Source organism: Bacteroides sp. DH3716P, assembly GCF_025914115.1.
Lineage (GTDB): Bacteria > Bacteroidota > Bacteroidia > Bacteroidales > Bacteroidaceae > Bacteroides > Bacteroides ovatus.
Genome location: NZ_CP083673.1, coordinates 2,882,510 through 2,997,852 on the forward strand (window position 1 = coordinate 2,882,510; position 115,343 = coordinate 2,997,852).

The 115,343-nt window shown below is 42.3% G+C and carries 74 protein-coding genes, 1 tRNA gene and 2 pseudogenes (1 of these 77 cut by a window edge); 55 read left to right on the forward strand and 22 right to left on the reverse strand.

Going from position 1 to position 115,343, the window contains the following annotated elements; genetic code table 11:
- Positions 1–148: 148 nt before the first annotated feature.
- The 6 genes from KQP79_RS10690 to KQP79_RS10715 form a co-directional block, all read right to left on the reverse strand.
- Positions 149–1,420: a phage integrase SAM-like domain-containing protein gene (locus KQP79_RS10690; protein WP_008646574.1), complete on the reverse strand. Its 1,272-nt coding sequence runs from the start codon at positions 1,418–1,420 to the stop codon at positions 149–151.
- A 141-nt stretch (positions 1,421–1,561) separates the two neighbouring features.
- A tRNA-Ile gene (locus tag KQP79_RS10695) sits at positions 1,562–1,635 on the reverse strand.
- A gap of 90 nt (positions 1,636–1,725) precedes the next feature.
- Complete coding sequence (locus KQP79_RS10700) at positions 1,726–2,037, reverse strand: DUF4491 family protein (RefSeq protein WP_004302581.1); 312 nt, start codon at positions 2,035–2,037, stop codon at positions 1,726–1,728.
- A 5-nt stretch (positions 2,038–2,042) separates the two neighbouring features.
- Positions 2,043–2,507 (reverse strand): Lrp/AsnC family transcriptional regulator, encoded by a 465-nt coding sequence (locus KQP79_RS10705; RefSeq protein ID WP_004302580.1) that lies wholly within the window; start codon positions 2,505–2,507, stop codon positions 2,043–2,045.
- A 160-nt stretch (positions 2,508–2,667) separates the two neighbouring features.
- Entirely contained in the window at positions 2,668–3,546 is an 879-nt protein-coding gene (locus KQP79_RS10710) for an FKBP-type peptidyl-prolyl cis-trans isomerase (RefSeq protein ID WP_004323002.1), read from the reverse strand.
- Between the two features lie 20 nt (positions 3,547–3,566).
- A complete protein-coding gene (locus KQP79_RS10715) occupies positions 3,567–4,151 on the reverse strand; it encodes an FKBP-type peptidyl-prolyl cis-trans isomerase (RefSeq protein ID WP_004323004.1) in 585 nt (194 codons plus the stop codon).
- Between the two features lie 473 nt (positions 4,152–4,624).
- On the opposite strand from KQP79_RS10715, the gene KQP79_RS10720 reads away from it, so the two are divergent.
- Positions 4,625–5,323 carry an SIR2 family NAD-dependent protein deacylase gene (locus KQP79_RS10720; RefSeq protein WP_004302577.1) on the forward strand — a complete coding sequence of 233 codons (699 nt, stop codon included), beginning with the start codon at positions 4,625–4,627 and terminating at the stop codon, positions 5,321–5,323.
- A gap of 20 nt (positions 5,324–5,343) precedes the next feature.
- Here KQP79_RS10720 and KQP79_RS10725 read toward each other — a convergent pair whose 3' ends face one another.
- From KQP79_RS10725 to KQP79_RS10735, 3 genes are all read right to left on the reverse strand, one after another.
- Positions 5,344–5,568 (reverse strand): hypothetical protein, encoded by a 225-nt coding sequence (locus tag KQP79_RS10725; protein WP_004311131.1) that lies wholly within the window; start codon positions 5,566–5,568, stop codon positions 5,344–5,346.
- Positions 5,569–5,581: 13 nt separating this feature from the next.
- Complete coding sequence (locus KQP79_RS10730; protein WP_004302575.1) at positions 5,582–5,932, reverse strand: helix-turn-helix domain-containing protein; 351 nt, start codon at positions 5,930–5,932, stop codon at positions 5,582–5,584.
- Between the two features lie 70 nt (positions 5,933–6,002).
- The gene (locus tag KQP79_RS10735; RefSeq protein ID WP_004323006.1) at positions 6,003–6,779 is read right to left on the reverse strand and encodes a class I SAM-dependent methyltransferase; all 777 of its coding nucleotides are present in this window, start codon (positions 6,777–6,779) and stop codon (positions 6,003–6,005) included.
- Positions 6,780–7,221: 442 nt separating this feature from the next.
- Here KQP79_RS10735 and KQP79_RS10740 point away from each other — a divergent pair, with 442 nt between their 5' ends.
- Positions 7,222–8,079, forward strand: a complete 858-nt coding sequence (locus tag KQP79_RS10740; protein WP_004323008.1) for an SGNH/GDSL hydrolase family protein — start codon at positions 7,222–7,224, stop codon at positions 8,077–8,079.
- 92 nt (positions 8,080–8,171) lie between these two features.
- The gene (locus tag KQP79_RS10745) at positions 8,172–10,562 is read left to right on the forward strand and encodes a glycosyl hydrolase 115 family protein (protein ID WP_061448427.1); all 2,391 of its coding nucleotides are present in this window, start codon (positions 8,172–8,174) and stop codon (positions 10,560–10,562) included.
- On the opposite strand, the gene KQP79_RS10750 is transcribed toward KQP79_RS10745, so the two are convergent.
- The 8 genes from KQP79_RS10750 to metG form a co-directional block, all read right to left on the reverse strand.
- Positions 10,549–11,298, reverse strand: coding sequence for a glycosyltransferase family 2 protein (locus KQP79_RS10750; protein ID WP_004311135.1), 750 nt, complete (start codon positions 11,296–11,298; stop codon positions 10,549–10,551). The two genes, KQP79_RS10745 and KQP79_RS10750, sit on opposite strands and share 14 nt — an antisense overlap.
- On the reverse strand, positions 11,291–12,556 hold the full coding sequence (locus KQP79_RS10755) for a glycosyltransferase family 4 protein (protein WP_061448428.1): 1,266 nt from the start codon (positions 12,554–12,556) through the stop codon (positions 11,291–11,293). Before KQP79_RS10755 ends, KQP79_RS10750 begins: the two co-directional genes overlap by 8 nt.
- 10 nt (positions 12,557–12,566) lie before the next feature.
- Complete coding sequence (locus tag KQP79_RS10760; protein ID WP_004296594.1) at positions 12,567–13,685, reverse strand: glycosyltransferase family 4 protein; 1,119 nt, start codon at positions 13,683–13,685, stop codon at positions 12,567–12,569.
- Entirely contained in the window at positions 13,658–14,680 is a 1,023-nt protein-coding gene (locus tag KQP79_RS10765) for a hypothetical protein (protein WP_004311137.1), read from the reverse strand. The genes KQP79_RS10760 and KQP79_RS10765 overlap by 28 nt, the downstream gene beginning before the upstream one ends.
- Entirely contained in the window at positions 14,677–15,540 is an 864-nt protein-coding gene (locus KQP79_RS10770; RefSeq protein WP_061448429.1) for a LicD family protein, read from the reverse strand. Before KQP79_RS10770 ends, KQP79_RS10765 begins: the two co-directional genes overlap by 4 nt.
- A 79-nt stretch (positions 15,541–15,619) precedes the next feature.
- Positions 15,620–16,681, reverse strand: a complete 1,062-nt coding sequence (locus KQP79_RS10775; protein ID WP_061448430.1) for a hypothetical protein — start codon at positions 16,679–16,681, stop codon at positions 15,620–15,622.
- Positions 16,668–18,125, reverse strand: a complete 1,458-nt coding sequence (locus KQP79_RS10780) for a lipopolysaccharide biosynthesis protein (RefSeq protein WP_004311140.1) — start codon at positions 18,123–18,125, stop codon at positions 16,668–16,670. The genes KQP79_RS10775 and KQP79_RS10780 overlap by 14 nt, the downstream gene beginning before the upstream one ends.
- 72 nt (positions 18,126–18,197) lie before the next feature.
- On the reverse strand, positions 18,198–20,237 hold the full coding sequence (gene metG, locus KQP79_RS10785) for a methionine--tRNA ligase (protein WP_004311141.1): 2,040 nt from the start codon (positions 20,235–20,237) through the stop codon (positions 18,198–18,200).
- Between the two features lie 897 nt (positions 20,238–21,134).
- Here metG and KQP79_RS10790 point away from each other — a divergent pair.
- The 22 genes and pseudogenes from KQP79_RS10790 to KQP79_RS10895 all read left to right on the forward strand — a co-directional run bounded on the left by KQP79_RS10790 (position 21,135) and on the right by KQP79_RS10895 (position 59,611).
- Complete coding sequence (locus KQP79_RS10790) at positions 21,135–23,195, forward strand: acetate--CoA ligase family protein (RefSeq protein WP_004311142.1); 2,061 nt, start codon at positions 21,135–21,137, stop codon at positions 23,193–23,195.
- Positions 23,196–23,325: 130 nt separating this feature from the next.
- On the forward strand, positions 23,326–24,333 hold the full coding sequence (locus tag KQP79_RS10795; protein WP_004311143.1) for a family 43 glycosylhydrolase: 1,008 nt from the start codon (positions 23,326–23,328) through the stop codon (positions 24,331–24,333).
- Positions 24,334–24,372: 39 nt separating this feature from the next.
- Entirely contained in the window at positions 24,373–25,668 is a 1,296-nt protein-coding gene (locus KQP79_RS10800) for a Gfo/Idh/MocA family oxidoreductase (protein ID WP_004311144.1), read from the forward strand.
- Complete coding sequence (locus tag KQP79_RS10805) at positions 25,665–25,907, forward strand: hypothetical protein (protein ID WP_008646559.1); 243 nt, start codon at positions 25,665–25,667, stop codon at positions 25,905–25,907. Before KQP79_RS10800 ends, KQP79_RS10805 begins: the two co-directional genes overlap by 4 nt.
- A gap of 26 nt (positions 25,908–25,933) precedes the next feature.
- Entirely contained in the window at positions 25,934–27,352 is a 1,419-nt protein-coding gene (locus tag KQP79_RS10810; protein WP_004311145.1) for a Gfo/Idh/MocA family oxidoreductase, read from the forward strand.
- Between the two features lie 62 nt (positions 27,353–27,414).
- Complete coding sequence (locus KQP79_RS10815; RefSeq protein WP_032852408.1) at positions 27,415–28,764, forward strand: DUF1080 domain-containing protein; 1,350 nt, start codon at positions 27,415–27,417, stop codon at positions 28,762–28,764.
- A 143-nt stretch (positions 28,765–28,907) separates the two neighbouring features.
- A complete protein-coding gene (locus KQP79_RS10820) occupies positions 28,908–29,726 on the forward strand; it encodes an FAD:protein FMN transferase (protein ID WP_061448432.1) in 819 nt (272 codons plus the stop codon).
- A 226-nt stretch (positions 29,727–29,952) separates the two neighbouring features.
- Positions 29,953–30,330, forward strand: a pseudogene (locus tag KQP79_RS10825) (acetate--CoA ligase family protein); the annotation flags it as partial.
- Positions 30,331–30,427: 97 nt separating this feature from the next.
- Entirely contained in the window at positions 30,428–34,456 is a 4,029-nt protein-coding gene (locus KQP79_RS10830; protein WP_004311149.1) for a two-component regulator propeller domain-containing protein, read from the forward strand.
- 92 nt (positions 34,457–34,548) lie between these two features.
- Positions 34,549–36,558, forward strand: a complete 2,010-nt coding sequence (locus KQP79_RS10835) for a hypothetical protein (RefSeq protein ID WP_004311150.1) — start codon at positions 34,549–34,551, stop codon at positions 36,556–36,558.
- A gap of 186 nt (positions 36,559–36,744) precedes the next feature.
- Entirely contained in the window at positions 36,745–38,754 is a 2,010-nt protein-coding gene (locus KQP79_RS10840) for a glycosyl hydrolase family 95 catalytic domain-containing protein (RefSeq protein WP_004311151.1), read from the forward strand.
- Positions 38,755–38,994: 240 nt separating this feature from the next.
- A complete protein-coding gene (locus KQP79_RS10845) occupies positions 38,995–41,025 on the forward strand; it encodes a hypothetical protein (RefSeq protein WP_004311152.1) in 2,031 nt (676 codons plus the stop codon).
- Positions 41,026–41,190: 165 nt separating this feature from the next.
- Positions 41,191–44,295, forward strand: coding sequence for a SusC/RagA family TonB-linked outer membrane protein (locus KQP79_RS10850; protein WP_004311153.1), 3,105 nt, complete (start codon positions 41,191–41,193; stop codon positions 44,293–44,295).
- 18 nt (positions 44,296–44,313) lie between these two features.
- Positions 44,314–46,206, forward strand: coding sequence for a RagB/SusD family nutrient uptake outer membrane protein (locus KQP79_RS10855; RefSeq protein WP_004311154.1), 1,893 nt, complete (start codon positions 44,314–44,316; stop codon positions 46,204–46,206).
- Positions 46,207–46,225: 19 nt separating this feature from the next.
- Positions 46,226–47,371, forward strand: a complete 1,146-nt coding sequence (locus KQP79_RS10860) for a SusE domain-containing protein (RefSeq protein ID WP_004311155.1) — start codon at positions 46,226–46,228, stop codon at positions 47,369–47,371.
- A gap of 24 nt (positions 47,372–47,395) precedes the next feature.
- A complete protein-coding gene (locus tag KQP79_RS10865) occupies positions 47,396–47,908 on the forward strand; it encodes a hypothetical protein (protein ID WP_004311156.1) in 513 nt (170 codons plus the stop codon).
- 30 nt (positions 47,909–47,938) lie between these two features.
- Positions 47,939–49,003 carry a family 43 glycosylhydrolase gene (locus KQP79_RS10870; RefSeq protein ID WP_008646550.1) on the forward strand — a complete coding sequence of 355 codons (1,065 nt, stop codon included), beginning with the start codon at positions 47,939–47,941 and terminating at the stop codon, positions 49,001–49,003.
- 85 nt (positions 49,004–49,088) lie between these two features.
- Positions 49,089–51,635, forward strand: a complete 2,547-nt coding sequence (locus KQP79_RS10875; protein WP_004311159.1) for a glycoside hydrolase family 31 protein — start codon at positions 49,089–49,091, stop codon at positions 51,633–51,635.
- Between the two features lie 432 nt (positions 51,636–52,067).
- Positions 52,068–53,498 (forward strand): IPT/TIG domain-containing protein, encoded by a 1,431-nt coding sequence (locus KQP79_RS10880; RefSeq protein ID WP_022199415.1) that lies wholly within the window; start codon positions 52,068–52,070, stop codon positions 53,496–53,498.
- 29 nt (positions 53,499–53,527) lie between these two features.
- The gene (locus KQP79_RS10885) at positions 53,528–56,584 is read left to right on the forward strand and encodes a SusC/RagA family TonB-linked outer membrane protein (RefSeq protein ID WP_004311162.1); all 3,057 of its coding nucleotides are present in this window, start codon (positions 53,528–53,530) and stop codon (positions 56,582–56,584) included.
- An 8-nt stretch (positions 56,585–56,592) separates the two neighbouring features.
- Positions 56,593–58,605 (forward strand): RagB/SusD family nutrient uptake outer membrane protein, encoded by a 2,013-nt coding sequence (locus KQP79_RS10890; protein ID WP_004311163.1) that lies wholly within the window; start codon positions 56,593–56,595, stop codon positions 58,603–58,605.
- Between the two features lie 19 nt (positions 58,606–58,624).
- Positions 58,625–59,611, forward strand: a complete 987-nt coding sequence (locus KQP79_RS10895; RefSeq protein WP_004311164.1) for a DUF4973 domain-containing protein — start codon at positions 58,625–58,627, stop codon at positions 59,609–59,611.
- Positions 59,612–60,126: 515 nt separating this feature from the next.
- Here the strand turns inward: KQP79_RS10895 and KQP79_RS10900 are convergent.
- The 5 genes from KQP79_RS10900 to xerD all read right to left on the reverse strand — a co-directional run bounded on the left by KQP79_RS10900 (position 60,127) and on the right by xerD (position 67,302).
- Positions 60,127–61,680 carry a sensor histidine kinase gene (locus KQP79_RS10900; protein ID WP_032852407.1) on the reverse strand — a complete coding sequence of 518 codons (1,554 nt, stop codon included), beginning with the start codon at positions 61,678–61,680 and terminating at the stop codon, positions 60,127–60,129.
- 97 nt (positions 61,681–61,777) lie between these two features.
- On the reverse strand, positions 61,778–63,316 hold the full coding sequence (locus KQP79_RS10905; RefSeq protein ID WP_004311166.1) for a YifB family Mg chelatase-like AAA ATPase: 1,539 nt from the start codon (positions 63,314–63,316) through the stop codon (positions 61,778–61,780).
- A 13-nt stretch (positions 63,317–63,329) separates the two neighbouring features.
- On the reverse strand, positions 63,330–64,400 hold the full coding sequence (locus KQP79_RS10910) for a TlpA disulfide reductase family protein (RefSeq protein ID WP_004311167.1): 1,071 nt from the start codon (positions 64,398–64,400) through the stop codon (positions 63,330–63,332).
- 112 nt (positions 64,401–64,512) lie between these two features.
- A complete protein-coding gene (locus KQP79_RS10915) occupies positions 64,513–66,207 on the reverse strand; it encodes a tetratricopeptide repeat protein (protein ID WP_008642433.1) in 1,695 nt (564 codons plus the stop codon).
- 135 nt (positions 66,208–66,342) lie between these two features.
- Positions 66,343–67,302 carry a site-specific tyrosine recombinase XerD gene (gene xerD, locus KQP79_RS10920; RefSeq protein WP_022199412.1) on the reverse strand — a complete coding sequence of 320 codons (960 nt, stop codon included), beginning with the start codon at positions 67,300–67,302 and terminating at the stop codon, positions 66,343–66,345.
- Between the two features lie 62 nt (positions 67,303–67,364).
- Between xerD and aroQ the strand changes: the two genes are divergently transcribed.
- The 30 genes and pseudogenes from aroQ to KQP79_RS11070 all read left to right on the forward strand — a co-directional run.
- On the forward strand, positions 67,365–67,784 hold the full coding sequence (aroQ, locus tag KQP79_RS10925; protein ID WP_004311171.1) for a type II 3-dehydroquinate dehydratase: 420 nt from the start codon (positions 67,365–67,367) through the stop codon (positions 67,782–67,784).
- Positions 67,785–67,820: 36 nt separating this feature from the next.
- Positions 67,821–69,278 (forward strand): pyruvate kinase, encoded by a 1,458-nt coding sequence (pyk, locus tag KQP79_RS10930; protein WP_004311172.1) that lies wholly within the window; start codon positions 67,821–67,823, stop codon positions 69,276–69,278.
- 20 nt (positions 69,279–69,298) lie between these two features.
- Positions 69,299–69,955 carry an O-methyltransferase gene (locus KQP79_RS10935; protein ID WP_004311173.1) on the forward strand — a complete coding sequence of 219 codons (657 nt, stop codon included), beginning with the start codon at positions 69,299–69,301 and terminating at the stop codon, positions 69,953–69,955.
- 15 nt (positions 69,956–69,970) lie between these two features.
- Entirely contained in the window at positions 69,971–70,303 is a 333-nt protein-coding gene (gene rbfA / locus KQP79_RS10940) for a 30S ribosome-binding factor RbfA (protein ID WP_004296522.1), read from the forward strand.
- A gap of 17 nt (positions 70,304–70,320) precedes the next feature.
- Entirely contained in the window at positions 70,321–71,547 is a 1,227-nt protein-coding gene (locus KQP79_RS10945) for an FtsX-like permease family protein (protein ID WP_004311174.1), read from the forward strand.
- Positions 71,548–72,415: 868 nt separating this feature from the next.
- On the forward strand, positions 72,416–72,967 hold the full coding sequence (locus KQP79_RS10950) for an RNA polymerase sigma factor (RefSeq protein ID WP_004311175.1): 552 nt from the start codon (positions 72,416–72,418) through the stop codon (positions 72,965–72,967).
- A 161-nt stretch (positions 72,968–73,128) separates the two neighbouring features.
- On the forward strand, positions 73,129–74,247 hold the full coding sequence (locus tag KQP79_RS10955; protein ID WP_004311176.1) for a FecR family protein: 1,119 nt from the start codon (positions 73,129–73,131) through the stop codon (positions 74,245–74,247).
- Between the two features lie 162 nt (positions 74,248–74,409).
- On the forward strand, positions 74,410–77,796 hold the full coding sequence (locus KQP79_RS10960) for a TonB-dependent receptor (RefSeq protein ID WP_032849369.1): 3,387 nt from the start codon (positions 74,410–74,412) through the stop codon (positions 77,794–77,796).
- A 12-nt stretch (positions 77,797–77,808) separates the two neighbouring features.
- The gene (locus KQP79_RS10965; protein ID WP_004311178.1) at positions 77,809–79,755 is read left to right on the forward strand and encodes a RagB/SusD family nutrient uptake outer membrane protein; all 1,947 of its coding nucleotides are present in this window, start codon (positions 77,809–77,811) and stop codon (positions 79,753–79,755) included.
- A 26-nt stretch (positions 79,756–79,781) separates the two neighbouring features.
- On the forward strand, positions 79,782–81,083 hold the full coding sequence (locus tag KQP79_RS10970) for a SusE domain-containing protein (protein WP_050428039.1): 1,302 nt from the start codon (positions 79,782–79,784) through the stop codon (positions 81,081–81,083).
- Between the two features lie 72 nt (positions 81,084–81,155).
- Entirely contained in the window at positions 81,156–82,727 is a 1,572-nt protein-coding gene (locus tag KQP79_RS10975) for a hypothetical protein (RefSeq protein ID WP_004311180.1), read from the forward strand.
- Between the two features lie 37 nt (positions 82,728–82,764).
- Positions 82,765–84,303: a DUF4832 domain-containing protein gene (locus KQP79_RS10980; protein ID WP_369745624.1), complete on the forward strand. Its 1,539-nt coding sequence runs from the start codon at positions 82,765–82,767 to the stop codon at positions 84,301–84,303.
- An 81-nt stretch (positions 84,304–84,384) separates the two neighbouring features.
- Positions 84,385–86,442, forward strand: a complete 2,058-nt coding sequence (locus tag KQP79_RS10985; RefSeq protein WP_004311182.1) for an alpha-galactosidase — start codon at positions 84,385–84,387, stop codon at positions 86,440–86,442.
- Positions 86,443–86,596: 154 nt separating this feature from the next.
- Positions 86,597–88,390: pseudogene (locus KQP79_RS10990) on the forward strand (glycoside hydrolase family 2 protein).
- Between the two features lie 93 nt (positions 88,391–88,483).
- The gene (locus tag KQP79_RS10995; RefSeq protein WP_004311184.1) at positions 88,484–89,761 is read left to right on the forward strand and encodes a hypothetical protein; all 1,278 of its coding nucleotides are present in this window, start codon (positions 88,484–88,486) and stop codon (positions 89,759–89,761) included.
- A gap of 20 nt (positions 89,762–89,781) precedes the next feature.
- Positions 89,782–92,511, forward strand: coding sequence for a sugar-binding domain-containing protein (locus KQP79_RS11000; protein WP_234120613.1), 2,730 nt, complete (start codon positions 89,782–89,784; stop codon positions 92,509–92,511).
- A 7-nt stretch (positions 92,512–92,518) separates the two neighbouring features.
- Positions 92,519–93,283 (forward strand): hypothetical protein, encoded by a 765-nt coding sequence (locus KQP79_RS11005; protein ID WP_004311186.1) that lies wholly within the window; start codon positions 92,519–92,521, stop codon positions 93,281–93,283.
- Positions 93,284–93,298: 15 nt separating this feature from the next.
- Positions 93,299–95,503: a glycoside hydrolase family 3 N-terminal domain-containing protein gene (locus KQP79_RS11010; RefSeq protein WP_032849403.1), complete on the forward strand. Its 2,205-nt coding sequence runs from the start codon at positions 93,299–93,301 to the stop codon at positions 95,501–95,503.
- 18 nt (positions 95,504–95,521) lie between these two features.
- Positions 95,522–96,634 carry a glycoside hydrolase family 105 protein gene (locus KQP79_RS11015; protein ID WP_004311188.1) on the forward strand — a complete coding sequence of 371 codons (1,113 nt, stop codon included), beginning with the start codon at positions 95,522–95,524 and terminating at the stop codon, positions 96,632–96,634.
- Positions 96,635–96,875: 241 nt separating this feature from the next.
- Positions 96,876–97,418, forward strand: a complete 543-nt coding sequence (locus KQP79_RS11020; RefSeq protein ID WP_004311189.1) for an RNA polymerase sigma factor — start codon at positions 96,876–96,878, stop codon at positions 97,416–97,418.
- A 147-nt stretch (positions 97,419–97,565) separates the two neighbouring features.
- Complete coding sequence (locus tag KQP79_RS11025; RefSeq protein ID WP_004311190.1) at positions 97,566–98,492, forward strand: FecR family protein; 927 nt, start codon at positions 97,566–97,568, stop codon at positions 98,490–98,492.
- A gap of 147 nt (positions 98,493–98,639) precedes the next feature.
- Entirely contained in the window at positions 98,640–100,196 is a 1,557-nt protein-coding gene (locus KQP79_RS11030) for a DUF4832 domain-containing protein (protein ID WP_061448434.1), read from the forward strand.
- 56 nt (positions 100,197–100,252) lie between these two features.
- Entirely contained in the window at positions 100,253–103,642 is a 3,390-nt protein-coding gene (locus KQP79_RS11035; RefSeq protein ID WP_004302517.1) for a SusC/RagA family TonB-linked outer membrane protein, read from the forward strand.
- A gap of 17 nt (positions 103,643–103,659) precedes the next feature.
- Positions 103,660–105,381, forward strand: a complete 1,722-nt coding sequence (locus tag KQP79_RS11040; protein WP_004302516.1) for a RagB/SusD family nutrient uptake outer membrane protein — start codon at positions 103,660–103,662, stop codon at positions 105,379–105,381.
- Between the two features lie 20 nt (positions 105,382–105,401).
- The gene (locus KQP79_RS11045) at positions 105,402–107,045 is read left to right on the forward strand and encodes a SusE domain-containing protein (protein ID WP_008646518.1); all 1,644 of its coding nucleotides are present in this window, start codon (positions 105,402–105,404) and stop codon (positions 107,043–107,045) included.
- 88 nt (positions 107,046–107,133) lie between these two features.
- Positions 107,134–108,735 (forward strand): hypothetical protein, encoded by a 1,602-nt coding sequence (locus tag KQP79_RS11050; protein WP_004311194.1) that lies wholly within the window; start codon positions 107,134–107,136, stop codon positions 108,733–108,735.
- Between the two features lie 20 nt (positions 108,736–108,755).
- Positions 108,756–110,636, forward strand: coding sequence for an FAD-dependent oxidoreductase (locus KQP79_RS11055; protein ID WP_008646516.1), 1,881 nt, complete (start codon positions 108,756–108,758; stop codon positions 110,634–110,636).
- On the forward strand, positions 110,629–112,695 hold the full coding sequence (locus KQP79_RS11060) for an alpha-galactosidase (protein ID WP_004302512.1): 2,067 nt from the start codon (positions 110,629–110,631) through the stop codon (positions 112,693–112,695). The genes KQP79_RS11055 and KQP79_RS11060 overlap by 8 nt, the downstream gene beginning before the upstream one ends.
- A 25-nt stretch (positions 112,696–112,720) precedes the next feature.
- Complete coding sequence (locus tag KQP79_RS11065) at positions 112,721–114,022, forward strand: acetylxylan esterase (protein ID WP_061448436.1); 1,302 nt, start codon at positions 112,721–112,723, stop codon at positions 114,020–114,022.
- A 28-nt stretch (positions 114,023–114,050) separates the two neighbouring features.
- Positions 114,051–115,343, forward strand: partial view of a glycoside hydrolase family 2 protein gene (locus KQP79_RS11070; RefSeq protein ID WP_004311197.1) — the 5' portion only. The gene runs 501 nt beyond the window's last position; the window shows 1,293 of its 1,794 coding nt (coding positions 1–1,293); its start codon is at positions 114,051–114,053; its stop codon lies beyond the right edge, outside the window.

A 115,343-nucleotide genomic window follows, 5' to 3' on the forward strand; every position in this document is an offset into this window, starting at 1 on the left:
AGTATTCCGTGAGTATGGGTTCTATCTTCTTTAATTCTGGAATTGGTAGTATGTAATCTCTCATATCGCTTCTTATTAGTGCTGTAAAGATAAATAATGCTGCTCCATTACACAATAGAACAGCATTACAAATTACTACAGAATGTAATTACATTCTACCAAATACGTACTTCACGACCTTCGCATTAGCTCTGTTCTCGTTGGCGAAATCCCGCTCAATGTAGATGTCCGTTACCCTCATTGTTTCATCAACATGGTTTAACGCTGCATGGACTGTATATTTGTCAATTCCCACTTTATTGAGTGCTATGGTAGCCCATGAGTGCCTTGCTGCATAATATTCCAAGTCGTCAATCTCTAATAATGTTCCAATCTCCTTTAAACCATAGTTTATGGCTTTATTAAAACCTTTCTCGTCAACGTAATATTGATAGAAATTGAAGAGGCGTTTACCTGTCTCATCCTTATACTTCTCAATGAGTGGTTGGGCTAATTTAGGTATATCAACCTTCATTTGAGCTTTATCCAGTCTGCGGTCTTTAGTCTTGGTACGATTATATATAATTGTATTGTCTTTCATTTCAGTGGCATTGTATAAGTCTGCTGAATTCATCCCCATAAGGCAGAATGATAGAATGAAGCAATCTTTAGCCAAATTATAACGGCACGTAGCTTTGTAACCTTTCTTCATGTCCTTATATGGTAACTTCCATACCTTCTTTATAATATCTGCAGATATAGCTCTTTTACGGGTAGCTTCTTGTTTGGGTATTTCAAGTTCTATGAAGGGTGAGTTGGGAATTAAGATTAAATTCTTATCCTTCTTATTATACCTCTTCTTGGCTTCATTGAACAACTTCTTGATACTTATCAAATAAAGGGAGAGTGAACGATTAGAAGGTACACGTTTGCCTTGCTGCATTAATCTTTTAGTCCGTATCTCACGTTCTTTATTCAAGAATGATTTGAAGTCTTCTAAGAAGTCAAGAGTAATTAGATTAATATCCAACTCCTCCTTACCTATGAAACGCACTAAAGCATTAATGGCAGTTGTATAATTGGGTGCACCTTTGATTGTAGTTGAGGCTATCCATTCACGACTGAATTTAATGAAATCTATTACTTGGTTCTTCTCATGTTCATGGTTTAATAACTCCAATATGTCCTCTAATGTGTAATTATTCTGGTCTATTTGAAGTTTGTTACACCGTTCTTTGTAGTATACTACCAGATTATCAATCTCCTTCTTAATAGGAGTACCTTCCTTGAATTTGAAGTCTTTAGTAAGTTCTTTAGGTGTTATGAATAGGTTTGTAGATAATCTTCTTACCTTTCTATTCATTGTAAACCTTACCTTGACATTGTATGTCTTATCACTCCTCTGTTTGTCCTGTTGGACTTCTGCTTTAATTGTTAGCATTTTAACCTATTAATTTGGGGTCAACAATAGGTCAACAACTACCTAAATTAAGGCTAATATTACCGAAGCAACAGACTTATATCTGGTGGGTTTACAAACTAAAAGAGGCTCTATTCCCTTAGGAATGAGCCTCTTAGTTTGTGGACCAGCCTGGGCTTGAACCAGGGACCTCCAGATTATGAGTCTGTTGCTCTAACCAACTGAGCTACAAGTCCGATGTATCCTTTGTTGGATGCGGTGACAAAAGTAGTATTTTCCCTCGAATTATGCAAATCCTTTTGATAAAAAACTACGATACTTTATTTTTAGAACTTATATTTGCGCTTCGGGTTCTTGGGGAACCATCCTTTTTGTACCCGTTCTTCCTGTTCGAAGACCTCTTTAATCGTCCAGAAGGAAGAAAATGCAAACACGCCAAGCAAAGAAGATAAAATCACATTATCGATGCTTAATGAGGCGACCACACCGGCTATGCCGAGTACCAGAAATATCCACCAGCATTTTGTACCCCAATAGTATTCGGCCTTTACCACGACGGGGTGAAAAAGGCCGATAATCAAAAAGGTACATATTCCGATGAATAACCCCGCAAGGTGATATTCATTTAGAAATTCCATCACAATTATTTTTCAACGCGGATGGGGATTTCTTTCTTGATACTCTGTTCCAGAGAAATCAATGTCTCGGTAGCTACCACACCCGGTATTTCTTGCATTTTGTTATTCAGCAAATCCATCAGATGTTCGTTGTCGCATGCATAAAGCTTTGTCAGCATTGTGTACGGACCTGTAGTGAAATGACATTCCACAATTTCGGGAATCTTTTGTAGTTCCGCTACGACAGATTTGTACATGGAGCCTTTTTCCAGTTTGATACCCACGTAGGTACAAGTTCTGTATCCCAATGATTTCGGGTTCACATGGTAACCAGAGCCTACAATGACACCTAGGTCAATCAGTCTTTGCACACGCTGATGGATAGCTGCGCGTGACACTCCACATTCGGCTGCTACGTCTTTAAAAGGGATGCGGGCATTCTGGGAGATAATCTCTAGGATCTGCCTGTCGAGGTTGTCTATTCTTTCCATAATAATAAATTGTAATTTCCTGTTGTTATCAAATAGTAAGCAAATATAGAGATTTATTTTAATTATTCTTCTTTTCGGAGAAAAAAAATAGGAAAAAGCAAAAAAAAGAGGTACAAACGTTTTGCACCTCTTTCCTTTTTCTATTTAGAAAAGAACTTTCTTATTTCTTATCTTTTTCGATGCCCAACAGTTCAACTTCGAAAATCAAAGTAGAGAACGGTTTGATTTGATTGCCAGATTCTCTAGCACCGTAAGCAAGTTCTTGCGGGATGTAAAGTTCCCATTTAGAACCTACAGGCATCATAGTCAATGCTTCTGTCCAACCTTTGATTACTTGGTTGGCACGGAAAGTAGACGGTTCGTTACGTTTGTAAGAGCTGTCGAATTCTGTTCCGTCAATCAAAGTACCTTTGTAGTTCACTTTCACTTTGCAAGTGTCAGCAGGAATTTCACCTTTGCCTTCAGTGATTACTTTGTATTGCAGACCGCTTGCAGTTGTTTTTACGCCGTCTTTAGTCTTGTTTTCAGCAAGGAATTTTTCGTTTTCAGCTTTATAGTCAGCATATTTTTCTTCCAAAGCTTTTGCTTTGATAGTTTCCATAGCTGTACGAGTATATTCTTGAGCTGCTTCCATAGTCATTACACCGCCTTTTTCCAAAGTACCTGCGATGAAACCTGCCATGAAGTTTTCTTTGCTGATAGTTTTAGTAGAGTCAGTGCCAAACAATTCCTGGTTGATACCTTTCATCATCTGGTTGCTGATTTGCTGACCGATTTGCAGACCTGCCATGTAAGCGATGTCTTTTTTGCTAGTCTTGTTTGCACCTTCATTCAAACCTTTGATGAAGTCTGCCATATAAGCAGTATCAACGTCCAGACGACCTGTCAGATAGCCTTTCAGACCTTGAGTCTGCGCCATACCGATAGAATAAGACAGTGAGTCGATGTCTGATTTCAGATTTGCTTTAGGAGCTTGAGCTGTACAAGAAGCAAGGCTTGCAGCAGCGGCGATTGCCATAAAAATACTAACTTTTTTCATTTTGCTTTGAAATTTTTTATTTATAATACTTCGAGTAATTCTACTTCAAAAATGAGTGTGCTGTGAGGAGGAATCATTTCTCCGGCACCTCTTGCGCCATAAGCGAGTTCTGACGGAATATACAGTTTCCATTTAGAACCTTCCGGCATTAGCTGTAAAGCTTCCACCCATCCCGGGATTACTTGGTTGACACCGAATACAGCCGGTTCTCCGCGTTGGATAGAGCTGTCGAACAGTGTACCGTCGATCAATGTTCCTTCATAGTGGCATCTTACCTGGTCGGTAGCTTTCGGCTTTTTGCCTGTACCTTCTTTGATGATTTCATATTGTAGTCCGCTGGGAAGAACAACTACGCCCGGTCCTTTTTTGTTTTCTTCGAGGAAAGCTTGTCCTTGCTCGATAGCAACGGCACCCATTTTAGCTTCCAGTTCTTCGAAATACTTGTTTACTATTTCGCGGGCTTCATTGTGGCTGATAGCCGTCTGATTGCCTTCCAATACGTCTTTGATTGCTTGTGCGAAATCATCTACCGCAAGGTTTCCGATTCCCATGCTTGATAAGTTTTGACCAATTCCGAGGCCAATAGAGTAACTGAATTTATCCATATAATGTTTTTTGTTGGCGATTGAAATGTATCACCTTCATGGTTTTAGCTTTCAATCAATTGCAAATTTATGAATCGCAAAAGTACGTGTTTTATTTGAATGATTTAGCATTTGCTATTTAAAAATTCTTATATCTGTGAAAGATAATCGCTTTTCTTTAAAGAATTAGTTTTTTTGTTCGTAGGATTTAATCGGCTTATTCTTATAATTTAGATTTGTTTATGCAGGTAATTAATCGTCTGACAGCTGTTGAACTTGCGTCTGACAATTGTTGTTTTTTCGTCTGACAACTGTCAGACGAAAGAATAACAGTAGTCAGACGAATAGTTGTTGCCATAAATGATGCTAACTATCTGCATCTTTCATCTTAAAGTTCTGCATAAATTGGATTATATTAAGCGTGAGAAAGTGTTCTTTTATTCGATGATTCTGATTACATTTGTGTGGCTATTAAAAAAGAAGGAGGAATAGTAATGAAGAATCTGGTAGTTTTGACGGGTGCGGGTATGAGTGCCGAGAGTGGGATTAGTACATTTCGCGATGCAGGCGGTTTGTGGGATAGGTATCCTGTGGAGCAGGTGGCCACTCCTGAAGGTTATCAGCGTGACCCGGCTTTAGTGATTAATTTCTATAATGAGCGTCGGAAACAGTTGTTGGAGGTGAAACCGAACCGTGGGCATGAACTGTTGGCGGAACTGGAGAAAAGCTTCCATGTGACGGTGGTGACACAGAATATTGATAACTTGCACGAACGTGCCGGGAGTAGCCACATCATTCATCTGCATGGCGAACTGACGAAAGTGTGTTCCAGCAGAGATCCTCATAATCCCCACTACATAAAAGAACTGAAACCGGAAGAATATGAAGTGAAGATGGGAGACAAGGCCGGCGACGGCACTCAATTGCGACCTTTTATCGTATGGTTTGGAGAAGCTGTGCCGGAAATTGAAACCGCCATCCAATATGTGGAGAAAGCGGATATTTTCGTCATTATCGGTACGTCGCTTAACGTATATCCTGCGGCGGGGCTGCTTCATTATGTACCGAGAGGAGCAGAGGTGTATCTGATTGATCCGAAACCGGTAGATACGCATACTTCCCGTTCGATACATGTAATTCAGAAGGGAGCTTCTGAAGGAGTGGCTGAATTGAAACAGTTGTTGGGAGTTTGAGAGGTTTTCTTTTCCCGGTTTTATTCCAGTTCGGTGGCAAAAATATGATTGTTCCGGAGTACTTCCGATATTTCGAGTGCAGAGATATCCCTGCACTCGATTCTTAATATTTTCTCCCAGTCCTCAAAGTCCACATTCCATTTGTCTATTTGGGGGAACTCTGCCAAAAGCTCTCCTATGCGCTTGATGTCACGCCTTTGGGTGATAGAAGTTCGAAAAATCAGAATCTTATTTTCTTTTTCCATATTCTTTAGGGTTTTATTTTAATGAACGGAACTCCCGGATCGTCATACTGAAATGTAACCTGAAATTGCGACTTAAAAGTGAAAGGCTGCTAAAGCCGCAAAGACGGGCGATTTCGGTGGCGGAAAGTTCCTTGTTTCGTTTTAATAATAGGGCTGCTTTTTCAATCCGAGTGCGTTTGATATAATCCGTAGGCGTTTCGCCCGTCAGGATTGTAAATACGCGATGGAAGTGGAAAGGAGAAAAGCAGGCGATACCTGCCATTTTCTGTAATGATAACGGCTGGTCTATGTGATTGTGAATATAGTCGGTCACTTTATTGATCCGTAACTGATATTCCTGTTTATTGATATCTTTCGTCTCCATGTTTTCTGCAAAGTAAAGGATAATAAATGCCGGAGAGTTGTCCTATCTTGCTAACTTCTCCGGCAGATAATCAATCTTTTTTTTGTCCTATATAGAATACGTAGCCGTAGTATTCTTTATACTTATTATATAGGCTCTCTTCATACCGTTGCCCGGTGATGAGGTCTGCGGCTGCGTCATTTCCTGCATATTCCTTCAAAAAAGCTTCCTGAACAGGGAACTGGGGAGCGTAAAAATGCTCAAGCCAGCAATTTTCCGGTAAAATGAAATGGGCTGTCGGGATATATCCTGCTTTTTCCATTTGCATTATCTTTCTTGGAATCGTATCGATTTCCGGGTAATTGGCCATCCAGAAGTCTTCTATTTCGGAGGGACGTTCCGGGGTGAACCAGGAGGCTTCCGTTACAGCGATAAATCCGTTCTTTTTCAGGAATTTGTTCCATTCGTTCATGCCGCGTTCGAATCCTATGTTATAGATAGCGCCTTCGGACCAGATCAGATCGAGTTCTTCCTCTTGAAATGGCAGAGCGTCCATGGAACCGACGATACCCTTTACTCTGTCTTCACAATGGGCTTCTATTGCATTTTTGTTGAATAGCTCGATAAAGTCGGGGAAAAGGTCGATACCTGTAATTTGTCCTTTCGTATAGTTGGCTAATGCCATTGTCTGACCGCCTGTGCCACAGCCAATGTCGGCTATTCGTGCCTTGTCGGACAGTTCGTTGATGAAGCTTACGGCTTTTTGTGTGATTTCAGGACTTCCGGGACCTTGACGTTTTAATGCCTTGAAGTAATTACATATCAGTGTAAAATCGAATTCGTGGATTGATTTAAAATCGTTACTCATTGTTTTAATGTTTTAGTTGTACGGCGAATGGAGGCATATAATGATGCTTGCAACCATTTGACCATACAAATAGTTTGAAAATTTAGATATAGAAAATAACTCTGAGAAGAGTATGTCAGAAAACATAAGGGATAATCTGTAATGAGAGGAAGGCTTACAGATTATTTACAGAACGGAATCCTTATGGAATGAAAATGAGTTAAACATCCAATTATTTCTTTTAGTTTGTGACAAAGATAGGGTTTTAGCTGCAAAACTCAATGATAACTTGATTGAAAAAAGACTGTAAACCTGTATTTTAGCAAGAATAGTCAAATAGGAATATGTTTATATATCCGGTTGCATGGATGAGATTGATCGTCCAAATTGATTGAAACTACATTTTTTTGAGTTATTTTTGTCGAATATTAAATACAAATCTCTCATTTAATGTATGATACCGATGAAAAGCAAATTATTACTCACATGTACCATCCTGTTTTTCTGTTCCTCTTTTCTGTGCGGACAGAATCAATCTTCTAAAGTGGCAAACTCTGTTGAAACGAATAATGGATGCATCCGGCACCCGTGGCAAGGAAAAAGAGTGGGATATTTGGGAGACTCTATTACAGATCCCAACTGTTATGGTGACAAGATAAAGAAATACTGGGATTTTCTGCAGGAATGGCTGGGAATCACTCCTTATGTATATGGTATCAGTGGCAGGCAATGGAATGATGTGCCCCGGCAAGCCGAGCAACTGAAGAAAGAACACGGTGGAGAAGTAGATGCTATCGTGATTTTGATGGGTACGAATGATTTTAATGACGGTGTACCTATTGGAGAATGGTTTACGGAAACAGAAGAACAAGTGATGGCAGCCCGTGGGCAAACCCAAAAGCTGGAAACCCGTAAGAAACGCACTCCTATAATGGATGGAAGCACGTATAAGGGACGTATCAACATAGGAATCAATAGACTGAAACAACTCTTCCCGGACAAGCAGATTGTGTTGCTGACCCCGTTGCACCGTTCACTGGCCAATTTTGGAGAAACGAATGTGCAACCGGATGAAAACTACCAGAATAGTTGTGGCGAATATGTGGATGCCTACGTGCAGGCTGTTAAAGAAGCCGGCAATGTGTGGGGAGTCCCCGTGATTGATTTTAATGCGGTAACCGGATTGAATCCGATGGTGGAAGAACAACTGATTTATTTCTATGATGCGGGATATGACCGTTTGCATCCCAGCACGAAAGGACAGATACGCATGGCACGAACGCTGATGTATCAGTTGTTTGCGTTGCCTGCTACATTTTAAATAGGTCGGACAGAATTCTATGAAATTGTACACTATTCTATAGTACATTTTCTGCAAACCTGTAATTTTGTCTTCTATAAATAATAGAACCTATGAGACATAAACTTCTGTTTTCTTTTTTCATCTTTTTGATAGTTGCTTTACCGATTCGTAGTAAGGATTTTGTTTTGACTTCCGGTCAAACAGTTGTCATCGCTTGCAGCCCTTCTGAAGAACTGGTTGTACGAACCGCATTGGAAATGCTGGGGCGTGATATTCAGACAGTATTGTCGTCGACTACCCAAGCGAATGAGAAAACAGGTGAAATTGTGATAGGAACGGTGGGGCAGAGTGAGCTTATCAGCCGGACCGGCATAGATGTTTCTGCGCTAAAAGGCAAGAAGCAGGCTTTTCTATTATCTGTTTCTCCGGAGGGTAAATTGATCGTAGCCGGCAGTGACAAACATGGTACGGCTTATGGAATACTCGAAATATCCCGTTTGTTAGGTGTCTCTCCCTGGGAATGGTGGGCGGACGTAACTCCGGAAAAGAAGAAACTTTTTAAGCTATCTTCCAAATTCCAAAGTCTTCAGGCTCCTTCGGTGGAATATCGGGGTATATTTATTAATGATGAAGACTGGGGCTTGATGCCATGGAGCAGTCGGACCTATGAACCTTCAAAAGTGAAAGGTGAGATAGGCCCGCGTACCAACGAGCGTATTTTTGAACTCTTACTTCGTCTGCGTGCCAACACCTATTGGCCTGCAATGCACGAATGTACACTTCCTTTCTTCCTGACCAAAAGCAATCGGGAAGCTGCCAAGAAATATGGAATCTTCATCGGTGCTTCCCATTGCGAACCGATGGCTTGCAGCGCTGCCGGCGAGTGGAAACGAAGAGGGGAAGGGGCTTATGATTATGTGAATAATGCTCCGGCTGTTTACAAATTCTGGGAAGACCGTGTAAAAGAGGTGGCAGATCAGGAAATACTCTATACGTTGGGTATGCGTGGTGTACACGATGGCAAGATGCAGGGAGCGAAGACGGTGGAAGAACAGAAGGCCGTAATAGATCGTGTGTTTGCAGATCAACGCGGGTTGATTGAAAAATATGTTGATAAGGATGTAACTAAAGTCCCGCAGGTTTTTATCCCTTATAAAGAGGTACTCGACATTTATCATGCCGGATTACAGGTGCCCGATGATGTAACATTGATGTGGTGTGACGATAACTATGGCTATATCCGCCATTTTCCTACGGCCGAAGAATGCGCACGTAAAGGAGGGAATGGAGTCTATTATCATGTTTCTTATTGGGGACGTCCGCACGACCATCTCTGGTTGAGTACGATGAGCCCGTATCTGATTTTCCAACAAATGAAGCTGGCTTACGATCGAGGCATACAGAAGATGTGGATACTGAATGTCGGAGATATCAAGCCTGCCGAGTATCAGATAGAGTTGTTTATGGATATGGCCTGGAATATAGAAGCTGTGGCCTCGGAAGGAGTGACCTCTCATCTGAAACACTGGCTGGAACGGGAATTGGGAGCTTCGTGCGCAAAGGCAGTATTACCTGTGATGCAGGAACACTATCGTCTGGCCCATATTCGTAAACCTGAATTTATGGGAAATACGAGGGAAGAGGAGAAAGATCCTGTTTATCGTGTTGTCAAAGATCTCCCATGGAGTGAAAAAGAAATCAACGGACGTTTGCAGGCTTATGATAAATTGTCGGAGACAGTGGAACGGGCAGCTTTGAAAATCCCATCCGGCAGACAAAGTGCCTATTTTGAATTGGTGAAATACCCGGTGCAAGCTGCTACACAGATGAACCGGAAATTGCTATATGCCCAATTAGCCCGCCACGGAAAAGCGGACTGGGAGAAAAGTGATCTTGCCTATGACAGCATTGTAGTATTGACAAAACAGTATAACTCACTGGAAGATGGAAAGTGGAACCGCATGATGGATTTCCAACCCCGAAAACTCCCCGTATTCAATCGCGTGGAAAGAAAAACGGCTACTTCTCCGATGATGAAAGAGCGTGTAGCTATCTATAAATGGAACGGCTTGGATGGGAAGAATATCCCGAATAGTAAGACCTTGAATGCGCGGAAAGGAACTTCTGCTATTTGTGAGGGCCTGGGATATGAAAGCAAAGCGACAGGCATTGACAAGGGAGATGCACTGATGTTCTCTTTTGACAACTGGAAAACAGACTCGGTAGAGGTTGACATCCGCTTGTTGCCTAATCATCCTGTGAGAGGAGATCAATTACGTTTCTCAATATCGTTGGACGATGCAGCGCCTGAAGTGATCTCTTATGAAACGAAAGGACGGAGTGAAGAATGGAAAGAGAACGTGCTGCGCAATCAAGCCATCCGAACGGTTCGACTTCCGGTATCCGGAAAGAAGTCCCACAAATTGGTAATCAAGGCATTGGACGAAGGAGTGATATTAGACCAGGTGATGCTTTATATGCCTTCGCCTACTGGTGAGTAACTGCACGGATCACGAACCATGCATGATGCGCCACGGTTCCAATCAGCCCGTAATGCTTTGCCATGATCCGAAATCTTTCTTTGAGGGATGCTTTCTGATTCCGGGTAGTCATTCCCTCCTCCAGATAGTCGATGATTGTCAGGTGGGTATTGTGCAAAGTACGTGCTTTCTTCATGATGCGGATGCACCAGTCGAAATCTGCAGAAAAGCGATATTGCAGATTATATGGCTCTACGAGCGTGTGGCGGGGGAAGAATGCCTGGTGGCAGACTAACATTCCCTGTTTGAAACTTTTCCAGGTGAGCGTTTCAGGGGCGGACAATCTGCGCATCCGCAGGAAATGCCTGTCCTTGTCTACGATAGCGGTTTCTCCGTAAAGTATATCGGGCAGTTCATTGCCGTTGATGGTGTGCACCATTTGTTGCAGCGTATCATCCTCATGAAAACAGTCGCCTGCATTCAGGAAACAGAGATAATCACCGCTGGCAAGGGCGATGCCCTTATTCATAGCGTCATACAGTCCTTTGTCGGGTTCGCTGACGACGGTGTGTATGCGTGACCGGTAGCGGTTGATAATAGAGAGGGTTCCATCCTTGGAAGCTCCATCCACGATAATATATTCTATATGATGATAGGTTTGTGAAATAACACTTTGAATCGTGTCTTCCAATACCTTTTCAGCATTGTATGTCACCGTAATGATAGAGAACTTGGGAGTAGGATGGACACTATGCATATTTCCCCGTTATTTTATTGTAGACATCTGTATATTTCTTTGCAACGATACTCTCCGAATAATTACCCAGAACCTTGCGGCAGGCCTGTGCAGAGAGTTCGTTGTATTCCGGTTCCGTCAATATCCAATGTATGCCGTTGGCAAAATCTTCCGAGGATTTGTATTGTGCCACGTAGCCGTTGTGCAGATGATCGATCATTTCGGGGATACCTCCCACATTAAAACCGACACAAGGCACTCCACAGGCCATTGCTTCCATAATCATATTGGGAAGATTCTCTTCCAGAGACGGGATGGCGAAGAGGTCTACGGCATTGTAGATATTCACTACTTCATGCTCATTTTTGATATAAGGGAGCGGGTATACATGGAAAGGAAGTTGTTCCTGTAACTGCTGCGACTGGTTGCCGAATACGACTACACCCAGTGAGTCTTTCCATTCCGGATGCTTTTCTGCTAACAGTTTGCATGCCCCAATCAGATAGTCGACCCCTTTTCGTTTATCGGTGATCTTTAATGAGCCGAACAAAACTAGTTTCTTACCTTCCGGCAACATGAATTTGGCACGCGCTTCCTTCTTGTTCATGGGTTTGAACAAGTTGGTATTAATAGCGTTCGGAATATTGATCACGCTTTTCCCTTCAAATAATGCACTGGTCTGGGCTTGTTCCTTCAGCCAATGGCTGCACGTGACGAAATGAATGGGAGCGTAGCTGTATAACTTCTGTTTTTTGCGGAACGTGCGATAGGATAAATCCTTTCGTCCCCCGCCTTTGTAGATGTACGGACAGTCGTGACATTCCCGCTGATAGTTGTTGCACTCCCGTGCGTAATGGCAGATGCCGGTGCATGGCCACATATCGTGCATGGTCCAGACTACGGGTTTGCCGGAGGTCAGTATCTTTCGTATATCGTTCAGTGAGAGCATTCCCTGGTTGATCCAATGCAGATGGATCACGTCGGCTTGGCGGAATTCCGGGAGTGAGGTGATGTCTGTACCTGTGTTGGCGATGTCTACGTCAAACAAATGGTAACGCCGGAAACGGTTGGCACTCCAGATCACAATCCGTTCCCACATGAACTTCCACACTTGCAACCAGTTACTTTTTAAGCGGACAACACTGATTTGGTCGGTCTGTTTGTCACGTACCAGCATTTTGGCTTTGATGCCGTTGTTTTTCAGTGACTCCATCAACCGGCTTGCTGCGATGGCTGCTCCTCCTATTCGTTCAGATGTATTTATAATCAGGACTCTCATGGGCAAAAGTTTATGCAAATGTACGGTTTTTAGAGGAAATGTTTGATATTTCCAGCAAGCTTTCTGCTATTTCGCGTGAAAAGATTTCGAGGTTGAAACGTTCTTCCGCCAGTTTGCGGGCATTCTCTCCCATGCGCCGTGCCTCTTCGGGGTGGTCGGCGATGTAGCGGATAGCGTCTATCCAGCCTTGTACGTCGTTATATTCTACGGTGATGCCTATTCCTTCCTTGTCGATGTCTATTTCGAAGTTGGGGTTGCGCGAACAGATGACGGGGATGCCGAGGGCGAATGCTTCCACGAGCGTGGTCAGTCCTACGGTATAGGGGAAGTCCAGGCAGCAGATCACGATGCAACTTTTGCGTGCCACCAGTTTCCCCAGTTCGTAGGGAATCACTCCGTCGGTATAATGGATGCGAATGGAGTCGGGCAATGCATACGGGTCGATGATCTTTTTATAGTTGATGTTACCGCATGAGACGGCAATGTACAAATCCAGTTTCTCGTTCGTTGCGGCAAATGCCTGGAGCAAGGTGTCTACGTCCCGGTTTTCTTTACCGGTGGAGATAAATCCTTCGGGCTTCCGGTCGGGCATTTCTGCAAGCAGGTGGTCGTAGAAAGGAAGATCCGGTCCCCAATGGATGAGTTTCAGTTTGTGGGACGGTGCTTTCCGGGTTTTCTGCGAGTCCTGAATCAGTTTCCGACTGAACAGGAACATTTGGTCTATACCTTTGTAGAAAAGGCGGGAGATTTGTTCGCGCCACGGTTTGGGATTGGTCACGACTGCCGTATGATGCCAGATCACGATGGGTTTGCGATACAGTCCCAGGGCACGGAGGAAGATGACGGGCTCTATACCCCGGAAAGAGGTGGCGTAGAGGACGTCGTATTTCTCCTTGCAGAAGAGAATCTCTTTGGTGGCGTAAAGCATGAGTTTCAGACGGCCGGAGAAATATTTGCATTTGTGCATCACGGAGTGTATTCCGTAATTCTCCAGTAAAGGAAGTCCGTATAAAATGTGTCCGGGGAATTTATATTCTTTCCATTCCTCGTAGCTTTCCCGTGTGAGGCGGGTATGGTAAAAATAAATAGTAAGCAACTTATTTAGTGGTGCTTGTTTCTTTTCAGCCATTTGTTGATTCGGTTTTTGACAGCTTTCGTAATGATGGAGAAATTGCCGTATTTCAGGTTGAGGAACAGTTCTTCGAACGAACGTCCGATCTTGATCCACGGATGATCCCAGCCCATGATGCGGTAAACGCTCTCTTTGTAGGCAACGTTTTCGATGACGTAGCGGGGATGTTTCAGTGGAAAATCCACCTCATAGCGCTTCATCGTGAAGATGCGGCGGTAACCTTTGGGCAGGGTATGAATCGAGCCGGCGAAATGGGTGGAATCTGCCGTTGCTCCCAAGTTATTAATCATGTTGCGGGTAGGCACGATGCTTAGCCCGGAGTTGAACAGTATGGAGGCGTGGAAGATCGTTTCATAAAAGGCTTTCTGCTGTTCCCGGTGACGCTGGCACATGTAGATAAAGTCGCTCCGGAATTTGCGTTCCTTGATAAGCTGTTCCAGTTGTTGCATATTGAAGGAGTCGTCCAGGAAGTTGTAGAACTCATCCCATTGGTCGACTACCCGTTTCCAGCTTGCCCATCCCCAGATAGAGAAGGTGGTGGTAAAGAAATAGTCATAGGGCATATCTTGGGTGATTTCTTCGGGGTTAAATCCGGCAATCATGCTGATGCGGGTGTCATATTCGTATTTATCCAGCATCTCCTTGCAGAATTGGAAAAAGGAGACGGCGGGCACATCGTCGTCTTCCAATACGATGCACTTGTCGACTTTCGAAAAGGCCCATTTCTGCGAAATGTACTCCGAAGGGTCGCAGCCGAAATTCTTTTCCTGATAAAGCCGTTCTACTTCACATTCCCAGTCTATCTGTGATACGATTTCACGGCAGGCTTTTATTCCGGGCAGGTCACGTTCGTTTCGTGCTCCGTCCTGATAGAGGAAGAGGCGGGACGGACGCGCTTTCTTCACTTGCTCGAACACTTGCGACAACTGTTGCGGGCGGTTGAAGAACAGGATAAGTACCGGGACGTCTACTAAAGCGGATTTCATATTCATAGTTCTTGTTTTGGGGTTGTACTGAATGACAGGGCGGCAGGATAGTGGTTGTTCACTTTTTCCTGCTCTTCTTCTGTAAATCGATGCAGGGTTGGATAGTTGTAACGCAAAAATCCTTCCAGGTCGTCGGGGGCGGTCACTGTGAGAGGACCGAATTTCACGGGTTGCAGGTGGCGGATGCTTTCTACGGTTACGTGGTCGGCAGTGGCCATTACGTTGTTATAGTAACGGGTGTTTCGTGAGTTGAAACAGCTTTGAACTGACACCAGCATGCGGTAGATTGCTTTTTTAGAGAAAAGCAGGTCGACTACCCTGTTCAGGAAGCAGGAGAAGGCTCCCCGGTTCGTGGGATTCTCTATTTCACATGTACCGAAGTGTTTCCACATCCATATCTCTTTTCCCATCAGGCAGCATTTGAGGAAGCCGAGTGCTTCGGATTGTATTCTTCGCAGCAGCTTGTTGTCGGGAATTTTGTCGAATGGGAATATATCGACAAAAATGCCCGGATGCATCGGGACATTCTTGAACATTTCTTCTACAAAAAGGGTGTCGTTTTTCTTGACTTTGGCAAAATAATACGGGGTATGAGGGTCTGTCTCTATCCATGAAAGGAAGTAGGAAGGACCCAGTTCCTCGGGAGCTACTTTCAGAAATTTGTTGTAGTTCTCCCGCGTCATGCCTATGTCAATATCATCATCCCAGGGGAGAACCGCTTGGTCGTAGAGTGCACCGATTGCCGTGCCGCCAATCACAAAATAGGGAATGTTGTGCTTCTGACACACCCGGATGGTTTCTCCCAATATGTCGTAGAGTTCGGCATGTAATAAATCAAGCTCTTCGGCTGTATATTTCTTGTTCATCGGAAATGGTTAATGCACGTTGTGCTACAAAAGTAGTAATTATATTGCTAAGTTACTATAACTTTAAGTTACTATCATTTTAAGTTCCCTTGCATGTTGAGTTTCCTTGCATAAATTCGATGGCCACTTGTCCTCGTCCCGGTATGGGAAGGACGGATGCTTGCGGAAAGTCCTTGAGCAGACAGTCTGCCGGATTGATGTCCGGATAGAATTTCTTCAATAGGAACAGGCTGGGGCCGGTAGTGATGCTTCCTATAAAGACGGAGGCGTCCATCAATATCTGTATCGAGGAAAGGAAACGTGCCATTTGTTTCTGTTTCAGCTCTTTGGTGGTCTGCGTGAAAGCGCTGTTGACATATCCTTTTTCGTCGGGGCTGCAAAGGGTGTACCAGTGTATGTCCGGGGCAAGGGTTTGTACTTGTTCGAAAAGGCGGTAATCGTCCGTTAATACAAAGACGTCGCGTAGGGCGGTCTTTTCTTTAATAAGCCGTATGTAGTGTTCCGGTGGAAGCAGGTTGGTTTCGGTGATCTTGTCTCCTCCGCGTATTTGGCATCCTGCGTATTGAGGCGGAAGTTGCAGGCTGGCGGCAAATTGGAGACATTCCTGTGCGGTGGTGTCGTTGAGTTTCCAGGTGATTTCCGTCAGCTTTTGGAAGGTGTGGAGGTAGTCACCGTCTATTCCCAGTTCGGGGATATGGAAATGCTGGTTGGGGTTGAACGTCACTTGGAAGTTGAGTCGGACCGGTTTGCCATACGTGAAGAAAGCAAGGGCTTTTCCGATGATGTTCTTACAGGTTACTTTCAGTTTCCATTTCAGTAACTTCGTCTTAGGCAGCTTTTTGTCTTTCATCAATGCCTGCCAGGAGGGGAGGCGATGGGTGTTATAAGTGTGATGAAACGGTTCGTGCACTTGCTCGCAGAAGGGGGCGAAACAATCTTCCCAACCTTTTTCCCATCCGAAGTTGGCGTCGTCGGAGTAGAGCTTGAACTGTATTTTGTGTTGCAGGCAATAAAGCATTGCGTGAAGCATATAGGTATATTCGGTGAAGAAACCGGCATCTATACCTATGTGATAAATCATCGTCTTTTTGAAAGAACTATTCAGAAGATGGTATCGGGTGGCAAGGTCATTTGGGTTCATGTGTCTTCTTTTTGATGAAATATTGAATGCTTTCTTTAAAAGTAACCGATCGGCTGCCCCACATGGTTGCTACGTAGAGTGCTGCAGCAAGCACTATCTTGCTTGCCAGGCGGAGATAAATATTCTCGATGGAGCGGGTGGTGTAATAGGTGATTACCATAACCGTAGCCGCAATGGCAGCATAAGGAAGTATGTCCATCAGGGCATGGCGAAGCTTCAATCCTATTTCCTGCCATACAAAGTAGTGCCATGTCAGTAGCCACAGTATATTGGTGGATACATAGACGGCGAGCATGGCATAGATACCGTGTGAGTGGACTAACAGAACGCCTGACAGTAGAATTATGCCGAGCGCTATGGTGTTCCACATATAGATGCGGGATTTCCCTTTGCTGATGATGAGCTGCTGATAGAGGTATGCGATGGGAGCAAAGGCTCCGCTGATACACAGTATTTGCATGATTAATATGCTGGAATACCACTTGTCAGTGATGGTGATGATAATCAGCTCTTCCGATACGATTCCCAATCCCAACATGGCGGGAAACGAGACAAAAGCGGTGAAACGCAGCATTTTGCGAAATACCCGTTTTTGCCGTTCAAGGTCGTCGGACACTTTGGTGAGTACCGGTTGCGCTACTCCGTTTATCATGCCGGAGATGAAGAGTTGGCCCATGCCGCACCATTTATTGGCTTGGTTGTAATATCCTACTTCTTTTTCGCTGTAGAATTTACCCAGTATCACGGAAAACAGATTGTTATTGATGTGATTGAATACATTGGTAACCAGTAGTTTCCCACTGAATCCGAACATTTCCTTAATCGGGGTGAAGTTGAACTGCAAGCTCGGTCGCCAACGGGTGAAATACCAGTAACAGGCTGTGTTGATGGTTACGTAAACGATGCTTTGCGTAGCAATTCCCCAATAAGAGAAACCAAAGTAGGCAAGAGTGACTCCGGTGATTCCGGACACGGTGAGTCCGATAACCGAAGACAATGCCCGCTGTTTGACCATCAGATTACGCAGGAGATAGGCACTGTGGGATATTCCCAGACTGGCAATGAAGAAGCCGATAAAAGAATAACGTGCCAGTGGTGTCAGTTCGGGAGTATCGTAAAAGTCAGCGATAAGCGGTGCACAGAGGAATAACAGCAGGTACAGCGACAGACTGATGGCCGCGTTGAACCAGAATACGGCATTGTAATCATTGTGCGTCACTTCTTTCTTATTAACAAGGGCAGCTGTGAAACCACTTTCCTGTATCGAACTGGCAATGAGGGAGAAGATGGCCAACATTCCCACCATTCCATAATCTGACGGAGTGAGCAACCGCGCGAGGAATATTCCGAAAAGCAGATTTAACAACTGCTGTATGCCGTTGCTGAATCCTCCCCAAAATAGTCCTTTGGCCGTCTTTTCTTTTAGTGACTGATTCTCGCTCATGTTATTTGCAAAGAATACATGAAAAGGCTATGCGTGATGATAGCTTTTCATGTATTCCCTATTCTAGTTTTATTATTTTACTTCGCTGCCCGGCTTCACCTCACGTCCCGGCATAATAACTGCCAGACTGCCGTCGTTGTTTTCGGCACTTAGAATCATGCCTTCGCTGACGATACCTTTCAGTTTGCGCGGAGCAAGGTTGGCGATGAAGCAAACCTGTTTGCCTACCAGCTCTTCCGGTTGATAATGCTTGGCAATACCTGATACGATGGTACGTGTCTCCAGTCCGTCATCGATTTTGAATTGCAGCAATTTATCCGCTTTCGGTACTTTCTGACATTCAAGAATGGTACCTACACGGATATCCAGTTTCGTGAAGTCGTCGAATTCGATGTTCGGGCGGATAGGATTAGCTTTGTAGTTGGCTTCTTCATTTGCCTTCTTTGTATCGAGCAGCTTTTGTACCTGTGCTTCGATAGTAGCGTCTTCGATCTTCTCGAACAATAACTCCGGTTTGTTTAACTGATGGCCTACAGGAAGCAGGTTATCTTTTCCCAGTTCAGACCATTCGAAAGTATCCATGTTCAGCATTTTGCGGAGTTTTTCCGAGCTGAACGGCAAGAATGGGTCGAAGGCGATGGCAAGGTTGGCAACCAGTTGCAGGGAAATGTTGAGGATGGTTCCTACACGTTCCATATCTGTCTTAGCCAGTTTCCACGGTTCGGTGTCGGCCAGGTATTTGTTTCCGATACGTGCCAGATTCATGGCCTCTTTCTGTGCATCGCGGAATTTGAATACGTCGAGCAGTTTTTCTACTTCTGCTTTCACGTCTGCGAATTCTTTCAGCGTTTCCTTGTCGTAGTCGGTTAAGCTGCCCTGTGCGGGTACGCGACCGTCGAAGTATTTTTGAGTCAGCACCATTGCACGGTTTACGAAGTTGCCGTATACGGCTACCAGTTCGTTGTTATTGCGTGCTTGGAAGTCTTTCCAAGTGAAGTCGTTGTCTTTCGTTTCCGGTGCGTTGGCGGTCAGTACGTAGCGGAGTACGTCTTGCTTTCCGGGGAAATCAGCCAGATATTCGTGCAACCATACGGCCCAATTGCGGGAAGTAGAGATCTTGTCTCCTTCGAGGTTGAGGAATTCGTTGCTCGGCACATTGTCCGGCAGGATATAGCTGCCTTCTGCTTTCAGCATGGCAGGGAATACGATGCAATGGAATACGATATTATCTTTTCCGATGAAGTGAATCAGACGCGTTTCTGGATCTTTCCACCATGTTTCCCAGCTGTCGGGAAGAAGTTCTTTGGTGTTGGAGATGTATCCGATCGGAGCGTCAAACCATACATAGAGCACTTTTCCTTCTGCTCCTTCTATGGGAACAGGGATACCCCAATCAAGGTCACGGCTCACGGCACGTGGTTGCAGACCCATGTCGAGCCAGCTTTTGCATTGACCGTATACGTTCGGACGCCATTCTTTGTGATCTTCCAGAATCCATTTGCGCAGCCATGCTTCGTGTTTGTCGAGAGGAAGATACCAGTGTTTGGTTTCTTTCATTACCGGTTTGCTACCGCTGATGGCGCTTTTCGGGTTGATAAGATCTGTAGGAGAAAGTGAGGTTCCGCACTTTTCGCATTGGTCGCCGTAAGCGCCTTCCGAATGGCAGTGAGGACATTCTCCGGTGATATAACGGTCGGCAAGGAATGTTTTTGCTTCCTCGTCGTAATATTGTTCGGATGTTTTTTCGATGAATTCTCCTTTATTGTATAATGTTTTGAAGAAATCCGAAGCCAGTTGGTGATGCGTCGGTGAAGTGGTGCGACTATACACGTCGAATGAGATACCGAACTCTTTGAATGATTCCTTAATCAGCGAATGATAACGGTCTACTACATCCTGTGGAGTAATTCCTTCTTTCTTGGCACGGATGGTGATAGGCACTCCGTGTTCGTCCGAACCTCCGATGAATAATACATCTTCTTTTTTCAGACGCAGATAGCGTACATAGATATCTGCCGGCACGTATACACCCGCCAGGTGACCGATATGGACAGGACCGTTCGCATACGGCAGTGCCGATGTGACGGTGGTTCTTTTGAATTTCTTTTCCATTATATAGTGTGATTTTTGTTGTTTTCAACTTTGCAATGTGCAAAGATAATGACTTTTCACCACAGATTACACGGATTAACACAGATTTTTCATTCTCATAGTCGGGGGTGTCTCATAAGAATGATGTAAATTTGATAGCTATTCTAACATAAAGCTATTTACTGATATGTTGGATTTATTCTCGCATGTTCTGTTTTTAAGATTAAAACAAAATATTAGTATCTAAACTTCGTCCTAATAAAATAAATAATGTATAAGGTATTGTAAGAATATGCAGAAATAACTATATAAATTTGAATATAAATAAGTAAATATGTATAATTATTGGCAGAATTGAACACCGTTCCTTTTAAAGGAAGCTTCTGTTGCTTTTAAAGGAACGATTCATTGGTTAGAGAGAAACATGTCTTTGCTTTTAAACAAAGAGATAAAAGTTTTTTTTAGGTACAAATTTTCTTCTGGTTGCTCCTGAAATAGTGAGATACTAATAGTGTTAATTTGAAATGTGGAATTGAGATAATTGATCCTTTTTTATATATAGTCTTTTTGAGCTATTAATTTAATTCGTTTTAATCTCTATTTCGTGTGAATTTGAAATTTACAAATGGTCTTTCTTTCCCTTTCTTGATACATCTTGGTCTTTGTGGCGTATATTTCAGATTCTTTATTAGTTTTATATCCGTTTTTTCTGCATAAAAATAATTTCATCCCTGATGATCAGAATTTCATGAAGAGATGACGGCTTCATTTTTCAAAAAGTTAGTATAACCTATTTGTAATCTTAATCTTTTTCTTTTTTACAGTTTGTTTCTATATACAATTCTTCCCTTTTTCTTTCTTTTTTCTCATAAGAAAGGATATATTTGTACCTAAGTTAAACGAAAACCAAAGCATGATATGATAACAACCCAGTTGCTTCGTCCTGAAAGCATTGTTGTAGTAGGGGCATCGAATAATGTACATAAGCCGGGTGGCGCAATATTAAAGAATTTGATAAATGGAGGTTATCGGGGAGAACTTCGGGCGGTGAATCCGAAGGAGAAGGAAGTACAGGGAGTTCCTGCTTTTGCGGATGTGAGCGACCTGCCGGATACGGATCTGGCAGTGTTGGCTATACCTGCTGTAATGTGTCCCGATATTGTGGAAACATTGGCCAGCAAGAAGCAAACCAGGGCATTTATCATACTTTCTGCAGGTTTTGGTGAAGAAACCCACGAAGGAGCACTGTTGGAAGAGCGTATTCTGGAAACAGTCAATAAATACGGAGCCTCATTGATTGGTCCTAATTGCATCGGATTGATGAACACATGGCATCATAGCGTGTTCAGCCAGCCAATTCCCAATTTAAATCTGAAAGGGGTGGACTTGATTTCCAGCTCCGGTGCTACGGCGGTATTTATTCTCGAAAGTGCCGTTACAAAAGGTTTGCAGTTCAATTCAGTCTGGTCGGTGGGAAATGCCAAGCAGATTGGCGTAGAAGATGTATTGCAATTTATGGATGAGAACTTCGATCCCGAAAAGGACTCTCATCTGAAACTGCTTTATATTGAAAGTATTCAGAATCCGGACAGGTTGTTATTCCATGCTTCGTCTTTGATTAGAAAAGGATGTAAGATTGCGGCAATCAAAGCCGGAAGTTCGGAGAGCGGAAGCCGGGCGGCGTCTTCCCATACAGGCGCAATCGCCAGTTCCGATTCGGCAGTGGAAGCATTGTTCCGTAAAGCGGGGATTGTACGTTGTTTCTCTCGTGAAGAATTGACTACTGTAGGTTGTGTGTTTACTCTGCCCGAATTGAAAGGGAAGAATTTTGCTATTATCACCCATGCCGGAGGTCCGGGAGTGATGCTGACAGACGCCTTGAGTAAAGGCGGACTGAATGTTCCTAAACTGGAAGGAGAAATAGCCGAAGAACTAAAAGCCCGACTGTTCCCCGGTGCTGCCGTTGGGAATCCTATTGATATTCTGGCTACCGGAACACCGGAGCATCTGCGTCTTTGCATCGACTACTGCGAGGAGAAACTCGACAGTATAGACGCCATGATGGCCATCTTCGGAACTCCGGGATTGGTTACCATGTTTGAAATGTATGACGTGCTTCACGAGAAGATGCAAACTTGCAAGAAACCGATTTTCCCTATACTTCCTTCGATTAATACAGCCGGAGCGGAGGTTGCCGCCTTCCTGGCAAAAGGACACGTGAATTTTGCAGATGAAGTGACCCTGGGTACTGCCCTTTCCCGCATTGTCAATGTTCCTAAACCTGCAGTTCCTGAAATAGAACTGTTCGGAGTAGACGTTCCGAGGATTCGTCGCATTATCGATTCTATTCCGGAGAATGGTTATATTGCTCCCAATTACGTACAAGCATTACTGCATGCTGCCGGTATTCCGCTGGTAGATGAGTTTGTTTCTGATAATAAAGAGGAGATAGTAGCCTTTGCACGTCGGTGCGGATTCCCGGTAGTTGCCAAAGTCGTTGGTCCTGTGCATAAATCGGATGTCGGTGGTGTAGTTCTGAACATCAAAAGCGAGCAACATCTGGCACTGGAATTCGATCGTATGATGCAGATTCCTGATGCAAGGGCAATTATGGTACAGCCGATGCTGAAAGGTACGGAACTGTTTATCGGTGCAAAGTATGAAGAGAAGTTCGGTCATGTGGTACTTTGCGGTTTGGGAGGTATTTTTGTGGAGGTGCTGAAAGATGTGTCTTCCGGTCTGGCTCCGCTTTCCTACGAAGAAGCTTACTCAATGATTCATTCGCTGCGTGCCTATAAAATCATTCAGGGAACGCGGGGACAAAAAGGAGTCAACGAAGATAAGTTTGCTGAAATTATTGTTCGTTTGTCCACCTTACTACGCTTCGCCATAGAAATCAAAGAAATGGATATAAATCCGCTTTTAGCTACGCAAAAAGCCGTTATAGCAGTCGATGCACGTATCAGGATAGAAAAATAGGACTATTCTCCGTCTTATTTTGCTAAGTGTTTCCAAAAACAATTTGGAGTGCTTCCAAAAGATTTTGTAAGTTAATATTAATTTAGAGCTATAAAGATAAGGTAAAAAGGAACCTTAAAAGAATGATTTAATGAAAAAGTATGTAAATTTGTTCGTTTTCGTTTTCATGGTAGGTGCTTGTTTTTCACAGGGGAAAGCACAGACAAAATCTGCAGTGAGCTATAAGAATCCGGTTGTAGATATTGCTATGCCCGACCCTACGGTGATTAAGGCTGCGGATGGTTATTTTTATATGTATGCTACCGAATCTACCAGAAACGTTCCGATCATGAAGTCGAAAGACTTGGTGCAATGGACTTATTGCAACACGGCATTCACAAATAAAACTCGTCCCAGATTTGAACCCAAAGCCGGAATTTGGGCACCTGACATTAATTATATCAATAATAAATATGTGCTTTATTATGCGATGTCGGTGTGGGGAGGAGAACAGACGTGCGGAATTGGAGTAGCTACGGCCGACTCTCCACAAGGACCTTTTACAGATCATGGTAAGATGTTCCGTAGTAATGAGATCGGTGTACAGAACTCGATTGATCCCAGCTTCCTGCAATATGAAGGGAGAAACTATCTGGTTTGGGGCAGCTTCCGGGGAATATATGTTATTGAGCTGACTGAAGATGGTCTGTCATTGAAGCCGGGAGCGGAAAAAAAGAGAATAGCAGGAACTGCTTTTGAAGCTGCCTATATTCATAAGCACGGCGATTATTATTATATGTTTGCCTCTATCGGAAGTTGTTGCGAGGGGATTAGGAGTACTTATAAAGTTGTAGTGGGCCGCTCTAAAAAAGTCTGGGGACCCTACAAAGATAAGTCGGGCAAACCGATGTTGAAGAATGGTTATTCTTTGGTGATAGGTGCGAATGATCATTTTGTAGGCAATGGGCACGGTTCGCAGATTATCCGGGATGATGCCGGACAAGACTGGCTTCTGTATCATGGTTTTTCAAGATCGATCCCGGAGAACGGACGTATTCTGTTGCTGGACCAAATCAAATGGGATAAAGAAGGATGGCCTTATGTAGAAGGAGAATCTCCTTCTTACGAAACACAAAAAGCACCTGTATTTAATAACTGATTTTCAAATAAACTAATTATAATCTTAAATACCACAAGCATGAAACATACCCCTATTAGCAGGCGGGATTTTCTAAAGAATTTAGGCATAGCCGGGGCTGGCACTCTTCTTGCAGCAAGCCCTTGGCTTTCTGCTTTTTCGGAGGTGACGAACACCTCAAACGAAAAGTGCCGTCTGGCAATAATCGGTCCTGGTTCCCGGGGACGTTTTTTAATGGGATTTCTGGCTAAGAACCCCAAAGTCGAGATCGTAGCATTGTGCGACATTTATAAACCGTCTATCGAGAGCGCATTGGAACTTGTGCCTAATGCCAAAGTGTATGGTGACTACCGGGAAGTGCTGGAAGATAAGTCGATAGATGCCATACTCGTAGCTACCCCTCTTAGTTCGCATTGTAAAATCGTCTTGGATGCTTTCGACGCAGGAAAGCATGTATTTTGTGAGAAGTCGATAGGTTTTACGATGGAAGAGTGTTACCGTATGTATCAGAAACATCGTAGCACGGGAAAGATTTTCTTCACTGGTCAACAACGTTTGTTCGACCCTCGTTACATCAAAGCGATGGAGATGATTCATGCGGGTACCTTTGGTGAAATAAATGCAATCCGTACCTTTTGGAACCGGAATGGCGATTGGAGACGCTCGGTACCTTCACCCAATCTGGAACGCCTGATAAACTGGCGTCTTTACAAGGAATTCTCGAAGGGACTGATGACGGAACTCGCTTGCCACCAGCTTCAGATCGGAAGTTGGGCTTTGCGTAAGATTCCCGAGAAGGTGATGGGGCATGGTGCCATTACTTATTGGAAGGATGGCAGGGATGTGTATGATAATGTGAGTTGTGTATATGTCTTTGATGATGGGGTGAAGATGACGTTCGACTCCGTTATATCCAATAAATTCTATGGACTGGAAGAACAGATCATGGGTAACCTTGGTACGGTAGAACCGGAAAAGGGAAAATATTACTTTGAGAATGTGGCTCCTGCACCGGCTTTCCTGCAGATGGTGAATGATTGGGAAAACAAAGTTTTCGATTCTCTTCCTTTTGCCGGAACGAGTTGGGCTCCGGAAACTGCAAATGAGAACACTGGAGAGTTCATTATTGGAGAACGTCCTAAGAGTGACGGTACGTCCTTGTTGCTGGAAGCGTTCGTTGAAGCCGTCATAACACAAAAACAACCGGAAAGAATAGCGGAAGAAGGATACTATGCAAGTATGCTTTGTTTGCTGGGACATCAGGCACTGGAGGAAGAGCGGATGCTCTACTTCCCCGATGAATATAAAATAGATTATCTGAACCATCAATCTGTAAAAACACCCGAAGCAGTATGAAAGACACGATTGTAACCGCACGACGAAAGAAAATAGAGTTAATTACTTTACTCGTTTGTTTCGTAGTATCCAATTTGATACACCTCTATGCAATTATAGCTTATCATGCGCCATTTACGGAGATGATAACTTCTATTTTTTATATCATCATATTTACTTTTGTGCTTTATGCTTTTTGGGGGATTTTGCGTCTCTTGTTTAATGGGCTACGGGCATTGTTTACTCGTTCACGAACTTAATCAATATCAATGAAAATAAATAACTTATGGTAACACGAAGAGATTTTCTGAAAACGATGTCAATGGCTTCTGCCGGATTGGCGTTGGGGGCAGGTGACTTACTGCATGCTCAAACGATTTCACCCAAGAAAGGAAGAGGTGACAAGGTAAAGATAGCCTATATCGGCATTGGTAACCGCGGTGAACAGATTATTGAAGATTTTGCGCGGACAGGTATGGTAGAAGTGGTAGCGTTATGTGATGTGGACATGGGTGCCAAACATACGCAAAAGATTATGGCTAAATATCCGAAGGCAAAACAGTTTAGAGATTTCCGCCAGATGTTTGATAAAGCCGGTAATGAGTTTGATGCTGTGGCGATTGCTACTCCCGACCATTCACATTTCCCGATCAGTATGCTGGCATTGGCATCCGGAAAACATGTATATGTAGAAAAACCGCTGGCCCGTACTTTCTATGAAGCGGAATTGTTGATGCAAGCTGCGCTTAAACGTCCTAACTTGGTTACCCAGGTAGGAAATCAGGGACATTCTGAAGCAAACTATTTCCAGTTTAAAGCTTGGATGGATGCGGGAATTATCAAAGACGTAACTGCTATCACTGCCCACATGAATAACCCGCGCCGTTGGCATAAATGGGACACTAATATCTATAAACTTCCTTCGGGACAGCAACTGCCGAAAGATATGGACTGGGATACCTGGCTCGGAGTTACCCCTTATCACGAATATAATAAAGATTATCATTTAGGACAATGGCGTTGCTGGTATGATTTTGGTATGGGTGCATTGGGCGACTGGGGGGCGCATATCCTCGATACGGCTCACGAGTTTCTGGAACTGGGATTGCCTTATGAAGTTACCATGCAATACGCAAATGGTCATAATGATTATTTCTTCCCTTATTCTTCCACGATTCTCTTCCGCTTCCCGCAACGTAAAGGGATGCCACCGGTAGACATTACTTGGTATGACGGTCTGGATAATCTTCCTCCTATTCCTGCCGGTTATGGAGTATCGGGACTGGACCCGAACATTCCTGCGACAAATCAGGGAGATACTCCTGCGGCTAAATTGAATCCGGGAAAGATTATCTATACGAAAGATTTAATCTTTAAAGGGGGGAGTCATGGAAGCACTTTGTCTATTATTCCGGAAGAGAAAGCGAAAGAGATGGCTGGCAAATTACCGAAGGTTCCTAAAAGTCCTTCCAATCACTTCGAAAACTTCTTATTGGCATGTAACGGTATTGAAAAGACGCGCTCACCGTTCGAAATCAACGGTGTTTTGAGTCAGGTGTTCTCACTGGGTGTAATGGCTCAACGGCTTAATACACAGCTATTCTTTGACAGCCGCACGAAACAGATTACAAATAATGAATTTGCTAATGCAATGTTGGCGGGACTTCCGCCGCGTAAAGGTTGGGATGAATTTTATAAATTATAAATAGAAACAGCTTTTTCCATTCCTTTCTTTAGGAGAAGGGGATGGAGAAGGACCAATAAATAATCATGAAAAATATTGTATTAACTTTACTTTTATTTTGTGCCGCTTCGTTGGGCGCACAAAACTGGGAACCTCTTTTCAACGGGAAAAACCTGAAAGGATGGAAGAAATTGAATGGCAAAGCCGAGTATAAAATTGTAGATGGCGCTATTGTCGGTGTATCTAAGATGGGAACTCCCAATACATTCCTGGCAACGACAAAGAATTATGGTGACTTTATCCTTGAATTTGATTTCAAGATAGATGATGGTTTAAATTCCGGCGTACAGCTTCGCAGTGAAAGCAAGAAGGATTATAAGAAAGGCCGCGTACACGGTTATCAGTTTGAGATTGATCCTTCGAAGCGCGCTTGGTCGGGTGGCATTTATGATGAGGCACGTAGAAACTGGCTTTATCCTTTGACACTGAATCCGTCGGCAAAAACCGCTTTTAAGAATAACGCATGGAATAAAGCCCGTATTGAAGCTGTTGGTAATTCGATCCGTACCTGGATAAACGGAGTTCCTTGTGCTAATATCTGGGATGATATGACTCCTGTAGGTTTCATTGCTTTGCAAGTGCACGCTATTGGAAATGCGGCTGATGAAGGAAAAACAGTTCGTTGGAAGGATATCCGTATTTGTACGACGGATGTAGAACGCTATCAGACACCGGAAGCGCAAGCTGCACCGGAAGTGAATCTGATTGCCAACACGATTTCTCCGAGCGAAGCAAAAGAAGGCTGGGCTCTATTATGGGATGGTAAGACTACTGACGGATGGAGAGGCGCTAAACTTTCTACTTTCCCTGCAAAAGGCTGGAAGATAGAAAATGGTATTTTGAAAGTAATGAAGAGTGGTGGAGCTGAATCTGCAAATGGTGGTGATATTGTGACTACCCGTAAATACAAGAACTTTATTCTGAAAGTAGACTTCAAGATTACTGAAGGTGCAAATAGCGGAGTTAAATATTTTGTGAATCCGGGGCTGAATAAAGGGGAAGGCTCTGCTATCGGTTGCGAATTCCAGATTCTTGACGATGACAAGCATCCTGATGCAAAACTGGGTGTGAAAGGCAACAGAAAGCTGGGCTCGTTGTATGACCTGATTCCGGCTCCTAAAGATAAACCATTCAACAAGAAAGAATTCAATACTGCTACTATCATTGTAAAAGGCAATCATGTAGAACATTGGCTGAACGGAGTTAAGCTGATTGAGTATGATCGTAACAATGATATGTGGAATGCATTGGTAGCATACAGTAAATATAAAAACTGGCCTAATTTCGGAAATCCGGAGGAAGGTAATATACTTCTTCAGGACCACGGAGATGAAGTATGGTTCAAGAACGTGAAGATTAAAGAACTGAAATAGTTCCGTTTTCTAGTTATTAGGAGATACGTCAAAACTCCTTTATGATTTTTATTCAGGCACGGATTACACGGGTTTCACGGTTACTCTAATGAAATAAAAACCGCGTAATCTGTGTAATCCGTGCCTAATTTGTGTTTTATACGATGCAGACCACTATTCAACATCTATACAAACCGTCAAATGATGGTAACTCCTTGTTTTATGCCTGGTTCCTTTCCATGCATACACGGGTGGATATTATCTTATGCAGCCGGAAACCGGAAGGGGAGTTGCTGCTTGTGGTCAATCGTATTTATGATGCATTGTGTCGGCTGGAAAAGATGGCGAACTTTTATGATCCGGCCAGCGAATTGTCTATTCTCAACCGGACAGCCTCTGTTTCTCCCGTTGTTCTTAGCGAAGAACTTTATTCAATGATCGATTTATGTCTGGAATATAATGGTAGGACTTTGGGATGCTTCGATATCACAGTTCATTCGGAAAATTACAATCAGAACACTGTACATTCAGTACATTTATCTGCCGGAGATCGTAGTGTCGCTTTTTCACAGCCGGGAGTAACTATCAATTTGTCCGGCTTTCTCAAGGGATATGCTTTGGAAACAATCAGAGGTATATTGAATGAGGCTCTGATAGAAAATGCATTGATAAATATGGGAAACAGTTCTATTCTTGCTTTGGGTAATCATCCGGTAGGTTCGGGATGGAAAATTAATGATATACTTCTTCACAACGAATGCCTTACAACCTCCGGCAATGACTCTCCCAGCCGTCGGCACATTGTTTCTCCCCAAAATGGAAAATTGGTGGAGGGCGTCAAACAAATTGCTGTAGTAACAACTAACGGATCAATAGGGGAAATCTTGTCTACCAGTTTATTTGCTGCTGACAGCGAACAGCGTAAGGCTTTGCTGGCTGAATCTTCTTCTGTATTAAACCGTTTTTTCTTTATTGGTTACTAGGTATTTTTTTAGGGCGTGTGGTATTGCTTGATAGAGTTTACTGGGATGATAAAGCTTGGCCTAATCTTTTGGGTAACGGTTCAGCTGTAAAGACTGAAACAGATAGGTAAAAAGAATGTGAGGTATGTTAAAAAAAACTTTCATTATGGAATTTTTGATATACCTTTTTCATTATTCGGAATTTATTTTGTCTTTGTAGGAACATTATCGTCTATGCCGAAGGTGCGGGGTAGACATTTTGAGGATTCGTCGCATTATTGATTCTATTCCGGAGAATGGTTATATTGCTTCCAATTACGTACAAGCATTACTGCATGCTGCCGGTACTCCGCTGGTAGATGAGTTTGTTTCCGATAATAAAGAGGAGCTAGTAGCTTTCGTTCGTCGGTGCAGATTTCTGATTCATTCACTGCGTGCTTATATAATTATTCAGGGAACACGTGGACAAAAGAGAGTCAAAGAAGATAAATTTGCTGAAACTATTGTTCGTTTGTCCGCCTTGCTACATTTCGCTACAGAAATCAAAGAAATGGATATAAATCCGTTTTTAGCTGCGCAAAGAGCCGTTATAACAGTTGATGCGTGTATCCGAATAGAAAAATAGGACTATTCTTTCATTCATTGAGACATATTTACTATCTTTCCGCTATGATTTTGCCTACATTTGGTAACTCAAAACGAAAGGATAGAAAACACATAGTATGAAGAAAACCCTGACTCTTTTAATCTGTCTTATTTGTTATCAGATACTCTGTCACGCTCAAGTGGCAGACGAACACTATTATTTCAAAAATCTAAGTGTACAGAATGGATTATCGCAGAATACAGTAAATACAATTTTACAGGATAAGCAGGGCTTTATGTGGTTCGGCACCAAGGATGGACTGAACAGATATGACGGTCTGTCATTCCGTAAATTTAAGCATGATGACCGTAGTCAGCGGAGCATAGGCAATAATTTCATCACGGCACTTTACGAGGATGAAAAAGGAAGTATCTGGGTGGGTACGGACGTAGGGCTTTATATCTATTATCCGGAAAAAGATTCTTTCGAGCATTTTACCAAACAAAGTGTAGAGAATACAAGGATAGAACATACTGTGACGGCTATCTCCGGAGATAATCAGGGGTGTGTCTGGATGGCAGTGGAATCACAGGGATTGTTCTGTTATAATCTGGAAAAAGGAGAGCTTCAGAACTATACCTTACAGAACTTCTCCTTTCTTACCACCAATGTTGAGACTTTTGCTTTTGACAATAGCGGAACCCTTTGGATCGGCTGTTATGGCGATGGACTTTTCTATTCGAAAGACCGTCTGAAAACTCTCCATCCTTATTTATCGCCTGTGAATAACAAGGAAATTTATGCGAACGACGTAGTGACCTGTATTGTAAAAGGTGCATACAACTGCTTGTATATAAGTTCTTTAAAAGGAGGAGTGAAAGAATTGAATCTGACTTCAAACAAATTGCATGATTTACTTTTCGAAGATGAATCCGGGGAGTCTGTTTTCTGTCGTGAACTGTTGGTTGCTTCTGACAATGAACTATGGATTGGTGCAGAGTCGGGACTTTATATCTATAATCTCCGGCTAGGTAAGTACGTTCATTTGCGCAGTTCGATTAATGATCCTTATTCTTTATCCGATAATGCCATTTATTCATTGTGTAAAGATCGTGAGGGTGGCATTTGGATTGGCTCTTACTTCGGCGGTATAAACTACTATCCTCGTTTTTATACGAACTTCGAGAAATATTATCCGAAAGGAATAGAGAATGGCCTGCACGGGAAACGAGTGCGTGAGTTCTGTCAAGATAACCAGGGAATTCTATGGATTGGTACGGAAGATGGTGGCTTGAATCGTTTTAATCCTAAAACCAAGACTTTTTCTTTCTTTACGCCAAGTAATGCTTTTACAAATGTTCACGGACTGTGCCTGGTTGATGATAATCTTTGGGTGGGAACTTTCTCGAAAGGAGTAAAAGTGGTGGATACTCGTACAGGAGCTATTGTGAAAACCTATCAGAAGACAGACTCGCCCCGTTCATTGATAGATAATAGCGTTTTCTCCATTTGCCGAACGACGACGGGGGATATTTATCTGGGTACTTTATTCGGTTTGTTGCGCTACAACAGACAATCTGATGATTTTGACCGGATACCGGAACTGAATGCCCGGTTTGTATATGATATAAAAGAAGATTCGGGAGGAAACCTCTGGCTGGCCACTTACGCAAACGGTGCTTACTGTTATAATGTAAGTGAGAAGAAATGGAAGAATTATTTGCATAATGAAAATAATCCGAAAAGCCTTCCTTATGATAAAGTGGTAAGTATCTTCGAAGATTCTCACCGACAAGTTTGGTTGACAACTCAAGGTGGAGGGTTCTGTTTGTTTCATCCGGAAACGGAAACCTTTACCAGCTATAATCTGGCAGACGGATTGCCAAATGATGTCGTTTATCAGATTGTGGAAGATAAAGATGGACTTTTCTGGCTGACAACGAATAATGGTCTCGTATGTTTCCAACCTACTACCGGAGCAATGAAAGTATATACTACCTCCAATGGTTTGCTGGGCGATCAGTTTAATTACCACTCCAGCCTGGAGACGGAAGATGGTACGATTTATCTGGGAAGTATCGACGGCTTTATCGCTTTCAATCCGAAGACCTTTTCAGAGAATAGGTCGCTCCCATCTATTGTGATTACGGATTTCCTATTGTTTGGCAAAGAAGTGTATGTCGGTGAACCGGGATCTCCATTGGAAAAGAGTATCACTTTCTCTGATGAACTTATTCTTCAGTCTAGTCAGAACTCTTTCTCTTTCCGGGTAACAGCATTGGACTTTCAAGCTCCAAGAATGAGTAAAATCATGTATAAATTGGATGGTTTTGATGCGGATTGGCTGACAATTGGCGAAAGCCCTATTGTTACTTATTCCAATCTGCGATATGGCAATTATACATTCAAAGTGAAGGTTTCTAATAGTGATGGAGTATGGAATGAAAATGGAATATCATTAAAAGTACATATTCTTCCTCCTTTCTATCTTTCTGTTTGGGCTTATTTTGTATATGCTTTGTTGATTATAGGTTGTTCTTTGTATGTAATTATATATTTCAAGAGGCGTAGTAACAACAAGCATCGCAGGCAGATGGAGAAGTTTGAGCAGGAGAAAGAACGTGAAGTTTATCATGCAAAGATTGACTTTTTTACGAATGTAGCTCATGAAATACGTACACCGTTGACATTGATTAAAGGTCCGTTGGAAAATATCATACTGAAAAAACAAGTGGATGCTGAAACCCGTGAAGACTTGAACGTCATGAAACAGAACACGGAACGATTACTCAATCTGACCAATCAGCTACTTGACTTCCGCAAGACGGAAAGCCAGGGATTCCGGTTGAACTTTGCAAAATGCAATATAACAGAGGTCTTGAAGGAAACTCATGTACGTTTCACTTCTCTTGCAAAACAGAAAGGGTTGGAATTTACCTTACAGGTACCAGAAAAAGATTTCTATGCCCATGTTAATCAGGAAGCATTTACGAAGATCATCAGCAACTTGTTGAACAATGGAATGAAATATGCCGAGAGTTATGTACATGTAATGCTGGAAATACCCGAAACTGATGATGATAATCTATTCCGTATTCGCACAGTAAACGATGGAGTAATCATTCCTGATGAAATGAAAGAGGAGATTTTTAAACCTTTTGTTCGTTTCAATGAGCAAGAGGATGGAAAGGTGACTACTGGCACTGGAATCGGTTTGGCACTCTCTCGCTCGTTGGCTGAATTACATCAGGGAACTTTGGCTATGGAGACAGGAGAAGAAAGTAACATTTTCTGTCTGACTTTACCGGTCGTTCAGGATATGACAATCACTTTAACCCCAGAGGCGGAGGTGGAAATTGATAGGGTAAACGAAATCCCTGCCGAACAGGCGGGAAGGAAAGATAACCGTCCCACTGTGCTGGTAGTAGAAGATAATCCTGATATGCTTACTTTTGTTGTTCGTCAATTGTCGAGAGATTATACAGTGTTGACAGCTACTAATGGTGCAGAAGCATTGAAGGTGCTTGATGGTAACTATGTGAATCTGGTGATAAGTGATGTTGTGATGCCCGTGATGGATGGTTTCGAATTGTGTAAGACGATTAAGTCGGATTTGAATTACAGCCATATTCCGGTTATCCTGCTGACTGCCAAGACCAATATACAATCAAAGATAGAGGGGATGGAACTGGGAGCAGATGCTTATATTGAAAAACCTTTCTCTGTAGAATATCTACAAGCGTGTGCTTCTAACCTTATTCAGAATAGAGAGAAACTGCGTCAAGCTTTTGCGGAGTCTCCTTTTATAGCTGCTAATACAATGGCTTTAACAAAAGCTGATGAGGAATTTATCAAAAGGTTGAACGAAGTAATTCAGATTAATTATGCCAATCCTGAATTTAGCATGGATGACATGGCAGATAACCTGAATATGAGCAGGTCTAACTTTTATCGGAAAATAAAGGGAGTGTTGGATTTGAGTCCGAATGAGTTCTTACGCCTGGAGCGTTTGAAAAAGGCAGCTCAATTGTTGAAAGAGGGAGAAAACCGGGTGAATGAAATCTGCTACATGGTGGGATTTAATTCTCCGTCTTACTTTGCTAAATGTTTCCAAAAGCAATTTGGGGTATTGCCTAAGGATTTTGTTAATTCGAAAGAAGAGTAGATTATATATAGAGTTGTATTTCACTCTATATCATCTGTTATATTGAGGATTTATAATTTATAAGTGTGAAAATTTTAATAATACGATAAGATATGATGACCAGACAAAAGACTTTGTGGTTTACACTATTACTAATTGGATTGTATACCAGTTTTCTGAATGCCAGTGAGATAACGAGATGGGTGATTACTTCACCTGACAGTATTTGCTGGAGAGTGAATGGTGTGCATAATGACCATATTGAAATGAGTGGACTGAAAGTTTCAACAGTATTGCGCTATGGTGTTAATGAAGCTGGTGAATGGGTGATTGACCGGAATATGGTTTTACCTACTTTTCGTACTATCCCTAATGATACCCATGGTAGTTTGCAGCATCATTTTAATGGAGACTGGGCACATTTATGCCTTGTAAATGGCCAGCCGTTAGTAGGTGAAAAGGTAGAGACTGTATCGCTGAATGGAATTATGACTGTAAAGAGTGTATATGCTACTAGAGGGATTTCGTTGACACGTACACTTTTTCCTTCCACGTCACAACCGGCCTTCTGTGAGAAATATGAGTTGGAGAATACGACAGATCACCCACAGACAGTTCAGCTCCCATCGACCACTCTTTCTTATTATACTGATGAGGCAAAAGGAGTGGAAGGCAGTTATACATTAACGGCTACCCTTTCTTCTCCGGTAAAAGATGGTACTTATCTACTGAAAGCCGGAGAAAAGGCCTGGTTTCAGGTAATCTATGCAGGATATAAGAAACATGATCAGGAGTTGGCGTTGGATGTTAATAATGAACTTCTGGCACGTCGGAGATTTTTGAGTCAGATACAGGGTAACCTTGTGTTAGAGACTCCGAGTGACGTAATCAATACTATGTTTTCTTTTGCCAAGATACGTGGTTCGGAAAGCATATTTGATACTAAAGGCGGATATATGCAGAGCCCAGGTGGAGAAGCTTATTACGCTGCTGTTTGGGCGAATGATCAGGCCGAATATATCAATCCATTTTTTCCATATTTAGGTTATCAAGCCGGAAACCGTTCGGCTATGGATTCATTCGGGTTGTTTATGCGCTATATGAATGATGAGTATAAACCTTTACCTTCATCTATAATTGCAGAAGGGATTGATTGTTTTGGTGTTGCGGGTGATCGTGGTGATGTAGCAATGGTTGGCTATGGCGCAGCACGTTATGCTTTGGCATCCGGTAATTGTAATGAGGCTGAAAAATTGTGGCCGCTGATTGAATGGTGTCTGGAATATTGTCATCGCCAGCTGAATGCGGATGGGGTGGTAAAATCTGATTCTGATGAACTTGAAAATCGTTTTCCTGCCGGAAAAGCCAATCTATGTACATCTTCATTATATTATGATGCCTTGGTTTCAGCTGCTTATTTGGGAAAGGCACTGAAAAAAGAACATAAACAGATAAAGTCTTATCAGGATAGGGCTGCTGAACTTTATAAGAATATTGATGCATATTTTGCCCGTAATGTAGAGGGGTATGACACCTATCGTTATTATGATGGTAATACAGTGCTGCGTTCATGGATTTGCATTCCTCTGACTATGGGTATTTATGATCAGGCGAAAGGTACTGTGGAGGCTCTATTCTCTGATAAACTGTGGATGGAGAATGGGTTGTTAACTCAATCGGGTACTTCTACTTATTGGGATCGTTCTACACTCTATGCTTTCCGGGGGGCTTACTCTTGTGGTGCCAGAGATATAGCTACTGAATATTTGGATAAATACTCTGCTACTCGTTTGTTGGGTGATCATGTTCCTTACGCAGTGGAAGCGTGGCCGGAGGGAAACCAAAGGCATTTATCCACAGAAAGTGCTTTGTATTGTCGCATTATGACCGAGGGGTTGTTCGGTATCCGTCCCATTGCATTGGATGCTTTTATGATGACACCGCAGCTACCGGAAAGTTGGAATACGATGTCATTGAAACGTATCTGTGCATTTGGTTCCATATTCGATATTGAGGTGAAGCGCGATAAAGATGACAAACTGTTGGTTCTGATAAAAAAGGATCATAAGATTGTAAAAAGAAGTAAGATTACGAATGGAAAACCGATTGAAGTACGTATTTAAATAAGATAAAATAATCTGTCTTTTGATTTAAGCCAATTTTGGTAACAAAATTGGCTTAAATATTATTTTTAGTACGCTTTTGGTTTATTTGTCACATCATTTGGTCAGGTTATTTCCTAATGATTGGCAGATACGCCCTATTTTTGTGTCGGATGTCATTAACAAATTAAATATCTTATTTTTTATATGAGAAATCTATTTATCGTATTTTATTGTCTGGTATCAGCTCTTACTATTAAGGCAAATGGACAGGATAGTTTGTGGAAGATACAGACAACTGATTATCACGGAACTTATTACGGGGCAACAGTTGCCAATGGGGGGATTGGTATCCTGCCGTGGAAAGAACCGTTTTCTATTCGCCATGTCATGCTAAACCATGTTTTTGATTCTGCTACTCCTCAAGATGTGAGTCGTGTTTTACGAGGAATCAATCCATTCAATTTGCAGATGCAAATTAATGGACAGACTGTAAATGGTGATAATATTTCGAGATGGGAACAGTGTATAGATATGAAAGAGGCTACCCATAATACGCACTTCACTTGTGATGGAAAAGCGGATGTATCTTATAGCATCTGTGCTCTAAGAAATTTACCTTATGCAGGACTGGTTCGTGTGGAGGTTGTGGCACTGGGGGATATGTATTTGACAGTGTCAAATCCTATTGAGATACCTGATGAGTATAAAAACATAGGTTCGAAACTGGTCAATGTGAATGTTAATGGGAATGATATAAAAATAGTGCGTACTTGGGCTTTATCAAAATACCGCGAACAAAAAGTTTCAGCTTCTTCCGCATTTATTTATGATAAGAATTCCAGTGTGCAGCAACAATATAATGGGAGTGGTCAGATTTCTATTTCATTAAAGAAAGGAGAGAAATTCTTTTTTACTTTATTAGGTGCTGTTTGTACCGGACGTGATTTTATAGATCCATACAATGAGTCAGACCGTGAAGTGATTTATGGTGCGAAAGAGGGATTGACGCGTCTGATGGATGGGCATCGGAAACTCTGGAACGAGATGTGGAAAGGTGATATTGTGATTGAGGGGGATGATGAAGCACAGCGTACTGTGCGTTTTGCACTTTATAATCTGTATTCCAATGCACGCAAAGGAAGTCGGTTGAGTATACCTCCTTTTGGACTTTCTTCACAGGGATATAATGGGCATATTTTCTGGGATACCGAATTTTGGATGTATCCGCCTATGCTCTTTATGAATCAGGGCATTGCACGAACAATGATGGATTATCGTACAGATAGGCTGGAAGCTGCTTGCCAGAAAGCATTAAGTTATGGATATGATGGGGCTATGTTTCCTTGGGAAAGTGATGATGCAGGAGAAGAAGCGTGTCCGACTTGGGCGTTGACTGGTCCTTTTGAACATCATATCACAGCTGATATCGCCATTGCGGCCTGGAATTATTACTGTATGAGTGGCGATCAGCGATGGTTGCGTGAAGAAGGATTCCCTTTAATGGAGAAAGTGGCAGAATTTTGGGTAAGTCGTGTAGAAAAGAATGACGATGGTTCTTATTCGATTCGTAATGTGGTTTGTGCCGATGAATACGCAGAGGGTGATGATAATGCCTTCACGAACGGTACTGTTATACGCGCATTACAGGATGCTGCTAAAGCTGCTTCCATATGTGGGCTTAAAGCTCCAGTAATTTGGAAGGAAATAGCAGCAAAGTTGCGCATCCCCAAATTTGAAAATGGAGTGACTATGGAGTATGATGGTTATAATGGACAGGTTATCAAGCAGGCGGATGCTAATTTACTGGTATATCCATTGAACCTGATTACCCGTCCGGAAGAAATTCGTAAGGATTTGGAGTATTATGAGGGAAAGATTGACAAAGGAGGCCCCGCAATGTCATTCTCTGTATTGGCTTTGCAATATGCACGCCTTGGTGAAGGGGATAAGGCTTATGAATTATTTGTGCAAAGCTTCCGTCCCAACCAGCTACCTCCGTTCGGTGTACTTTCTGAAGGTGCAGGAGGTACTAATCCTTATTTCTCAACTGGTGCGGGAGGACTTTTGCAGGCTGTAATCAATGGCTTTTGTGGTTTGGAAATTACAGATAGCGGTATTAAACAATTGCCTTCGAAATTGCCAGGACATTGGAAGAAGTTGGTAGTTAAAGGAGTCGGACCGGATGGTAAAACATATGTCCGGCTTCAGAAATGAGTTCAATTTTTTCGGTTGCGTAAATAAGAGTCAGAAGATGTATACTTTGGGAGGGAAATTGAGACTGGAATTTCATTTATTGACCTGTTTTTAATATCCTAAGCTGGTAGAATTCCATACTTTTGTTGCGTATCACACAGGCTACAAAATATTAGCTGTTGCTCAAGTTTGAAAATGAATTATTAGTGTATTAACAGAACCAGTATTTATTTTATTACTGATTCATTTAATTGAATTTACATGAATTTAAAATGCTTATTTTGTGGAATACTTATTGGGTTATATGTTGAGGCTGTTGAAGCCGTCAATTATACTCCAGAAAAGATTTCAGCATCTATTTCCTTAAAAGTACCGGGAAATGAATCGGAAAAATACTCGCTGGATATGCGGCAGTTGAAGAATGACTGTTCATCTTATCTGTTGGAACCTTCCAAAGGTATTCCGATGGTAATAACTCAGAGAATGGAGGATATGAATGGTAAGTTACGTATCAATGTCAGTCTAACTGCATTAGAGGATGTTTATTTTAATTTTAGCGAGCAGTTGTCAACCGGTTTTAATCATGATGATTGCCAGTTCTATATGCCGGGGTTCTGGTATCGTCGCAATCTGCGATCTCCTAAGGAAGCACCTTCATTTCATACATCAGACAGCTGGTTGGTGCGTGAGGATAGATTGAGTGCTCCTCTTACAGGTATTTATTCAGAAAAGGAAAAAAGCTTTGTGACGGTGAGTCGTATAGACAATTTTGCTAATGAGGTTTTGTCTACTCATCGAGAGGGAGAAATCATTCTTTCAGGTAAAACTTCAATAGGTTTTACTGGATTCGAAAATCAGAATGGAGTGGCAACACTTTCTTTCGGTTTTCCTTACCGTGAAGCACCTAAAAGCTATATTCGAAAATTAACATTGGCTCCGGCGGTAGAGGCTTTTCAGTCTCTGAGAAAAGGAGAAACAATGTTACTGACATGGGAGATCTTGGAGAATAAAGCTGATGATTATTCTGATTTTATTCGGAATGCGTGGGAGTATAGCTATGACACTTATGCTCCGGTTCCGGTTGATACTCCTTATTCTATTGAGGATATGAAAGAAGTTATGAGCCGTTTTTTTGTGAATAGTCTGGTGACTGGTAATTCGTTGACTTTTAATTCGGGTATTCATTTGCGGACTGCTGATTGTCAGAGTAACGGTCAGGCAGAAGTTGGTTTTATTGGCCGTGTACTCCTTAATGCATTCAATGCTTGGGAATATAGTTGGCAATGTGGCAGAGAAGATCTGAAAGAAAACAGTATGAAAGTATTCGATAGTTATTTGAAGAATGGCTTTACCCAGGCTGGTTTCTTTAAAGAATCGGTAAACTTTGATAGAGGGTATGAAGATCCTGTACATAGTATTCGTCGTCAATCAGAAGGAGTTTATGCTATGCTTCATTTTCTTGCTTATGAAAGGGAGAATGGCCGTCGTCATCCTGAATGGGAACAAAAGATGAAAAATATGCTCGATATACTTCTGCAGTTGCAACATGAAGATGGCAGTTTCCCCCGTAAATTCCACGATGATTTTACAATAGTCGATAATAGTGGAGGAAGTACACCCTCGGCCACTTTACCTTTAATAATGGGATATAAATATTTTAAGGATAAACGTTATTTAGCTAGTGCTAAAAGGACAGCAGATTATTTGGAGAAAGTCTTGATATCTAAAGCTGACTATTTTTCATCTACTCTCGATGCCAATTGTGAAGATAAAGAGGCTTCTCTTTATGCTGCTACGGCAACTTATTATCTTTCGTTGATAACGAAAGGAGATGAGCATCGTCATTATGCCGACCTGACAAGAAAGGCTGCTTATTTTGCATTGTCATGGTATTATGTATGGGACGTTCCTTTTGCTCAAGGTCAGATGTTGGGTGATATCGGTCTAAAAACTCGTGGTTGGGGTAATGTTTCTGTAGAAAATAACCATATTGATGTGTTTGTTTTTGAATTTGCTTCGGTACTGCAATGGTTGTCAAAGGAATATAAGGAGCCACGTTTTGCCCATTTCGCGGAGGTGATTTCTACTTCCATGCGCCAATTGTTACCTCATGAAGGGCATCTATGTGGAATTGCCAAATCCGGTTTTTATCCGGAAGTCGTTCAACATACCAACTGGGATTATGGCAAAAATGGGAAAGGGTATTATAACGATATCTTCGCACCGGGATGGACAGTCGCTTCTTTGTGGGAGTTATTGACTCCGGGGCGTGCGGAACATTTCTTAAAATGACAGAAATAGGTCAGAAGATATCTCAATTATATTTTAATTTCATTTTGAACGATTTTTTTTAATTATTGGTCTATCTATTTTATTACATTTTGTATTAGTTGTCTACTTTTGCTCTCACTCAATATGAGATAAAGTATTTATTATGAGTTTTTTAAATTTAATATTATGGACTTGAAGAAAGCATTGTTTGTTTGCTTGTTGTTCTATTATGGAACAAGCGCTAACTCCGCTTTACCGGAACATTCTTCTATGTCTGGTAAGACTAATATGTCGGAGCAAGCGAAAGGTATTCGTATCAGTGGTACGATAACCGATAAGGACAAGAATCCTCTTCCTGGTGTGAATGTACGTGTACTGGAACAGACAGGGACTGGAGTGATTACGGATATGGACGGACATTTTTATTTGAATGTACCCGGAAAGAATTCTGTAATAGAGATTTCGTATATTGGCTTCAAAACTCAACAAATAAAAGTTGGAAGTAAGATTAATTTTGATGTAATTTTAGAAGAAGATATTGAAGCCTTGGATGAAGTTGTAGTTACTGGATATGGTAGTCAGAAGAAAATGTCGGTTATCGGTTCTATCGAGACATTACAGCCTAAGAAGTTACAGGTTGGTGCCACACGCTCTTTGTCTAATAATCTGGCAGGACAGATTGCCGGTGTGATAGCGGTTCAACGTTCGGGAGAACCGGGTTACGATTCCTCGAATTTTTGGATTCGCGGTATTGCTTCTTTCTCCGGTGGACAATCTCCGTTAGTGTTGGTAGATGGTATCGAGCGCGACTTGAATAACATAGACCCCGCTGAAATTGAATCTTTCTCAGTATTGAAAGATGCATCGGCGAGTGCTATGTATGGTGTACGTGGTGCAAATGGTGTCATTGTTATCAATACGAAGCGTGGTAAAGTAGGAGCTCCTTCTGTCAATTTGCGTGTGGAACATTCTATTGCAGAGCCGACAAAACTTCCGGATTTTATTGGGGCAGCCGATCATATGGCATTGATAAATGAAATAACAGAGAATAAGTCGCGTTTGCCTTTCAGTCAGGAGCAGATTGACAGAACGAGATATGGTTATGACAGAGATTTGTATCCGGATGTAAATTGGCTGGATGAAATAACAAAGGATTATGCTTATTCTACTCGTGCGAATCTGACTGTATCAGGTGGTTCCGATTTCCTGCGCTATTCGTTGGTTGGTTCTTATTTCGGTGAGAAGGGAATCATGGAGACGGATAAGTCTTTGCCTTATGATACAGGAACGAAACTAACTCGTTATAATATGCGTGCGAATGTTGACTTGGATGTGACTAAGACAACAGTGCTGCGTTTAAATGTCGGTGGGTTCCTCCAAACACACCGCAAACAGGCATTTAGTACGGACGATGCTTTTGATAGAGCGTTTATAACTTCTCCTTTCGTGTATCCTGCCCGCTATTCAGATGGGACTATTCCAATTATGGCTATTAATGATGTGAACCCTTGGGCAGCGGTGACACAGCAAGGTTACGACGTAGTTACAGCTTCACAGATTCAGTCACTCTTTGCTATTGAACAGAATCTGAAGATGATCACGCCGGGATTAAAAGCGAAAGTAACCTTTTCTTTCGACCGTTGGAATCAGAGTTCGATTACAAGGGGAAAGGATGCTACTTATCATAGTATTGCTACCGGACGTGACATTGAAGGTAATCTGATTCATTCTGTACTTAAATATGGAGATGACTCTTTGGGACATGGAAATAAAGGGGAATATGGAAATTCGAGGGTTTATTTTGAAGGAACATTAACGTATGCTCACACTTTCGGAAAGCATGACGTAGATGCATTGTTTCTGTATAATCAGCAAAGTTATGATAATGGTAGTGTACAACCTTATAGAAAACAAGGTATTGCGGGTAGATTGTCTTATACTTTCGATAGCCGTTATGTGACGGAGTTCAACTTTGGATATAATGGTTCAGAGAATTTTGCTAAAGGTAAACGTTTCGGCTTTTTCCCTTCTGTGGCAGTCGGATGGTTATTGTCTGAAGAACCTTTCATGGATCGTTTCAGAAATACATTGAGTAAATTGAAATTAAGAGGTTCTATAGGAAAAGTTGGTAATGATGATATCGGAGGACGCCGTTTTGCCTATATAACAACATTGAATACCAATGCAGATAAGTATAACTGGGGTGATACAGGACAGATTGGTCGTACCGGTATTTCAGAAGGAGAAGTTGGAGTTGAAAATCTTACCTGGGAAACAGCTCTGAAAATGAACCTTGGTTTTGAACTGGGATTATGGAATGAATTGGAATTACAGGTAGATGTTTTCAAAGAAAAACGTACCAATATCTTTATGCAGCGTAAGATTATTCCTTCACAGACAGGATTCTTGACTAACCCTTGGGCCAATTTTGGTGAAGTGACTAACCGCGGTGTGGAATTCTCCTTAAACTATAATAAACAAATTAATAAAGATTGGTTTGTAGGTTTCCGTTCTAATTTCACATATGCTATTAATAGGGTGGACGAATACGATGAGCCAGAAACTGTGAAAGGTACATACAGAGGATTGACAGGCCGTTCATTAAATACTTTGTATGGATTGCAGGCAGAAAGATTGTTTACAGAAGATGATTTCGATGCAAATGGTAATTTGAAATTCGGTATACCGACACAGGACGTTGGAGCTTCAAAAGTACGTCCCGGTGATATCAAATATATAGATATGAATGGCGATGGCATTATCACTGATGCGGATGAAGGATACATTGGTGGAACGGTAGACCCGCGTATTGTTTATGGTTTCGGAGGTAATGTGAGCTACAAAAACTGGGATTTGAATTTCTTCTTCCAGGGAACAGGTGATACTTATCGTGTGATTGGTGGAACTACGTATTTCATTCCGGGTAGTGGACAAACATTACAAGGCAATGTCTACTCTAATTATAACGACAGATGGACAGAAGAGAATCCTTCCCAAGATGTATTCTGGCCGAGATTGACGGAGGAACCTAACAGACAGAACTACCGGAATTCTACATGGTGGAAAAAGAATATGCGTTTTATGCGTTTGAAAACGCTGGAACTTGGATATACTTTACCGCAATCTGTAACTGATAAGATACATTCTAAAGCTATTCGTTTTTACGTGAGTGGTAATAATTTATTCTGTTTCTCTCCTTTCAAACTGTGGGATCCGGAATTAAATACGAACACCGGTCTGCGTTACCCGGCTATGCGTTCTGTAATGTTTGGAGTTGACCTGAATTTCTAATTAAAAAAAATGACGATAATGAAACTTAAGAAATATATAGTTGCTGGTTTAATAGGCATCGTATCGTTGGGTTCCTGTACGTATCTTGATAAAGAACCGGATACGGAAATTGATATAGACATGGTCTTTGAGAATAAGACAAAAGTAGAATCATGGCTGGCCAATGTATACAGCCGTATCCCTAATCCGGGTAATGACTGGTTAAATACGTATGGTTGGGAAGTGTTTGCAGATGACTTGACTGCTTCTGCACGTTGGCAGCAATGGGACTGGCCCAATATCACCAAGATTTTTGGTGGATGGACACCGAATACACAATGGGCAGGAAATTTCTGGGATGGTCTTCCGAGAAAAATACGTCAGGCTTATATTTTTATAGAACGTGTACATGCATTACCTGATTCCGACCTTCCTCAGAGAGAAGTGGATTATATGAAAGCGGAAGCACGTTTCCTTGCGGCCTATTATTGGTGGCAATTATTGGAGACATACGGTCCTATCCCATTTAGACCGAATTACATTGCTCCGACTGACTTTACTCTTTCAGATTTAATGGTCGGACAAAGACCTTTTGATGAGATTGTCAGCCATTTGGATAATGAGATGTTGGAAGCATCTAAACAATTGCCTGCTGTATGGCAGAGTGTGGAGAAATATGGTCGTATAACTTCAGTTATGTGTCTAACTGTTCGTGCGAAGATGTTATTATTTGCTGCAAGTCCGTTGGTAAATGGAAATGAGTGGTACATTGGACATAAGAATAAAGAAGGTGAGGAATTGTTCAATTCTACTTATAGCCAGGAAAAATGGGTGAAAGCGGCAGAAGCCTGCAAACGATTGCTTGATGTAGCAGAGCAAGCCGGTTATCGTTTGTACGTAGAATATAATGATGAGGGAGAAATAGACCCGTTTACTTCGCTTGAAAATCTTTGGTTTACGAAATTTCAAGATGGAAATAAGGAGATATTGTTCCCATATACAAAAGAAGATGCTTATCAAAGTTACCAGTTCTATACGAATAAAGCTGTAACTAAAGAATATGGTGGTGGAAATGGTTTAGGTGTATATCAAGGTTTGGTGGACGCGTTCTTCATGAAGAATGGGCTTCCGAAAGACGATGATAATTCGAAATATGTAGAAGAAGGTTTTTCAACGGAGACAGAAACCCGATCTACTAATTGGACTGGTGGTACAGGGCAAAAGGGAGAAATAACTGCCGAAGGTACATATAATATGTATTGTAATCGCGAACCTCGTTTTTATACTACAGTAAGTTATAATGGTTCTTGGTATGCTTTGGCAGAGCGTAAATTCGAATTCTTTAAGAATCAGAAAGATAATGATTATACACATGATGCACCCCAAAATGGTTATTTGGTTCGTAAGAAAGTATATTCACAGGATAATCCGAAGAATGGTAGTTACAAATGGCGTCAAATGTTCCTATATCGTTTAGCTGCTTCCTATTTGGATTATGCTGAGGCTGTTAATGAGGCTTATGATAATAGAGCATCTCGTGAGGATGCATTAAAATATGTGAATAAAGTCCGTGAACGTGCAGGCGTGCGCCAATATACGTTGGATGCCGTAGCGGCAGATGATGCAAAATACATTCATGTAGATGACAATCAACTGGCAGTACGTGAGGCAGTTCGTATGGAACGCCGTGTTGAACTTTGCTGTGAAGGATCACGCTGGTCGGATATCCGTCGATGGAGAATTGTGGAACAGCTCCCGGAGATGTGTGGAGATGATTATGGTATGAATTTCGCAGGAACAAATAGTCAGGAATTTTATAAGAGAACCGTATTCCAGACACGTGTGTGGAAAAGGGCGATGTACTGGTTCCCGGTATATATAGATGAAATGAATAAGAACACGAACTTGGTTCAGGCGCCTTTCTGGAATTAATTAAATGAAAAGCATAATTATGAATAAGATAATGAAACTAATATGCTTGCTCTTTCTTATGTTGATAGTAGCGAGCTGTAATAAAGATCCGGAGTATTACACGCTTGAAACTCCTGTAGATCAGATGCTTTTGAAGGCTTCTTCTTCTGAAATTACTTTGGAGAAAGAAAAAGAGAATGAAGCAGCTGTTATATTTACATGGGATGCTGCAGCTCAACGTGGAGGAGCTGATGCTACTATCACCTATTTTTTCAGAATGTATATGGCAGACTTACACTCTAATGTGACAGATTTGTATGAGATTGAATCGGAAGAGCGTTCCATTAGTTTCACGCATAAGGAGTTAAATGATATACTGGCTTCTTGGAGTATACTTCCTGGGGATAAGGTGACTATTGAAGCAGAGGTTATAGGACAGGTCAATTCATCTGTAGAATACTTGAAACCGGAGTTGTCGAAGACGCAATTGAATGTGATCGGATATGATAAGAATGCTACTGCGATATATATGGTGATGGTGGATGATGCTGGAGAGAAAACTGTTCGCCGAATGACCGAGAAGGTTGTGGGTTCAGGAGTATATCAGTCGACAGCAGAATTGAAGCCATGTGAGTACTTCTTTGCACTTAGTCCGGATTCTGATTATCCATGCTACATGAAAGCTGAGAATGGAGATAATTCTTTGCAATATGTGGCAGAAGCAGGGAATGGTGAGATGTTTGAAAACACAAAAAGCGGTACCTATACAATAGTTGTGGACTTAAATCGTTTGGATGTGAATATCGTTAGTATTTACCCTTTACCGCAAGGTGGGATTTGGATTGTTGGCGATGCCAGTACCATCGGATGGGATTGGGGTAAAATGAAAAAGGAAGGTGCATTTGTGAATAATGATCCACGCCATCCAGAACGTTGGACGTATACAGGTAACTTTTATGGCGGTAAAGAGTTTAAGTTGGCGTTGGAGCCGAATGGAGCAGATTTTGCAGGAAAATTCTTTTTTGCTCCTTCACAAGGAGCAAATCCGGGCGTAGAACATGAACTCGGAGAAGCAAGGTATCAGGATAATGGCGGTGACTTGAAATGGATTGTTGCTGCTGATGGTAAATACATTTTGACAGTAGACCTTAATGAGATGAAGATATATTTGGAGCCGACTGAATAATCTCCATAAGAAGTAAATTAAAATATGAAAATCATGAAAAAACTGTTTATAATACTATATCTGCTTACTAATATATTTGTATTGGGAGCATGTGGAGATGTGGAAAGTGAGGGTGACCCACAACCACGTGTACCGAGAGTAGAAGTGGAATCTGATGATTATTATGTACAGATTACACAGGAAAATATGGATGGGGTTGCTTTTGTCTACCGTTGGCTGGATATAGAAACAGCATCGAAGTATGTTATGACTTTAGGACTGCAGGTAGATGGAGAAATAACTGAAACAATGGGTGTGGAAGATAAAAGCATACTTACTTATAACGGAGTACGCGAACAGCTTTTTACCAATCAACAGATAATGGAATATATGAAAGCTTTTGGAGTGGACGAAAAAGAAGCTCAGTTTAGCATTACATTGGAAGCGTTTCAGTCGGATGGTATGCCAATTACTTCAGAAACGGACAAAGAATCAAAGACTTCCATAATCCATATTGTATTGGGACCTGGTGTTGAATTGAATTCGAGTATGGAATAGATTAGTAAAATTAATAAAAACTGAGAACTTATGTTATACTTACAACATACAATTACGCTTGGAATATTTTCCCTGCTTACATGGGGGTGTGGTAACAGCGATAAACAGAAAGGTGAAGCAGAACAAGCTCCATTGGCAGACAAAGTGTGGTATTCAAATCCTGTCATCGATTCCGATAATCCGGATCCGACAGTGATAAAAGCGGAAGACGGATATTTCTATTTGTATGCTACCGGAGGAAATACATGGATACACAAATCCAAAGACTTGGTTCACTGGACTTATGTGGGCGGTGCTTACGAGGATGATAAAAAACCGTCATGGGAACCGGAAGCAGGTATTTGGGCGCCGGATATCAATTATATCAATGGAAAATATGTGATGTATTACTCCTTGTCCAAGTGGGGAGGTGGAGCAACTTGTGGTATTGGTGTTTCTGTTTCGGACAAGCCGGAAGGACCGTTTACCGATCAAGGCAAATTATTCCGTAGCAATGAGATCGATGTTCATAATAGTATCGACCCTTTCTATATTGAAGATAATGGTAAAAAATATCTTTTCTGGGGAAGCTGGTATGGTATTTGGGGTATTGAATTGACTGAAGACGGTCTTGGACTGAAAGGAGGTATTGAAAATGCAAAAGCGACAAAAATACAGGTTGCTGCCAATACTGGAGGTACCAATGCTTATGAAGGATCATATATCTTGAAAAGAGGTAAATACTATTATTTGTTCTGCTCTACAGGTACTTGCTGTGACGGTGCAAATAGTACATACCAGACAGTTGTATGTCGTTCCACCGAGCTTTTTGGTCCTTATTTGAATAAATCAGGTGACAACATGAATGATAATAAACATGAGGTACTGATACACAGAAATGATGCGTTTCTGGGGACAGGGCACAATGCTGAAATAGTGCAGGATGATGAAGGTAAAGATTGGATTATCTATCATGCTTACCGGACTGCCGATCCATCTTTAGGTCGTGTAGTATTGCTTGATAGAGTTTATTGGGATGACGATGATTGGCCGTATCTCGTAGGGGACGGACCGGTTGTGAAGGCGGAAGCTCCGACTTTCAAGAAGAGTAAGTAGTTGACATAGGGTGGTTGTAGCTATGATAACTGCAACGACCCTATTTTATTCTCGAATTATAAATTTATTGCTTTTAAATGTTATCATGAAAAGAGGATTATTGCTTTTACTCTGTGTCATGCAGAGTTTTATATTTGTATTGCATGCGCAAAACACACAGCGAAATATTGCTTATACAGATGGCAATGTAAGATTTACAGTCATTTCTGATGGAGCAATCCGTCTGGAATATGCACCGGATGGGAAATTCGTGGACGATAGATCTCACATCGTTGTGAATCGTAACTATCCCCAGGTAGATTACAAGCTAAAAACAAGAGGAGGATGGGTTGAAATAACGACTTCCAAAATGAAGATGCGTTATAAGAAAAAGAGTGGACAGTTTACAGATAAGAACTTGGTTATCACTGCCTCTAAAGAAATATTACCTTTTACTTGGAAACCCGGTATGCAACAGAAGGGCAACTTGAAAGGAACCTATCGTACATTGGATGGTATGGATGGTGATACACAGACACAAACATGGGTGGCTGATACAAAGAAAGGTGATAAACTGAAACTGGAAGATGGCCTGTTGGCTACGGACGGTTGGACTCTGATTGATGATTCTCAGGGACTTTTGTTTGATGATAATAAAGATTGGGATTGGGTGAAAGAGCGTCCGGCTAATGGCGGACAGGATTGGTATTTCATGGCATATGGACATGACTATAAAGCTGCCTTGAAAGATTATACCCTCTTTGCGGGAAAAGTACCATTACCTCCCCGGTATGCATTTGGTTATTGGTGGTCACGCTATTGGTTATATTCTGACAGGGAGTTCCGTAATCTGATTGATAATTTCCATACTTATCAGATTCCTTTGGATGTATTGGTGGTAGATATGGACTGGCATTATACAGAACAAGGAAAAGGTGGTTGGACCGGTTGGACATGGAATCGTGATTTATTCCCGAACCCAAAGGAGTTTTTGGGATACTTGAAACAGAATGATGTGAAAATCACCCTTAACTTACATCCGGCGGATGGAGTAGCTTCTTATGAAGAAAAATATTCTGGATTAGCAAAAGATATGGGAGTTGATCCTCAGTCCAAACAGACTATTCCATGGATAAATTCAGATAAGAAGTTTATTAAAAATATGTTTAAGAATGTATTGACGCCAATGGAGAAAGATGGTGTTGATTTTTGGTGGCTGGACTGGCAACAAAGGATATATGATCCGAAGGTGAAGAATTTGAGCAACACTTGGTGGATTAATTATGCTTTCTTTAGTAATATGGAAAAGAACAGGGACACACGTCCGATGCTATATCACCGTTGGGGAGGTTTGGGTAATCATCGCTATCAGGTGGGGTTCTCCGGTGATGCAGTTGTTTCATGGAAATCATTAGATTTTCAGCCTTACTTCAACTCGACAGCTTCCAATGTATTATATGGTTATTGGAGTCATGACCTAGGAGGACATATCGGTGAAAGTATAGATCCGGAAATGTACACTCGTTGGTTGCAATTCGGAGCCTTAAGCCCGATTATGCGTACACATTCTCAAAAAAGTGCCGGTTTGAATAAGGAACCATGGGTATTCAACAAAGAATATTGTGATGTTCTTCGTAAGACAATCCAGCAACGTTATGAGATGGCGCCTTATATTTATACAATGGCTCGTAAAGGTTATGATGAAGGATTATCACTTTGCCGTCCGATGTATTATGATCATCCGGATAATAAGGAAGCATATGAGTTCCGTAATGAATATATGTTTGGAGATGATATTCTGGTTGCTCCTGCCACAGCTCCTGCAAAAGATGGTTATGTACAAGTGCGTGTGTGGCTGCCCGAAGGTGAATGGTATGAGTTGCATACAGGTACCTTACTGAAAGGAGGACAAATAGTGGAACGTCCTTTTGCTATTGACGAATATCCGATTTATGTAAAAGCGGGAGCGGTATTGCCGATGTATACAAGAAAGGTGATGAACCTGAACGGTAATGATGAGGAGGTTGTTGTTACCGTATTCCCTGGTGGAAATGGAATTTCGTCCTTTAATTTTTATGAAGATAATGGAAATGATAAGAACTATGCTTCGGAATATGCTGTGACTAAATTAACATCTTTCAGCCAAGGGCAGGAACGAACGATTGTTATCGGTAAACGTGATGGCCGATATAAAGATATGCCTGAATCTCGTTCATTCAAAGTGAAAGTGCTCTCATCACTTGTTCCTCAGTCTGTCACTGTAAATGGTCAACCTGCCAAATATGAATATTTGGGTGAAGAGTTTGCTCTTTCGGTTGATTTGCCTGTTTTGTCATGTGATCAGGAAAAGGTTATTAAAATAGTTTATCCTACGGAAACAGCTGATATGAACGGCTTGTTGGGAGTATCTAGACGAATAGCTAAATCTATGGAGCAGTTAAAATACCGTGATTCATATATTTGCTTTAAGGAAGAATTTGGTAAAATGGGAAGTCTGAGTGAAGCGGTAATCTATGCACCGGAGAAGATCTCTTCTTTAGTTTCCGATTTTTGGAAAAGTTATACTGACCTCCCGGAGGTTTTGAAGCGTCAGGGTTTGAATGACGAAAATAAAGCTTGGTTTTTGCAATCTATTTGCTGGAGCAAGCAATAGTATGAGAAATGTAATAGTGGGGTGATAAAAGCTCCCACTATTTTTTTATATAAGTAATGAAGGGCAAGCCAGATACTACTGTAGTTGATATTTTCTGATGTTGCTCCATTTTAGAAAGAGTTTGTATTTTTATGACCATTTATACAACTATGCTATATGTAATATCACTTTCGGGGGGGGGAGATATAGGTTGGATGATAATAGAGAAAAGCACACAACATAAGCTAAAATAGTAAAAGTGCTCCAAAACATACTAGGATAGCTGTTTTATAGGTTTTTGACCTGTTTTTGTCATTTATTGAACCGTTATTTTTATTCTATTAATAGGATAGCGTTTTATTTTGCATTTCGTTAATAGTGCACATTGGAATAATGCATAGTTATTTTTTCTTTTGATTTTTATATTTATTGTTTAACGAATAATTTAATACAATGAAAAGTCTTTTTAAAACAAAAAAAGGAGGGAAACAGGTTAGGTTTGTATTGTTTTCCTTGATTTGCTTGGGTGGATTGGGTAGTTGCATGGACAAAAATGTGGAAGTAAATCTTCCGTCTTATGTAGCTTCTGATCCTAATGTTGAAGTTGTTTTTACTGACTATTCTCCTTTGGAAGGTGCTGTACGCACGAACATGTTTATCAATGGTAGTAATTTTGGGACTGATCCCTCACTGATACGAGTGGTTGTCGGTGGTAAGGAAGCGAAGGTTGTTAGCTCTTCCGGTACACAGATTTATTGTATTGTTCCTTCCCGTGCGGATGGAGGGTCTGTGCAGGTGGATATATTGAATAAAGATAAAAGTTTGAATGCTACCTATACATTTGACCAAAAGTTCTCTTATCAGTATAATGTAGTTGTCGGCACGTTGTGCGGTGTAGTAGATAGTGAAGGCAATACTTCTATTACGGATGGTAATTTTGATAAAGCAGGAACTCAAACTCCTCTTGCCATGTACTATGACGAATCATCAGGCGAACGTTGCATTTATTTTTTCGAGAATGAACATAGTTTACGTAAAATTTATCTAGATAAGGATTCCATAGCTACTGTGATTACTAATGGTGCTGCTGGTTGGAGTAGTGCTCCGAGTGGACTTGGCTGGAGTGTGGACAGGGATACTATGTTTGTGAACTGTCCGCAGGGGAATGTAGAACGTGCAGGAGCTTATTACCTACTTCGTAAAGAAAATTTTAAAAACTCTTATCCGGCTTTAAATGGAGATGATTTCAATACATTATTCACGCATCCTATAGATGGTACTATCTTTTTGTGTCGTGGTCGTGATGCTACGCTTCATAAAGCGGTTTGGAATGAGAAGACACAAATGTGGGATCCGAAGCAGATTGCCAAGATGGGACCAAGCGGCTGGTTCCAATGTGTTACTTTTCATCCAAGTGGAAATTTTGCCTATTTAATAGCACGTGACAAGCAATGTGTGATGAAAGCAGAATATAATTGGGCTGGTAAATATCTGGAAACTCCTATTACTTTTGCTGGAGAGTTCGGATCATATGGTTACAAGGACGCATCCCAGAATTCTGCCCGTTTTGATAATCCAATGCAAGGGTGTTTTGTGTTGAACGAAGAATATGTGGCAGAGCAACGTGCGGATATATATGATTTTTATCTTACTGATGCTGCCAATCATTGTATTCGTAAGATCACTCCTGATGGTATTGTTACAACGTTTGCCGGTCGTGGAAGTTATTCGACAGATCAGATCGTGTCAGGATATATTGACGGTGATCCTCGTGAAACAGCACGTTTCAACTATCCTTTAGGACTTTGTTATGAAGAGTCTACAGGTACTTTCTATGTTGGTGACAACGGTAATCACCGTGTTCGTACCATTGCATTACAGTAAATTGATGATTAACACACAATTCTTATTTTATGAGGAAATTTTTATTTATGATATTATTATTGACAACAGGTTACGTCATTGATATGTATGCCCAGAGTCAGACGATAGAGGTAACCGGTATGGTCAGAGATGCCGAAAAGATACCTTTGGCTGGAGTCAATATTTCGGTAAAGAATGTTGCAGGTTTGGGAGTTATCACCAACATTGATGGTGAGTATAAGATTAAAATAGCTCCTTACAGTACGCTGATCTTTTCTTATATAGGATTTGAAACACAAGAAGTCCTGATAAAGGATAATATGAGTAAGATTGATGTCACATTGCGAGAATCTTCTGCTAGTGTGATTGATGAAGTGGTTATCACCGGTACAGGTGCTCAAAAGAAAATAACAATGACAGGTGCAGTTTCTACGGTAGATGTGAATGTGTTGAAGTCATCTCCTACTTCAAGTCTGGCAAATGCATTGGCTGGAAATGTTCCTGGTGTGTTAGCAAGGCAGACTTCCGGTAGACCGGGAGCCAATATGTCAGAATTCTGGATTCGTGGTATCTCTACTTTTGGGGCAGGTTCCGGAGCATTGGTTTTAGTAGATGGATTCGAACGTAGCCTGAATGAAGTCAATGTGGAAGATATTGAGTCATTCTCTGTATTGAAGGATGCTTCAGCTACAGCAATTTATGGTAGTCGTGGTGCAAATGGCGTAGTGTTGATTACTACTAAGAGAGGTAAGGCTGGTAAAATTAATATCAATGCGAAAGTGGAAACTTCTTATAATACACGTACCATGACTCCTGACTTTGTAGATGGTTATACTTACGCTACCATGCTGAACGAATCACGTACAACTCGTTCTCAACAGCCGATGTATTCCCAAGATGAGTTGAGACTGATTCAGACAGGACTGGATCCGGATTTGTATCCGAATGTAGACTGGATGGATGTATTGTTAAGAGACGGTGCAATGACTTATCGTGCTAATCTTGATATAAGTGGCGGTGGTTCTGTGGCACGCTACTTTGTGTCAGCAAGCTATGTTAGCGAGGGAGGTATGTATAAGACAGACGGTAAGTTGAAAGATTATAATACAAATGCCAATTACCAGCGTTGGAACTATCGTATGAATGTAGATTTTGATGTTACAAAGACCACCATGGTGACGGTAGGTGTTTCAGGCTGGCTTTCTACTCAGAATGATCCGGGACTTGGCTCTGATGCATTGTGGAAGTCCGTAATGGGACAAACACCTATTAATATGCCGGTGATTTTTTCGAACGGAAGAATTCCGGCTGCAGGAACAAGTGAACGTACTAATCCATGGGTAATTGCTACACAAACCGGTTATTATGAGGAGTGGCAGAACGTAATTCAAACGAATGCGACTTTGGATCAGAAATTGGATTTTATAACGAAAGGTTTGAAGTTTACCGGACGTTTTGGATTTGATACTTATAACAATAACTATCGTAATCATAAGCAGTGGCCTGAACAATGGCAAGCCGAACGTCAGCGAGATTCTAACGGGGAAATCGTTTTCAAAAAAGTGGCAGAGAAACAGCTGATGTTTCATGAGTCTTCTGCTTCAGGTAACCGTAGGCAGTTTTTGGAGGCTATTTTGCAATATGATCGTCGATTCGGTGATCATTCGGTGGGCGGTACGTTGAAATATACTCAGGATGAATATGTCAACACACAAAGTACAGCCGGCTATGATTGGCTACCTAATAGACACATGGGACTTGCTGGTCGTATTACCTATGGATGGAAATATCGCTATATGGTTGATTTCAACTTTGGTTACAATGGTTCAGAAAATTTTGCCCCAGGCAACCAGTTTGGCTTCTTTCCTGCATACTCAGTAGCATGGAATATTGCGGAAGAACCTATTATTAAGAAGAATCTGAAATGGATGAATATGTTTAAGCTTCGTTATTCTTATGGTAAGGTAGGTAGTGACAATATTGGAACTCGTTTCCCTTATCTGGAGCTTTTTGAAAGTAGAAATCCTTATAATTGGGGAGATTACAATACTCCTAATGTGGATAATGGACAGATTTATAAGCAGATATCTTCTTCTGGTGTGACATGGGAGATTGCTACTAAGCATGATATAGGTGTTGACTTCTCGTTATGGGATGACAGGTTTACTGGTACTGTAGATTATTTTCATGAAACACGTGATGGAATCTTTATGCAGCGTCAAAGTTTGCCAGGAACTTTAGGTTTGAGTTATCTTACACCTAGTGCGAATGTAGGTAAGGTACGTTCTACCGGTTTTGATGGAAATGTGGCTTTCAAACAGGATATAGGCAATGTCAGTCTGACTGTACGCGGTAATTTCACTTATAGTAATAATAAGATTCTGGCTGCTGACGAGGCAAATAGCGCATATCCTTATATACGTGATACAGGGTATCGTGTCAATCAAGCGAAAGGTCTGATAGCTCTTGGCTTATTTAAGGATTATGATGATATACGTAACAGTCCTCAACAAACAGAATGGGGAACAGTAATGCCTGGTGATATTAAATATAAAGATGTGAACAGTGATGGCGTGATTAATGATAGTGATAGGGTACCTATTGGTTCTACAACCCGTCCGAATTTGATTTACGGCTTTGGTATGTCTGCTACATGGAAAGGGTTCGATGTGAATCTACATTTCCAAGGTGCTGGTAAATCCTCTTTCTTTATTGATGGTTTTGGAGTCAGACCATTTAGTGGTGGTGACTGGGGTAACATTCTTACGGATGTAGTAGGAAACTACTGGAGTCTTGGCACGAATGAGAATCCTGATGCCAAATATCCTCGTTTGACCTGGCAGAATAACAGTAACAATAACCGTGAATCGACATATTGGTTGCGTGATGGTTCATATCTGCGCCTGAAAACGGTAGAGGTGGGTTATACACTTCCAAAGAACATCAGTCGTGCAATCTTGATGAATAATGTACGCATCTTCTTTATCGGGACAAATCTGTTAACATTCTCTAAGTTCAAATTATGGGATCCTGAAATGGGGAGCTCTAACGGGCAGCAGTATCCATTGTCTAAAATGCTCACTTTAGGTTTAACTGTTAATATATAATACGAAATATGAAAAAGAAACATATATTGTTTTCCACCATTATCAGTATGGGAATGATGGTTTCCTCTTGTTCAGATTATTTGAGCGTGGAGGGGAAATTGGGAGAAAATACCCAGAGTTTGGAAAATATATTCGAAAATAAAGAATGGTCGGAACAATGGTTGGCGACTGCATACGCTTGGCTGACATGGAGTAACATCGATATTGGTTCGAAAGATAACTGTATTACTAACTTTTCTGACGATATGTGTTATAGCGACCGTAATCTTGAATATCGTGTATTCAAATATTGTGAATATGATGAGAATTGGAAACAAGACTCCTGGGCACAAGCTTATGATGGTATCCGTCATGCCTCGATTTTTATTCATAATATTGACAGAAATAAAGAAATGACTCCGGATGAAATTGTTGATTATAAGGCACAGGCTCGTTTTGTACGCGCTTATTTCTACTGGAAGTTGTTGCAAAAGTACGGGCCTATACCAATTATACCTAATGATGGTGTGATGGACTATAATGCTGCTTATGAGGATCTTTATATCCCACGTAGCACGTATGACGATTGTGTCAACTACATTGCAGAGGAAATGAAGCTTGCAGCGAAAGACTTACCATTGAAACGTGATACACGTAATATGGCACGTCCTACTCGCGGAGCAGCTTTGGCAACTCGCGCAAAAGCATTGCTTTATGCTGCCAGCCCTCTCAATAATCCGCGTCCAACCGATACTGAACGTTTCACGGATTTGGTGGATGATGAAGGACGCTATCTGATGGCTCAAGAATACAATGAAGAAAAGTGGGCAAAGGCGGCAGCAGCTGCTCGTGATGTGGTAGAACTTGGTCGTAAGGGTGTGTATGAGCTACATACGGTCTCAGCTCACTCTACTGGTACAATTGATAATCCGGCAACGATTGCTCCTCCTACGCATGCGGTATATTCTCATGCGGATTTTCCTGCAGGATGGCGGAATATTGACCCGTTACAGTCTTACGAGACACTTTTTAATGGAGTGATTTTTCCTTCGGAAAACAAAGAGATGATTTTTACAACCGGACAGAACAACGGAGATATCAATACGATGATTCAACATCAGATGCCAATAGCATTCGGAGGTTATAATTGTCATGCTATGACAGGTAAGCAATGCGATGCCTATCAGATGAATACCGGAAAACCTTTTGATAAGACGAAAGACTGGACGGGTGATGAAAATTATGTGAGTGCCGAGGAAGCAGCTAGTGGTGATTGGGCACCATTGGTGGAAGGTGTGAATAAACAATATGGACATCGTGAACCACGTTTTTATGCTACGGTAGCATACAATGGTTGCTTATGGAATGGTACTAATGCTGTACAGTCGTATGACCGGAATCTAATCATATGGTATTATCGTGGTGAAGAGAGTGGCTGGAGTAATTCAGGTGATCGTTGGTTGGCTACTGGTATTGGGATCAGGAAATTTGTTAGTTCTCGTGACAACTTTAAGACAGAGGGAGGGGTTATCTCAAAGCCTGTGATTGGTATTCGTTATGCTGACGTGTTGTTATGGTATGCAGAGGCATTAAATGAATTAGGTGCGAGTACTTATCAGATTCCTTCATGGGATGGAACTCAGTCTTATGATATTTCACGTGATAAGAATGAAATGAGTTATGCTATTTCCAGAGTTCGTATTCGTGGAGGAGTTCCCGATTTTGGATCAGATGTTTATGAGAATGCTGATGAGTTCCGCAAGCATTTGAAGCATGAGCGCCAGATAGAGTTATTTGCAGAAAACAGTCGTTACTTTGATCTGCGCCGTTGGAAGGATGCCGAATATGAGGAGTCGCAGCAGATGTATGGTTGCAATGCATATATGAGTAAAACAGAAAGAGACTTATTTCATACTCAAGTGATCAATTCGAACTTGCCGACTACTTTTAGCCGTAAAATGTATTTCTGGCCGATTTCCCATGATCAGTTGAGAAGAAACTTGCGTCTGACTCAGAACCCGGGATGGACATATTATGATTAACCTTATTAAATGGAAAAATATGAAAAATTATATCGTATATTTTATATTGTTATTAACGCTTGTTCTGACTGGTGCATGTAACAATGAATGGGTGGAAGAAGTGTATGTGCAAAATGTCGGATTGAAAGCCCCTGTCAATAGTAAGGGAGTGACTGATGTATATTTGCGTTATCAAGCGAACGGTGAAGTGACTTATCGGCTACCGGTGATTGTAGGTGGCTCTACTATGAATGAAAGAGATCTGGATGTTGCTATTGATGTGGATCCGGATACATTGATTGGTTTGAATGAAGCTCGCTGGAAACAACGTGAAGACTTGTATTTTCAATTGCTGGATAAGAAACACTATGAGTTTGCCTCTCCTACTTGTCATATTCCGGCTGGGGAATGTCAAGGTTTGTTTGATATTAAATTCAAATTTAGCGGACTGGATCTTGTTGATAAATGGGTACTTCCATTGACGATTTTGGATAGTGACTCGTATGATCCGAATCCACGCAAGAATTATCGTAAAGCACTTCTCCGTGTGATGCCGTTTAATGATTATTCAGGAGCTTATGGGGCCACCAATATGTTTGTATATATGATGGATAATACGAGTGCTATGGTTTCAAGTACACGTACCTTGCATGTAGTGAGTGAGAATCAATGCTTCTTCTATGCCGGAGTCATTAGTGAAGAATTGAAGGATAGAGATAAATATAAGATTGTGTTGACTTTTAACGAAAATGGGACACTGACAGCTGAACCTGCCGATCCGACTAATGCCATGAACTTCCGACTTATAGGAGATGCGCCTACTTATACGACTAGCATGTCTTTAGATGAAGTAACTCCTTATTTGGAACATCATTTCACGACGATTTATATGTCATATACGTATGATGATGTGACAACGTATGAAGATAAAGATATCGTTGTACCTTGTCGTGCTGAAGGTAGTATGTTGATGGAACGAAAAGTTAATAGCTTGATTCCTGATACAGACCAAGCTATTCAGTGGTAAAAATGGGAAATATGCCGCAAGAGTAAGATCTTATTGTCTGATATTTATTGATACAAAATATCGTGAGATGATATTCTGTAGAATAAAGCGGAAAGTCAGTTTATAAATAGAGAGAAGGCTATCTTATTATATATAAGTTAGTTTTCTCTTTATTTTTTCAGCAAAAAAACAATAGGTTCTTGACAAATGCTTTTTATTTCCTGATTAGTATCAGAAATGGTGTATCGGCTATAGGCAAAAAGGCTACAAATTTCATGAAATTTGCAGCCTTTTTGTTGTAATAGATAGAGTTGAGAACTCGGAAATCCGATTGCAAAGTTTTTAATAAACTCAAATACTGTTCTTAATAAACTACTCAAAGGTTTATTTAAAACGTGATATCCGTTTATATGGGAAATTGTTCATATTTTTGTATGTTTTCAAGTTTGCGTTTGGAATACTCTTTGCTAAAGGTAACTATAATAAACAAATTAGAAAGTAATCTAATGATACAAGTTATTCGTTTTATGCAAAATTTAGACGTGAAGTTCCAGTATGAAACGGGTTCCTTTGGTATAACTGGTATCTAGCGTCAGGCTACCATTCATTTTTGCGGCGATAAGTGAGCAGATTGGTAATCCTAGCCCATCTCCTGTAGTGAGGTCTTTCACTTCCGTGAAAGGCTTGAAAATATTTTCCTGTTGCTCTGCCGGAATACCGATTCCCGTATCCGTCACGATAAATTGATGAGTATGTGCACCACGTTTCTTGAACTCAAGGCTGATACGTCCTTGTTCGGTGTAGTAGGCTGCATTTTTCAGTAAATAGAGAAGGATACGTTCCAGTTGCTCCTTGTTTGTCTTTACCTGAAGTTTGGGAGCGTTGACTGAAGGAGTAACATCTATTTTTATATGCTCCTTAACCTTATCCATTACATTTTCGCAGAAAGTACCTACGTTGATTTCACCCAATTCATAGAGTTCGGTTAATGAATTCTCTAATGAAGACAGTTCCTGGATATCATCGCTGAATTTCTTCAGAGCAGCGACTTGGCTCTGCATTTGGCTCGCTTCTTGAGGGGCTTTCTGTAAAAGTTCATTCGCAGAGGTAGCCAACGTATTCAAAGTCGGTTCCATCTGTGAGGATATGTTCTGAATGAATTTGGTTTTTAATTCATTATGTTCATTGGCAATCTTCACACTTTTCTTTAATTTGCGGTTGCCGGCTATAAATTTCAGTAATATGGCGGCCAGTATTGCCAGTCCGGCAACGAGGATGACTACAAGAACACACAGACCTATAATGATGTATTGTTTGGCTGATAGTGTGTCGTCTTTTTCTTGTATAGTCAGTTGGCTTTCGTCATATTTCCTTTTCAGTACATTCAGTTCGTCTTGAGCTGTCAGAGCTTTCACGGAGTCTGTCCAAACGATGTAACTTTCATAGGTGCGTTCCATTAAAGGGGCATTATTGGCTTTACGGGCAATTCCGATAAGGTTCTTGTAGCAATCATTCACTTTGGCATAGTCTTTCTTTTCCTTATATTGATTAATCAGTTTGCGGAAACAGGCATCACCTTGCGTGTTTTGGTTAAATGTATAGTAATAGTTGGCTTTTGTATACAGTAAAACCTCTGTCAGTGAGTCATTCTTGGCAAGGTTAGCGGTTTCTTCCAATTTATTCAGCTGTGTTTTTGCTTGGGCTGGATTTTTAAGTGCCGTGTACATCTGCAACCGCTCCTTGTTTACGAGGAAGCGGAGGTCATAAAAGACTTTCTTCTGATTTTGCTCTCCGGTCCATATAAGTTGGTCCATGTCACGACAAAGTTCGAATCCTTCTTTGTAAAAGTTCTCTCTGACGTATAAAGCATTGGCCTGAACACCACATTCTATCGCCTGTGGATAGTTTCCGCGGGTTGCAAATGCTTCGTATGCTTTTTTGAATAAGTAACGCGCTTTGATGTAATCTTTTTGATTGAGACTGCTTTGCGCTTGTTTTTTTAGTTCTGTGGCTCTGTCCTGGGGAGTTTGCGCATAAGCCAATATGCTCAAACAAAATATCATTAAAAGACTTGTTATTGATGTTTTCATATGATTGCATATTTGTTTGTCACAAATGTAAAACAAATATATGAAAAAAGATAGTGTTATCGATGAAATAATTCTCTTATGTTTATATTCATTGTTATTATCCAGCCCAGTTCTCTCTGTCGAGATTCCGATAACTGATAGCCTCTGCCAAATGATTGGGGAGTATTTGTTCTGCTCCTTCCAAATCGGCGATTGTACGGGCAACTTTTAAAATCCGGTCGTAGGCTCGGGCAGATAAATTGAGTCGTTCCATTGCATTTTTTAGCAATGCAAGTCCTTTGGCATCCGGTTGAGCGTACATTGCAAGCAGTTTGCTGTTCATTTGTGCATTGCAATAAATTCCGGTATATTCGGTGTAGCGTCTTTCCTGCATTTGACGGGCTTTTATCACTCGCTGTCTGATGATATTGCTCGATTCTCCCTGTCTTTGATCGGAAATCTTATCAAAGGGTACAGGTACAATCTCTATCTGAATGTCGATGCGATCTAATAATGGACCGGATATCTTATTCAAGTACTTTTGAACCTGTCCGGGGCTGCATACGCATGCTTTTGTCGGATGGTTGTAATATCCACAGGGGCATGGGTTCATGGATGCAATCAGCATCAGATTGGCCGGATAGCTGATAGTACTTTTGATGCGGGAAATAGTGATCTGGCGGTCTTCCAATGGTTGACGCAACACTTCCAGCACTCCTCGGTTGAATTCCGGCAATTCATCTAAGAAAAGTACCCCATTATGTGCCAGACTGATTTCTCCGGGTTGTGGAAAACTACCTCCGCCAACCATCGCCACCTGGGAAATTGTGTGGTGAGGGTCGCGGAATGGGCGTTGGGAAATCAATGATGAACCGCGTTTCAGTTGTCCGGCAACTGAATGTATCTTGGTGGTTTCCAGACTTTCACCCAGAGAAAGAGGAGGAAGAATGGAAGGAAGGCGTTTGGCCATCATCGATTTACCGCTACCCGGAGCACCTACCATTATTAAATTATGCCCTCCGGCTGCTGCAACTTCTAGTGCCCTTTTTACATTCTCTTGCCCTTTAACGTCTGCAAAATCCAAGTCACAGTTTGTCTGTTGTTGATAGAATTCTTCCCGTGTATTAACAACAGTCGGCTCTAATTCGCGTTCATTATTGAAGAATTCGATGACCTCCTTGATATTACTGACTCCGTATACTTTTAATTGATTGACAACGGCAGCTTCCCGTGCGTTTTGTTGGGGGATGATTAGTCCTTCGAAACCATCTTCGCGCGCTTTGATAGCAATGGGAAGCGCACCTTTGATAGGTTGTATACTTCCGTCCAGACTTAGTTCGCCCATTAACAAATAGCGGGAAAACTTCTCGGAAGAGATTGTTTCGTTAGCCCCTAACAATCCGATGGCAAGAGGCAAGTCATAAGCTGAACCCTCTTTTCGGATGTCGGCTGGTGCCATATTGACTACTATATTGCTAGTGGGCATTTTATAGCCATTTACCAGCAATGCGGAGATAATACGTTGATGGCTTTCTTTGACCGCAGAATCCGGAAGGCCGACGAGATAGAACATACAGCCGCGCGAGCTGTTGACTTCGATTGTTATGAGTGTTGCATCAATCCCTTGAACAGCCGCTCCGAATACTTTAATTAACACGTTTGATTATTGATTATTTTTTCTTCTTATTGTCTTGTTTTTCCTTTTCTTCAGCAGCAGTGACTACTTCCTCAATTTTCTTCTTCAATTGTTCTCCTTTGAGGTTTTTCGCGAGAATCTTACCGTCTGCCGACAGAAGAATGTTGCTGGGAACTTGCTTGATGGCGTATTGTTTGGCTACTTCGGAATTTAGTCCGCCAAAATCACAGACTTGCTCCCAATTGAGCGTATCACGTTTTATAGCATCCTGCCATTCTTGTTTATCCATATCAAGGGAGATACCGAGCATGGCTATATGTTTGTTCTTCTTATATTTCTGATAGATCTCTTTTAACTCGGTATTGCTTTGGTGATTGGAAATGCTATCTCCCCATGAAGCCCAAAAGTTGATTAACAAGTTCTTTTTCTTGAAATCTTCTGATGACCGGGTAATTTTCTCTCCTTTTATGTTAGGAAGGCTGAAAAACGGAGCATATTTGCCTATCTCTGTCTTTTCGGACAAGGAAATGGCTTCATTCAGTTGCTCGATGTATAGCTTGTCTTGCAGTATTCCTGTCATGACTTCAATTAATTTCTTTATCTTGTTGAAATCAGGAGAGTCTTTCTGCACAAAGTATTTATCCAACAGGTAAAGACTGACAAAAGAAGAATGATGTGCCGTGATGAATTCTTCTGCTTTTTGCTCTAAATCTTTCTCGGATGGGGTAGGCAGGCTATTTAGTTCTTTCTGAAAGTTTGTAAACTCTTCATTATATATATTACCATTGATATCCAGATATTCCGGGTGATTGATATCTCCTTTTATTTTGATCTGATTTCCTTTGTCAAGGAAGATTGGATATTCTGTCTGATTGTCAATAAGTAAAAAGGCAGAAGTAATGGTGTCTATTGAAGCTGTATAAGAGAATTTATCGTTCTTCGCGAAAATGGTATCTATCCGGTCGAATGATTCGTCCATTCCATACAGATAAAGCGTATCTGTGCCCAGGCCTTTGATTTCCCCGGTTATGCTAACCTTCTTTGAAGATTTACCACAACTGCATAGACAAATGATTATGAGGATTAAAATGCTACTCTTTTTCATTGCTTTGATTTCTTTTCTGCGAAAGTACGGTTTTTACAGATAAAAAAAAAGAATTGCCCGTCATTTATAATGACAGGCAATTCTTAATATTTAAAATAGAGTGGTAATTCTCTTATTTAATGATGTTCATGAAATCTGCATTTGTGAAGTATTTTGCAAATTCCAAGTCAGTAGCTGCTTTCTTAGCTAATGACGAATCTTTAGCAACTGCGCTCTTTAAGCTGCTTGTTACCATAGAAGAATTGTTAGTTCTAGCACCTAAAACTGCCATCAGGTAGTCAGTGTAAGCATCCGGTCTTGTTACGTTAGCCAATGTGTTTTTAGCTTTGTTGTAGTCCTTAGCAAGGATTTGAGCCAAAGCAGCACTGTTAGTCTTAGAGTCACCGAATGAGTTAACTGCTCTTTCATATTGACCTTGAGCGATGTACAGGTTACCCATAGATTCGCCAAGTTCTTTTGTTCCGGCAGCTTTACCGAAGTATGCTTCTGCAGCAGTTTTGTCACCCTTCATCAAAGAAACCAAACCTAAGTTCATGTTAACTTCAGGAGTAGCATTAACACTGGCAGCTTTCTTGAAGTAAGATTCAGCTTTGTCAATGTTACCAGCCTGGTAAGCTAATTTACCCAAGTTGTTGTAACCACGGTAATCGTTCGGGAATTGTTTGGTAGCTTGAGTATAGATAGCTTCTTGTTTAGCAGGATCGCTAGTCAGTGTAGCAGCATACAGCAATTCTTCTACATTCAGTTCAGAAGGATTAGAAGAAGCCAGTTTAGTGATTTCTTCGTCAGACTTACCGATGATTTCATAGTTCAAAGTCAAACGAGAACGACGCAACTGAGGAAGAATAGTGTTAGCCAATTCTTTGTATACAGCAGAGATGTTTTTGATTTCGCTTTCTCTTTGAGCAGGGTCTTGATACATTGCAATAACGCGGAGGATCAACTCTTTGTCTTGGATGTTAGATTTAGAAACCAGTTCTTGGAAACCTTCCCAGTCCTGTGCAGTATATTTAGCATCGATCGGAGCGTCGATTTTTGCTTTCTTCAGGTCTTTGCTCAACAGCTTGGTTGTGTTGTTTTCGCGGTTTTCAGCAAGAGTAGTATTCAAGCTTACACCACCATCAGGAGAAGCGTATGCAGAAACTTCGATGTTGCTGATCTTCTTGTTAGCAGCTTCGTTTACGTTAGCTACTTCTTTGTTGAATTCTTTAGCAGTCTTCAACTCGCTGGAACGAATGTTAGCTTGTTGGATCAAGAACATGATGTTAGCATCGTGTTTTTCTTTGATAATACGTTGGAAAGCGTCTTCGCCCAATGCAGGGTTGGCGTTACCTAATGTATTGTTTACTAATTCAGAAGTAGAGATTACACCATCAGCAATTTTCACAGCAGGAATAGTAACTACTTTCTTACCGATAGTAGCTTTGAATTCCAGGTACAATTCAGACTTAGCCATTTCCGGAACATAGTCAAAAGAAGTTTTCATAGTGTAGCTACCGCCCATCTTGTAAGAGATAGTCTGGTCGTTACCTTCCACTTTTTCACCTTGGAAAGTAGCTGGTTGGCCTTTAGCTTCGCCGCCATTCCATTTCAAAACCGGAGTAACTTCTACAACCGCTTTCTTGTTGAAATACTTTTCAGGAAATTTACCATTGATGGTCGCAGGAACTTTACCACCTACTGCCTCCAGCACTTGCGGAGTAACAGTGAAGTAATCAGCTGATAATTCACCCATTTTTTTGCTGCAAGAAGAGAATAATGCAACAACCATTGCCATGAGTAAAGGCAAGTACAACTTCTTAGTCATTTTAGGTATAAATTAAATGTTTGTAATTGAAATATCGTCTATTTGCCAACCTCCTTCTGCTCACACAGAAAAAGTAACGCAAAGATATTAATTCTTAATATAATTATATAGATAAGGGGGCGATTTTATCATAATTTAATGAAATAACTCCTCTTTTTCTTTCCGGTACTTGATATTTCGCGGGTGATGCTCAATAATCTCACTACGAAGCATGTTGCGGTCAATGTGTGTATAGATTTCCGTTGTCGCAATAGATTCATGTCCGAGCATGCATTGAATGGCTCGCAAATTGGCTCCACCTTCCAGTAAATGAGTGGCGAAGGAATGCCGGAAAGTGTGCGGACTGATGTTTTTGGTAATGCCTGCTTTTTCCGCTAATTCTTTTATCATGTGAAAGATCATAATCCGGGAAAGGCCTTTGCCTCTCCGTTGGCTGACGAAAACGAAATCCTCATGCCCTTTTTTTACTTCAATTTGGTTACGGTCTGGTATGTAAAGTTTTATTTCATTAATAGCCCGGGGGGAGATTGGTACGAGTCGTTGTTTGCTTCCTTTTCCTTCTACTTTGATAAAGCCTTCATCAAAATAGAGGTCGGATAGTTTAAGGGTGATAAGTTCTGATACCCGAAGTCCGCAGCTGTATAGTGTTTCTAAAATAGCTCTGTTTCGCTGTCCTTCAGCTTTGCTGCGGTCGACGGCGGAGATAATCCGGTCAATGTCCTCCACAGTCAGTACTTCAGGAAGTTTGAAACCTATTTTAGGGCCTTCTAATAGTTCACTGGGGTCTGCTTCCAGATAGTTTTCGAGGATGAGAAAACGGAAAAATGATTTGATTCCTGATAAGATGCGGGCTTGTGAACGGGGATGAATACCGATGTCATGTAATCCGGCCGCAAAACGTTGAAGATCGGACAGGCATACGTCCAATACGTTAATCCCTTCCAATGTCAGAAAGCTCATCAGTTTGTCCAGATCCGTCAGATAGGCATCCAGCGTATTAAGAGATAAGGACTTTTCCAGTTTGAGATACTGCTGATACTTCCTGATTATCAGCTCTTGTTGTTCCTTCTTATGCTTTTTTTCGTTGATTTCCATTTCTTTTTTCTACCTTTGCACATTCTTTCAGATACAAAGGTATAAAAAAACAGGATTGCGCGATGAAGATACAAATTATTAATGGCCCGAATATTAATCTGTTGGGTAAGCGTGAACCTTCCATTTACGGAAGCGTTACATTTGAAGATTACTTGGCTGATCTTCGCAAAAGATACGTTGACGTGGAGATCGACTATTTTCAATCGAACATCGAGGGAGAAATGATAGACTGCATACAGCAGGTGGGATTTGATGTGGATGGTATAATCTTGAATGCAGGTGCGTATACACATACTTCCATAGCTTTGCAGGATGCTATTCGTTCTGTGACATCTCCGGTGATTGAGGTGCATATTTCCAATGTGCATAGTCGCGAGTCTTTCCGGCACGTATCGATGATTGCTTGTGCTTGTAAAGGAGTGATTTGTGGCTTTGGGCTAAATTCGTACCGTTTGGCTTTGGAGGCTTTATTGGATAGATAATAAATAAGGTAATAATATATAATAGGTAGAAAGACTATGTTATTGAAACAGACTAAGATTGTGGCTTCCATCTCGGATAGACGTTGTGATGTGGATTTTATAAAACAGTTGTTTGAAGCTGGGATGAATGTAGTGCGTATGAATACAGCGCATGCTAGCCGTGAAGGTTTTGAAGCTTTGATTGCAAATGTACGTGCTGTGTCCAACCGTATTGCGATTTTGATGGATACAAAAGGTCCGGAAGTTCGTACGACGGCTAATGCAGAGCCGATTCCATATAAAATAGGAGAGAAAGTAAAGATTGTAGGTAATCCGGATTTGGAAACAACTCGTGAATGTATTGCTGTTTCATATCCGAACTTTGTGTCTGACCTGAATATCGGTGGTACGATTCTGATTGATGATGGCGATCTGGAACTGGAAGTTATTGATAAGACGGATGGTTATTTGCTGTGTGAAGTTAAGAACGATGCTACTTTGGGAAGCCGTAAAAGCGTAAATGTCCCGGGTGTTCGCATCAATCTTCCTTCATTAACGGAAAAAGACCGTAACAATATTCTTTATGCTATCGAAAAGGATATTGATTTTATCGCTCACTCTTTCGTGCGCAACCGTCAGGATGTACTTGACATACGTGAAATTCTGGATGCACATAATAGTGATATTAAGATTATTGCTAAGATTGAGAATCAGGAAGGGGTGGATAATATCGATGAAATTCTGGAAGTGGCAGATGGCGTAATGGTTGCCCGTGGTGACTTGGGTATCGAAGTGCCTCAAGAACGTATTCCGGGAATCCAGCGTGTATTGATTCGCAAGTGTATTCTGGCAAAGAAGCCGGTAATCGTTGCTACTCAAATGCTCCATACAATGATAAATAATCCTCGTCCGACTCGTGCGGAAGTGACTGATATTGCCAATGCAATCTACTATCGTACAGATGCTTTGATGTTGAGCGGAGAAACCGCTTATGGTAAGTATCCGGTAGAAGCGGTGAAAACAATGACTAAAGTTGCGGCTCAGGCAGAAAAAGATAAACTGGAAGAAAATGATATCCGTATTCCGTTAGATGAGAATAGTAATGATGTTACGGCGTTCCTTGCTAAACAAGCAGTAAAAGCTACTTCTAAGCTAAAAATACGTGCTATTATCACTGATAGTTATAGCGGACGCACTGCTCGTAACCTGGCTGCTTTCCGTGGAAAGTATCCAGTGCTGGCTATCTGCTATAAAGAAAAGACAATGCGTCATTTGGCTTTGTCTTATGGTGTGGAAGCTATCTATATGCCGGAATTGGCTAACGGACAGCAATATTACTTTGCGGCATTGCGCCGTCTGTTGAAAGAAGGCCGTTTGCAGCCTTCCGATATGGTAGGATATTTGAGTAGTGGTAAGGCAGGAACAAAGACCTCATTCCTCGAAATTAATGTAGTGGAAGATGCTTTGAAGCATGCAGAGGAGACTGTATTACCTAACAACAACCGTTATCTTTAATTTTTAAAGAGGTAAGTTTTATGCAGGAAACCGAATCGATAGACGAATATATTTTGCAGCATATTGATCCCGAGAGCGATTACTTGAAATCGCTCTATCGGGATACGCATGTAAAGCTCCTTCGTCCTCGTATGGCTTCCGGGCATTTGCAGGGACGGATGCTGAAGATGTTTGTAGAAATGATTCAGCCTCGTCAGATATTGGAAATCGGAACGTATAGCGGCTATTCTGCCCTTTGTTTGGCGGAAGGTCTGCCGGAAGGTGGACTGTTGCATACGTTTGAGATCAATGATGAACAAGAGGACTTTACCCGTCCATGGTTGGAGAAATCACCGTTTGCCGATAAAATTCGTTTTTATATAGGTGATGCTTTAGAACTTGTTCCGCGTTTAGGTGTTACTTTTGATATGGCTTTTATTGATGGCGATAAACGTAAGTATATTGAATACTACGAGATGACATTGGCGTATCTTTCCGAAGGCGGATATATCATTGCTGATAATACTTTGTGGGACGGACATGTGCTTGAACAGCCTCGTAATACGGACGCTCAAACAATTGGTATTAAAGCCTTTAATGATTTGGTAGCACAAGATGTGCGAGTGGAAAAAGTAATACTTCCTTTGCGTGACGGATTAACGATCATAAGGAAGAAAATAGTAAGTAGTAAATCGTAAAACAGTAAATAACTTATGGAAACAACCAGACAGAATAAGATATCTCGCCTGTTGCAGAAAGAGCTAAGTGAGATATTCCTGCTTCAAACAAAGTCCATGCCGGGTACATTGGTCTCTGTTAGCGCAGTTCGCATTAGTCCTGATATGAGTATTGCCCGTGTCTACCTCAGTGTTTTCCCTTCAGAGAAAGCAGAAGAGATGGTGAAGAATATCAATAACAATATGAAATCCATTCGTTATGAGCTTGGGACTCGTGTACGTCACCAGCTACGTATCATTCCTGAACTGAAATTCTTCGTGGATGATTCATTGGATTATATTGAGAAAATAGATTCATTGCTGAAGTGAAATAACTCATTGCAGAGGTGAACTTCCCTTTTTATATAGCCAGGCGTTATCTTTTTTCAAAGAAAAAGCATAATGCTATTAATATCATATCCGGCATTTCCGTATGTGGGGTGGCTCTTGCTACGCTTGCTTTGGTTTGCACTCTTTCTGTTTTTAATGGTTTTCAGGATATGGTGGCCAGCTTTTTTACGGCTTTTGATCCGCAGTTGAAAATTACGGTCCGTGAAGGAAAGGTTTTTGATGCACAAGATGAACGGATTCGTGCCGTTTGTGCGCTTCCTGAAGTGGAGGTGTTTACAGAGACGCTCGAAGAGAATGCAATGGTGCAATACAAGGACCGTCAGGCTATGGTTGTACTAAAAGGGGTGGAAGATAATTTTGAAGAGTTGACGGCCATAGACAGCATACTTTATGGCGCGGGAGAATTCGTTCTTCATGATTCGATCGTGAATTATGGCGTCATGGGAGTGGAATTGGTTGCGACCTTGGGAACTGGTTTGGAGTTTGTCGATCCTCTTCAGGTATATCTTCCCAAGCGAAATGTCAAAGTGAACATGGCAAATCCCGGCGCTTCTTTTAACCGTGATTATCTGTATTCTCCAGGTGTCGTATTTGTGGTGAATCAGCAAGAATATGATGGAAAATATATTCTGACTTCTCTCGATTTTCTTCGTCAGCTTCTGGATTATACAACAGAAGTCTCTGCGATGGAATTGAAATTGAAACCTAATGTAAATACTTCATCGGTACAATCTAAAATAGAAAACATACTAGGTGATGATTTTGTTGTTCAGAATCGTTATCAGCAACAGGCAGATGTTTTCCGTATTATGGAGATAGAGAAACTAATCTCTTATTTGTTCCTCACTTTTATTTTAATGATAGCCTGTTTTAATGTGATAGGCTCTCTTTCTATGTTGATCTTGGATAAGAAGGATGATGTAGTAACTTTGCGGAGTCTTGGAGCTAGTGATAAACTCATCTCCCGAATATTCCTCTTTGAAGGACGTCTCATTTCTCTTTTTGGCGCTATCTCCGGTATTGCCCTGGGCTTAATCCTATGTTTTATCCAACAGAAATTTGGTATAATTTCATTGGGAGGCGGTGGTGGTACTTTTGTTGTAGACGCCTATCCTGTCAGCGTTCATGCTTGGGATGTGGTACTTATTTTTATCACCGTTTTGGCAGTCGGATTCCTTTCTGTGTGGTATCCTGTACGTTATTTAAGTAAGAGGCTTTTATAAATCAATATTTGGGTCTTTCAAAAGTCCCGATGCTTTCTGATTGCTAAAAGCATCACTTTAAGTGACCATACAGGAAATGTTGAGAACATACCCTTCACTCTTCACCTTTTCTTCGAAATCCTTTATTCATCAGCGATAGCGGGTGAAGGGGCACTCCTTCACCTCGTATTTAATTAGAAAAATGAATTGTACCGGATGCAAATGCATGAATGATGATTGAGTCATTCTTTTATGTAATTTAGTAATAGCTTACATGTAGTCTATTACTGGATAAGTTGCTTTTGCTCCTATGCAAACTTCTTTTGGTCTAGGAGTAAAGTTGTTTTTCAATGGATGCAAACTATAAATGCAAGTTTTGTTTTTATAAATGAAACTTGCGTTTATAAAAACAAAGCTTGCATTTATATGATCAGAATTTGCGTTTATAGTTTCCGTACTATCGGAAATAACTTTACTATTAGACGAAAGTAACTTTACTCCTAATGAAACAGAACTTATCTATTAATAGATTGGAGATGAAGTAGTGGGTTACAATGACTAGTCAACTAAATTGAAAAAGAACCACTAGAGTAAGGACGATACAGCATTCAGAGAGAAAAATTCGGTGAAAAGAAGAGCCTTCACCCGCTACCATCGATGAATAAAGGGTTTCGACGAAAAGGTGAAAGGTGAACCCCATGTTTGAAAACTTATTGCGTGAGGCGTAAAAGAATCTGTCTCTGATGGCACGTCCTACCAAGTTACTTTTTAATCTTTCGTAATTGATAACTTTTAATTCGTTTTTGTGGTTTTTTATTTTTATAATTGCTAATATACTACTATATTTGGCACAATTTTGTTAATTAGAAATAATCTGTAAAACACTTCCGTGAAACCTGAAAGTAATGACATAGACAGAATTATAAACAGTGATGAAGCGGCTTTTTGCCGTTTTATGGAACGTTATTCTTCACGTCTATATCATTATGTTTTTGCTTTGATTGGTCAAAAGGAACCGGCTGAAGAGGTTGTAAGTGATGTTTTCTATGAGGTTTGGAAAAACAGAAAAACCTTGGGTGGTATAGAAAATATGAATGCCTGGATACAGACGATTACTTATCGGAAAGCTATTTCTTATTTGAGGAAGGAAACGGGAAAAACTGAATTATCGCTTGACGGTATAGGGGATTTTATATTTGCTCCTATCCAGTCACCTGACGAGGCGATGATTAGTAAAGAGGAGATGGAGAAAATAAACAATGCTATCCAACAGCTACCACCTAAATGTAAACATGTCTTTTTCTTGGCGAAGATAGAAGGGTTACCTTATAAAGAGATTGCAGACATATTAAATATATCTGTGAAGACTATCAATAATCATATTGCTTTTGCTTTAGAAGAAATTGCTAAAAATCTGAATCTGGTTTTGCGTAAGAAATGATAGAAGGTATACTGTTAATTGTCTGTATTTTAATGGCTTAATTGTTTAAAAGAGCTTCTTGCTATTTTTACTTTTCGAGAAAAATAAAAAAAGTTCATTTTTAACTAGGAGATTTTTTTTAATGTTGCGTCTTTATTTATAAAACAACATTAAAGAAGATTATGGACTTAAAAGGATACCATTGCCTTGCTGATTTATTTGGTAAACTGAATTCTCAAGAAAAGCTTGAGGATGATTTTACTACTATACCTGAAGGCGGGAAACTGAAATTCTTTTGGGAAAAATGCGGGCATGAAAAGATTGATGCTTCTTCTATAATAGAGCGAACCAAACAAAAGATCCGGAGAGATGTAATGAGGCGTCGAAGAAATTATTTCTTAGTAGCTTCTGCTTCTGTCGCAGCTTCTATTTTAATTTGTATTTCAACCATCCACTTCTTAACTCATAGTGAAAACACTAATTTAGATTTTCAGGCTATTGCCGAACAGATGGACAGCCAGTCTGTTGAAGAAGTGACTCTTATCACTGCTAAAGAACAGCTCAATTTGGATGAGGATGCTTTTGTTACCTATTCAAAAGAAGGAAAGGTTACTGTTAATTCTAAAGTAATAAGAGAAAAAGAGGAAAAGAAAGTAAAGGCCGAACCGGAATATAACCAGTTACTTGTTCCTGCAGGGAAAAGAGTGCGGGTTGAACTGTCTGACGGAACCCGATTGGTTGTCAACTCTCAATCAAAGGTGATTTATCCTTGTCGTTTTAATGGAGATATTCGTAAAATATATGCCCAGGGAGAGGTGTTTCTGGAAGTTGCTCATGATAAGCAACACCCTTTCATTGTAGAATCTGAAGATTTCAAATTACGGGTATTAGGTACGAAGTTTAATATTTCAAACTACAAGGGGAGGGCAACTAATATTGTATTGGTGGAAGGTTCTGTTGAGGTGACCGATAGGAATGAGAGAAAAGCGCAACTGGTACCTAGTGATTTGCTGAATATAGCCAATGGCGCAATTGCCTATCAGAAGCAAGTGGACGTAGCCGAATATATTAGCTGGGTGGATGGTGTCATGTTGTTAAATGGTAATGATTTATCTCATATCATTCAGAAGTTGAGTATTTATTATGGCATTCCTATTCAATGCGATCCGATGGTAGGTAAAGAAAAGGTTTATGGAAAACTGGATTTGAAAGATGATATTGATGAGGTGATTGAATGTATCCGGCAGACAATCCCTATTGAAGTAGAAAAAAGTGATACTAGTATATACTTGAGTAAATAATGACAATTTAATTAATCTTATAAAACCAATATAGCCTATGAGAAACAGATAATACTATTCATGATACACAAAAAAATCGGATAAATATTGGCGTATTTACCCGATATTAATTCCTTCGTTAAATCAATAAATCCAAAATTGTTAACCTAAAAAGAAATTTTTATGGTAAAGAAAAGTATTTTTTTACACTTAAAGAAAAGACTTAAGCTTTTTTGCATTATAAACGTCTTTTTTATGATTCCATTTTCTTCATTCGGTGCTAATTCTATTAGTTGGAATTCCGAAGAAGATCTATTCTCAGTACAGTATGAGAATGCTACAGTTAAAGATATCTTAGATTATATCGAGAAACATAGTAAGTACATATTTATTTATTCAGAGAATGTGAAAAAGAATCTGAATAACAAAGTCTCCATTTCAGTTTCCAATAAGAAAATAGATGCTGTATTAAATGAGCTGTTCTCAAAAACGGGGTTGAATTATAAAATGTCGGGAAGACAGATTACGATTTCAGTGCCGGAACAGGCTCCTGCGATAAAGCAAGTTCGAGGTTTTAAGATTGTGGGTAACGTTACCGATGAGAAGGGTGAACCTTTGATTGGTGTTTCAATCTTTATGAAAAAAGACTCTACGGTGAATGCGATAACAGATATGAATGGTGCATATAGCATTGCTGTGCCGGATAAATATGCTGAACTTTCCTTCCGCTATATCGGCTTTGTCCCGAAAGATGAAAAGGTCAATAATCGTAGAGTACTGAATGTGATAATGGTAGAAGATGTTGGTCAGTTAGATGAAGTTGTTGTTGTGGCTTATGGCGCACAAAAGAAAGAGTCTGTAGTGGGTTCTATCACAACTGTTGAACCGGCAAAATTGAATGTTTCTACTTCCCGTTCATTGAGTAACAATTTGGCTGGCACAGTGACAGGTGTGATTGGTGTGCAGCGTTCCGGAGAACCGGGATACGATAACTCTTCGTTTTGGATCCGTGGTATCAGTACCTTTCAGGATGTGGGTAAAGACCCATTGGTGCTGGTAGATGGTATTGAACGTAGCCTGAATAATATTGATGTAGAAGAAATCGAGTCGTTCTCCGTATTGAAAGATGCGGCTGCCAGTGCAGTGTATGGTGTACGTGGTGCGAATGGTGTGATTTTGATTAATACCAAGCGCGGACATGTGGGTAAGCCTCGGGTAGTGGTGAAATCGGAATTTGCGTTCACGCAACCGATAAAACTTCCCAGCTATATCGGGGCTGCCGATTATATGCAGTTGCTGGATGATGTATTGGATGATACCGGACAGTCTCCGATGTATGCCGACCGGATTGCCAAAACACGTGCGGGATATGACCCCGATTTGTATCCTGATGTAAACTGGATTGATGCTATTTCTAGAGACCATGCTGCCAACCAACGTATTACAGTAGATGTATCCGGTGGTTCGGAAAATTTGCGTTATTCGTTTGTGGCTGCGGTTTACAACGAACGTGGCATTCTTACACGCGACAAGAGCCTGGATTGGGATCCTACTATCAAATTGCAACGTTACAATGTACGTTCCAATGTTGACTTGAAACTCTCTCCCACCACTCAAGTTCGTTTTAATATCGGGGGATATCTTCAGGATCGTAACTCTTCACCTGAAAGTACGGACCAAATTTTCAGCCGTGCGTTCCGTTTCACTCCCTTCATGTTTCCCATCCGCTATTCATCCGGTGAGATTCCTGCTTGGCAGGAAGAGGGTAATCCTTGGGCAATGGCTACTCAGAGCGGTTTCGCCCGTTCCACTGCCAGTAAGATTGAGACGCTGTTTTCTCTGGAGCAAGACCTGAAATTTTTGACTCCCGGTTTGAAAATAAAAGGAACTTTCTCATTTGACCGTTATTCTACCGGCAAAGTGACTCGTTCCAAGAAAATAGAATATTGGAATGCCGCTAGCGGCAGAAACGAAGAGGGCGAATTGATTCTGGCCCAAAAACAACAAGGTGGTAACTTCTTGGGTACTTCCAAATCGGCAGAATATGGTGACAAGAGTATCTATATGGAAGCCAGCCTGAATTATGACCGTACCTTTGCTGACAAACATGCCGTATCTGCCATGCTACTCTTCAACCGTCGCCATTACGATAAGGGGGAATCGCTGCCTTACCGTAATCAGGGATTGGCCGGACGTGCTTCATATACCTACAGTGGAAAGTATGTAGCCGAATTCAATTTTGGGTACAACGGTACTGAAAACTTCGCCAAAGGAAAACGCTATGGTTTCTTTCCGTCGGCTGCTGTTGGCTGGATTGTTTCGGAAGAACCTTTCATGCAGCCTTTTCGCAACACGATTTCTAAATTGAAGTTGCGTGCTTCCTACGGACAGGTAGGTAATGCTAATCTGAAAGGACGTCGTTTCGCCTATATATCCACTATCCTTGATCAATGGAATGATGTGCCTGACTTATACCGTTGGGGGTTGGACGGAGATTATGGACGTAATAACATGGTAGAGGGCGACTTCGGTATTCCTGACTTGACTTGGGAAATTGTAAACAAAGCCAACGTTGGCTTGGAACTGGGTCTGTTCAATGGTATGGTAGACCTTCAGGTAGATTTTTTCGACGAACGCCGTAACAACATCCTTGTAGAGTTGAACTCTATTCCTGCTACCTCCGGTTTCTATAGGAACCCATGGGGCAACCGTGGTAAAGTGAAGAATCAGGGAGCGGAAGTAACGTTGAATGTCAACAAGCAAATCGGCAAAGATTTCTTTATCGGTCTGATGGGTAGCTTCACTTATGCCCATAATGAAATCATCGACAAAGATGAACCTTTGGGAACCATTGGAACAACTCGTGCTGAAACCGGTCATCCGGTAGGGCAGATTTTCGGCTATGTCCACGACCGTTTGTTTACAGAAGATGATTTTAAAGATGTGGAGAACGGAGTTTTGAAAGATGGTGTTCCGAAACAAACTTTTACAGCAAAAGTTCGCCCGGGTGATATCAAGTATGTGGATCTGGACAAGAACGGATTTATCGATACTTATGACCAAATGGCTATCGGAGGTACCGAGAATCCGGAGATAGTTTACGGATTCGGAGTGAATTTACGCTGGAAAGAGCTTGACTTTGGAGCAATGTTTCAGGGTATTGGACGTACTTGGCGTATCCTTTCTTCAAATATTATGCCGGCATCCAATAAAGGCTCCATGTATAATATCTTTGATAACTATCAAGACCGTTGGACGGTGGATAACCAAAGCCAGGATGTATTCTATCCGCGTGCCGATTACGGACCGAATGCCAATAATAGCCAGAAGTCTACCTGGTGGTTGCGTAATATGAGTTTCCTGCGTCTGAAAAATTTAGAATTAGGATACTCCTGTCCGAAGAAATGGTTGCAGGGGTTTGTGATTTCCAATGCCCGTGTTTTCGTGCGTGGAACGAACCTGCTAACCTTCTCCAAGTTCAATCTGTGGGATCCGGAGCTGGCAACCGGTGACGGTGCTAAATATCCGGCTATGAAATCAGTATCAGTAGGTTTTGACATTACTTTCTAAAATAAATATGATATGAAAAACAGAATTATTACATATATATTATTGGGCGTTTTGGGTGTATTGCCTTTAACTTCATGCTCTGATTATCTGGACAAAATGCCGGATGACCAGCTGACATTGGAGAATGTATTTTCCAACAGGGGCAATCTGGAACGTTGGCTTTCCTATCTCTATTCTGTAATGCCGGAGTTTTATATTTATGACGGTCCGGACGCCATTGGTGACGAACTTGCACCTTCTGTAGGGTGGGAGTCACAGGGATTTAAGGCGATTCAGTATCAGAATGGAAACTGGACGCCTATCAGTCCGGGAGTAGTGACTTATTGGGATAAGTATCCAAAGGCAATTCGTCAAGCATACACTTTGATTAAATATGCGCATCCTTTGTCCGATGTATCTGAAAAGGAGATTAATTATATGAAAGCGGAGTGTCGTTTTTTCATTGCTTACTACCACGCTATGATGGCGATGACGTACGGAGCAGTTCCTATTATTCGGGAAGCGGCTGTAGAACTATCGGGGGAATCTTTATTACTGAAACAAGAACCTTTTGATGTTGTTGTAGACTGGGCGGCTAACGAGTTGTTGGAAGCTTCCCGACAGTTACCCGCTTCTTATGACGAAGCCAATAAATACGGTCGTATCACTTCACTGATTTGTCTTGCTATGCGTGCCCGTTTGCTGACGTTTGCTGCCAGTGATTTGGTGAATCCTAGTCCTGGGAAAGATATGGATCCTGAAATGCAGGCTATGACTAATGTAGATGGAGTGAAAATCTTTAATTCCACTTTCAATGAAAATCATTGGAAACGGGCAAAAGACGCCAATAAACTGCTGATTGAAGAAGCCGAGAAAGCGGGACACGCTTTATATAAGGAATATTTGTCTGATGGAGTAACTATTGATCCGTTCCTTTCTTATCAGAACATGATGATGCTTCGTTATAAGGAAGGCAATACGGAAATTATTTTCCCGCGTACTAAGGATAATGCAGGTTGGTTTGACGACCAAGCTCTTCCTCGTGGTGCTGGTGGGTCTGGTTCGCTAGGTGTTACTCAGTTGCTGGTGGACGATTTCTTTATGAAAGACGGTAAAATGCCTATCTTAGGATACAACAATAGTGGTGAAACACAAACAGCCATTGTTGATTTGGAGTCCGGATATAGTGAAACAGGTTATTCTACAGAAGATGATGTGCGTGCTACTAATTGGCATTATGCCGTAGCCGGTTCCAAAGCTAGTGGAGACCGTCATGTCGTTGCTCCAAAGAATACGTTCAATATGTATTGTAATCGTGAACCTCGTTTCTATATTTCGGTGGTCTACAACGAACAGTACCATTGGGGGAAAGGGAAAGCGACCAACTTCTTTTTTAATGGTGAAGATGGGCAGCCGTCGCACGATAACCCGTCAGCCGGTTACCTGATTCGGAAGCATGTTGATCCTACTTTCGTTCATTCAACGAATACCGGTAGCTATAAGTCGCGTCAAGGTATTCTTTATCGCCTTGCTGAAGCCTATCTGAGCTATGCAGAATCAGCACTCGAGTATAGTATTGCTAAAGGTACTTATGATGCCGACAAGACAGATATTGTGAAATACATTGATAAAATTCGTGAAAGAGCCGGCATTCCGCAATATGCAGCAGGAGAAAAAAAGCTCGGAATTCCTACCGACCCGGAAGAGATGCGTAAACTGATTCGTCGTGAGAGAAGAGTTGAGATGAACTGCGAAGGTGGTTTGCGCTGGTTCGACCTGCGTCGCTGGAAAGAGGCGGAGAATGTGCTGAATGGTAACTTCTATGGTATGAACATGCTGGCTGAAAAGGGGAATAGAGATGAGTTTTATAAACGTGTGCGTTATCAAACTCGTAAGTTCAAAAGTTATTGGTGGCCGATACCTCAGGATGAGATAGACAAGAATCCGAACTTGAAACAGATGCCGGGTTGGATGAATTGATTAACACTATAAAATCAATAAGAAATATGAGAAACAAACTATTTTATGCATATCTGCCATTGGTAGTACTGTTTATCCTTGGCGGATGTAAAGATGATAAAGAAGCTGATTTGACATGGCTCACCAACCCCGGTGAGAAGATGGAACTGACTGTTTCGGCTACCGATATAGAATTAGATAGGGACAGACCGAATGAAGTGGCGGTGAGTTTTGAGTGGACACCGGCTCGTGAGATGCCCGAAGACTATGCTATCTCTTATGTGACTAAAATAGATATTGAAGGACACGAGTTTGAAAGCTGTGTACGTGTTGATGAGGACTATGGAGTATTTAATAAGAGTTATACCACTGAAGAGCTGCAAATGTTGCTGGTGGATAAGTGGGGACAGAACTACTCCAAAGTGGTGCCCGTGCAGTTTCGTGTCATTGCAAAATGGGAGGGTGGTCCCCGTTATGCTATGCCCGAAGTGCGTACTGTTACTGTAAATGTGCGTCCTTACCGTCCATTGGTATGGGAAGCCAATCGCATTGTTCTTTCCGGAACTTCTACCGACAATGATAAGCTGGTAATGAGCAAAACCATGGAGAATGAGTTCCAATATGCGTTTGTACAAGATTTAGTGCAGGGTGAGATGGGGATTGCTTTGGAAACAGAACAGGGTGAATCTTATATCCAACTGGCAGAAGGCGTTAACAACTGGGTAGACGGTGAAGAGGTAGATGTTGTATTGGGAGATGAGCCTGCGATGCTGAATTTGCCTAAAGACGGAGAATATCGTGTAATATTGAACACGGAAACCCGGAAACTGAAAATTTACTCACCGGATAAGAAGCTGGAACCATATAAGGCGCATTTTAAGGATAAACTTAATGGATGGCATGATGTAGATGTTACCAACCTTTGGGCATATGGCGACATTACCAAGTGGGGGAATGATCTGAAGGGCGGCGGCTTCAAGCCGAGTTTGGTCGATCCGCAACTGCTTGTCGGCAAGATTTCATGGACTTCCGCTTGGGGAGGCGGTTCGGATAAGAAAGAAAACGGTAAGTTTGTTCTTGATGTTCCGCATTTCGAAGGCGGTTATCCCGGTGGTCCCCATTTCTCATGGTGTCTTGTTCCTGTAATTCCTGACGATATACTTGCGCTGGACAAGAGTGATAGCCGATGGAAATACAAGCAAGAGTTGAAACTGAACACCTGGACACCTATCCATGCGGAAAGCGAAGCTCGTGAACAGTATCGTGAAGCTATGTTCACATGGTACATGAGACCGTTGCTCACCATCGTCGACTTAAGAAATATGCGGATATACATGAGCGAATATTAAAGTCATTTACTGAAGAGGGTGTGCCTGCCCTGTTTTTAGGGCGGCATATCCTTCTTTTTAAAGAATAATTATATGAGAATGAACTGGAAACGAATAATGATGCCTTTGGGAGTGTTGCTCTTCGGGGCTATGGTAGCAATTGCCTGCTCGGATAGTGAAAGTGAAACGGGAAATACCGGTGATGGGGATTTGCCTGCCGAGAATGTAACGGTGCGGATTAACCCTAATAAGACACGTGTTCTTCGGAATCCTCTGAATGGCTGGGTACTGTATCTGGCGCGTGAGAAAAACGAGACATTTTGGGAAGAAAGAGGCTATGACCACATGTATGTACCCGATCTGGCAAAATACGTAAAAGTCTCCGATTACGCTTCTTCCTGCTACTTGCGTACGAATTGGAAGACATTGGAGCCCCAAAAGGGAAAATATGCTTGGGATGACCCTAGCTCCGATATCTCACGTATCATTAAAAGTGTACATGATAGAGGATTACGTATCGCCTTGCGTGTACTGGTGGATGGGCGCGACCAAAAACAGAATACTCCTGAGTTCGTATTCGATGAAGGCTGTAAATGGTATAATACAGCAAACAATAAGTGTCCTTATCCTGATGACCAAGTGTTCCAAAAGCACTATGGAGAGTTTATCGAGGCTTTTGCCCGCCAATACAATGACCCCGATAAGGTAGATTTTATTGACGGTTACGGATTGGGTAAATGGGGAGAGTCGCACGCTATGATTTATGCTAACGATGGAAATAAGTTTCAGGTAATGGAGTGGATTACAGCGTTGTATGCACGTCATTTCACGAAAGTGCCTCTGGTGATCAACTATCACCGTATGTTGGGCGATACTTATCAGGATTCTTGGCAGGAAACAGTGCCGCCTGATGCGGAGCCGTTGCTGAACATAGCCCTCAATAACGGATACATCCTGCGTCACGACGCTTTTGGTATGAGTGGCTATTATAAAGATTGGGAGAAAAATATTGCCTTGAAATACAGATATAAGCTTCCTATCATTATGGAAGGTGGATGGGTGACCGACACGCACCGTTATTGGTATTTCGATGATGCTTATCGTTATCGGGAAGGTCATCCCGAAGATGTCCGCAAGGGAGAGTTTGAAGATTCCATGCTGGCATGTGTCAATACGATGGACTTCCGTTTGGGTGAAACGGAATCATGGTTTGAAAAAACGTTCTCTTATGTACAGCGTTTTATAGCGGAAGGCGGTTACCGTCTCTATCCGGACATGGTTTCTTTGCCTGTTTCGGCAAATGGTGGTCAGGATGTTACTGTTGTTCACCGCTGGCGCAATATGGGTTGGGGATATTGTCCTACTAATATCAGAACTTGGAATCAGAAATATAAAGTGGCTTTTGCATTGCTGAATGATAATAATGAAGTGAAAAAGATATTTGTGGACGAGCAAACCGACCTGTCGACTTGGCTGAAGGAAGCCCCGACTACTTATACCACCAAGTTGAATCTGAAAGGCGTTTCTGTTGGTGCCTATTCATGGGCGGTAGGTTTGGTGGACGTTACCAAAGACAATGAAATCGGACTCGAAATGGCCGTGAACAAGGATGCCAACCTACTGGATTCCGGTTGGTTGAAATTACAGACACTTACGGTAAAATAAGTAAATACGTATAATGAGTTGTATGATTAAAGGTAAAATGAGATCAGGACTTTTGATGCCTATATTTTTAGGGTCGTTTGCGCTTCAAGCCGCTGCCATAAGCGGCGGGTCGGATGCCGGAACCTTGAAACAGAACTTGGCACGGGATAACAAGATAATAAGAATAGAACCAGACAGGCAGCGCTTGTTGCGTAACCCACAAACCGGCTGGGTGCTTTATGCCACCCCCGGTGTGAAGGAAGATTTCTGGGAGAAGTGTGACAATATGCAGGTACCCGGTGTGGGAACGGTAAAGGTGTCCGATTATGCCCATACTCTTTATATCCGTACCAGTTGGAGGAAGTTGAATCCTGAAGAAAACGTTTATGGCTGGAATACGGATCCCATGCTGAAAATGCTGATTGAGGGAGCACGTGCAAGAAAAATGCGTCTTGCTTTCCGGGTGGTGGTCGACAGCCGTGATAAAGGCTATGACTTTACGCCCGACTTTGTGCGGGAGGCTGGTACGAAGGGCTTCGTGTGGAGAGGAAGATGGTCACCTTATCCTGATGACCCTATTTTTCAAAAGTATTATGAAAAATTCGTTTGGGCTTTAGCCAAAGACTTTGGCAATCCTGACGAGGTGGACTTTATCGACGGAACAGGTCTGGGAAAGTGGGGCGAGTATCACACTACGCTTTATTCTACGGGAGATGAAAAGCCCCGTAAACCTGTACTTGACTGGCTGGCAGACTTGTATCTGAAAGCATTCAGAGACGTTCCGGTTGTCATCAACTATCATCGTTTTGTGGGTGCCGGTAAGGACTGGGACGATAATAAGTATGACCTTGACAGTGAGTTCTTGCTTGATGAAGTAGTTGAAAAAGGATATTCTTTGCGTCATGACGCATTCGGTATGGGGCTGTATTATGGTGAATGGGAACGTGACTTTGCCAAGAAATATTTCGGCGTTCGCCCCATACTGATGGAAGGCGGATGGATTACAGGCAAAATCCACAGCTTTTGGGTGGATCCCCGCAATTATCGGAAGGGACATCCCGAAGATGTGCGTCAGGGAGAATTCGATGATAGTAAAGAGGCGCGTGTCAATATGATGGACTTCCGTGTGGGTGAAACGGAATCGTGGTTTCACAATACATTCCCTCTTGTGCAACGGTTTATTTCGGAAGGCGGCTATCGTCTCTATCCGGATATGATTTCTTTACCTACAGATGTGGCAAAAAATCAGAAACTTCGGATTATACACCGTTGGAATAATCTTGGCTGGGGATATTGCCCCACCAATATTCCGCAATGGAACCAAAAATATAAAGTGGCTTTCGCGCTGATGGACAGTCGGAATAGGGTGCAGAAGGTGTTTGTGGACAAACAGACAGACTTATCCAAATGGATGCAAGGCATCCCTGCAGTTTACACTTTTGATTTACGTCTCAAAGGAGTAACTCCGGGGAGTTATTATTGGGCAGTGGGGCTTGTTGATACTACCAAGGATAATGCGATCGGCTTGGAAATGGCTGTGCCGGAGAACATGTTGAATGCCGGATGGGCTAAATTACAGGAAGTAACCGTAAGGTAACAGGCAATCAGCTACTTGATGGGGTTAACGAAAGGTTACAGGATTCGTGTACCTTGAAGAAATAATAATAACTTTTTAACCATGAAAAAACTATTGATAGTATTGGCCTTGGCCTGTACTCTGTCTTCTCTTTATGCACAGAAAACCTGCTATAGTGAGTTGAAGGGAGATACATTAGTGATTGGAAATGAGTGTATTGAACGAAAATTCATTTGGAATGACGGTAATCTTGTCACTTATAGTCTGAGCGATAAGGCAAACCGGAAAACAACTTTCACGGTAAAGCAGGCACCGGACTTCTTTATCTCCAAAGATACCCGGGAAGCTTCCAAAGGAGCTTGTCGGGTAGAAAAGGTGGCTGCGACTGATATTCATCCGGCCTACTTGAAGACGATAGTTACATTCTCTTTGGGAACATTGGATATACAACGGATTTATCGTATATATGACGGTTGTCCGGCCATAGCATGTGACACTTATCTGAAAGGGAGTGTTAACAGCGTTTTTGGCGGACGGGAAGAAAATGCGGCTGACCGGAAAAACATCGAGTTCGTTGAAGACATGAAATCCAAATCCGTTACGGCTATTTTGGATCAATTATATCTTAAAGGGCAGCATTGGCATGCCAAGGCTGTTGAATTTTGGGATGTGACAGATTGGAACAACAATTTGTTGGCAGAGAGGGATGTTATAGCCTATCGTAAAAACAGTTATCGGGGGAATTTGCTCTTTGTTCGAAACGGGGAAGAAGGCACCGGCTTTTTCTTTCTGAAAGAATCCCCTTGTTCCAGTGTCCAGTTAGCCTATAAAGGTGCTGATTTCATCGCAGAATTCGGAAAATTCATGATTACAGGACTGGGAATTACTGAAAAGAATATTCAGGAAGATACATGGACAAGAACATATAGTTGCGTCACAGGGGTATATGGCGATGGTGAATTGCAGGCACTGACAGCGCTCCGCAGTTACCAGAAGAATATTCGTCGTCATTTCCGGAATCGTGATGAAATGGTTATGATGAACACTTGGGGCGACCGTAGTCAGGACACAAAAGTCAATGAGGCATTTTGCCTGCAAGAGTTGGAACGTGCCGCAAAACTGGGAATCACTCATTTTCAAATAGATGATGGATGGCAGGTGGGCAAGAGCCCGAACTCAGCGGTAGCTAAAGGTTCTTTTAAGAATATCTGGGACAATAAGGACTATTGGAAACCGGATCCTGTCAAATATCCCCGCGGATTGGCTCCGATAGTAAAGAAAGGAAAGAAACTGGGCATTGAAATTGGTTTGTGGTTTAATCCGAGTGTGCAGAATGATTTTGTCGACTGGGAGAAAGATGCCGAAACACTGATAGGATTGTATCGTGAATATGGTATCCGTATTTTTAAGATTGACGGATTGACTATTCCTACCAAGAAAGCGGAGATTAATCTCCGGAACTTGTTTGATAAAGTATTGGCGGAAACGGATAATAAAGTCATGTTCAATTTGGATGCGACAGCCAGTCGGCGGGGAGGTTATCATATGTTCAACGAATATGGAAACATCTTTTTAGAGAACCGTTATACGGATTGGCAGAATTACTATCCGTACTGGACGCTTCGCAACCTGTGGATGCTGTCCAAATATGTTCCGGCAGAGAAATTACAAATCGAGTTTCTGAATAAATGGAGAAATACGGAGAAATATGGAGATGATCCGTTTGCCCCGCACCGATATTCTTTTGAATATTTGTTTGCGACCACTATGGCGGGGCAACCATTGGCATGGTTTGAGGCTTCCAACTTGCCGGAAGAAGCATTTGGCATTAGAGACTTAATGGAGAAGTATAAGAAAGTGCAGTATGATTTCCATCAAGGAACTATTTTACCGATTGGTGAAGAGCCTTCGGGGCGCTCGTGGACTGGATTTCAGTCTCTTTGTCATTCAAAAAACGGTTATCTCCTTATTTACAGGGAAGATAATGCACGGGAGGAGACATGGGTGGAAACATGGTTGCCCGAAGGTGCAGAAGTTATGTGTACGCCGATACTGGGGAATGGGAAACTGATGGCAACGACTGTCGGCAGAAAAGGAACAATAAAAGTCTCTCTACCTGAGAAGAATGACTTTATGCTATATCGCTATGAAATAAGATAATTATCCTGTTTACAGGCCATATATATACAGCGTGGTGGGTATATAGATACACCACGCTGGATATATATACTCACCATGCTGGATATATATACTCAGTAACGTGAGCGTAAATCGTTGATAGTTAAGAATATTAATCTTATAAATAGATAATTTAATGCAAATCAGAAAAAAGACAATCGTGTGTATGTTGCTGTTTATCCTTTTTGTAGGGAATGCAGTAGCTCAAAACCTGATAACTAATGTATATGGTCGGGATATCCGTTCTTTAAACGGCAAATGGAATGCTATCATTGACTTGTATGACCAAGGTCGGGGAATGAAGGTATATAGAAATCAAAGTCCTAAAGGAAACACTGATTTCTATGAATATTCTTTTCAAGGAGGATTGCGGCTGAATGTTCCTGGTGACTGGAATTCACAAACGCCGGAGCTTAAATACTATGAAGGCACAGTATGGTATGCACGTCATTTTGATGCAAAGCGTTTGACACATAAACGTCAGTTCCTTTATTTCGGAGCTGTCAGCTATCGTTGCCGTGTTTATTTGAATGGGGCAGAGATCGGAAGTCATGAAGGAGGATTTACTCCCTTCCAGATAGAAGTGACGGACTTGCTGAATGAGGGAGAAAATTTTATTGCCATTGAAGTAAACAACCGTCGTACCAAAGATGCCATACCTGCCATGTCATTTGACTGGTGGAATTATGGCGGTATCACACGTGATGTATTATTGGTCACTACCCCACAAACTTATCTGGAAGACTATTTCATCCAACTGGATAAGGAATCTCCCAACCGGATGATTGCCAAAGTCGCTCTCTCGGACAAAAAGGCAGGTGAGAAGATTACGGTTTCTATCCCTGAACTGAAAACAAGCATTGATATGCTGACTGATGCCGAAGGAAAGGCTGAAACGGTATTCAATATAAAGAAGTTAGAACGTTGGTCGTCGGAGAATCCTAAACTTTATGAAGTAATCGTTTCCTCAGCCAATGATCGTGTAGAAGAACAAATCGGCTTCCGCAATATCACGGTGAAAGGAACGGATATTTATCTGAATGGCAAGCCGACATTTATGTGCAGCATTTCCTTTCATGAAGAAATCCCTCAGCGCATGGGGCGTGCTTTCTCGGAAGCAGATGCGGCGATGCTGCTGAATGAGGCAAAAGCGCTTGGCGTAAATATGATTCGGCTGGCACATTATCCGCAAAACGAATATACGGTGCGACTGGCAGAAAAGATGGGCTTTATCCTTTGGCAGGAGATACCTGTCTGGCAGGGTATTGACTTTACGAACAACAATACCCGTAAGAAAGCGCAAAGGATGTTGTCTGAAATGATAAAGCGTGACCAGAATCGCTGTGCAGTCGGATATTGGGGAATTGCCAATGAAACGCAGCCTTCCAAAGCACGGAATGAATTTCTTACCTCTTTGCTGGAAACAGGCAAACAATTGGATACGACCCGTTTGTATGTGGCTGCTTTCGATTTGGTACGTTTTAATCGTGAGAAGAAACGTTTTGTGATGGAAGATTCATTTACCTCACAACTGGATGTTGTAGCGGTCAACAAATACATGGGTTGGTATCATCCGTGGCCCATCGAGCCGGAAAATGCGGTATGGGAAGTAATACCGGATAAACCGCTGATTATATCGGAGTTTGGCGGTGAGGCATTATACGGGCAGTCGGGAGATGAAAATGTAGCAAGCTCCTGGAGTGAAGAATACCAAGCCCGGCTTTACAGAGACAATATCCGTATGTTCGACAATATACCGAATCTTCGGGGGGTATCTCCATGGATTTTATTTGATTTCCGTTCTCCGTTCCGTTTTCATCCGACCAATCAGGATGGCTGAAATCGTAAGGGATTAGTCTCGGATCAGGGAATACGCAAAAAGGCGTGGTACTTGATGAGGGAGTATTATAAAACAAAGTTTGGTGAGTAGAAATTAATTAGGATGTAATCTTAAATATCCATGAGACAAAATAGCTTTCGGTTTGTATGTTTGCTTTTTGGGCTTTCATTTCTTGGAGGAGAAATGAAAGCCCAACAGAAATCGGCCCATGAAACAGGGCTTCGCTCCAAGTCTACATCAGAACTTGCGGAACTGGAACAAGTTATCACAAAAGTAAATTATGATGAGAGTAAGGTGCCTGTCTATACGCTTCCTGATGTCCTGACCCTGACTAATGGCAGAAAAGTGACGACTAAAAAAGAATGGGTGGAAAAGCGGCGTCCGGAACTGCTCCGCCTGTTCGAAACTCAAATATATGGTAAAGCTCCAGTTCGCTCGAAGGACTTGCATTTCCGGCTACTGAACGAAGATAGAGAAGCTTTGGGCGGTTTGGCTACCCGTAAGGAAGTAGCCGTTTATCTCACAAAAGATGAGAAGCATTATCTGACAGTACTTATGTATCTGCCTAATCGGCGAAAAGGGACTGTTCCCATGTTTTTCGGAATAAATTTCAAAGGTAATCATGCCATTCACCCGGATGAGGGCATCACTTTCCCGTCAGAAGAGAGAATGATTGCTTATGGCAGAAAACGTATGTTTCCCCGGGGTAGTGCAGCTTCCAGATGGCCGGTAGAGATGTTGATGGAACATGGATATGGACTGGCCACTTTCTACCGTGGGGACATTGATCCGGATTTTGATGATGGTTTTCAGAACGGAGTTCATCCGTTGTACTACAAAAAGGGACAGACACGGCCTGCTGAAGATGAGTGGGGAACTCTGGCTGCCTGGGCATGGGGAATGAGTTGTGCGATGGATTATTTTGAAACGGATAAAGACATTGACGCCAAACGTATAGCCATCTTCGGACATTCACGTCTCGGAAAAACGACTTTATGGGCCGGTGCGATAGACCCACGTTTTGCTTTGGTTATTTCTAATGATTCCGGTTGTGGTGGTGCGGCATTGTCGCGGAGAAAGTTCGGAGAGACTGTACGGGCTGTGAACTGTCAGTTTACACATTGGTTTTGCCGGAATTTCTGGCAATACAATGATAAAGAAGACACTCTTCCTGTCGACCAGCATGAATTGATTGCTCTGATGGCTCCCCGTCCGGTCTATATTGCCAGTGCGGAAGAAGACCGCTGGGCTGACCCGAAAGGGGAATTTCTTTCCGGTGTATATGCCTCTCCTGTTTATGAGTTGTTCGGGCTGCCGGGATTGCCGGTAAAAGAAATGCCGGCTGTTAATCAGCCTGTATTGTCAGGCACTATAGGTTATCATATCCGTTCGGGAAAACATGATATTAATCTGTATGACTGGACGCAGTTTGTGAAGTTTGCCGATAAACATTTGAAGTAAGATCACTAATAGATATTTATATGAAGAACAAGTTTATAAAGTTAGTTTTTGTTGCATTTGCGCTGATAACCCAATTATCACCTTTGAAAGCGCAGACGCAGGAAATAGATTTATCCGGTAAGTGGGGATTTCAGACGGATGTGATGGATTTCCGGCGTGGTTCGTTAGATGTGCGTTATATACATCGTTTGCAAGAATCGATTGTCCTGCCGGCCATTACGGATGATTACAAGATAGGTTACAAATCTCCGTATCGGCATATTGACCGTCTGACCCGTGTATATGAATACATGGGGCCGGCTTGGTATCAACGTGAGATTGCTATTCCGAAGGAGTGGAAAGGGAAACGTATCTTCGTGTATTTTGAACGGACACATTGGCTAAGTTCCATTTATGTGGATACGAAAGAGGTTGGTAAGATTGATTATGTCAGTGTTCCTCATAATCATGAACTGACAGATTTTGTGAAACCGGGTAAGACACACGTTATTACCGTATGTATTGACAATCGTTATCAGTATGATACCCACAAATGGGATCATGCTCATTCCGAATTTACGCAAATCAACTGGAATGGCATATTGGGTGAAATGAAGTTAATGGCTGTAGACCCTGTGTACATTGATGATATGCAGTTATATCCGGATGTGTCAGGCCGTTCGGTAAAAGTGAAAATGAAAATACTGAATCATACTCATAAACCGGTTACCGGAAAAGCGGCTTTTACAATATCAGGCAATTCGTATGATTTGAATAAAGAGATAACCGTCAGTGGAAATGATTCTGTCTTTTATGTAGAAGATGTTATCGCATTAGGAAAGAATGTCCGGTTGTGGGATGAATTTACTCCCAATCTTTATACATTGCAATGTGACCTGACTATCCGTGCTGACAATGCAAACTATCAACATAGCCGTTCTACTACTTTCGGAATGCGTGAGATAACGGCGGATAAGGATAAAATCTATCTCAATGGTAACCGGATACACTTACGTGGAACAGTAGAGAACGCTGTCTTCCCTAAAACAGGCTATGCGCCGGTGGATGATGCGTCTTGGGAACGTGTGCTGACTATCCTGAAAGACTATGGAATGAATCACATGCGTTTTCATTCTTGGTGTCCGCCTGCGGCTGCATTTCGGGTGGCTGATAAATTGGGAGTATATCTTGAAGTGGAAATGCCGATGTGGGGAAAAGATGCTGAACCGGACGAAGCCCGTTATAATTTCTTCCGTCGCGAGCAGAAAGCCATTCTGAAAGAGTATGGCAATCATCCTTCCTTTGTTCTCTATTGCAATGGTAATGAGATTACCGGTAATTTTGATTTTATCGAAGAACTTACTCATTATGGACGTACCACTGACAGCCGCAGACTGTACAGCGGTTCGACGGCCCGTACCCGTGTCAAGTCCGACCAATTCTATATCACTCACCAGACTACCAAAGGTCACATGGCTATTTATGAAGGACGACCATCTACCGACTGGGATAAAAACAAAGAGTTGGGTATTGACGTACCTGTCATTTCCCATGAATCGGGACAACGCTGTATCTATCCTAATTTTAAGGAGATTCCTAACTTTACCGGCCCTGTACAAGCACGCAATTTTGAAGTGTATCGTGATTCCTTGAAAGCACATGGCATGTTGGATCAGGCAGATGATTTCTATCAGGTTTCCGGTGCGCAAACCGTACTCGAATATAAAGACGTGATTGAAGCTCAACTGCGTACTTATCTGAAATCCGGTTTCCAGCTTTTGTCTATTAATGACTTTACGGGGCAAGGATATGCGCCTGTCGGTATCCTCGATCCTTTCTGGAACTCTAAAGGACTGATTACACCGGAGAAGTTCCGGGAATTCTGTGCTCCGACTGTGGCTCTGCTGCGTTTTTCGAAACGTTCGTACTATAACGACGACGTATTCACAGGAAAAGCGGAAATCTATAATTATAGTCCCTCTGCCCTGAAAAACGCTAAGTTTAAGTGGTGGGTGACAGATGCGGACGGCAAGGTGCTGAAAAGTGGAAAGCTAAAAACACAAAATATCGGTAATCATGGTGTTTTTTCCGCAGGAGAATTTAGTTATGCACTTAACGGTATCACCGCTCCTCAAAAGCTGACTGTTCATTTATCGGTGAATAATACAATCAATAATAGCTGGGATATTTGGGTATATCCTCGTCGGGAACTGAAAGAACTGATGCAGTCTACGGCGGATGTTCTCTATACGACGGTATTTGACGACAGGGCTAAACAATTCCTTAAAGAAGGAAGGAAAGTTGTCCTATGCCCCATGCCGGCTAAGGTTATAGGGCGTAGTTCCAATTTCCATAATCATTTCTGGAATCCTATCATGTTCAAATGGAAACCGATGACACTGGGTTGTCTGATTCATACAGACAAGGCGATGTTCGACGATTTCATTACGGAAAAACACCTTGACTGGCAATGGTGGGACATCTTAACGCATGCCAAAGTAATCGAAATGGATGAGGCGCCACGTCAGTTGCGTCCGTTCATTCAGGTGATAGACAGTTATGAAACTAACCACAAACTGGGAATCGGTTTTGAAGCCAGAATAGGAAATGGGAAGCTGATGGTGTTGGCACTGGATACAAAGAAAGAAATGGAGAAACGGCCTGCCACTCAACAACTGCTGGTTAGTATCGACCGCTATGTGAAGAGTGACCGCTTCAACCCGCAAGTAGATGTAGAAGCGTCGTTTATAGAATCGTTCTTAAGAAAATAGGGAAAGAATGAGAAGTTTTAGTTTTATTCTAAGTCTTTTGTTTCTGACATCTGTATCGGCACAGGAAATACAGATGTCGGAGACGGCTTCTTTGGAGCAAATTTACGGAGAAGTGCAGGAGGCAGAGGAATTGCTGCCGATGAATGAGTTGGGACTTGAGTTCGGATACGCCCTTTATGAGGCCACAATCACGGCAGAGGAGGAGAACCCGGTATTGACGGTGGAAAATGTAAGAGACTATGCCGCCGTATATGTAGATGGAAAGTTACAGGGATGGATGACGGAAGAGAAGAAAGCAATCCCCTTACAGGTGCTTGCAGGCAAGCACACCTTGCAATTATATGCGGAAAATATCGGCCGTATCACCTATGGGCCGGAGATATTGGATAATTCCAAAGGGCTTTTTGGCAGTATCACCTTGTCGGATACGGAAATAGGGAATTGGAGAATGATTCCTTTGGCGGTACGCGATTGTGCAGTCGGTGAACTGACTTTCGCACCACAAACGGACGGTGGTCGCCCTTGTTTCTATAAAGGGACTTTTACAGTAGAAATCCCCGCTGATACTTATCTGGATGTCTCCGGTTGGGGAATGGGAGAAGTATGGGTGAACGGACATTATGCGGGCTCTTACTGGGAACAGAATGCGCAGCAATCTATACAACTTCCAGCAGAAACATTGCAAAAGGGAGCAAATTCCCTGACCGTTTTTGAACTGAAAAGTAACGGCAAGCGCACCATGCGCCTGTCAGATAAAGCTATATTTAATTAAATGAAAGAAACCATGATGAAAAAAAGGTTGATAGCGTGTGGGGTGTGCCTTTGGACGGCGTTTTGCATGCTTGAGGCGAGGAATGAGAAGCCTGCCGTATATAAAGACGCGAAAGCTCCGACGGAGAAGCGTGTGGAGGATTTACTCTTGCGCATGACAATGGAAGAGAAAGTGCTTCAACTGAGCCAGTATGTTGCGGGACGGAATACGAACGCGAACAATATTGGTGAGGAGGTGAAGAATATCCCTGCGGAAATCGGTGCGCTTCTTTATTATAGCACTAGTCCCCACCTGCGTAACAACATACAGAAGAAAGCTATGGAAGAGTCGCGGTTGGGGATACCTGTACTGTTCGGGCACGATGTGATTCACGGATTCCGTACTGTTTACCCGATTTCCATTGCGCAGGCTTGTTCGTGGAATCCGGCTTTGGTGGAGAAAGCTTGCGCCATGGCTGCCAGGGAAGCGCGTCTGGCAGGACTGGACTGGACGTTCTCGCCGATGATTGATGTGGCACGCGATCCTCGCTGGGGGCGCGTTTCCGAAGGATATGGGGAAGACCCGTATACGAACGGAGTTTTTGCTGTCGCTTCAGTGAAAGGATATCAAGGTAATAATTTGGCGGACGGGGAGCATATTGCCGCTTGCCTGAAACATTATATCGGTTATGGAGCTTCGGAAGCGGGACGTGACTACGTATATACGGAAATCTCTCCGCAGACTCTTTGGGATACCTATATGCTTCCCTATGAAATGGGAGTGAAGGCGGGTGCCGTTACCCTGATGAGTGGCTTTCATGATATAAGCGGTGTACCCGCCTCTGCCAATCATTATACGATGAGAGAGGTATTGAAAGGTCGTTGGAGTCATGACGGATTTGTAGTTTCGGATTGGGGTTCCATTGTACAGTTGATTTCCCAGGGAGCGGCGGAAGACCTGAAGGAAGCCAGCGAAAAAGCAATCATGGCAGGCGTGGATATGGACATGATGTCCCGCGGATATGACAAATACCTGAAAGAACTAGTAGGGGAGGGCAAGGTGCCGGTGGAGATTGTGGACGATGCCGTTCGCCGCATCCTTCGTTTGAAGTTCCGCCTGGGCTTGTTTGAGAATCCTTACATAAGAGAGACGACAGAAAAGGAGCGCTTCTTGCAGCCGGAAGATATAAAAATAGCAGAGAAATTGGCGGAAGAGTCTTTTGTGCTGTTAAAGAACAAGGAGAAACGTTTGCCATTGGCGGCGGATACAAAGGTGGCGGTCATAGGTCCGTTAGGTAAAAATCGCTGGAACTTGTTAGGCTCCTGGACTGCTCACGGCAAGGACGGTGATGTGGTAGGAATTTATGACGGGCTGAAACTGGAACTGAAAGACTTGTCACAACTGCTGTATGCCAAAGGATGCGACTTTGACGGTAAGGATGAATCGGGCTTTGCCGAAGCTGTCGCTACGGCCGGGAAGGCGGATGTCATCCTGCTTTGTCTAGGTGAAAAGCGGAACTGGAGCGGGGAGAATGCTTCGCGTGCTTCCATTGCCTTGCCGAAGATACAGGAGAAATTAGCGATGGAACTGAAGAAGACCGGCAAACCGATTGTGCTGATTCTCTCCAACGGACGTCCGTTGGAACTTTGCCGTCTGGAGCCGGTTTGTGACGCCATTGTTGAAATCTGGCAACCGGGCATTGCCGGAGGCAAACCGCTTGCGGGCATTTTGACAGGAAGAATCAATCCTTCCGGCAAGTTGCCCATTACTTTTCCGTATGCAACCGGACAGATTCCCATCTATTATAATCGGCGGCAGAGTGCCCGTCCTCATCAGGGCAAGTATCAAGACCTGACGATAGAACCGCTCTATGAGTTCGGACATGGATTGAGCTACACTACTTTTGAGTATGGCGACCTCAAGGCATCTGCTACTCAACTAAAAAGGGGAGATAAACTGTCAGTAGAAGTTGCGGTGACCAACACAGGCGACAGGGATGGTGCGGAAACTGTCTATTGGTTCATTACAGACCCTTATTCAACGATTACCCGTCCGGTAAAAGAATTGAAATATTTTGAGAAGCAAACGATTAGGGCCGGTGAAACCAGAACTTTCAGATTTGAAGTGGATTTATTACGTGACTTGGGCTTTATTGATGGAGACGGTAAACGCTTTTTGGAAAAAGGTACTTATTATGTACAAGTGAAGGATAAAAAGGTGAAATTGGAATTGATAGACTGAAAGTAAAGAATTGATAATATGAGAAAGATATTCTTGTTAAGCGCATACCTTTTATGCAGTGTTTTCGTGAGAGCGGTAGAAATCCCTTTCCAAAAGTCCGAAGTTAAGTCTATCATGAGAAAGGTTGCGGATTGGCAAATTGCCAATCCACATCCGGCTCCTGAACATGACGACCTGAACTGGCCGCAAGGTGCTCTCTATGTCGGTATGGTCGATTGGGCTGAATTGGCAGAGAAAGAAGACGGTGATGATACTTACTATAAATGGTTGACCCGTATAGGTCGCCGGAATTGCTGGCAGCCGGACAAACGGTTTTATCATGCTGATGATATTGCCGTGTCACAATCCTTTTTGGATTTATATCGCAAATATAAGGATGAAGAGATGATTGTACCAACATTGGCTCGTACGGAATGGATTATCAATCATCCTTCTAAAGGCAGTTTCAAATTAGTGGAAGGTGACTTGAAAACTTTGGAACGGTGGACTTGGTGTGACGCCCTCTTCATGGCTCCCCCTGTATATGCCAAACTGTATATGCTGACCGGAGACAAGAAATACATCAAGTTTATGAACCGTGAGTATAAAGCGACTTATGATTACTTGTTCGATAAGGAAGAAAATTTATTCTACCGTGACTGGCGCTATTTTGATAAGCGTGAAGCTAATGGCAAGAAAGTCTTTTGGGGTCGTGGTAATGGTTGGGTGCTTGGTGGTCTGGTTGAAATATTGAAAGAGTTACCTCGAAAAGACAAGAACCGCAAATTCTATGAGGAACTGTTTGTGAAACTGGCTACACGGATTGCCGGATTGCAGCATCCTGATGGCTTCTGGCACGCAAGTCTGTTAGACCCTGCTTCTTATCCGTCACCGGAAACCAGTTGCACTACTTTTATAGTTTATTCCATAGCCTATGGTATTAACGAAGGGTTGTTGGATAAGGTGACTTATCTTCCTGTGATGATAAAGGGATGGAAGGCATTGTTATCGGCAGTGGAACCGGATGGGAAACTAGGCTATGTGCAGCAAATCGGTGCTGATCCGAAGAAAGTGACTCGTGATATGACGGAAGTTTATGGAGTCGGCGCTTTCTTGATGGCGGGCAATGAAATCTATAAAATGGCAAGATAATTTGTGTCTTTATGGAGAAGAACTGTAGCAAAACTAAAAAGCTCGTTCTGTAAGGTCCAGATGGTAGCTGTTAAGTGTGGAAGAGCTATATCAAACTCCGTTTTCCGAGTGATGATATAGCTTTTCTCATTGTTGGGGGAAAATAGGCTAATTGATAAAGAAAGTTAATATTATGAGACTTGACCTATATAATACATAAGAATTCTGCGCCTGTCAATATATAAAATAGTAATCTAATTAAATGGAAGACCTGGAAAGAGAACTTTTGTTGATTTCCAAAGGGGATGAACTGGCTTTTAACAGTTTTATGAACCGATATTCGAAGAGGTTATACTATCACGCTTTTGGTATCCTTAGTAATAAGGAAATGGCGGAAGAAGTGGTAGGCGATGTTTTCTTTGAAGTGTGGAAACTACGTAGTACGCTTTTGGAAATTGCCAGTATGTCGAGTTGGTTGAATACGATTGTTTATCGTAAATCAATCTCTTATTTGCGTAAAGAGGTGAAGAGTAATCAGGAGATCTCTTTTGAGGAACTTCAGAATTTCTCTTTCCCTGATATGCAGACTCCGATGGATGATATGCTTTCGCGTGAAGAGATACAGTGTTTGAATGAAGCAATCAATAGTTTGCCGCCCAAGTGCAAGCATGTATTCTTCCTGGCAAAACTGGAACAAATGCCTTATGCGGAAATTGCGCGTATGTTGCAAATTTCACTTCCTACAGTGAACTACCATATAGGGTATGCTATGAATGCTTTGCGAAAGAGACTTGTAGGCGGGTGATTCAGAAAAAAACAGCACTGAAAGAAAAAAAGTGGAAATTAAACCTATAGATAAATTCAACCTCTGCGTCTTTATAAATAGAAAGAAGTTTTAGGTGAAAAGATTGTTTGCAGGAAAAAGAAATTGAAAGGATAAAAAGAATTGAAGATGGATAAAGATATAAATGATTATAAATATGGTGATTTGCTGGACGACATCAAGTTGAAGTCGTTCATACAACATAGCACTCCGGCTGAGATAGATATCTCCGCCATTAAGAAAAGAGCTTTTTTGAAAATGCACCAACAAGAGCGTAAATCTAGGCAGAGACGCATTATGATGTATGTTGGCTCGGTGGCTGCGACGCTGCTTCTTTTAATAGGTATTAAATATATAATCGGGGAGAATACAACGGACGGTTTGTACCGTGCGGAAGTTATGGAAATGATGGCTGATGTTTACGATGAAGAGGTCGAAGTGCCTGTTGGCGAAAAGATGACGTTGATGTTGGCAGATGGTACCAGAATCATAGCCAATTCGCGTACCGTTGTCCGCTATCCCAAACGTTTTAATGGCGAGTATCGTGAGGTATACGTGAAAGGTGAAGCCTACTTTGATGTGGCACACGATGCGGAGCATCCTTTTTTAGTTAATTCTGATAATTTTAGAGTGAAGGTGCTTGGAACTAAATTTAATGTGAACAATTACGATGCTTCGGATTCGCAGGTTGTGTTGGTACAAGGTTCGGTAGAACTCAAAACGTCCAACAATGACAGGGTTCGCATGAAACCGAATGAACTGGTAAATTTGCAGGAGGGTGGTTTTGCTGAGAAACGGTTAGTGAATACCGATGAATATACTTGCTGGATGCAAGGGATGATAAACCTTGCCGGTGAAAGTGTAGAGTCTGTAGCCCAACGGCTCAGTCATTATTACGGAGTGACTATTCTGTTTGATGATAAGATGTCGGCTAATAAACTTTATGGCAAACTAGTACTTGACGATCAGGTAAAGGATGTATTGAAAGCCATTGAAACCATGACGCAAACCCGAATGAAAATTCATGGTGATACGATCTACTTAGTGAAGGAGTAATTATATTTGTTATTGATTATTCCTGAATAAAATAATTACATAGAAACTTATTATTAACCAATTTATAATGCCTTCATAGCAAGGTAGAGGAAACTTATACGCCTTCTCGTAAGGAGAAGCTATGCTTTATTAATACCAGTGAAAAATATGAAAAGATACACTTTGTTACGCACATTTATGCTTTTTATAGCAGCTCTGATACTCTGTGGATGGTCTTCGGCACATACACAAATATCTATAACTAAAGGACTAAAAGCGCCCGAACAAACAGTATGTTTTGAGCCTGATACTACCTCTGTACTCAAAAATCCCCTTACAGGTTGGGTGATGTATTTGGGACGTGTATGGGATGAAAACTTTTGGCAAACTCACCATTATGATGCTATGCCCGTAAATGGTGGGGATTCCACTGTTCGCGTGAGCGATTACGCCGGTACATGTTACATTCGCATCAATTGGAATATGCTTGAGAGTAAAGAGGGAGATTATGTATGGAACGATCCGGACTCACGTATCTATAAATTGCTTGCTTCGGTGCGTGAACGTGGTATGCGACTGGCTTTCCGTATCAATGTAGACAGCCGCGACCAAGGACAGAACACACCTCTTTATGTAAAGGAAGCCGGTGCGAAAGGTTTTCAAGATCCTAATAATCCCCAAATATGGTCGCCTTATCCTGACGATGCCGTGTTTCAACAGAAATACGAAAAGTTTCTTCAAGCCTTTGCTGTTGCTTTTGACGATCCCGATAAAGTAGATTTTATTGATGCTTATGGGCTTGGTAAATGGGGAGAAGCACATGGCGTGAAGTATAATAACTACTCAAATAAAGTAGAAGTATTCGAATGGATTACCGATACCTATGCAAAAGCTTTCAAACGTGTACCATTGGTGATAAACTACCATCGTTTGGTGGGAGATACCATCAGCTGGGCAGAACCACACCCTGATAGTAAAAGATTGCTCGAAAGAGCCATTGCCAAAGGATACACCATTCGTCACGACGCTTTTGGCATGACTGGTTACTACGAACAGTGGGAAAAAGATTTTGCCCGTGCTTACCGCTTTCGCTTGCCCATCATTATGGAGGGAGGATGGATTACCGGAGCGCACCACCGTTACTGGATTGATCCTAGTGGCAAGTATCGCCAGGGGCATTCGGAAGATGTGCGCTGGGGCGAGTACGAAGAAAGCCGTAATGCCCATGTCAATATGATGGATCTTCGCATTGGTGATGAAGTAGCCTCGTGGTTTAATCGCTCTTTCGATTTGGTGAAGCGTTTCGAACGTGAGGGAGGATACCGGCTCTATCCCACAGAGGTCAGTTTTGTAAATAAAGCCCGTTCAGGCGAGCGTGTGAGCGTGCAACACAATTGGCGCAATCTGGGTTGGGGATACTGTCCTACCAATATTCCTCAATGGAAAGGAAAATATAAAGTCTGCATCGCTTTGATGGATGACAATCATAACATTGTGAAAAAACAGCTTGCAGATGAGGCTGATCTCTCAACTTGGGTACAAGGGCGTGATGGTCATTATACCACAACTGTCAAATTGGATGGACTTCAAAAGGGAAACTACACTTGGCTTATTGGTTTGGTTGATACAACCAAAGCATGCCAGCCGGGCTTGAAAATGGCGGTCGACAAGAATCTTCTATTTGAGGGATGGTGCAAAGTCGGTAAACTTAAAATCAACAATTAACTGGTAGATTACTCATAAATCGTTATGCAATAAATATTAATTATTAATCTTATATTATGAATCGAAAAACAATCACAACTACGGTGGTAAGCTTGGCAAAAGCTTTCTGTTTGGCTGGACTACTGTCTGTGCCCGCTTATTCTAGTGCGTCGACTGTTTCGTTCGAAAAGGTAAATGGGATGTATATCCTTAAAGCCGAAGATTCGACAGTGAAACAAGTGTTCGACTACATTGAAAAACATAGCCAATATGTTTTTGTCTATGATCAACCTGTAAAAGATCGTCTCAACAACAAAGTGAACATCGAGTTGAAAGGAAAGTCGATCGATGCTATTTTGACGGAAGTATGTCGGCTAGCCGATTTGAAATATACCATTCAGAACCGTCAAGTAACCATCACTGCTAATCCTTCTAAAAAGGCTACTACTCAAGTGAAAAAGGCGAAGCGCATCTCTGGTCAGGTAGTCGATGCAACTGATCTTCCGATGATTGGTGCTACGGTTCGTGTGAAAGGTAGTGATGCAGCTACTATCACCGACCTTGATGGTAAGTTTCAGATAGACGTTCCCGAGGGTAGCGAATTGCTCATTAGCTATGTGGGCTTTGTGGATAAAATCGTGCGGATAGATAGCAAAAATATGTATGCCATAGTAATGGAAGAAGCTAGCAGAGCGCTCAACGAAGTAGTTGTTATCGGTTACGGTGTGGTAAAGAAGAAAGACCTTACCGGTGCGGTGGCAGCCGTGAAGGGAGAAGAGCTGGTGAACAAGCGTACAGCCATGCTTTCCAATGCATTGCAAGGATCACTCTCTGGTGTGATGGTGACGCGTAATAGCTCTGCTCCCGGTGCAGGAGCCGCCTCTATTCGTGTGCGTGGTATTACCACTATGGGTGAATCGAGCCCGTTAGTGATTGTAGACGGTGTGCAGAGTTCGCTCGACTATGTGAATTCTAATGATGTAGAGAGCATATCTGTATTGAAAGATGCTGCGGCTGCCAGTATCTATGGTTCGAAAGCTGCTGCTGGTGTTATCTTAGTTACTACCAAGCGCGGTAACGATACCGGTAAAATCAATCTGAAATATAATGCTGAATTTGGTTGGGAAATTCCTACTAAACAACCTAGTATGGTGGGAGTCACTCGCTACTTGGAGATGAGCAACGAGTTGAAATACAACGATAACCCTACTGGTGGTTTTTTCCAAGAATATACGGCTGACAAAACCAAGAATTGGGTGAAGTATAATGCTACTGATCCGAACAACTACCCCATTACCGATTGGACTGATCTGATTTTGAAGTCAAGTGCTCCCCGTATGACTCATACTCTCTCTGTATCAGGCGGTAACAAAGCGGTAAAGTCGGTAGCTACCCTTTCGTATGACGAAGTAGACGGTCTTTATGACGGTCGTGGTTTCCAACGCTACATGTTCCGTTCGAACAACGACTTTAATATCAATGATAAACTTAGTGCTCAAATAGACGTAAATATCCGTCATGCTAAGAGTACTGCCACAAACTATGACCCTTTTGATACCATGCGTAAAATGCCCGCCATTTACCCCGCAACCTGGGATGATGGTCGTTTAGCTTCGGGTAAGAGTGGTGCAAATCCTTATGGATTGCTTGTAGCCGGTGGTAATTCGGTAGCTCACAGTACGCAGGTGGCAGGTAAAGGTTCGCTAACCTTCAAGCCTATCAAGGGGCTAAGCATCTCGGGTATCGTATCTCCTTTTATCAACTATCAAAAGAAGAAAGCGTTTAAAAATTCATGTGGATACACCTTGCCCGATGATCCCGAAACCTTTGGCGGTTATTTCGACTCCGGGAGCACTTGGACTACCAATTCGCTCACAGAAACTCGTAACGATGATTATAATGTCACTAGCCAGGCAATTGCCAACTATATGGGAACCTTTGGCAGTCATAATCTCACAGTAATGGCCGGTTTCGAAAACTACTATATGAAGAGCGAAAGTCTCGGTGCTGCGCGCGATAAATATGAACTGACCGGTTATCCTTACCTCAATATCGGTTCGGAAGATTTCCAAACCAATAGCGGTACAGGTTCAGAGTATACTTCAAACTCTGTTTTTGGCCGTGTTATTTATTCGTATGCCGATCGTTACCTGTTCCAGGCTAACGTGCGTCACGATGGTAGTTCACGTTTTGCCAAAGGTTATCGTTGGGGTACTTTCCCTTCATTTTCAGCTGGTTGGGTAGCGAGTGAAGAGAAGTTCATGAAGAACCTCAAATGGGATTGGCTTTCATTCTTGAAGTTGCGTGGTTCATGGGGTATGTTAGGTAACGAACGTATCGGCAGCAACTACTTCCCCTACATTGCTTTGATGAGTTTTGGTAATTCACTTTTCTATATGGCTGATGGAAGTGTAGTTTCTGATAAAACTGCTCGTCCTGCTGTGTTGGCTGTAGAAGATATTACTTGGGAAACGACTACCAGTACTGACTTAGGTCTGGATGTCAACTTTTTGAACAACCGTCTGCAGTTTCATTTCGATTACTATTGGAAAGAGACCAAGGACATGTTGCTGAATATCGAAATCCCTTATTTTATGGGATATAACAACCCTAGTACGAATGCAGGTAAGATGTCCACTCATGGTTATGATATTGAAGTGGCATGGAACGACCAGATAGGAGATTTTAAGTATGGTGTAAATGTGAATTTCTCCGACTTCCTTTCAAAGATTGATTATATGAATGATGGTGAGCAAATCAGTGGTGGTAAGATTAAACGTGCCGGCGTGCTCTTCAATGAATTCTATGGTTATGTGTGCGAGGGCATCTATCAAACTCAAGAAGAAGTGAACAACTCGGCTCGCACTAGTACTACCGTTACAGTTGGTGACTTGAAGTATCGTGACATCAGTGGTCCCGATGGTGTACCCGATGGCGTAATCAGTCCCGAATACGACCGTGTACCTTTGGGTAACTCACTGCCTCGTTTCCAGTATGGTGGTAGCCTTAACGCTTCGTACAAAGGCATTGACTTCAGTCTTGCTTTCCAAGGCATCGGCAAGCAAAATTCTTACCTCTCTACTTCTATGGTACAACCTTTGCGTGATAACTATGGTAACGTACCAGCCATTCTCGAGGGTAAATATTGGAGTCCTTTCAATACTACTGAAGAGAATTTAGCAGCCAAGTATCCCCGCCTTTCGAATGTGTCGAAGAGCAATAACTATGCTACCTCTAACTTCTGGATGTTCAACGGTTCATACTTCCGTTTGAAGAATATCACATTAGGCTATACCCTGCCTAAGAGTTGGACACAAAAAGCCGGTATAAACCGTGCCCGCTTCTATGTGAGTGGTAGTGACCTCTTCTGTTTGAGCAATTTCCCTAGTGGTTGGGATCCTGAAATGGGTACATCGGATTATCCTATTACCACCTCTTTAGTAATGGGCATACAAGTTAACTTTTAAATAAATAGGAATAGAATATGAAAACAAAGATATTATTAGCCGGAATGTGCCTGAGTCTTGCTGCTTGCGAGAGCATGGACTTGGTACCCAAATCGCAAGGTAATACCGAGTCTTGGTACACATCCGAAACAGAATTGCGTTTGGCTTCCAATGATTTCTATATTTTAGGTTATTGGCAAGAACCTCTTAGCTCATCCGAACAATGGTCGGACAACACAACCTATCGTCAGACGAACCGTAACCCGGGAAGTGGTGGAACCGTGCTTGATGGAACCCTGAACGGCCAGCAGTATGAAGTATATGCTTTGTGGCAGCAATCATTCAAACTTATTGCCCGCACCAACACAATGCTCGAAAATATTCACAAGGCAAAGGGTGCTGTGACCGAGGAAGTTTATAATCGTTATGCCGGTGAGGCTTATTTCTGTCGTGCCTGCAAATATGCTGAACTGATCTTCTTTTATGGTGATGTGCCCTATCAGGAAGAGACTATAACCATTTCCGAAGCTTTGCAACGTGGTCGCAGACCTAAAGCGGAAGTGATTCCTTTGGTGTATGCTGATTTCGATAAAGCCATTGCCGGTTTGCCTGAAAGCTATGGAAAAGACGAAAATATCCATCCTACCAAAGGAGCAGCCCTGGCTATGAAAGCGCGCTTTGCCCTCTATATGGGTGATTATGAGATAGCTGCACAAGCCGCCAAAGCTTGTATGGATCTTAAACTCTATTCTTTGGAACCTGACTATGCTAAACTTTTCAAGCAGAGCACCAAACTGAATGACGAGAAAGTGTTCGTGATACCTCGCTCCATTGAAAACGAAGTGATGCTCGATTCCTGGATTGTGAAGAACGGTCTTCCTCGTAATGCCGGAGGATATGGCTCATACAATCCCTCATGGGACCTCTTGGCCTCATATCTCTGTACTGACGGGCTACCTATTGACGAATCACCGTTGTTTGATCCTCGCAAGCCTTTCAAGAACCGTGACCCGCGTTGTACAATGACCATCGTTGAATTCAATACCGAGCACTGTGGTTTCGAATACGACCCCAGTCCTGCAGCTAAAACTGTAATGAACTATACCACAGGTAAGACACAAAGCAACCAAGATACCCGTATCGTGAATCAATATAGTTCATATACAGGATTGTTGTGGAAGAAAGGTATTGATGCTACGTGGACAGTAGACCAAAAGGTAGAACAAGACTATATCATAATGCGCTATGCTGACGTACTGTTGATTTATGCTGAAGCCATGATAGAACAGAACCTGATTGACGACAGCGTGCTGAAAGCCATTAATATGGTACGTGCTCGTGCTTATGGTGTGAATGTAACAGCTACTGATAGTTATCCTGCCGTGACCACTACCAACCAAACCGAACTGCGACGTGCCCTGCGTATAGAGCGCCGCATGGAGTTTGCTATGGAGAACCAACGCCTGCAAGACTTGATGCGTTGGAAATTGGCAGGAAAAGCATTGAATGGTTACAATTACATCATGCTTATTGACCCCACAGAATTGCTGAACAATATCGTGAACAAGAACCTCTGGTTCTGGGGAATGACTCCGCAAATCGACGAAGATGGTTTAGCAGACTTTGCAGCTCTCTTTAATGCCGGTTATTGTTCGCAGGGTGCTAAACGCATCTTCCCCGAACGCGAATATTTGTGGCCGCTGCCTACACATGATGTGGAGTTGTGTCCCAACTTGTTACCCAACAATCCGGGTTATTAATCCTATAAACTATTACGAACATGAAAACAATGCATTTATATAGAAACCTTGGAATGGTGGCTGTGGGAATGATGAGCATGCTTGCCACCTCGTGCGAAGAGGAGATAGACAATACTGCCTCACGCAACCAGTCGGAGATTGAGTTGACTCCTTCGGGCGAATATATTAAGCTCGATGAAAGTAAACCCAACGAGACAGCTTTTACGCTGAAGTGGAGCACCGCTCACAATTTTGGTGAAGATTATATCACAACTTATAAATATGAGATGCAGCTTATCGGTAGCGATGTTGCAAATATCAAGGAATTTGATGATGATGGTGAATTTCTTCGCTCGTACACCAACAAAGAGATGCAGGATATATTGGTCGATTACTTCGGTCTAACCACCAGTACCATTGGCGAAGTCCTTTTTACTGTTACAGCCAACTTTGAAGGTCCCCGTCTTATGGTGCCCGATATTGCTACTGCAACGGTGAAGTTCAAAACTTATGGCCCCAAACAGTATAAAGCTGATAACCTTTATGTGGGAGGTACTGCCGTAGGCGATGATAATATTAAGATGACGTTGAAAGACGAGACAAACAGAATTTATAGTTACGAAGGAGCTTTGGTTGCCGGTAAGATAAACTTCCCCGTTGACTATGCCGACGAATTGAATGCCATTGGCCCGGAAACCGCCGATGCCCCTATCACCACAGGTGAAATGGCAGGCGTCATATCCGATCGCGCTGAAGCCAATTCGTGGTTAATTCCATCTGCAGCTACCTATCGTATCACTGTGAATATGAGTAAACAGACGGTGAAGATAGTAGAAGCTGGTGCTGTAGTTGAAGCCGATCAGATATTCCTGGCTGGTAGTGCCGTAGGTGGGGAACAGATTGAGATGGCTCAAGTCCTCGAAAATGACCAGATTTATGCTTGGCGTGGTGCACTGAAAGCTGGTAACCTTTACATCCCGCTCACCTTCGAAGGTGAACAAGCGATGGCCATTGTACCGGAAATAGCTGATAGTCATGACATCGAAGATGGTCAATTGTCAACATTCGGACAAGTACTCATTAGCAAAGTGGATAAACAATATTGGACAATTCCGGCCGATGGAACTTACCGCATTGTATTGAATAAGGAGGAGAAATCTATTACCATCTATTCGACCGCTACCGATCTGAAACCACTCACCGTATCGTTCAACAATACCGAACTGGGGAAAAACCCATGGAGTCAGGAAGTCAATGTACTGCACATGTATGGTGGTTTCAATAGTTTTGCTTACGATTCGGGTATTGATGAAGAAACCGGAAAAAGCTTCAAGTACTGTCAAGTGAAGTATAATCTTATTCAGAGTGTTGCCAATCCGAAAGTATTCGTTTATAAAGGTGATGTATTGCCACGTAATGAATATAAGGATAATTATGGGAAGACAAATGCCGGTTGGGTGAACTTCAGCACGCTGCGATATGCTAATAACGGATGGTTCGTTGGTTCTACTGCTGATGCTGTTCGTAATAGCTACAATGGATACACCACAGTAACAGCGGGTAAGATAGAAGGAGCCGTAACAGGTCAGGGCAATAACCGCTATGCTTATTTCCTCATCCCGGAGGGCTGTAACTATGTGGTAGTGGACCTGGAGAACAACACTGTACTCTTTGATATTAAATAAATCCAAAATGAAAGAATAAGAGGTGGAGCTTTTATCACTTCACTTCTTATTCTACCTTTAAATGATAACAATAAACGAGATATATTTTATGAACAAAATAATAAAAAACAGCATCAAGACCTTGTCGATGTGTCTGCTGGCTACTACGTCTTTCATTGGCACTGCTTGTTCAGACGATGATGCCCCTATAACCGATTATAGTTGGAACATTGAAGGCAACACGACCGTCAATATCATGCCCGAACGCTACCAACTGCAGCGTAACCCTATGAGTGGATGGGTCATTTACGCGGGTATTGGAAGTGGTATGATGATGGATTTCTGGGATCTTTATGATAACTTCGAGTCGTCAGAAGGTACTGTGAAGGTATCTGACTATGGCAATACGCTCTACGTACGTGGTCTTTGGAGTAACTTTAATCCTGAAAAAGGCAAATATGTATGGGATGAAAGTGTACAGACCGAACCTGCCAAGCGTTTTCGTATGCTGGTGGAAGGAGCTAAAGAACGAAACTTGAAGCTCGCCTTTACCTTTGTGTGTGATAGTCGTGACAAACATGAAGATGCCTGTCCCGATTATGTAAAAGAGGCCGGTGCTGAAGGATTTACCACTACTACCGGTAGTGTAAACGTATGGACACCTTATCCGGACGATCCCATTTTCCAGAGGGAGTATGAAGAGTTTCTTACTGCTTTTGCAGCCAAATACAATGATCCTGATGTCACTCAATTTGTGAGTGGTTTTGGATTAGGCAAATGGGGCGAGACTCACACCCTGAAATACTCTACAGGTGATGAAGCTCCTAGACAAGCAGTATTTGAATGGATTACAGACGTAATGTCACGCCTTTTCACTAAAGTGCCTATCATGATTAATTATCATCGCTGTTTGCTTAGTGGCAAAGAGTTTAGTGATACCGATACCGATGTAGCTGCCGATATGGTGAAACGTGCCGTAGCTAAAGGCTTCTGTTTGCGTCACGATGCTTTCGGCATGAAGCAATATTATAAGGATTGGGAGCGTGGCATCAGTACTACCTATCATGGTATCGTACCTATTACTATGGAAGGTGGTTGGGTAGAATCATCACACGGTGGTTCTATTGCCGGCGATGGTTACAAGAATTTTGCCGAGGTGCGCCAGGGAGAATATGATGAAGCCAAGGGTGGTTATGTCAACATGATGGACCTCCGCTTTGATACCAACGTGAACAAAGGTGAAACTCATTCTTGGTTCAATACAGCTTTCCATTTGGTGAAGGAGTTTATTGCCGAAGGTGGTTACCGTCTCTATCCCGACCGTCTGTCTATTCCTACTATAGCTCGTAGTGGCAGTAGTGTATCACTTACTCACCGCTGGTCGAACTTGGGTTGGGGTTACTGTCCTACCAATTTGCCGCAGTATGGTGACAAGTACAAACTTGCTATCGCTCTGCTCGATAAGAATACAGAGGAGCCCGTCCGCATCTATATAGAAGACAAAGCAAACATTGCCACTTGGATGAAGGGAGCTCCCAAGACTTACACTACTAATATCAAACTCACTGATGTAGCCGCAGGGAATTACATTTGGGCAGTAGGATTGGTAGATACTACCAAAGAGAATGCCATTGGTATCTTAATTTCAGCCCGCGATGAGTATCAAACCTCCAAAGGTTGGGTGAAAGTGGGTGATATAACTATTCAATAATTAAAAAACGCTGTGCTATGATGAAAAAAATCTTACTGACATGCATAGCCGTAGCCTGTAGCCTTGTGGCTGTAGCCGGAGAACTGCTCATCGAAGCAGAAAGCTTCAGCCAGCGAGGCGGCTGGGTGCTCGACCAGCAGTTCATGGATCAAATGGGTTCACCCTATCTCATGGCACATGGCATGGGTATTCCTGTGGCCGATGCTACGGCAGAAATCAATATTCCCCAGGCGGGCACTTACTATGTATATGCCCGCACCTACAACTGGACTTCACCTTGGACCGATGCCGAAGGACCCGGAAAGTTTCGTCTGGCTTTAGGTGGTAAGTTACTGAAAACTACGTTGGGACACACCGGTAATTCCTGGCAATGGCAGTCCGCCGGTAAGGTCGTATTGAAGGCAGGTACTATTACCCTTGCTTTGAAAGACCTTACAGGTTTTAATGGTCGTTGTGATGCCATCTATCTCACGACTGATATGAATGCGCAACCCACTGCATGGGGCGAGGCAGAGACAGCTGCACTTCGTGCCCGCTTGCAACAACAACAAACGGTGCCCACCCATCAGTACGACTTTGTGGTAGTGGGAGGAGGCGTAGCCGGCATGTGTGCCGCTACGGCTGCTGCCCGGTTAGGTTGTAGGGTGGCATTAGTGAACGATCGTCCTGTACTGGGTGGTAATAACTCGTCGGAGATACGTGTACACCTGGGTGGTATTATCGAAAAGGGACCCAACGAGGGGTTAGGTCGTATGATACGCGAATTCGGTCATGAACGTTCCGGTAATGCCCAACCGGGTGACTATTATGAAGATCAGAAAAAGGAAGACTTTATAGCTGCCGAAAAGAATATCACCCTTTATGCTTCGCAACGTGCTGTGGCCGTAAAGATGCAGGGTGATCGCATAGCATCAGTCACTATTCAACACATTGAGACAGGTGAACAAACGGAACTTACCGCTCCTCTTTTTAGTGACTGCACTGGCGATGCTACCATAGGCTACTTAGCCGGTGCCGATTGGACTATGGGACGTGAAGGCCGCGATGAATATGGCGAAAGTCTCGCTCCCGAGCAGCCCGACTCGCTAGTGATGGGCGCATCGGTACAATGGTATAGCAAGGACATGAAGAAGAAGACCTCTTTCCCCCGCTTCGAATATGGTATGCGCTTTGGCGCTGATAATTGCGAGCCTGTAACTATGGGCGAATGGAAATGGGAAACAGGAATGAACCGTAATCAAATCACCGAGGCTGAACGCATACGCGACTATGGACTTTTGGTGGTATATTCCAATTGGAGCTATCTGAAGAATCACTATGCGGATCGTAAAAAGTATGCCAACCGTTCACTCGATTGGGTGGCGTATGTTTCCGGTAAACGTGAATCTCGCCGCCTTCTGGGCGACTATGTGTTAGCACAAGACGATATAGACAAAAATGTGGCGCACGAGGATGCTTCGTTTACTACCACTTGGAGTATCGACCTCCACTTCCCCGATAGCGTGAACAGTGTGCGTTTTCCTGATAATGAATTCAAGTCGGCAACGGTGCATCGTTGGATTCATCCTTATGCTGTCCCTTATCGTTGTCTTTATTCGCGCAATGTGGATAACCTCTTTATGGCAGGTCGTAATATGAGTTGCACACACGTAGCCTTGGGTACGGTGCGTGTGATGCGTACTACTGGTATGATGGGCGAAGTAGTAGGTATGGCAGCCGGACTCTGTCATAAGCATGGCGTAGAACCGCGTGATATCTATCATCATCATCTGCCCGAATTAAAGCAGCTTATGCAGGCAGGCTTGGGCAAACACAATGTACCCGATAACCAACGTTTCAACGAACCCAACAAATTGTTGGAGGCTCCGGCTTACATCAAACCGCAGACAAACTATGAGTAAAAAAAGTATTATCACGATATTTCTCTCAACCATATTGGGATTGCCGCTTTGGGGAGGACAACACTATTATGCTTTCCTGAAAGGTGATACACTACGTATGGGCAATAACTACATGGAGCGTACCATGCTGTGGAATAATGGTACACCTGTCACCATTAGCCTCACCGATAAGCTATGTGGAAAAATAATCCCGGCTCAAGGCAAAGAGCCCGACTTCTCGATTGTGAAAGGCATCTCTACAGCTGCTACTTTCACTGTGAATGAGATTCCAACGAATGGTATACATGCCAGCTATCTGCAAGCCACTGTGGCTTGCACCATCGGTTCTCTAAGTATAGAACGTCGCTATCGCATTTATGCAGACTGTCCCGCCATTGCCTGCGATACCTATCTGAAAGGACAAGTAGAACTTTACCAGAATAAAGATGACAATCGTTCTAATGCCGATCGTAAAAATATAGAGCACACAGCCGATATGACTACGGGGGTGAAAACTCCGACGATTGACAGATTGCAACTCTCCGGTAATCATTGGCGTGCCCGTACGGTAGAGTTCTTCGACTATACTGATTGGAACGACAATCTGGTGACAGAACGTACCTGGCTTCCTTACCGTCGCAATACCTATCGTGGTAATCTGCTTTTTGCTCACGATGTGGCTACCCGGCAAGGTTTCTTTTTCTTGAAAGAGGCTCCTTGCAGCAGTACCCAATTACATTATAATGGTTCCGACTTCGTGGCCGACTTTAGCGATTTTATGGTAGTGGGTCTGGGCATTGCATCTGATGATGTGAAACCGGATAGCTGGACTCGTGTTTATGGATGCGTTACCGGTGTCTATACCGGAGATGAACAAGAAGCACTAACAGCATTGCGCCTTTATCAAAAACAACTGCGCCACCACACTGCCGCACAGGATGAGATGATTATGCTCAATACCTGGGGTGACCGTAGTCAGGATGCCAAAATAGATGAGGCTTTCTGTCTGGCTGAGCTGGATCGTGCCGCACGTCTGGGTGTCACCCTCTTTCAACTGGACGATGGTTGGCAGAGCGGAAAAAGTCCCAACTCAAAGACAGCCGGAGGCAGCTTTAAAGATATTTGGAAAAATGCCGATTACTGGACGCCCAACCCCACGAAATTCCCTCATGGACTGAAACGCATTGTAGAGAAAGGAAAGAAATTGGGTATTCGTATCGGATTATGGTTCAATCCTAGTATACAGAATGATTTTGCCGATTGGCAAAAAGACGCGCAAGTCATTATCGGGCTTTACAAGGAGTATGGCATCTGCTGTTTCAAGATAGATGGCTTACAAATACCTACTAAAACAGCCGAACAGAATTTGCGCCGGTTGTTTGATGCCGTGTTAGCACAAACCAACCATGAGGTGATTTTCAACCTCGATGCCACTGCCGGTCGTCGCGGTGGATATCATTATATGAATGAGTATGGCAATATCTTCCTGGAAAACCGTTATACCGATTGGGGCAACTATTATCCCTATCGCACCTTGCGTAATCTTTGGATGCTGTCTCGCTATGTACCGGCCGAGAAGATGCAGATAGAATTCCTTAATAAATGGCGTAATGCCGATAAGTACAGCACTACCGATCCATTTGCTCCCGCTCGTTATAGTTTCGACTACCTCTTTGCCATCACCCTGGCGGCACAGCCATTGGCTTGGATGGAGGCTTCGAACCTGCCCGAAGAGGCTTATGCTACGGCAACTCTGCTCAAGGAATATCAACCCTTGCAACTTCAATTTCATCAAGGCATCATATTACCCATTGGTGAAGAACCTTCGGGACGCTCGTGGACAGGATTTCAATCAATAGTCTCTGACACGCAAGGTTATCTCATTATTTACCGCGAAGACAATGATATAGCCAAAAGAACCATTGATACTTGGCTTCCGGAGGGCAAGAAGGTAACTTTTACTCCTTTGATGGGAAATGGCAAAAAGTTTGTTGCTGAAGTCGGTGTACAGGGTAAAGTAAGTTTCGAGTTGAATGATAAGAATTCTTTCACTCTTTATCAATACCAGGTAAAACCATGAAAAGACTATAAACAATAATGGAATTATGATAAAAAGTTTGCGTTCTGTTTTTCTTGCTTTGTTTGTTGCCGTGCAATTCGTTGTGTACGGGCAACCGGCGGAAAGGCTGATTCAAGTGCTGGTCACTCCCGACCACACCAATTGGTTGTATCAACCGGGAGAAAAAGTGAAATTCAAAGTAGCTGTACTGAAATGCAATATTCCACAGGATCATCTGGAAGTGCGTTATGAGATTTCGGAAGATATGATGAAACCTCATCAGACAGGTAAACAACCTTTGAAGAATGAAAAGCTCGAAATTAATGCAGGTACAATGAAAAAAGAGGGTTTCCTGCGTTGCCGTGCTTTTGTCAGTTATCAAGGGCGTGAATATGAAGGTGTAGCTACCGTCGGCTTTGATCCGGAGAAGCTACAACCGACTACTCCGTTGCCCGCCGATTTTCTTGAATTCTGGAAGAGCACCAAAGAAGCCGCTGAAAAGTGGGCGCTGGAACCTATAATGACTTTATTGCCGGAAAAGTGTACGGACAAAGTGAATGTATATCATGTTTCTTTTGCGAATAATGACTATGCATCCCGCATGTATGGCATCCTTTGTGTGCCGAAAGCTCCCGGAAAATATCCGGCCATCTTGAAAGTACCGGGTGCGGGTATCCGCGCATATAACGGGGAGCCCGAACGTGCCGGAAATGGTTTTATCATTTTGGAGATCGGTATTCACGGCATTCCGGTCAACCTGACGGGGGATGTATATCACCGACTTTATAACGGGGCCTTGAAGAATTACCATTCATTCAATACGGACGATCGGGATAAGTATTATTATAAACGGGTTTATACAGGCTGTGTAAGAGCCATTGATTTCATTTACACACTTCCCGAATTTAATGGTAATCTGGCAACTTTCGGTGGAAGTCAGGGCGGAGCACTTTCCATAGTGATTGCCGGACTGGATAACCGTGTCAAAGGATTAGTTTCTTTCTATCCGGCTTTGTGTGATATTGCAGGCTATGCTCATGGTCGCGCAGGAGGTTGGCCGCACATGTTTAAGGATGAAAGGAACCGGACACCGGAGAAGATTAAAACCATTCAGTACTTTGATGTAGTCAACTTTGCCCGGCAGGTTAAAGTACCGGGATTCTATACTTTCGGTTATAATGATATGGTCTGTCCGCCTACCACCACTTATTCGGCTTACAACATGATTAATGCTCCGAAAGAGTTGTTCGTGGCCGAAACGACTGCCCATTATGCCTATGCAGAGCAGTGGAATGCTGCCTGGAACTGGGTGATGAATTTCCTGAAGAATGAATCGAGAAACGAATAATGTATAAATACCACAAACTAATAGATAAATGAAAATAGGTAAGAAATTAAATCTATGTCTGTTGTTGCTGATCGCTTTTGCAGGAAGCGTTGCGGCACAAGAACTGATAACGAATGTCTACGGTCGTGACATTCATTCACTGAATGGTAAATGGAATGCCATTATCGACCTGTACGATCAGGGACAACGAATGAAAATCTATGAAAATCAGCAACCGAAAGGAAATACTGATTTCTACGAATATGCATTCGAAGGCGGCTTGCGTCTTAATGTCCCGAGAGACTGGAACTCGCAGTCGCCCGAACTGAAATATTATGAGGGTACTGTATGGTATGCGCGTCATTTTGATGCCAAACGTCTGGCAGACAAGCGTCAGTTTCTTTATTTTGGTGCTGTCAGCTATCGTTGCAAAGTCTACCTGAACGGAAAAGAAATAGCAGAACATGAAGGTGGCTTCACCCCTTTCCAAGTAGAAGTGACGGACCTGTTGAAAGATGGCGATAACTTCCTGGCAATAGAAGTGAACAATCGTCGTACCAAGGACGCCATTCCTGCTATGGCGTTCGATTGGTGGAATTATGGCGGCATCACAAGAGATGTGTTGCTGGTGAAAACTCCCCGCACATTTATAGAAGATTACTTCATCCAACTGGATAAAAATGCTCCCGACCGGATCATTGCCCGTGTACGTCTTTCTGATAAAAAGGCAGGTGAAAAGGTGACAGTCGCCATCCCCGAACTTAAAATCAATGCGGAACTTACCACTGATGCGGAAGGAAAAGCGGAAACCGTATTGAATGCAAAGAAACTGCAACGCTGGTCGCCCGAAGAACCGAAACTCTATGGTGTGGCCATTTCTTCAAGTACCGACCGCGTGGAGGAACAAATAGGCTTCCGTAACATCACAGTGAAAGGAACGGATATTTACCTGAACGGGAAACCGACATTTATGTGTTGCATCTCTTTCCATGAGGAGATTCCGCAGCGCATGGGACGTGCTTTCTCGGAAGCCGATGCAGCTATGTTGCTGAATGAAGCTAAGGCGCTTGGTGTGAACATGATTCGTCTGGCACATTATCCGCAGAATGAATACACGGTACGCTTGGCAGAAAAGATGGGTTTCCTTCTCTGGCAGGAAATTCCTATTTGGCAAGGCATTGACTTTACAGACAAAGATACCCGTAAGAAAGCACAGAAGATGCTTTCTGAAATGATAAAGCGCGATCAGAATCGTTGTGCAGTAGGTTACTGGGGTGTTGCCAATGAAACACAGCCTTCCAAAGAACGGAATGATTTTTTGACTTCCCTGCTTGAAACAGGC

Coding starts and splice junctions, on each gene's coding strand:
- KQP79_RS11045 (WP_008646518.1), top strand. CDS start 105,402: ATGAAAACAATGCATTTATATAGAAACCTTGGAATGGTGGCTGTGGGA.
- KQP79_RS10840 (WP_004311151.1), top strand. CDS start 36,745: ATGAGAAATCTATTTATCGTATTTTATTGTCTGGTATCAGCTCTTACT.
- KQP79_RS10730 (WP_004302575.1), bottom strand. CDS start 5,932: ATGGAGACGAAAGATATCAATAAACAGGAATATCAGTTACGGATCAAT.
- aroQ (WP_004311171.1), top strand. CDS start 67,365: ATGAAGATACAAATTATTAATGGCCCGAATATTAATCTGTTGGGTAAG.
- KQP79_RS11050 (WP_004311194.1), top strand. CDS start 107,134: ATGAACAAAATAATAAAAAACAGCATCAAGACCTTGTCGATGTGTCTG.
- KQP79_RS11040 (WP_004302516.1), top strand. CDS start 103,660: ATGAAAACAAAGATATTATTAGCCGGAATGTGCCTGAGTCTTGCTGCT.
- KQP79_RS11010 (WP_032849403.1), top strand. CDS start 93,299: ATGAAAAAAAGGTTGATAGCGTGTGGGGTGTGCCTTTGGACGGCGTTT.
- KQP79_RS10775 (WP_061448430.1), bottom strand. CDS start 16,681: ATGAACCCAAATGACCTTGCCACCCGATACCATCTTCTGAATAGTTCT.
- KQP79_RS11060 (WP_004302512.1), top strand. CDS start 110,629: ATGAGTAAAAAAAGTATTATCACGATATTTCTCTCAACCATATTGGGA.
- KQP79_RS10995 (WP_004311184.1), top strand. CDS start 88,484: ATGAAAGCCCAACAGAAATCGGCCCATGAAACAGGGCTTCGCTCCAAG.
- KQP79_RS10975 (WP_004311180.1), top strand. CDS start 81,156: ATGAGAATGAACTGGAAACGAATAATGATGCCTTTGGGAGTGTTGCTC.
- metG (WP_004311141.1), bottom strand. CDS start 20,237: ATGGAAAAGAAATTCAAAAGAACCACCGTCACATCGGCACTGCCGTAT.
- KQP79_RS10835 (WP_004311150.1), top strand. CDS start 34,549: ATGATGACCAGACAAAAGACTTTGTGGTTTACACTATTACTAATTGGA.
- KQP79_RS10795 (WP_004311143.1), top strand. CDS start 23,326: ATGAAAAAGTATGTAAATTTGTTCGTTTTCGTTTTCATGGTAGGTGCT.
- pyk (WP_004311172.1), top strand. CDS start 67,821: ATGTTATTGAAACAGACTAAGATTGTGGCTTCCATCTCGGATAGACGT.
- KQP79_RS11000 (WP_234120613.1), top strand. CDS start 89,782: ATGAAGAACAAGTTTATAAAGTTAGTTTTTGTTGCATTTGCGCTGATA.
- KQP79_RS10900 (WP_032852407.1), bottom strand. CDS start 61,680: ATGAAAACATCAATAACAAGTCTTTTAATGATATTTTGTTTGAGCATA.
- KQP79_RS10740 (WP_004323008.1), top strand. CDS start 7,222: ATGAAAAGCAAATTATTACTCACATGTACCATCCTGTTTTTCTGTTCC.
- KQP79_RS10890 (WP_004311163.1), top strand. CDS start 56,593: ATGAAAAAGAAACATATATTGTTTTCCACCATTATCAGTATGGGAATG.
- KQP79_RS10760 (WP_004296594.1), bottom strand. CDS start 13,685: ATGGCTGAAAAGAAACAAGCACCACTAAATAAGTTGCTTACTATTTAT.
- KQP79_RS10830 (WP_004311149.1), top strand. CDS start 30,428: ATGAAGAAAACCCTGACTCTTTTAATCTGTCTTATTTGTTATCAGATA.
- KQP79_RS10805 (WP_008646559.1), top strand. CDS start 25,665: ATGAAAGACACGATTGTAACCGCACGACGAAAGAAAATAGAGTTAATT.
- KQP79_RS10880 (WP_022199415.1), top strand. CDS start 52,068: ATGAAAAGTCTTTTTAAAACAAAAAAAGGAGGGAAACAGGTTAGGTTT.
- KQP79_RS11030 (WP_061448434.1), top strand. CDS start 98,640: ATGAAAAGATACACTTTGTTACGCACATTTATGCTTTTTATAGCAGCT.
- KQP79_RS10865 (WP_004311156.1), top strand. CDS start 47,396: ATGAAAATCATGAAAAAACTGTTTATAATACTATATCTGCTTACTAAT.
- KQP79_RS10955 (WP_004311176.1), top strand. CDS start 73,129: ATGGACTTAAAAGGATACCATTGCCTTGCTGATTTATTTGGTAAACTG.
- rbfA (WP_004296522.1), top strand. CDS start 69,971: ATGGAAACAACCAGACAGAATAAGATATCTCGCCTGTTGCAGAAAGAG.
- KQP79_RS10980 (WP_369745624.1), top strand. CDS start 82,765: ATGAGATCAGGACTTTTGATGCCTATATTTTTAGGGTCGTTTGCGCTT.
- KQP79_RS10700 (WP_004302581.1), bottom strand. CDS start 2,037: ATGGAATTTCTAAATGAATATCACCTTGCGGGGTTATTCATCGGAATA.
- KQP79_RS10875 (WP_004311159.1), top strand. CDS start 49,089: ATGAAAAGAGGATTATTGCTTTTACTCTGTGTCATGCAGAGTTTTATA.
- KQP79_RS11055 (WP_008646516.1), top strand. CDS start 108,756: ATGAAAAAAATCTTACTGACATGCATAGCCGTAGCCTGTAGCCTTGTG.
- KQP79_RS10910 (WP_004311167.1), bottom strand. CDS start 64,400: ATGAAAAAGAGTAGCATTTTAATCCTCATAATCATTTGTCTATGCAGT.
- KQP79_RS10895 (WP_004311164.1), top strand. CDS start 58,625: ATGAAAAATTATATCGTATATTTTATATTGTTATTAACGCTTGTTCTG.
- KQP79_RS10770 (WP_061448429.1), bottom strand. CDS start 15,540: ATGAACAAGAAATATACAGCCGAAGAGCTTGATTTATTACATGCCGAA.
- KQP79_RS10960 (WP_032849369.1), top strand. CDS start 74,410: ATGGTAAAGAAAAGTATTTTTTTACACTTAAAGAAAAGACTTAAGCTT.
- KQP79_RS11015 (WP_004311188.1), top strand. CDS start 95,522: ATGAGAAAGATATTCTTGTTAAGCGCATACCTTTTATGCAGTGTTTTC.
- KQP79_RS10800 (WP_004311144.1), top strand. CDS start 24,373: ATGAAACATACCCCTATTAGCAGGCGGGATTTTCTAAAGAATTTAGGC.
- xerD (WP_022199412.1), bottom strand. CDS start 67,302: ATGGAAATCAACGAAAAAAAGCATAAGAAGGAACAACAAGAGCTGATA.
- KQP79_RS10885 (WP_004311162.1), top strand. CDS start 53,528: ATGAGGAAATTTTTATTTATGATATTATTATTGACAACAGGTTACGTC.
- KQP79_RS11025 (WP_004311190.1), top strand. CDS start 97,566: ATGGATAAAGATATAAATGATTATAAATATGGTGATTTGCTGGACGAC.
- KQP79_RS10780 (WP_004311140.1), bottom strand. CDS start 18,125: ATGAGCGAGAATCAGTCACTAAAAGAAAAGACGGCCAAAGGACTATTT.
- KQP79_RS10915 (WP_008642433.1), bottom strand. CDS start 66,207: ATGACTAAGAAGTTGTACTTGCCTTTACTCATGGCAATGGTTGTTGCA.
- KQP79_RS10970 (WP_050428039.1), top strand. CDS start 79,782: ATGAGAAACAAACTATTTTATGCATATCTGCCATTGGTAGTACTGTTT.
- KQP79_RS10750 (WP_004311135.1), bottom strand. CDS start 11,298: ATGCATAGTGTCCATCCTACTCCCAAGTTCTCTATCATTACGGTGACA.
- KQP79_RS10985 (WP_004311182.1), top strand. CDS start 84,385: ATGAAAAAACTATTGATAGTATTGGCCTTGGCCTGTACTCTGTCTTCT.
- KQP79_RS10855 (WP_004311154.1), top strand. CDS start 44,314: ATGAAACTTAAGAAATATATAGTTGCTGGTTTAATAGGCATCGTATCG.
- KQP79_RS10715 (WP_004323004.1), bottom strand. CDS start 4,151: ATGGATAAATTCAGTTACTCTATTGGCCTCGGAATTGGTCAAAACTTA.
- KQP79_RS10745 (WP_061448427.1), top strand. CDS start 8,172: ATGAGACATAAACTTCTGTTTTCTTTTTTCATCTTTTTGATAGTTGCT.
- KQP79_RS10755 (WP_061448428.1), bottom strand. CDS start 12,556: ATGAGAGTCCTGATTATAAATACATCTGAACGAATAGGAGGAGCAGCC.
- KQP79_RS11065 (WP_061448436.1), top strand. CDS start 112,721: ATGATAAAAAGTTTGCGTTCTGTTTTTCTTGCTTTGTTTGTTGCCGTG.
- KQP79_RS10935 (WP_004311173.1), top strand. CDS start 69,299: ATGCAGGAAACCGAATCGATAGACGAATATATTTTGCAGCATATTGAT.
- KQP79_RS10790 (WP_004311142.1), top strand. CDS start 21,135: ATGATAACAACCCAGTTGCTTCGTCCTGAAAGCATTGTTGTAGTAGGG.
- KQP79_RS10725 (WP_004311131.1), bottom strand. CDS start 5,568: ATGGAAAAAGAAAATAAGATTCTGATTTTTCGAACTTCTATCACCCAA.
- KQP79_RS10765 (WP_004311137.1), bottom strand. CDS start 14,680: ATGAATATGAAATCCGCTTTAGTAGACGTCCCGGTACTTATCCTGTTC.
- KQP79_RS10860 (WP_004311155.1), top strand. CDS start 46,226: ATGAATAAGATAATGAAACTAATATGCTTGCTCTTTCTTATGTTGATA.
- KQP79_RS10845 (WP_004311152.1), top strand. CDS start 38,995: ATGAATTTAAAATGCTTATTTTGTGGAATACTTATTGGGTTATATGTT.
- KQP79_RS11020 (WP_004311189.1), top strand. CDS start 96,876: ATGGAAGACCTGGAAAGAGAACTTTTGTTGATTTCCAAAGGGGATGAA.
- KQP79_RS10735 (WP_004323006.1), bottom strand. CDS start 6,779: ATGAGTAACGATTTTAAATCAATCCACGAATTCGATTTTACACTGATA.
- KQP79_RS10870 (WP_008646550.1), top strand. CDS start 47,939: ATGTTATACTTACAACATACAATTACGCTTGGAATATTTTCCCTGCTT.
- KQP79_RS10710 (WP_004323002.1), bottom strand. CDS start 3,546: ATGAAAAAAGTTAGTATTTTTATGGCAATCGCCGCTGCTGCAAGCCTT.
- KQP79_RS10965 (WP_004311178.1), top strand. CDS start 77,809: ATGAAAAACAGAATTATTACATATATATTATTGGGCGTTTTGGGTGTA.
- KQP79_RS10705 (WP_004302580.1), bottom strand. CDS start 2,507: ATGGAAAGAATAGACAACCTCGACAGGCAGATCCTAGAGATTATCTCC.
- KQP79_RS10820 (WP_061448432.1), top strand. CDS start 28,908: ATGCAGACCACTATTCAACATCTATACAAACCGTCAAATGATGGTAAC.
- KQP79_RS11035 (WP_004302517.1), top strand. CDS start 100,253: ATGAATCGAAAAACAATCACAACTACGGTGGTAAGCTTGGCAAAAGCT.
- KQP79_RS11005 (WP_004311186.1), top strand. CDS start 92,519: ATGAGAAGTTTTAGTTTTATTCTAAGTCTTTTGTTTCTGACATCTGTA.
- KQP79_RS10720 (WP_004302577.1), top strand. CDS start 4,625: ATGAAGAATCTGGTAGTTTTGACGGGTGCGGGTATGAGTGCCGAGAGT.
- KQP79_RS10850 (WP_004311153.1), top strand. CDS start 41,191: ATGGACTTGAAGAAAGCATTGTTTGTTTGCTTGTTGTTCTATTATGGA.
- KQP79_RS10690 (WP_008646574.1), bottom strand. CDS start 1,420: ATGCTAACAATTAAAGCAGAAGTCCAACAGGACAAACAGAGGAGTGAT.
- KQP79_RS10810 (WP_004311145.1), top strand. CDS start 25,934: ATGGTAACACGAAGAGATTTTCTGAAAACGATGTCAATGGCTTCTGCC.